Below are 104,456 nucleotides of genomic sequence, written 5' to 3' on the forward strand. Positions count from 1 at the left end.
CGTCGAAGCCGACTCCGCCGTGGCCGTCTTCCTGCTGGTCGTCTACGGCGGCGGCGTCGTCGGCTACGGCCTGATCGACTCGAACTACGGGACTACGATCAGACACCGTTCGATCTTCGTGTTTCTGTTGGCCGTCCTCGGCGCGCCCGTCCTCGAGTCGTGGTACCGGTCACTCCGTCGGTATCTCGAGGAAACGGTCGATCAGCACCGCCAGGGGGACGAACACCAGCACGAAGCTCAGGAACTCGATGCCGGCGGCGGGGTTCGAGCGGAACACCGAGACCGCACTCGCTAGAACGGAGACGGCGAGAGCGCCGATCAGCACCCGCTCGTCGCCCAGGACGGAGAGAGCCCTGCTGCTCGCCGCCCGCCGGTAGAGCGTCCGTATCGCGGCGTTCGCCTTCGACTCCGAGGACGATCGGCGTCGGTCCCGATCCATCGATCGAGGGTAGGCCCGATCCGATGATAACTGTTGGCACTCCGGGATGGGTCAGCCGACCAGTCCCTCGAACCCTCGTTCGAGTCGGTCGGTGACCCCTCCCCACGTGTAGCCCTCGTCGATTACGTAGGACCGACAGGCGTCGCCCGCTTCGGAACGCGCCGGCGCCGACAGCCGCGCCCACGCCACCAGCCGTGTGGCGAGCGCGTCGGCGTCGCCGGGGTCGACCAGCAGCGACTCCGGGATCCCTTCCCGGGACTCCAGATCGCCCAGGATCTCGGGGGTCGCGCCGGCCCGCGTCCCGATCACGGGCGTGCCCGCCGAAAGCGCCTCGAGCGTCGCGAGCCCGAACCCCTCGAGCTCGAGCGTCGGGAGGACGAAGACGTCCGCGCCGGCGTAGAGGGTGGCGAGGTCTTCCTCCGGGACGTAGCCGAGAAAGGTGACGGCCGACTCGATTCCCAGCCGATCCGCGCGCGCCCGCAGTCGATCGCGGAGCGGGCCGTCGCCCCCGACGTAGAGGTGGGCGTCGGCGCCGTCGGCGACGCTCGCGAACGCGTCGAGTAGCGTCTCGAGACCCATCCGCGGGGTGAGCCGGCGGACCGTGAGAAACGCGGTCTCGCCGTCCGAGAACAGGTCGGGGCGGGGACCGTCGAGGGGAGCGAACCGGGCGGCATCGACGCCGCCCGGAACGACCGAACAGGGCGAGGCGTGGGGATGGTACTCCCGGAGGCGCTCGCGCATGAACTCGCTCAACACGATGGCACCGTCGCTGTGGCCCAGTACGTTGGCCTCGATCCGGTGGCGCAGAATGCTGTTGAGCCAGTGCCACGGGGCCGCCCACGGACTCGGGTCGACCAGCCGGTCGCGGTACTCCACGCCCCAGAGCCCGTGGACCGTGTACGTTCGTGGAACCGGGTCGGCCACCGCTCTATCGACGCCGAACGAACTCAGTGCGCCGTGAAAACTCACGAGGTCCACGGGCGCCTTCGACCGGATCGACGCCACCAGCCGGTCGATCTCGCGGAGCGTCGCCGGGAGCCGCGGGATCGACGCGCCGTAGCGGTGGACGTCCATCCCGGCGACCGTCTCCCGGGCGGGCGCGTCGCCCCGGCGTCTCGTGACGACCGACACCGTGTGCCCCCGTTCGACGAGTTCGCGACCGACCTCGTAGTTGTAGCGCCCGGAGCCGGTCGCCTCCGGCTCGGGATAGAGGTTGTTCGTCGCGGCGAGGACGTGCATACGCCGTCTGGACCGCGATGGAGAATCAACGTTGCGCTCGACGCGAGGGTTCGCTCGAACGGGATGGCGAAACACTCATTTCCCGTCTCGAGCGAGGTTGGGGCACATGGACGCGCGTCCGCGGCTGTCCCGTGCGCTCAAGAACCCGATCCTGTTTTGCAGACACGCAAACCGGCTGTACCACCGCCGGCTCGGGCTCCGCTCGTACAACGAGGACGGCATCGACCCGTTCGCGGCCGACTGGGACAACCTGCTCGTGCTCGACGCCTGCCGGTACGACATGTTCGAGCGCCGGGCGGACCTGCCCGGTCGCCTCCGACGCGTCGAGTCGCGGGCCTCCACGACGGTCGAGTTCCTCCGTGCGAACGTCGGCGGGCGCGACCTCCGGGACACCGTCTACGTGACCGCGAACCCACAGCTCCACCAGCACCGCGAGTCGATCGAGGCTCAGTTTGCTGCCGTCGTCGACGTCTGGCGCGCCGACGGCTGGGACGACGAGCACGGCACGGTGCTCCCCGAGACGGTGACGGCGGCCGCACTCCGGGCGAACGAGGAACACCCCGACAAGCGACTCGTGATCCACTACATGCAGCCCCACTACCCCTTCATCGGGGCCGACACCCGCTTTGCGGGCGGGGACTTCACCGACACGGAAGCGAGCGAGGAAAACGTCTGGGTCCAGCTGTTACAGGGACGCCTCGACGCCGACCGCGAGGGGATCTGGGAGCTGTACGACGCCAACCTCGACCGGGCGCTCCCCCACGTCGAGGAGGCGATGGAGAAACTCGGGGGGAGGACGGTCGTGACCGCCGACCACGGCAACATGGTCGGCGAGCGCGCGTTCCCGATCCCGTTCCGGGAGTGGGGCCACCCCCGCGGCGTCTACACCCCGGAACTCGTCTCCGTCCCGTGGCTGGTCTACGAGGACGGCCCCCGCCGGAAGATCCGTGCATCCACCGCCGGCCACGGCGAGGAATCGGCCGACGACGACGTCGTCGCCGAACGGCTCCGCGACCTCGGGTACGCCGAATGAGAACGAACGCGAGGGGGACGGCGTGAAGGTCGGTTTCGTCCATCCGACGTACCCCCAGGGCGAGGGGACGGGCGCGACCCACAGCGCCTCGCGGATCGCCTTCGAGTTGGCCGATCGGGGCCACGACGTGACGATATACCCCTGGGAGACGCCGCCCGAGGACGCGACGATCGACGCCGGCGTCTCGGTCCGCCCGCTCGCCCTCTCGGGATATCCCTACCACTCGGCGCTCCAACTGAACGACGCGCTCCGCGAGCGCCTTCCCGAGTTCGACGAGTACGACGTCGTTCACAGCTACGTGATGAACGCCATGCCGGCGATGGGGGCGATCGCCGAGCGGACGGACGCCGCGACGGTCGTGACGCTCAACGCCTACGGCGCGATCTGTCCGAAGAACGACCTCCGCTACATGGACCGCGAGCCCTGTACCGAAAACGGGCTGGCGAAGTGTACGGCGTGTTCGCTCGCGACCAGCGGCGGCGGCGAGGACGGTCCCCTCTATCGTTCGGCGAGCAGACTGGGCTATCTGAAGCTCGTGCAGGAGGGCGAACGGGTGGCCGACCGGATCGATGCCTACCACGCCCTCTCGCCCCACATCGCGGCCACCTACGCCGACTTCGGCTTTCCTCCGGAGCGGCTGACGGTCGTTCCCAACGTTCTCGACGAGCGGTTTTGCCGCCCCCACGAGAGCGACTTCGAGGGGCCCTACGACCTGCTGTACGTCGGCTCGCTGGCCGAACACAAGGGCGTCGATCGTCTCGTTCCGGTCCTCGATCGCCTGAACCGGCAGGTTTCGGACGCCGTCCGGCTGACGGTCGTCGGCGACGGCGATCTCCGGAGCGACGTGGAACGACAGGCCGCAGAGAGCGGTCTCGCCGATCGCGTCACGGTCACCGGCTGGCTGCCCAACGACGACCTCCCGGCGGTGTTCGCGTCCCACGACTGCTTCGTCTATCCCGGTCGATGGGACGAACCGTTCGGGCGGGTGTTCCTCGAGGCGCTCGCGACGGGGACGCCGGTCGTCGCAAGCGACGTGGGCAGCGTCGCCGAGATCGTCGGCGATGCCGGCGTCACGACCGACGGCTCCGTCGAGGGGGTCGTCGCCGCACTGGCGGACCTCCTGGCTGGCGAGGCGCTTTCGGCCCGATCGGCGGCGGCCGCCGAGGAGATCGAAGCCTACCGGGCCGAGGCCGTCGTTCCGCAGTTCGAGGCGCTGTACGAGGCGGCAATGGAGCGATGACTCCGGTAGCCGCGGCGGTTTCGGCGCTCTACCCACCGGTCTGGGTCGCGTAGAGGGCGGCGTACTCGCCGTCGTTCTCGACGAGGTCGTCGTGGGAGCCGACCTCGGAGATCTCGCCCGCGTCGAGCGTATAGATGCGGTCTGCGTTCCGGACCGTCGTCAGCCGGTGGGCGACGGTGACGACGACGTACTCCTCGTCCATCGTCTCGATGCCCTCCTGGACGTCGCGCTCGAGGGTCGAGTCCAGGTCGCTGGTCGCCTCGTCGAGGAGCAACACGTCGGCGTCGCCGAGCAGGGCCCGCGCGATGGCGAGGCGCTGTTTCTGTCCGCCCGAGAGGCGCACGCCGTCGTCCCCGACCCGGGTCTCGTACCCCTTCGGGAGGTCGTCGAGGAACTCGTCGACGCGTGCGATCTTACAGACGCGATCGATCTCCTCGCGCGTGGCCGCCCTGTCGGCGATCGTCAGGTTGTATCGGAGGGTGTCGTCGAAGACGTAAGGGTCCTGGCCGACGACGGCGACGCGCTCGCGCCACTCCTCGATCGCCATCTCGCCGATCGGGATCCCGTTGGCCCGGATCTCGCCGCCCGTGGGTTCGTGCAGCCGCGCGAGCAGGGAGACGACGGTCGACTTCCCGGCGCCGGACTGGCCGACGAAGGCCACGAACTCCCCCCGTTCGGCGGCGAAGTCGACCCCACGGAGCACGTCGGTCTCCCCGTCGTAGGAGAAGCTGACGTCGTCGAAGGCGATCGACTCGACGGTGTCGGGTGTCTCGCGTCGGGCGACGTCGGGCTCGGCGTTGTGCGCGAGGTCGCGTGTGAACCGTCGCGTGCGCACGAGATGCGGGAGGTCCTGTTCGATCCGGTAGAGCAGTTCGTTGGCCCGGCTGGCCTTGGGCCCCAGCCGGAACATCGCAAAGAGGAAGAGTCCGAGCGAGCCGAGCGTCAGCTCCGCGTACGTCAGCGAGACGTAGATGAGCGCGAACACGGAGACCGCGACGGCGAGCTGATAGGCGTTGTCGATCGCGGCCTCGTTGCGGCGCAGCCTGATCCGGGCCCGCGTGTAGTCCTCGACGCTGTCGGCGAAGTCGCCGTACAGTTCGTCGACGAGTCCGAAAATCCGGCTCTCGCGCATCCCCTGTGTGCCCGCCTGGGCGGCCTCCTGGCGCCGCTCGTTTGCGTCGGCGACCCGATCGCCGATGTCGTAGCCGGGTTCGACGACGACGCGCAACAACACGGTCACGCCCCCGAGCACGGCGACCGTCAGGACGGTGAGCGTCGGCGAGACGAGGAAGGCGATGAGCCCGTAGACGATGCCGAGGAACGACTGTTCGACGAACAGGACCAGCCGCTCGATCACCTGGCCCGCGTAGAACGTCTGGGTGATGATCGCGTTCAGCACGTCGTCCGAGCCCTCCTCGTCCAGATAGGTGATCTCGGCGTCGAAGGCGTTCCCGAACGCCTCGGTCTGGAGGTCCCTGATGTAGGACATCCGGAGGCGTTCGCGAAACCACGCCACCAGGAAGCTCGCGGTAAAGCGGACGGTCATGACGGCGGCGACGCCGAGCACCGCCGTTCCGAGCGTCAGGGGGACGTTCAGGGTTCGGTAGACGGTGGCGAAGACCCCGGCGATCCCGCCCTCCGCGGGCCGGCCGTCGGCCCGGACCAGCTCGATGATCGGAAGGACGAAACTCAGTCCGATCCCTTCGAGGACGGCGGCGGCGATCCCCAGAGCGACGATCGGAACCGTGAGCTTCGGGTCGTAGGCGAGGACGCTGCGTAAGGCGTCGAGTTTCTCGCGTCGCGAGGCCGGCGGGGAGTCGGAGTCGGACATGGCGGGTGGCTGTGTCTACGTCACCCCTCCGGCCTCGGGCGTATAAATCCACTCATCCCCGAGTATCGCCCCCTCCGAGCCTCGAGACGGGTGCTTTAGGCCGGCCAAACATATGGGAACGGCTTTATTCGAGGATCCGAAAGGGTCGGTGTGAGAGCCTCGTCGCGTCGGCGGGCCGACGCGGGACCTACACATTTTTAAGGTTGGCCTAAAAATTGGGTGTAACGAGCGATCAGGAGATGAACTCACACACTGAAACGACGCGTTCTCGGCTCCGGACGGCGATCCCGGCATGACCGGGCCCCGGGAGACCGTCGGGTCGGGGTACAGCTTCCTCACGACCGACCCCGACCTCGGGAGGACCATCGGCTTCCGGAAGGTCGATCTCGCGCGCGACCTCGGACGCCTCCACACGTGGCTCAACAGCGAGCACGTCCTGCCCTACTGGACCCAGAACGATCCGCTTCCCCAGGTCAGAGACACGATCGACGAGCGGGCGAGAGACGACGACCAGACGCTGTACATCGGCTACCTCGATCACACCCCGATGAGCTACTGGGAGTCCTACTGGGCCGCCAGGGACCGAATAGGGGAGTACTACGACGCTGAACCGGCCGACCAGGGGATCCACCTGCTCATCGGTCCCCCCGAGTATCTCGGGAAGGGGTACGCGAGCCCGCTCGTGACGGCCATGGTCGCCTTCCAGTTCCAACATCCGGAAACCCGGCGGATCGTCACGGAGCCCGACGCCCGGAACGAACGCGCCATTCGCGCCTTCGAGAGGAGCGGCTTCGAGCGCCAGCGCGAGGTCGAACTGCCCGACAAGACGGGCGTTCTCATGTTCTGTGACCGGGATCGGTTCGAGGAGGAGATCGTATGACCGACCGCGTCCGCAACGTCGTCGGCATCGGAATCGGCCCGTTCAACCTCGGGCTGGCGGCGCTCGTAGACGACGCGCCCGCCGACGTGGACGCCGTCTTCCTCGAGCAGGAACCGGAGTTCAACTGGCACGAGGGGATGCTCATCGAGGAGACCACCCTCGAGGTCCCCTTCCTCGCGGATCTGGTCACGATGGCCGATCCGTCGAACCCCTACAGTTACCTCAGCTACCTCCACGACCGCGACCGCCTCTACGAGTTCTACTTCTACGAGGAGTTCTTCATCCCGCGTCGCGAGTACAATGACTACTGCCGGTGGGTCGCCGACCAGCTACCGTCACTGGCGTTCGACCGGCGGGTCACCGACGTCCGGGAGGAGGGAGGCGTCTTCGTCGTCGAGACGGTCGATCCCGGGACGGGCGAGCGGACGAGCTACGCCGCCGAGAACGTCGTGATGGGGATCGGGACCCAGCGCCACGTCCCCGACCAGTTCGAGGACGTCCTCGGAGGCGACGTGTTCCACTCGGCGTCATATCTGCACAATCGCGAGCGGTGTCTGGAGGCCGACTCGGTCACCGTCGTCGGCTCCGGCCAGAGCGCGGCGGAGGTGGTTCGGGACCTCCTCGAGCGCCAGCCCGACCACGACTACGGCCTCGACTGGATCACCCGGTCGCGGGGATTCTTCCAGATGGCTGACGGCAAACTCGGCCACATGGTCTACACCCCCGACTACATCGGCTACTTCTACGATCTGGATCGGGAGACCAAAGACGAGTTGCTCGGGAGCCAGGACCTCCTCTACAAGGGGATCGACGAGCGCACGAGCGCGCGGATCTACGACGCGCTCTACCGGAACTCCATCGGCGACGCCGATCCCGACGTGGGGTTGCTCGCGGCGACGGAGGTCACCGACATCGAGAGCCGGGAGTCGCGGGGAGGCTACCGGATGATCTGCCGGCAGTGCCAGGAGGACGAACGGTTCCTCCACGACAGCGAGGTGGTCGTCCTGGGAACGGGCTACGCCCGGAGCGATCCGCCCTTCCTCGCGCCCCTGGAGGACCGGCTCCGGCGCGACGGGCAGGGCCGTCTCGAGATCACGCGGGACTTCCGCTTCGTGACCGACGGACTCGACGGCGAGATCTTCGTCCAGAACGCGGAGTTACACACCCACGGAATCAACGCGCCCGACCTCGGGCTCGGTCCCTACCGGAACGCCACCATCGTCAACGCCGTCGCCAGCGAGGAGCTCTACGAGCCCGCAAGCGCCGACGTCTTCCAGAGCTTCGCGGCCGGCGACTTCGTTGCCGACCGGGGAGCGCGCCGGCTCTCGGACGCACCGCGAGTGGGCGACGAGGACTGAGATGGTCGGCCTCTCAGGGGTTTTCGGCGACGCGGCCGACAGCATCGAGGTCGAGACCGTTCCCGAAACCGTCGCCGGCGAGGTCGCCGACACCTATCGCGAGCACGGCGTTTCCGTCCGCTCTGCGTTCCACGAGGGGACGGCGACCGACCAGCCCGCCGAGGCCGGGGGCGCGCTCGTCTGGACATGGGGCGAGGTGTACAGCGTCACCGATTCGAACGGTACGCGGACCACCGTCGATCCCAACGAGTCGGCCCGCGTCTGCGCCCGGGAGTACGCCGACCACGGCCTCGAGTTCGTCACCCGACTCGACGGCGAGTTCGTCGGCTGTGTCTACGAGCCGGCCGCCGACACCGTCTCCTTTTTCCTCGACAGGCTCGGCGCGCGCCCGCTGTACTACGCCGCTACCGAGGACGGCCTCGCCTTCTCGACGAACGTCCAGACGGTGCCCGTGGTGCCGGGGAGAGAGCTCCGCTTCGAGGAGGAGTACCTCGCGGAGTACCTCTACTGTCGGCGCACGATCGGCACGCGGACGCCGGTCCGGGGCGTCTCACAACTCCCCCCGGCGACGGTTCTGACGTACGATATCGCAAGCGGCGACGTAGACCGGCGCCGGTACTGGGAACCCCGTTACCGCCCGATCGACAGGCCCCTCTCGTACTTCGTGGGGGAGCTGACCGAGCGCTTCGACCGGGCGGTCGCCGACCGGACGAGCGACGACCGCGACCACGGGCTCTTGCTCTCCGGGGGAAGCGACTCCCGGGCGGTGTTGGCCGCCGCCGACGAGCCGCCGACGGGCTTTCACCTCGGCGACGGCTGGAACCGGGAGGCACGGATCGCCAAACGGTCGGCCGACGCCGCGGGCGCGGAGTTTCGCCTGCTGGATCGCGGGCCGAACTACCACGCCGAGTTGCTCGAGCGCGCGGGCCCGATCCAGGAGTTCATCGGACCGTTCCACACGGGCCACGCGCTCGGGTTCGCCGAGGAGATCCGCGAGGAGGCCGACACGCTGCTGACGGGGCTGTACAGCGACGACCTCTTCGGCTCCTGGAGCGTCTCGCAGGCGACGCTCGACCTGCCCGCCGGCGTTCGGTTCTGGCTGCCGTTCGCGCGCCTGCCGGAGGCCCTTCCCGAGTTCGTCTCCGAACTGGCGAACTCGGGACCCGTCCGACGGCCGCCCTTCCTCGATTCGACCCCCCTGGAGGGGATCCTGTGGCGCAACGTCGATTCGAGGGGCGGCCGGGTCGACTTCCACGGCGTCGAGTACGAGTCCGTCGGGGGACTCAGCCTCGCCTCGACGCTGTACCCGATCACGAACGGGATCGGGTTCGACCTCTACAGCGCCCTCCAGATCGCCCCGACGCGGAACCCGTTTCTGGACCGGCGGCTGATCGACCTCCACTGTGCGATGCCGTTGAAATACCGGCTCCGCCACGACCCGCTCCACCGGGCGATCGAGCGTCTCGACGGCTCGCTCGCGGCGATCCCCCACGCCGGGACCGGGATTCCCCTCGACTATCCGAAGGCGGCCCACGCGGTCGGCAACCGCGTGACCAACCAGGTCGACAAGCTCAGGGCGACCGGCTCCTACCGGACGGACGGCCCCTGGCAGAACAAAAACGAGGTCGTCCGGGGCGACGACTTCGTGGGTCGGGCCCTCGACAGACACGAGGCCAACGGCCGGCAGCTTCCCGGCGTCGACTGGCCGGCGGTTCGAGAGACCTACCGGCGACACCGCGAGGGGGAGCTGAACGTCGCCGAGGAGCTCTACCGGCTGGTCTCCGTCCTGGAGATGCCCCTGACGGAGCGGGTCGTCGGGGAGTGAGCCGGGCTCAGGCCGACGGGAACCAGACCAGCGGGTGGTTCGCGACGAGGTCGAGGCGAACCGACTCGCCGACGTCGAACACCTCCGTGTGGCCGTGGAGCGACTGGACGGTGTCGCCGCCGTCGGTTTCGACGCGGTAGACGAACGACGGCCCCTGGTACTGGCGCCGGGTGATCGTGCCGTCGGCGTCCGCGGGAGAGGTGGGCGTCACCCGGAGGTCGTCGGGTCGGACCAGGACGTCGACGGCGGCCTCCTCGGACAGCGCCCCCCAGTCAGATCGCTCCACCCCGACGAGCGCGTCGGCATCCAACTCGCCGACCTCCGTCAGGAGGACGCCGTCGGCGACGGTCGCCGAGAGGAAGCCGGCGCGACCGAGGAAGGTGGCGACGAACCGCGAGGCGGGACGCTCGAAGACCGTCTCCGGGCGGCCGATCTGCTCCAGGCGGCCGTCGTTCATGATGCCGACGCGGTCGGCGACCGACAGCGCCTCCTCCTGGTCGTGGGTGACCCAGATCGCCGTGACGCCCGTCTCGTCGATGATACGGCGGATCTCCTCGCGCATCGAGACCCGGAGGCTCACGTCGAGGTTCGACAGCGGCTCGTCGAGCAGGAGCACGTCGGGTTCGGGCGCGAGCGACCGTGCGAGCGCGATCCGCTGTTTCTGGCCGCCCGAGAGCTCGCCGGGGTAGTCCTCGCCGTGGTCCGCCAGATCGACGAGCGCGAGCAACTCCTCGACGCGGGCCCGGCGTTCGGCCTTGCTGTGGTCGTTCAACCCGAACCCGACGTTCTCGGCGGCGGTCATGTGAGGAAAGAGCGCGAAGTCCTGGAAGACGAGGCCGATATCGCGCTCCTCGGCGGGGACGAACCCGCCCCGGTCGGCGTCGGCGATGGCGTCGTCGTGGAGTTCGATCCGACCGGCGTCCGGTCGCTCGAGCCCGCCGACCAGCCGCAGGGTCGTCGTCTTGCCACAGCCCGATGGGCCGAGCAGGGTGAGCACCTCGCCGTCGCGGACGGACACGGAGAGCTCCGAGAGGGCGGTTTCGGTGGCGTACGACCGGGCGATGCCCTCGAGGGAGAGGACGGGATCGCCCTCCGGCTCGCGGGTGGATTCGGCGGATCGGTCGGTCGAGACGGCGGACCGTTCGTCGTGGACGTGTCGTGTCATGCGTTGTCCTCCTGTGACAGGATGACGACCATCGAGAGCGCGGAGACGACGATGAGCGCGAGCGCGGGGACGGCGACGGCGCCGTAGTCCGCGCTCTCGCGGAGTCCCCAGATATAGGTGACGAGCGTCTCGAACCCGGTCGGGTGGAGCAGGAGCGTCGCGGGAAGCTCCTTCATCGTCGTGAGAAAGACGAGCGCGCTCCCGCCGATCACGCCCGGCGCGATCAGTGGGAGCGTGATCCGGCGGAACGCGGCCGATCGGGTGCGCCCGAGCGTCCGCGCGGCCTCGGTGAGACTCCGATCGACGCGCCGGACCGACGAGCGGGTCGCGCCGACGGCCTGGGGGAGGAAACGGACGACGTAGGCGAAGATCAACAGCGGGAGCGTCTGGTAGAGCCCCGGCGCGACGTTGCTCCCGAGAAGCGTCTCCGAGATCCCGCCCGCGGACGCGTCGTACCAGACGCCGAAGAACACGAGCGCCAGCCCGAGGACGATCCCCGGCATCGCGTAGCCGACGTACGTCGCGCGATCGAACAGCTCCGCGAGCCGGGAGCGGTGTCGCGCGGCGAGGTAGGCCACCGGGACGGCGGCGACCGCACAGACGAGCGCCGCAGCCAGGGAGACCTGCACCGAGTTGAGCACGAACTCCAGCCGGAACCCCGAGGCGATCCTGGTGGCGCCCTCGGGACTGCGGACCAGCCACTGGAGCAGGATTCCGATCGGGAGGACGAGACAGAGACAGACGACGAGCGCACAGAAGCCGAGCGCCGGAGCCGTCCACCGCCCGAGGGAGACGGTCGTCTCGCTTTCCTTGGGGCTCGTCCCGACGTACGCGCCCCGGTTCGAGTCGCCGATCCGCGATTCGATCGCGAGGATCACTGCCGTGATCGCGAGCAGTTGGACGGAGAGCAACGCCGCGGTCTCCCGGCCGAACGCGTTGTACTCGACGTAGATGACCCGCGTGAAGACGTCGAGGCGCATCAGCGACGGCGTCCCGAAGTCAGAGAGAGCGTAGAGCGCGACCAGAAGCGCCCCCGAGGTGATTCCCGGAAGGAGCTGTGGGAGCGTCACCCGCCTGAACGCCTCCCGCCGCGAGGTGCCGAGGGTTCGGGCGGCCTCGACGAGCCCCTGGTCGAACGAGAGCAGCGACGCCCGCGTGGTGATGAACACGTACGGATACGTATACAGCGTGAGCACGAGCGTCGTCCCCCAGAAGCCGTAGATCGACGGGATCGACCCGATTCCCAGTGGCGCGAGCGCGTCGGCGAGTTCGCCGCTGGGGCCGAACGCCATGACGAACGTGAAGGCGCCGATGTAGCTCGGGATCACCAGCGGCAGCGCCACGGCGATGGTCCAGAACCGCCGAAAGGGGAGGTCGGTCCGCACGGTCAGGAAGGCGAGGGGAACGCCGAGGAGGATCGAGGCGCCGGTGACGGCGGCGACGAGCGCGAGGCTCGTCAGGAGGATCTCGACCGTCGTCGGGCGCACGAGGATCGATCGCGCGTACTCCGTATCGACCTGGAGGACCCGCATGGCGATCCAGACGAGCGGCGAGAGCACCGCGGCGGCGATCGCGCCGCTCAGCAGGGTCAACCCGATCGGGTGGCTGCCCTTGCCCCCCCGATCGAACGGTTCGGCCAGCCGGTCGGCGACGGACATGCTACAGGGCGCCGACCTCCCGGAGCAGTTGCAGGGTGGGTTCGACGTCCGAGAGCTCCGCGAGGTTGAGCTCGGGCGGGTTCAGTTCGTCGATCGTCGGCAGGTCGCCGATCGGCGGGACGCCCGGGACGAGCGGGTACTCGTAGCCTCGCGTCCCGAGGAACTCCTGGGCCTCGATGCTGAGCAGGTGGTGGATGAAGTCGGCCGCGAGCTCTTCGTTGTCGGTTCCCTGGATGATCTCGGTCCCCGAGCAGTTGATGAGTGCGCCGGCGTCCCCCTGGGTGAAGGCGAGATCCAGCGGGGCGTCCGGGCGCTCCTCGTACACCAGCCTCGAGTAGTAGTGGTTCGAAAAGCCCGCGTCGAGTTCGCCGCTCGCGACCGTGTTCGCGACGACCAGCTCGTTGTCGTAGGTCTGGACGCCCTGCTCTAGCATCCCGTTCAGCCACTGTCGGGTCTCCTCTTCGCCGTTGATGAGCCGCATCGCCGTGACGAACGACTGGAACGCACCATAGGTGGGTGCCCACCCCATCGCGTCCTGGAAGCGCTCGTCCTCGGCGAACGCCATGACGTCGTTCGGGACGTCCTCGGCGTCGAACTCATCGGTGTTGTAGGGGATGCTCCGGGCGCGGCCCATGATCCCGACCCACTGGTCGGTCGGGTGGAACGTGTCCGGCACCCCCGAGACGACCCGCTCTGGAAGCTCGACGGTCGCGTCGTTGGAGGCGACGATGCCGATGGAGCCGGCGTCGATCGCCCAGAAGACGTCCGCCGAACTCGAGCCCGCGGACGTCTCCTCGATGATCGTGTTGGCCAGCTGTGCCGACGGCGCGGGACGGATCGAGACCGAGAACTCCTCGTAGGCCGACTGGATCCGATTCATGAGATTCTGGTACAGCCCTCCCTCGCCGCCGCCGAGATAGACGGTGAGCTCGCCGCTGAGATCGGGGAGATCCAGCATCGAGATGCCCGTGTACTCGCTGGGGCGATCCTGAATCAGTGGTCCGTCCCCGCGCCAGTCGTCGATGTTGAACAGTTCGTCCTCCGTGTAGGTCCGCTCCTCGGCCGTCCCGTTCCCGTCAGTGTCGTTCGTCTCGTTCCCCTCGATGTCGTTCGTCTCGTTTTCGGACTGGTTGTCGTCGATCTCGGTCTCCTCGGTGTCGTTCGTCTCGGTGTCGTTCGAGTCCTCCGGCGTGGTCGTCGCGTTTCCGGTTTCGTTGTCCCCGTCCGCGTTCTCGCTGGCCGTTTCGGTTTCGTCGTCCTCGTCGGTCTCGTTCTCGCTCTCGCCGTTTCCGTTCCCCCCGTCGCCGCCGAGACAGCCCGCGACCACCAACGCCCCCGCCGTTGAGCCGGCTACTTTGAGGACCTCTCGTCGTCTCGAGTCGGTACCACGGTCGCGTTCGGACCCACCGTGGTCCCCATCGCGGTCGTCGCTCGTGTCGCTGGTCATGTACGCCGTGTTTTTGGCCGACCTAAAAAGCTTTTACATCCGCCGGTCGAACGGAGGGGTGAACGGGTCCATCGAGGCCCGACGGAGAGAAATGTCCACCGATACCCATCGCCCTACTGACCGATCCGACCGTGAGTGACCCGAAGACCAGCGTCGTCGTCCCGGTCTACAACGATCCCGACGGGTTGGAAACGACCATCGAGTCGCTGGGAGACCAGACGGCGACCGACTACGAGGTCGTCATCGCGGACAACGGATCGACCGACGGGACGACGGAAGTCGCCCGGAGCCTCGCCCGACACGAGCGGGTTCGCTACGTCGGAGAGGAGAGGATCCAGAGCTCCTACGCCGCACGAAACGCGGGGATCGAGGCGGCAGAGGGGGAGATCCTCGGGTTCGTCGACGCGGACATGTGGGTCGAGCCGGATTATGTCGAGTCGATCACCGACCGGATGGAGGCCGGGGATCGGGAGTACATGGGCTGTCGAGTCGAGGTCGTCGCCGACGGCGGACTCGTCGCCCGCTACAGGGCCGCGACCGGGTTCGACGTCGAGACCTACGTTCGGGAGAAGCGGTTCGCGCCGACCTGTTGTCTCGTGGTCCGCCGGGGGGTGTTCGACGCCGTCGGCCGCTTCGACGGCCGACTGCGCTCGAACGGCGACCTGGAGTTCGGCCGGCGCGCCCACGACGCCGGGTTCGACCTCGTCTACGAACCCGGGATCACCCTCTATCACCCCGCGCGGTCGACGCTTCGTGAACTCGTCGCCCAGAGCGCCCGGATCGGCCGCGGCCAGGGGAAGTTGCGCGAGCGACACGGGGACCGGTTCGACGTCCGGGACCCGGCGAATCCGCGGAACTACTTCCCGGTGAACCCCGTCGCGTTCCGCGAGCGAGTGGCCGGCGGATCCCCGAGCTTTGCCGAGGCGGTCGGCTGGTACCTGATCGCGTGCCTCCAGAAGTGGTCGATCGCGGCCGGCCATCTCCGGCGGACCGCGGGCTCGGCCGTCGCGACGCGGGCCCCGGGCCGGTCGCGCCGTCGGTAAGCGTTCGCGGAATCGGCCGGGCCTACTCGTGGGCCGCGTCCCACTCGGTGGGCTTGCGGAGGTTGCCACACCGATTGCACTCGACGCGGCCCATCGAGTCCATCGCCGCGTCGGCCCCCTCGCAGTTCGTACAGAACCAGCCGTAGCGCTCCTTGCCGTCGGGGCTCTCGTAGGCGACGAGGAAGGGCCCCTTCGAGCCGCGAGAGCCCTCCCGCCCGACGTAGACGGTGACGCCGTCCTCGACCGTACGTGCGTCCATGGACCGGATAGCGGCCGGCGGGGTAAAATCCGTGCGGTCCGTTCGCGGGCCGAGACGGGAACCGAATGAGGGAAGTCGCCCCTCGGCCTACTCCGGCGAACGCGATGCCCCTCCGTCTGCTTCACTACTCCGACGTCGAGAACGCGCCCGACGACCCCGCCCGGGTCGGCCGGCTCGCGGCCGCCATCGACGCCCGCCGCGATGGGGCGCTCGTCGTCGGCACCGGCGACAACACCGGTCCCGGCGTCCTCCCGCTGGTCACCGAGGGCCGCCACGCCCTCCGGCTGTACGACGCGATCTCCCCCGACGTCGCAACGTTCGGCAACCACGACTTCGACTTCGGGCTCGAGGCGACCCGCGAGATCCTCGAGAACTCGCCCCAGACATGGGTGAGCGCGAACGTCCGCCGGAACGGGGATGCCTTCGCCGCCGATGCCGGAGTTACCCCCTGGACGATCCGCGAGCGGGCGGGCGTCCGCGTCGGCTTTACGGGCGTCACGGACCCCGACACCGCCGCGACGAACCCGATGGCCAACGGACTTCGCTTCTCCGAGCCGATCCCCGCGGTGCGGAAGGCGATCGGAAAGCTCCGCGAGCGCGACGTCGACCGGGTCGTCGTCTGCTCGCATCTCGGCCGGGGCGACGACGACCTCGCGCGGGCGGTCGACGCCGACGTGATCCTCGGCGGTCACGTCCCGACCGCCCGCGTCGACCGCGTCGCGGGCACCCTCCTCACCCGACCCGGCGACGGCGGCCGCGCCGTCGTCGAGGTCTCCCTCGAGGGCCGATCGACCGCCACCGTGCGTTCGACCGTCGAACGCGAGCCCGACCCCGCGGTCGCGGCCACCTTCGCGGACCTCGCGAGCGAGACCGGCCTCTCGGAGACGCTCGCGACGGTCTCCCGGCCAATGGAGCGCACCGAGGCGACGCTGTTCGGCGGCGAGAGCCGCGTCGGCAACTTCGTCGCCGACGCCTACCGCTGGAAGACGGGCGCCGACGTCGCCCTCCAGAACAGCGGTGGCGTCCGTTCGGGCGAACCCCTGGCGGGCGCAGTGACCGCCGCCGACGTCGTCGGGCTCGTACCGTTCGACGAACCGGTCGCGGTCGTCGAGGTATCCGGAGCCGAACTCGCCGCCATCCTCTCGGGGGCCGCGGGCCTCGACGTCGGCTTCGCCGAACCCGACTGGTGGCACGCCCAGGTCAGCGGCGCGGTCCTCGAGTGGGACACGGAGAATCACGGCGTCTCGGTCAGGTCGGTCGGCGGCGAGCCCGTCGACCCCGGGGACACGTACCGGCTGGCGACCTCGGACTTCCTCGTCGAGACCGACGCGGAGTTCCCCGGCCTCGATGCCGACGACCGCCTCGGGACGACCGCGGTCCCCCAGTACGAGGTCCTGACGGAGTACGCGCGGGCGGAAGGCGTCGAGACGTCCCTGGAGGGACGGGTCAGACGCGTCAACTGAAAGGTTTACGGCACACCGTCGCGTTCGCTTCCCTGATGACGCTGGTCGTGGTCCCCGTCCGCTATCCCTTGACCGAACACTCGCGGCGCACGTTGGAGGAGGCCCTTGAGGTCGCCGAGGAGCGAGAGGCGGCACTGACGGTGCTTCACGTGAACCTGTATCAGACGAGCAAGAACGTGACGCGGACGGACCTGAAACGTGCCGTCGAGCGGGCGGTAGGCCGGATCGAGAACGTCCGGTACGTCGTTCGGACGGGGTTTCTCGTCGAGGAGTCCATTTTGGACGAGGTCGCCGGCGAGGAGGCCGACATCGTCGTCATCGGCCACAAACAGGCCGGGCGGTGGCGCCGGCTGCTCCGGCGGTTTACCGACAACCCGAACATCGACCGCTACCTCCGGGACCACCTCGACTGCGAGGTCATCACGGTCGAGGGCGCCGCGGCCTAGCGGCGGTCCGCCGGCGGTTCTCGGTTCCCATCGACCCTCCCGCCGTCGTCGAGGCGGACTCGAGGGGATCCGCTCGTCTCGTCGAAGACGTGGTGGGTGTGGGGGTAAGCGATCTCGACGTCGGCGTCGGCGTAGCGCTCCCGGATCCGTTCTTGGACCTTCGAGCGGGCCGCGAGCAACTTGTAGGGGCTCGTGATCCAGTACCGGAGGGTGAGACGCATACCGCTTGCGGCGTACTCGTCGATGTAACACCGGGGGCCCGCGGGATACCGGGCGCTGCCGACCCGGATGTCGGGGCCGCCGCCGATCACTTCCTCGACGCTTCTGGCGGCCTGTTCGGCCTGTGTGCGGGCCAGATCGACGTCGCTCTCGTAGGTGACCTCGAAGCTGATCCCCAGTCGGGTCCGCTCGTCCTCCGCGGAGTAGTTGATGACGTCCCGGGTCCGTATCTCGGCGTTGGGGACGACCATGAACGTGTTGTCGAGGGTGGTGATCTTCGTGTACCGGATCGTGATGTCCTCGACGAACCCCTGGTGGCCGGCGTCGGCGATCTCGACCATGTCGCCGATCTCGTAGGGCTGGTCGGCGAGCACGAACAGCCCGTTGATGAAGCTGCCCACCAGGGGCGCGAGCACGATACCGATGACCGCTGAGAAGACGGCCACCGAGACGACGGCCTCGAAGCCGTCGAAGAGGATCGTGACGACGAGCATCACGGTGAAAAAGAGCACCGATCCCCGGACGCCACGCAGGACCATCCGGGTGACGCTCGGCCGGGAGATCCGCTGGGCGACCGTCCGGCCGGCCAGCCGGACGGCCACCTTCGAGAGGTACCAGCCGGCCAGCAGGACGATCAGCGCGAAGAGGACCTCGCCGGCGCTGTCGGCCACCCAGTTCGGGAGGGCGTTTCCCCCCTCGCCGGTCGCGGTCTCGGTCTCCGTCTGGAGCGGTACCCCCGCCATTGGCAGATCCTCACGACCGCCGTGGTTAAGCGTCCTTTGACATCCCGCCGGGGGATCCCACGCCGTTTCGAAACCGAGTGTTACTCGGGATCCAATACTGGTTTATCCGGGGGCGTTCTGGCGACCGTATGGCCAGAGACGAGCTCCGCTCGACGGTCGAGCGGGTCGGGGATCGCTTCAGCCTGGGCGAGTACGAGATCGACGCCTACCTCGCGGTACTCGAGCACGGAACGCTCACGGCGAGCGAGATTGCGGACCACACCGAGATCCCCCAGCCGCGGGTGTATGACACCGTTCGGAGCCTGAACGACCGGGGGCTGGTCGAACTCCAGGAGTCGCGCCCGATGAAGGTCGTCGCGATCGACCCCGGCGAGGCCTTCGAGGACGTCGAGGCGGCCCTGGGGGAGATGATCGACGGGCTAGAGAGCCGGTACACCGCACCCGCCCGCGAAACCGAGGCGGTCACCCTCGTCAAGTCCCGCTCGACGATCCTCAGGTACCTAGAGGAGATCATCGAGAGCGCGGAGTACGAGCTCGCGCTCTCGCTGACTCCCGACCTCCTGGGGCGCTTCGCCGAGGACCTCCGGGCGGCGACCGATGCGGGGGTGAGCGTGGACCTGCTCGTGGCCCCCTCGGGGGGCGCGCCGCCGGCCGACGAGTTCGACTACGGCGCGGTCGCGACAACCGCCCGCACCCGTCGGGGGATCACGACGCCGGTGATCGCGGTCGCCGACGGCACCTACTCGATCTACGCGACCCAGGACGCCCTCCGGGACGACCGGGACCGCTACGGCGTGATCTTCAACCGCTCGGCGCTCGGATTCCTCGTCTCGGGCTTTTTCGGAACCGTCCTCTGGACGACGACCGAGGAAACCGTAGCCGAGGACGGCGAGGGGCGGCCCTACCCCCGCCGGTACGCCTCGATCCGGCGCTGCGTGAAGGACCTCCTCGACGCCGGCGGCGAGTTCTACGCGACGATCGACGGCCGGGACGTCGAGTCCGGCCGCTCGAGGGTCGTCTCCGGGCGGGTCTCGGAGGTCTCCTTCGAGGTCAGCGAGGAGGTCGCCTCCCTCACTCTCGAGACCGAGGAGGGGGCGGTGGCCGTCGGCGGCCGGGTCGCCGCCCTGGAGGACGTCGAGGCCCACGAGATCCGGATCGGGCGCGACGAGCCCCCGGCCTACGAGGAGTAGCTACGGTCGTCCGGGGGAAAGCCAGTGCACCGTCGATCGCAGGGCCGTGCTGCGACCGATCGGTACACCGTTTCCTCCGACCCTATCAGTCGCCCGTCCGGCCGCCGATCCGGCCCGCGAGCCGGGCTGAGGTCTCGGTCAGGTAGCTCGCCCCCAGGGTCGCGGCGACGACGGCACCCACGAGATTGAAGAGGAGGTCGGTGACCGTGTCGTCGATCCCGTGCTGGGCGAGGACGGCGTCGCCGCCGACGAACCGCTGTGCAAGGAAGTCGACGCCGAACTCCGCGAGCTCCCAGACCACGCCGACGGCGAGGACGAACAGCAGGATGAATGCGAACATCGTCCGCGAGGGGAGGTAGACCTCCTCGGAGTGGAGGTCGACCGTCCGGACGACGGTGTAGCCCGTCGCGGCGACCAGCGAGGCCGACAGCGTATGGGTGAGGGTGTCCCACTGGCCCAGGAGGTCGTAGAGCCCCGCCGAGCCGAGGACGTGAAGAAAGGCCGCGGCCGTCAGCCAGACGACGAGTTCGGGCTCGATCGGGAGCCGGTAGTTGCGCTCGAGGACGGCCGGAAGAGCGGTGACCGACAGCGCGATGGCGGCGTTGGTGATCGTCGTGACGTCGCGGGCGAGCAGGCCGTAGACGAGCAACACGCCGAGCGCGAGTTGCATCGCCCACGAACACTGTGCGAGCCGTTCGTCGGGGAGTGCGAAGCGCTCGCGGGAGAAGGATGGCGTCGGCTCAGGCACCTCCTCGGGGGCCGATCGGGGGACGCCGGCGGCGGTCGGGGCGAACGACCGCCATCGGAGGTAGCCCGCGAGGACGACCCCCGCGAGCAGGCCGGCGAGCGTCGCGTACAGGAAGTCGATCATCATGGCGTGGTTTGCGGCGTCCCCGCTCCGGTCGCTGACGAGGTAGTCGGTTCCGAGTGCCGTATCCGAGACCCACTGGGCGACGTTCCAGGTCGCGGCGACCGCGAGCGTCGCGATGACGACGAGCGCGAGCGCGAACGCGCGGGTCATCCGGACGGCCGTGAACGTGTGGAGGTCGACGGCGACGATCAGCGCGACCGCCGCGACCGCGAGGTAGGTCGCGACCGGCGAGAGGAGGGTCTCGCCGAGCAGCGCCGCGTCGGCGACCGGGACCGCGACCAGCGCGATCAGCTCCCAGGGGGGCATCGCGCGGGGATCCCGCAGGGTCGCCGCGGGCAGGACCACCGGAACGATCGCCGCCGCGGTCAGCGAGAACCAGCGATAGGAGCCCGCGAGCCCCTCACGGATCGCCAGCCCCGCGAGGACGGCGACGGCCAGCCAGCCCAAGAGGGCGTTCGCTCCCGTCCCGTCGAACCGGCCGTCGTGCATGGCCCGCGTAGTCGCCATCCGTTCCTAAACCCACGCCTTTCGACCCGGCGCCCGGACCGGGACCGTCGTCGTGGTTCCCCGAGCGGTCAGCTCTCGTCGTAGACGTAGAGCCGTACCGGACACGCCTCGCAGACGAGCTGGCGCTCGTCCGTCGCGGTCCCAGGGGGCGCCGCGCCACAGCACGGCGAGCGGGCGATCGCGAGAGTGTCCCCACAGAGCGGACAGCTCTCGAGCAGTGCCCGGAACGGATCGGCCGCGGCGAGGCGTTCGCGCTCGCCGGCCGGGCCCGCGGCCGCCTCCAGGGCGTCGGCGGCGGCGAGGTCGGCGACGGCGACCGGGCGCGGACAGAGGGTCTGGCCGTCCGGAGCGTCGAGGACCACGTAGTCGGTCCCCCACCTGCGCTCGGCCCGCGCCTCGGCCGGGACCCGGTCGGAGACGCGGGCGGCGAGATCGGGGACCTCGAGTTCCCGGTAGCGGGCCGCGGCCTCTCGCCACGCCCGGCGAGCGTCGGGAGCGAGGCGCCCGGACTCGAGGGCCTCATCGAGTATCGCCGCCGCCCGTTCGTCTCCCACGTCGACGACGTCCGCCAGCGACCCCACCTCGCGGGCGTGATCGAAGGGGTCGCCGGGCAACACGGCGGCGAGCCGTGGGGCAAAGCGGGGAGTGTAGGGCACGAGATAACCCCGCAGCCAGATCGCGGCGATCCCGACGATCCCGAGAGCGGCGGCGAGCCGGAGGCGACCGGCCATCGCCACGACCGTGACGGCCATCCAGAGGATCGTTCCGTTGAGGACGGTACAGGGCCAGCAGCGGGCGTCACCGGTGAATTCGGGCCGCCGGAGACCGTCGAGGGCGTCGGGAACCGCCACTTCACTCGAAGACGTGGAGGTGGACGCGACAGTCCGGACAGGTCAGCCCCGTCTTTGCCCTGCCGTCGGCGCCGGTCTGGGGCGGGCCACAGCAGCCCCCCACGGGACGTTCGACGAGTTCGCTCCCGCAGTCGGGACACTCGGCGAGGAACATTCCCAAAGCGACGGCGGCACTCGGCCGGTCGACGTCGGAAACGCCCATCTCCGCGAGCGCGCGGGCGGCCGCGGTCTGTCCGATCGCGGTCGGCCGTCGCAGCCAGGACTCGTCGATCGTCCGGCCCGACTCCGCCGCGAGGGTGACGTACGTCCGGTCGTCGCGGGTGACGACGTCCGCGTCGGCGGCCGCGCTCTCCGCCAGGGCGGCTTCCGCGAGTCGGTCGTCGTCGACCCCCCGAAGGGTCTCGATCTCCTCGTCCCACCGCTGGCGGAACGCGTCGGTTGGAGCGACCGACTCCGCGTCGGCCTCGAGGACGCCCGCCTCCAGGAGGCCCTCGAGGAGGTCCTCGCCGGTCGCCGCGTCGCCGGGTGCAGAGATCGATCCCCGTGCCGGTTCGGACTCCCCGGTCCGGTCGCCGTCGCCTGCAGGCTCGTCGCCGCTGGCATTCCGGCCGTCCTCGGGCCCCGTGGCTGGCGGCCCCGATCCGGACCCGGGTTCGATCGGGTCCTCGTGGAACGGGTCGCCGGGAAGCAGGGAGGCGAGTCGCGGGGCAAAGCGGGGGGTGTAGGGGACGAGGTAGCCCCGCAGCCAGATCGCGCCCGCGCCGACGATTCCGAGGGCGGCGGCGAAGGGCTTGCGGATCCTCCCGAGCGCGAGACAGGCGATGGCGAGGACGAGGAGGTTCGCAACCGTACACGGCCAACACCGGTGGACGCCGGTGTGTTCCGGCCGGCGGAGCCGCTCGAAAAGCGCGTACGCAGCCATGCCCGCCCTTTCGTCGCGGGGGCCATGAGTGTGACGCCCGGGAACAGGTATTTTACAACGGCTGTGGTATCGACCACCGAATGACGGACGTAGAGGCGGAGGCGAGCGGCGAACCGATCGGCGTCCCCCCCGGATCGGCGAGACCCGTATCTGCCCGGCCGTCGTCCGTCCGGGCGCCCGACCCATGAACGGCGACGAACTCCGGGCGACCCTGGAGGAAGCCGGGCTCTCGCCGTACCAGGCCGACGCCTACGTGACGCTCTTGGAGCGGGGATCGGCTTCGGCGACCGACGTCGCCACGTCGAGTTCGGTCCCAGATCCCCGGATCTACGATGTCCTCCGGGACTTAGAACAGCGCGGGTACGCCGAGACCTACGACGAGGGGAGCCTCCACGCGCGTGCACACGACCTCGCGACGGTCCTCGAGGACCTCCGCTCGCGGGCGACCCGCTTCGAGACCGCCGCCGAGGAGATCGAAGAGCGGTGGGACCGTCCGGACCTGGAGGACAACGACGTGAGCATCGTCACGCGCTTCGAGACGGTCCTCGCGCGCGCGGAGTCGCTGATCCGGTCTGCGGACAACCAGGTCCAGATCGGGCTGGCCCGCGGGGAGTACGAGCGCCTCTCGCCGGTGCTTTCGGCCGCCGTCGAGGACGGCGTCGACGTCAAGCTCTGTCTGTACGGGGACTGGGGAACGCTCCCGCGCGAGGAGCTCTCGGCGGTCTGTACCGAGGCGCGTCACCGGGCGATCCCCTCGCCGTTCGTCGCCCTGATCGACCGGACGTGGACCTGTTTCTCGCCGCCGGCGGACTCGACCAACGAGTACGGGATCGTCGTCGACGACCGGAGCCACGCCTACGTCTTCCACTGGTACTTCCTGACCTGTCTCTGGGAGGTCCAGGAGACGATCTATTCGGCCTCCGACGGCGGGCTCCCGGCGACCTACGTCGACGTCCGCCAGTGTATCCGCCGAATCGAGCCCCTCCTCGAGTCGGGGAGGAGAGTCGAGGCGACCGTCACTGGCCTCGCGGTCGGGACGGGAGAGCCCGTGGAGCATCGCGGCGTCGTCACCGACGTCACCTACGCCGGACCCTCCGGGGCGACCGAGGGAATGCCGCCGCTCTCGGCGCTCGCCGGGCGGGCGTATCTCACCATGGACGCCGGCGGGGACACCTACACCGTCGGAGGATGGGGGGCGACCCTCGAGGACGTCGAGGCCGAACGGGTCACGGTCGAACTCGCCGAGGGCGGCGACTGACACGTAGTTAACAACACCCGTTGTAACTCCTGCAGTAATTATAAGTATCTACCCGGTAGAATGGCGGTACATGTCCGAAAAGCGTTTACAGGGGACCGGGAGCGAAGAGACGGGTGTGTCGAGACGGACGTTCGTCAAGGCCGCCGGGGCTTCAGGCGCCGCGGTGGGGCTTGCCGGCTGTATCTACGGCGGCGACGACGGCGGCGACGGAACCACCCTCACGATCGCGATGGGGTCGACGACCATCTCGAACGTCGAGGACAGCCTGCCGGACCTGCTCCACGAGAACGGCCTCAGCGACGACGTCGAGATCAGTTTCAGCGAACAGGAGCAAGACTCGGGGGCACAGCGGGACAGCTACATCGAACTGCTCGAGGCCGAGGAGACCAGCCCCGACCTGTTCATGATGGACACCGGGTGGGCGAACGTTTTCATCCAGCAGGGATACATCGCCAACCTCACCGAGGAGCTAGACGACGAAACGCTCTCGACGATCAACGACAACTACTTCGAGGCGTTCACCAACACGGTCCGGGACACCGAGAACGGGGATCTCTACGGCATCCCGCTGTTTCCCGACTACGCGGTGATGATGTACAACAAGGGGTACGCCCGGGAGGCCGGCTACACCGACGAGGACTTCTCGCAGTGGGAGACCGAGCCGATGACCTGGCAGGAGTGGGCCGAGATGGCCGCCGAGATCACCGAGGCCTCCGACGCCGAGTTCGGCTTCTCGACCCAGTGGGACATCTACGAGGGAACCGCCTGTTGTACGTTAAACGAGGTCATGACCTCCTTCGGCGGGGCGTACTTCGGCGGCGAGGAGAACCTCCAGGGCCCGGTCGGCGACCGACCCGTCACCATCGACGAACCCGAGTTCATCGAGGCGCTGGCGATGGTTTACACCCTCGCGAGCGACGGGAGCGGCGACGGGGCTCTCGACGACTACCCCTCCGGGGTCGCCTCGTCGAACATCACCCAGTGGAGAGAGAACCCCGCCCTCTCGCCGTTTACCGAGGGGCAGGCCGCGTTCCACCGCAACTGGCCTTACGCGATCGTCGAGGCCCTGACCGGCGACTTCGACTTCGAGGGCCCCGACGACCTCGGCACGATGCCGCTTCCCTACGCCGTCGAGGACGGCGAGGGCGCCTACCCGGGAACCGGCGGCTCGACCTCCGCCCAGGGCGGGTGGCACATCTGTCTGAACCCCAACAGCGAAAACCAGGACGCCGCCCTCGAGGCGATGTCCGCCATGACCGCCGACGACTTCAACCTGGGCATGCTCGAGGCCATCGCGTGGCTCCCGCCGAAACCCGACCTCTTCGAGTCCGAGGAGGCGACCGACCCCGACGCAGTCGGCGTCGTGGCCAACTACATGAACACGCTCCAGGTCGCCGGCGAGGGCGCGATGCCCCGTCCGGTGACGACCGAGTGGCCCTCCCAGGCCGAAACGATCGCCGAGCAGGCAAACCAGGCCGTCGCCGGCGAGAAAACACCCGAGGAGGCCGCCGCTGACCTCCAGACGGCGATCGAGGAGATCGAATCCAGCTAATGTCTACCGAACAGCGAGGATCGGAGGCCGGTCGAGAATCCCAGCGGTCGGGCCCGATCGTGGCGGTCACGCGGTGGATCGAGAACCTCGGCGAGACCGCCTTCGCCTACCTCCTGTTGACGCCGATTTTCGTCCTGCTCGGGGCGATCGCGCTCTATCCGCTGTTGCGGACGTTCGAGCTGTCGATGTACACGGGCATCCTGGGCGAGGGCGAGCAGGAGTTCATTGGCCTCCAGCATTACGTCGACCTGTTCACGGGCGATGCGAACCCGGATCTGCCGGGATCGGTCATCTTCCTCCCGGGGATCTCGACCGACGGGAGCTTCCCGTTCGTCCACGTCGAGAACTGGGTCCGGAGCACCCTGCTCGTGACGCTTCTCTTTGCGGTCATCAGCGTCTTCTTCGAGACGATCATCGGGTTCGGCCAGGCGCTCGTCCTCGACAAGGAGTTCCGCGGCCGCCGGTGGGTCCGGGCGGCGATCATCATCCCGTGGGCGATCCCGCTGGTGATCCAGGGGATGATCTTCTACCTGATGTTTCACCCCAGCACCGGCTTCCTGACCCAGTATCTGTCGTCGTGGGGTATCGTCGCGTCGACGAACACGCTCAACGATCCAACGAGTGCGTTCCTGATCGTCACCGTCGCGGACATCTGGAAGACAACGGCGTTCATGGCCCTGCTCATCCTCGCCGGCCTCCAGAGCATCGACCGGAGCCTCTACGATGTCGCCAAGGTCGCGGGCGCGAGCCGCTGGCAGCAGTTCAGGCTCATCACGTTCCCGCTGGTGCTCCCCGCACTCGGGATCGCGGTCCTCTTTCGGGTCATCGACTCGATGCGGATCTACGGCCTGATCGACTCGGTTTCGAGCTGTACGACCGTCCCCTCGCTTTCGTGTATGGTCGTCGAGACCTTCTACTCGAGCCGGGGGTTGGCCTCCGCGGTCGCGTTTGTGACCGCCGGGGTCATCGGCATCGTCGTCTCGGTCGTCATCTACCAGCAGTACAAGGAGGGGATCTGAGATGGCGACGACCACCGAACGCGACGACGACACCTCCGAGGGCGGACCCTTGGAGAGCTGGACGAACGGCGTCCTCAAGGACGAGGCCAAACGCCAGCGCCTCTACCGGGCCCTGTTCTGGACGGCGTGTGGATTCTTCCTCGTCACGACGCTGTTCCCGTTCTACTGGCTGCTCGTCCTCGCGTTGACGCCGAACAACCGGATCCTCACGGGCGACTGGTCGCTGCCGGTCATCGGCGTCGAGTTCCCCCACCCACAGGGGTTCAATCCCGTCGCGTTCGTCGAGGTGTTCCAGGTGGTGCCGTTTCATTACTTCGTGTTCAACAGCTTCGTGCTCGCGACGACGACGACGATCATCGTCCTCGTCATCGCGACCCTCGCGGGCTACGTCTTCGGCCGGCTCGAGTTCCCCGGCCGGGGGGCGCTCATGCTCGGGATCCTGGTGATCTCCTACTTCCCGCCGGCGGCGTTTCTCATCCCGCTGTTCGACGCCTTCCTCGGGAACCCGGTCGTCGTCCCGTTCCTGGGGATCGAGCTGTTCAGCCCGCCGCGACTCGTCAACACCCCCGGCTCGATGATCATGCCGTTTAGCGCGCTGTTCTTGCCGCTCGCGATCTTCATCCTGACGACGTTCTACGCCCAGATCCCCGACGGGTTGGAGGACGCCGCCCGCGTCGAGGGGACGACCCGGCTGGGCGCGCTGGTCCGGGTAATCATGCCGCTTTCAGCACCGGGGATCGCGACCGCCGCGGTGTTGACGTTTATCTCGGTCTACAACGAATACTTCTTCAGCTCGATCATGGCCCTCGAGAATAACCCCGAGAACTGGTCGCCGCTGGTCGGGGGCATCCTGAGCTACCAGACCCAGTATACGACCGACTTCAACCTGATGGCGGCGGCGAGCATCGTCGGGGTGCTCCCCGTCGTCATCCTCGTCATCATCGCCCAGGAACGGATCGTGAGCGGACTGACCGCAGGCGCACTCAAAGAATAAGATCACAATGGCACGCGTAACACTCGATCACGTCACGAAACGCTACGAGGACGTCGTCGCCGTCAACGACATGAACCTCGACATCAAAGACGGCGAGTTCGTCTGTCTCGTCGGTCCCTCCGGCTGTGGGAAGTCAACGACGATGGAGACCATCGCCGGGCTCACGAAGCCGACCGAGGGGACGATCCACATCGGGGACACCGACGTCACCAGGCTCCCCCCCAAGGACCGCGGGGTCGCGATGGTCTTTCAGAACATCGCGCTGTTTCCCCACATGGACGTCTACGAGAACATCTCCTTTGGGCTCCGGCTCCGGAACTACGACAAAGAGGAGATCGACCGCCGGGTTGACGAGGCTGCCGACGTCGTCCAGCTCGAGGGCATGCTCGATCGGGAACCCAACGAGCTCTCGGGGGGCCAACAACAGCGGGTCGCGATCGCGCGGGCGATCGTCCGGAACCCCGACGTCTTCCTGATGGACGAGCCCCTGGCGAACTTAGACGCCAAGCTCCGGGTCCACATGCGCACGGAACTCCAACGCCTGCACAAGGAGTTGGACACGACGATCATCTACGTCACCCACGACCAGGCCGAGGCGATGACGATGTCCGACCGGATCGCCGTCCTCAACGCGGGCGAGCTCCAGCAGATCGATCCGCCGCTGGTCTGTTACAACGAACCCACGAACCGGTTCGTCGCCGGCTTCATCGGCTCGCCGTCGATGAACTTCGTCGAGGGGAACGTCGTCGAGAACGGGGTCGAGACCGACAACTTCGAGGTCGGGTTCGATCCGGCGGGGATCCCGAGTCTCGCGGTCGGCGACCAGGTCAGCCTCGGGATCCGTCCCGAGGACGTTTACCTCGTCGACCAGATCGAGGACCCCGACGCACCCCACCTGACCGACCGGATCGACGTCCGGACGGACGTCCTGGAGCCGATGGGCGACGAGATCTTCGTCTACCTCCTGCTCGAGGAGGACCAGGAGACGTCGATGGAGGACCAGGGGATGGCCGGACAGCTCCTGATGAGCGTCACCCCCGACACCGAGATCGAAGGGGACGAAGACGTCGACGTCGTCCTCGATCGCTCGAAGATCCACCTCTTCGATACCGCGACGGGCGAGGCGCTGGCCCACGGGGTCGCAGACCTCACGGGCATCGGGTCCGAGCCAGCCGCCGGCGAGGTCGAATCCGATAGCTGATCATGGACTGGATCCCTCTGGTCTACGTCGGCGGGGTGACGGTCCTGTTTTTCTTCTGGATCTACGGGATCGCCTCGTTCGCTCTCGATCTGAAGAACAAGATCCTGCCCGGTCTCCGCCAGTACTGGCGGGGTCGAAAGCGACGGACGGCCGAGAGCGAAGAGGAGCGAGAACGCGAGGAGCGGGAACGCCAGCTCTACTGACCCGGCACTCGAATCACCCACACTGAAACCCCTGCGCTCGAACAGTCGGCCATGAGCGCACAGCGCACCGATATCCGGACCGGGATCGTCGGGCTCGGAAACATCGGACAGTACCACGCCGAGCGCCTCCGGGAACTCGGCGTTCCGCTGGTCGGCGGGATGGACGTCGCCGAGGACGCTCGCGACCGCTTCGCCCGGCGCTACGACGTCTCCGTCTACGACGACCACCGGGAGCTGTTCGACGAGGTCGACGCCGTCATCGTCACCACGCCCAACAAGTACCACGAGGAGTACGCCGTCGCCGCCTTAGAGCAGGACCGACATCTCCTCCTGGAAAAGCCCCTCGCTCACGACCTAGAGAGCGCCGAACGGATCGCCGCGGCTGCCGCCGACACCGAGGCCCGGTGTATGGTCGGGTTCAACAACCGCTTTCTGAACACCGTCCGGATCGTCAGAAATCGGATCGAGGAGGGGGCTTTCGGGGATATCTCTCACATCGAGGCCAACTACGTCCGCCGTCGAGGGGTTCCCGGCCGGGGGTCGTGGTTCACCCGGCGGGCGATCTCGGGTGGGGGCGCCCTGATCGACCTGGGGGTCCACGCGATCGACCTCGCGCTCTACCTGCTCGGCTACCCGGCCGTCCGGGAGGTCTCGGGCACCACCCGGACCGAGTTCGGCACCCGCGAGGACTACGCCTACCTCGACATGTGGGGCGAGGACGCCGGCCCCGAGGGGTTCGACGTCGACGACTCCGCGTCCGCGTTCGTCCGGTGTGGGGGCGACCGAACGATCTCTCTCGAGGTCGCCTGGGCGACCAACCGGCCGGCGAACCACGAGTTCGTCGTCCGGGGGACCGAGGCCGCCGCCCGCTTCGACCTACTCGAGAACGACCTCACGATCTACTCGGCGAGTACGGCGGGCTCGAACCACCTCGCGGACACCTCGATCGAGGCCCACCAGAACGACACCCACTCCGACGAACAGCGGGCCTTTTTCGACGCGATCGCCTCGGGGGACTCCCTGGAGGACAACGTCGACCACGCGCTGGACGTCCAGCGGGTGATCGACGGAATCTACCGCTCGAGCGAGGACGGCGAGGGCGTCCGGCTCGACGACTAATCCTCCTCGCGGGCGCGCTCGAAGGCTTCGATCGCCTCCTCGCGGCGCTCTCCGTGATCGACGATCGGCGCGGGGTAGTCGGGGGCGCGCTCCTCGCGTTCGGCGTCGCTCAGGTCGGGCCAGTCGTGGACCGTCCCGGGCTCGCAGTCAGCGAGTTCGGGGACGAATTCTCGGATGTATTCGGCGTCGGGGTCGTACTCACGGCCCTGTTTGGTCGGGTTAAAGACGCGAAAGTAGGGCTGGGCGTCGGCACCGGTCGAGGCCGCCCACTGCCAGCCGCCGGCGTCGTTCGCGGCGTCGTGGTCGGCGAGATGCTCGCGGTACCAGTCGTAGCCGACCCGCCAGTCGGCGAGCAGGTCCTTCGTGAGAAAGGAGGCGACGATCATCCGCACCCGGTTGTGGACGTAGCCCTCCGCGAGCAGCTGGCGCATCCCGGCGTCGACGATCGGGTACCCGGTCTTTCCCGTTTTCCAGGCGTCGATCTCGCCGGGATCGGAACGCCACTCGACGCGGTCGGGTCCCGAGAGGTTCTCGCCGACCATCTCGGGGTTGTGGGCGAGCACGTGGGCGTAGAACTCCCGCCAGGCGAGCTGCCGGCGGAACTCGGCGACTGAGTCGCGCTCTCCCTCGCCGCCGACCCTCGCCATCGCCTCGCCCGTCGCGGCGTATATCTCGCGGATCCCCAGGACGCCCCACTTGAGATCGACCGAGAGCCGGGAGGTCGCCTCGGCGGCGGGGTAATCGCGTTTTTCCGCGTACCGATAGATATCCTCCTCACAGAACGTCTCGAGGCGGTCGCGGGCGGGCTCGCGGCCCATCGCGGGCGGGTCGGCCTCGGGCTCGTCGAACCCCAGTTCGTCGAGCCCGGGGATCTCCCCCGGATCCTCGGGCTCGAGGAGGTCGTCCTCGAGAGGCGCGTCTACGGGTTCGTCCTTCTCTCGGTCCGCCCACTTCTCCCAGAAGTAAGAGAACACCGAGTAGTGGTCGCCCTCGTTGGGCGAGATCGACCCCGGCGCGAAGAGGAGGGCGTCCTCGGCCGATTTCCACTCGAGCCCGCGATCCTCCATGGCGGCAATCGCGGCGCGGTCTCGCTCGCGGGCGAGCCCGGAGTAGTCGGCGTTCCAGGAGACCCGATCCGCGTCCCGCGAGTCGGCGAGTCGGGGGACGATCCCGGTCGGGTCGCCGCGTTCGACCAGGAGGTCGGCCCCGCGCTCGCGGTACCGCTCCCGGAGATCCGTGACCGCTTCGAGAAGACAGGCGACACGGATCGGGGAGGCCTGCCCGAGGACCGCGGGATCGAAGACGAAGACGGAGAGGACCTCCTCGGCGTCCTCGCCCGCGAGCCCGCGGTTGTCGGCGATCCGGAGGTCCCGGCGGTGCCAGTGGATGCGCATGGGGAGGAGTGGCGCCGGAGCAGTGAAAAGCCAGGGCCTAACCGGGTACCCCGTCAGGAGCCGGTGCCCTGGACCGTTGGCGGGGCGACGGGTCCCGTCGTCGAGCCTCCGCTTCAGTCGGCGGCCACCGCCTCCGTCTCCGGACGATACGTGCGGCTGACGGCCTTCCACCGGCCGGTCGAGAACCGGTAGCAGACGACGACGGCGGGGACGAGCGTTTCCGCGACGAGTGCGGCGAACAGCCCCGCGATTCCGAGAGCGGGGATCGTTCCCACGAACGGGATCGCCAGGGACGTCGTTCCGAGGAACGCAAGCGGGAGCGCGAAGCCGTAGAGGCCGAGCAGACGGCCGTACAGCGGCCACCGGGTGTCGCCGCTGGCGTTCAGCGGGCCCGCGGCGGCGCCGTTTATCCCGTTGAAGATCACGCTCACGGCCGCGACCTGGACGAAGGTGGCCGTCAGCGCGAGCGAGTCGCCGGACTCGACGAAGACGCCCGCGATCGGCTCGGCGAACGCGAACGCGCCCGCGGCGATCGCGAGGTAGACCAGGAGGGTGAGCTTGAGGACGTCGTCGCCGTAGGCCCCGGCCTCGAACTCGTCGCCCTGGCCGAGTTCCTGGCCGACGAGCGAACTCGAGGCGAGGTTGAGCCCCCAGTTGGGGGTGTCCATCAGCCCGCGGACCCGCTGGGCGATGACGAAGGCGGCGACGACCTCGGGGCCGAAGACCGCGATCACGGCGAGCAGGGGGAACTGGGCGGTCGACCACACCAGGTTGGTGGCGACGATCGGCGTCGAGATGTCGATCAGGTCCCGGGTCAGCCCCCGATCGAGGTAGGGCCCCCGCAGCGAGACCGTGACCGGGAACCGCCCGACGAAGGGGACCGTCCCTCCGAGGAAGCCGTAGACGAAGAGGGAGGTGACGAGCACGTTCGCGAGCACGGAGCCCGCGGCGGCGCCGGCGACGCCCCAGCCGAGGCCGAAGACGAAGACGGCATTGAACCCGATGTTGGCGACGGCGCCGCCCCCGCGAACGACCATCGCGGCGTAGGAGTCGTCGACGCCGACCAGCGTGCGGCTCGCGATCAGGTTGAGGCCGATGAAGACGGTCGCGACGCTCATCACCCGGAGGTAGGTCGCGCCGTAGGCGGCCATCGCGGGGTCGGTCGCGACCAGCCCGACCAACTCGTCGGGAACGGCCGCGAAGACGACCGAGAGCGGGAGCGTCACCAGGAGGGTCAGCCAGACGCTCTGTTTGACGACGAGGTCGAGTTCGCCGTGTTCGTCGGCGCCGAACCGCTGGGAGACCAGCGCGATCGTGCCGCCGGCGATCCCGCCGCCGAGGGTGCCCGCGAGAAAGGCGAAGGGGGTCGCGATCCCGATGCCTGCGACCGCGCCCGAACCCAGGACGGCACCGACCATCGCGAGGTCGGCGACCGACTGGGAGGTCCGGGCCAGCCCCGTGACGATCCGGGGCCAGGCGAGTTCGGTCGCGCGTTCGACCCGGGAGCCGTCGACGTAGCCGGCACGGGCCAGCGGGGCACCGACCACCCACAGCAGCCACTTGACGGGGTTGCGGAGGGCTCTCGAGAGGACGAAGGCGACGATACGGGCGAGGCGCAGAGAGACGCGGAGGGGGTTCTGGGGGGACATAGGGGCAATCGGAAGTATAGTTCCTCAACGGAGTCGAGAGTATACCCGTTTCGATCCGGAGGCGCTTACTGACGAGGTACCACGGGACGGACCACCACACGGCTCGAACGCGCCGGTCAGCCGCCAGGTCGGGCGGTATCAGGCAGTTTATTACGGTCGCCTGAGTGTCCCCGGAGTATGACTACGGGGAGCGAGCGTGCCGACGTCGCGATCGTCGGCGGCGGGCCGGCGGGGGCCGCCGCGGCCGAGCAGGCCGCCGCCTACGGCGCGGAGACGGTCCTGTTCGAGCAGGGAGTGCCGAGGGAGGACCGCGAGGGACTCGGCCCGGACTCGACGGACGCCGCCGGGATGCTCGACTACTGGGTCGACATTTTGGACATCCCCTTCTCGGAGATCCCCGACGAGGTCGTCCTCCGGGAACTCGAGGGCTGTGACTTCGTCGGGCCGACGAGCGAGGTCGAACTGAACTCGACGGGGATCGACGCCTCCTACCCCGGCTTTGGCTTTACGTTCGACCGGACGCGCATGGACGACTGGCTCCACGAGCGCGCCACGGATGCGGGTGCGGACCTCCGAATCGGGACCGGGGTCTCCGCCCTCGAGAGCGAACGCACGTCCTCGGGATACAGCCATCGGCTCACGCTCGCCTCCGGCGAGGAGCTGGTGGCCGACCGGGTCGTCCTCGCCGACGGCCCCCAGCGGCGGATCACCATCGACGCGCTCGATCAGTTCCTTCCCGACGATCGGAGCGCCTCGGATGCTCTCTCGCCGCCGCGGGCGAACCACATCGCCTACCAGGAGTACCGGGAGTTCCCCCCCGAACTGTTCTCCGAGTTCGATGACCGCCTGAAGTTCTGGTGGGGGCACATTCCGGGCGAAACCGCCTACCCCTGGATCTTCCCCAACGACGGCACCGTCGCCCGCGTCGGGCTGACGATGCCGATCGGAATGGACCTCACCGACGTCCCCAACCGTGACTCCTACAAACTCCTGCGCCCCGGCGACGCCCGAATTCCGACCGGCGGGGAGTACGTCCGCCGGCTCCTCGAGGCGGAGTACGGCGACGAGTACGACGTCGAAAGCGAGATCCCGCGCGTCGAGGACCGCGGGAAGTCGAAGGGAACCGAAACGTATCCCATCTCCTCGACCCGGCCGATCGACTCGCCGGTGGGGGCGGGAATTGCCGTCGCCGGCGGCGCGATGGGGACCACGTCGGCGTTTCACGAAGGGGGTTACCACGTCGCCGTCCGGACCGGGTCGATCGCGGGCCGGCTCGCGGCCTCCGGCACCCTCGATCGGTACAACGACGTCTGGAAGCGCGCGATCGGGGCCGAGATCCTCCGGAACGTCTCCTTTGCGGACATGGTCGCCGACTATGAGCCCGACGACTGGGACCGCGTCTTCGAGGTCGTCAACGGGATGACCGACGCGGGGTCGGCGGGCGTCCTGCTCGACCGGAAGTACGCCGCCGGGATCGGTGCCTCGAAGATCCTCGCGGGCTACAAGCGCCGGAAGTTTCGCTACCGGAACGGGCGGTACGTCCAGCTCGCCGAGGACGAGTACGCCGTCTGATCGCGGTCGTCGGGCCGAGAGCTTTTCCCCGGCCGGCTCCTACGGGGAACGCGCGCCTTTAGTCCCCGGCCGAGCCGACCCGTTCGGGTGCGATGACAGCACGGCGAACCCGGGCGCGCGACATCCGAAGACTCGGGATTCCGCTCGGAATCCCGGACTCGACGGTTCACACCGTCTCACAAGTCGCGGTTCCGCCAGGAACCGCGCAACCGGCGGCTGACGCCGCCTCACAGATCGTGGGTTCTAGCGAACCCACGCGACGCCCGGCACGAGGGTTAGCCGACCGACACGGCATGCCGCCAGGGATGAGGTCGGACGTTAGTGTTCCGGGCGACACACTCCACTTTATAGATAATACTTATAAAAGAACGCCTTGTTATGGGGATATGGGCGAGACAAACCCCGACCGGATGATACGTTTGTACTTTGGTCAACCTGGAGATCAACGACCTACGAAAGAGGAGGTCTCCAAATTCATTACAAACGAGATGGGTCTTGTAAGAGGAGATGACAAAGAACCACAGTGGTCGAAGGGGATTGGCGAGCTTATTCAACGAGGGATGGAAGCAGAGCAGGGACTACTCGACTCTGTTAACCACGACGAACGTGAACGGCTTCAGGAACTCGAGGATAAAGTAGATAATTACCGTGCTCAGGTGCAACGCCTGAAAACGCAACTCGATCGCCAACGTGGGGAAGAAAGCCACCTTGATGCGGCCGATCGTGTGCATCGAATTGAGGCCAGTATTCTCGAAGTCCTTTGTCAAAACGAGGCTGTTGGTCAGCATGCCGGCCCCCGTGGTATGAACTATATCGAACTGTACGACATCGCCCGAAAAACCGGCTATGAATTCAACACCGTTCTCCAGTATGCTCGGACCTTATCTCGACCCGAGGGTGGCGGACACGTTCAACTGGATGACTACGACGAGAAAGCGAAAGCCACCAGCCGTGATGCATTTGAAACCTACTGTGAGGCGACAAACATCGATCCGGATCACATCCGGCGACAAAACGGAGAACTATGACTGACAACGAGACTCTGGCGGAAATTCGTGATGAAGTAAAAGCTATTCGAGAAGACAATCGCGAGTTACGAAAGGAGAACAGCGAGCTGCGTAAGGAACTCCGTGCCATTCGAAAGGGGGGTGATAAACCAGATCCGCCTTCGAATGACGACATTGTAAGTGGTTTCTTCACGACTCGAAACTACGCTAAATCAACTGAGAGACCTTACCGACTCAGCATCAAGTACTTTCGCGACTATCTTGGAGATGAGCCCCTTTGTCACGTGTCAGAACAGGATGCCCTCGACTTTGCCGCCAACTGGTCAGGAAGAGAAGGAAACGATGTAGCCACCAGTACCATGGAGGCCTACCTCCGCCGCGTGAAGAAGCTCTACGACTGGATGTGTGATCGAGAATGGGGACCTGAGACGAACACAGTCGCGACCGCGCTCGATAGGTATAAGAGCCAGAATAGTGCTGAACTTCGGCGGAGTGGCCAGCACAATGGGACTGCACTTCAACCTCATGAGTACACCGCCCTACTAAAATGGAACCGATCGCCTCGTATCTATGCTCTACTGATGCTGGCTGCAAAAACCGGACTCCGTCGCAAGGAACTCGCCCTGCTGAAAGTTGAGGACGTCGATCTGGATTCAAAGAAACTCTACAACCGATCACCAAAAGGTGTCGGTGACACACGACTCGCAGAGAACGACGCCGACCAGAAACTTTTGGATGATGAGACAGTCGATGCAGTCCGGGACTGGCTGGAAACACATGGCGGTGACATGGACTGGATGTTCGCGAACGAAGAGGGTAACCATGTTTCGACGATGACGATCTCCAGATGGGTGGAGAAAGCGACTGATCGTGTAGTTCAGGCTACTGATGACGATGAGCTGGCCGAGGTAATCGACGAGTTCACGCCGCACGATGCCCGCCGCTGCTTCACTACATGGCTCAACCGGGGAGGCTGTTCTCGTGATGTTATCAAGGGACTTCGTGGGGATGCCGCCGGTGACATGGTAACACTTTACACACAATATAATGAAGACGAAATTCGCGAGGAATACGAGTCTGCAATGCCTTCAATCGGGGTCTGATACCCCCCACCCCACCGCACGTACATACATACGCGTATTCATGTACGTGCGCCATTTGACCCCCCACCGATATTCGCCCCTAAAAGCAAATTGTCAGGTTGGGATCAGTCTACGGGCTATTTTAGTTGGGGGCCTGTTTTCAGCGTCGGTTTGAACAACCCATTTAGATAGCTTGTGAGATCATTATTGAATTATAATGACTCTATGAGCTGACACAGGTTCAGTGCCCGTGTCTCCTGATTAGAAAGAATCGATTGCGTACTAATTCGTGGTTTACCGATTCGTATCAACATATAATAGATCAAATTAATCTCGCAAAGTAAAGAAGAGGCTGATGGCACTCCGGGTCGGTCAGTATTCGTGTAAAGATGGATTAGGATCTATTTCTGCTAAAGCCAGCGCCCGTATACACTCTTAGGGCTCTGATTCAGGAGAATTCAACCATTGGAGCATCTTGCAACGTTTGTCGAACTCTTTCAATTGTCTGAAGAATATCCATGGATTGAAATCCTCAACCCGTTCCCATTCACGAAGAACGATCGAGATCTCCCAAATCGGAATCTCCGTCTCCCAGTCCTCAACCTGGAGTATCTTGAGTTCTGCGCGGTCCGGGTGGTTCTCTGGGACCGTCGCATGGATGAAGGTGTTACCCTTCCGAGCGCGTACTTCTGTCTCGTTAATCGGGCCTCCCTCGCCGATCTCGAAGCCCATCCCATGAAGTCCTTCCTTCACCACGTCCGCCTTGTACCTCCCGGTCGTGTTCGGTTGCTTCACACCATCACCCCAAGCTGTGTATCTGTTAACTTCGTCACTATACCCCTAATAACGTCCGTGCAAGCGTTTCTAACTTCCATCTTTGGATTACTTATCGATTGAAAATCGGTACCTCGTGTCAACTCACAATTGTGCTCTAACACAGTATTACCTACACTCTGATGTGTATTAAGAGTTGCCCCAGAAGAGTACAAGATTTTGATTATAGATATAGGAAAGCGGGTTTTAGGGCCTTTTGATTCCTTTTGAGGGTGTATTAGAGTGGTCTGAATTATGTCCTGTTCCGTCCAATATGGATTAGATTCGGTCAAAATTAGTGCAACATACCCGGACAGAAACCTTATATAGCCTCTTCCTGTACGTGTTACTACAAACATATGGTGCGGAAAGCTGTTACAATTACGGAGGAACAGGACCACTACCTTAGCGACCGACACATCGAGTTCAGCGGTTGGGCACGGTCGCAAATCGAAAAACGCCGAGAAGAAGAAGGAGCCGAAGGCTTCCCCAGTAACCGAATAAAGCGCGAGGGGGACATGGTGCGGAAACAAGTCCGCATGGACGACGAGCTCGGTGCGTTCATCGATGATAATCATATCCGCCTTAGTCACTTCATCCAAGATCAGATTGAGGAGGAGAAAAAGCGGGAGATACGACTCTTAGAGCTTGAAGAGATGATGGAAGAGAGTGAGGCCTGGTAACATGGCCGCTACTGAAGAGACGTCGGACGACGACCCAGTGCTCTCAGAAGATTACGACTACGAGAGCATCATGGAGGCCGTCGAGGACGATTCCGATGCGGTATGGGACGACACCCTCATCCACGCGCTCGCAAAGTCAAAGAACGACTCAGGGAAGCTCTGGGCGCGGTTCAGTGGCCAACTGACCGAGATCGATAGTATTGGCAATGCTAATTCATACAAAGGTGTCATCGGAGCAAGAGCCGAACAGCTCGCCAGCGAGTCACCATCCGCGGCGTCCTTCGATGCCGACGAGTTTGCGGACGAGCTTGACGTGTACGACATGAACGACCGCGAGCGAGCACGAAACGCATATGATTGGATAGCTGACAATCTCGACATATGTGCGATCGAAGAAGAATCGATCGATAACGGCACATTGCTCGGCTACGATAACGGTATTTGGTCTGACGGAGGTGAGAAACCAATCACCCGTACTCTCAACACCCTCCTCCAAGGGACCAGCGCCCCGACAGTCACAAACACGGTGATCAATCAGTATATTAAAGCGGAGAACGAGACGAACGTCAGCGTCGAGAAACTCGGGCTTGACCCCGGTCTCGTCGCGGTCAAAAACGGTGTGCTCGATCTCTATGAGGGGGAGATTATCCGCGATCTCGAACCTGCTGACTATGCCACGAAGATGGTTCCCCACGAGTACCACGCCGACGCCGAGTGTGAGCGGTGGGAGCAGTTCATCAACGAGATCATTGAGGTCGGGAAGCGAGCCATGATCCAAGAGTACGTCGGCTACTGTCTATTCCAGGGCGGCTATCCCTACGCGAAGGCGCTCATGCTGCTTGGGGATGGTCGAAACGGAAAATCCACGTTTCTGGATACAGTAGAGAAACTTCTGGGTCACGACAACGTGATGGGGGCCGACCTTGGCGAGCTTTCCGAGGGACGGTTTAGCGCGTACCGTCTTGAGGGCAACTTGGCGAACATTAACGCCGACATCGAGGGCGACGAGATCACCCACTTCTCGATGTTCAAGAACATGACTGGGGGAGATATATTTCAAGTTGAGCAAAAGTTCGGCGATCCATTCGATCTGCAAAACTCCGCGAAACTGATCTTCGCGGCCAACAAGATCCCGCAAGCCGATACGTACGAGACGGCATTCTACCGCCGATGGCTAATTGTCACGTTCCCGAACAAATTCACCCTCAACGAGGATGATACTCACGGTACAGTAGATCCCGATCTCGAAGACACCTTAGAGGCTGAAATAGAAGGGATCCTCGCGTGGGCGGTTGAAGGCTTTCAGCGCCTCTGCGAGAACGATGGCGTATTCACGAACCAGCGTGATCCAGAAGAGGTGATGGACGACTGGAGCGCGTTCGCCGAGCCGTACAGCGAGTTCATCCACAAATGTCTGCACCACTGCAACTCGGAGCCAGCAACTTCAACAAAGGAGATCTATGAGGCATACAAGGCCTTCATTAAACACCGACCGTCGTCACCGATCAGCCAGCAGAAGCTCACAGAGTACGTCAAGGAAGCATTTGACGACCCTAACTACGGTACATACCGGAGGGACGGTGACCAATTCCGAGGATTCAGGAACATCCACATCGACCCGCGAAAGGCCATGTGACGGGGCCGTCACACTCGAATATTCTAACCGCAGTACGGCGGCGACCCCCATTCCGGTTTGTGACGGCCCCCTTCCCCCCGTCACACCCTAAAACCGCAAGCGTGCGTCGGGTTGATCCACATTTTGTGACGACCCCCTCTGCACTTCTTTCTCACTATAACCACCCCTCCCTCCTACTCATACATGGGGTGGGGGGTATGATTCTGTATTTCTTTTTGCTCCGAAAATCCGTCACATGCGTCACACCCCCGACGCACGCTGGTGGTTTTCGTGTGACGGCCTCAATCCGGGATCGTCACACCCCCTCGCAGTCATGCGATTTATTGTGACGGGTTGATTTTGAGGCCGTCACATAGAGGCGATTCAGGTGAGATTGTTGCTACTATCACCAAATCGAGATCGGAATGCCATCAGCTTCAATCTGGATGTAACGAACCACGCGACTCGAAGCGTGAGATGGTTGAGGATCTGGCTGCGAAGTTCGAGAAGGGAGAGGTGACGATCCCTGCGTCACTCACTCAGTTGCGACGAGAGCTCGAGCACTTCGAGTATGACGTGACGGCTCGGGGGAACGTGCGCTATCATGCGCCGGAGGGAGAGCATGACGACTGTGTTGATTCGTTAGCCCTTGCGGCTCGTGCTGGTGGCATGGTTTCGTCGACGTGGTAGAAAGAGTCCCAATTCGCAGATTCCGCGGGTTCCCAGATCTCTCCGGTAGGGGGTGCGAACGTGGGATTTTATTTTTTGTATTTTGGGCCGAAATGTATAGCAGATATTATATGTAGATAGTTCAAGCCCAGTGTATGATCGAGACTCTGCGCGAAACTTTTGATGTTGTTCTGTTGGGAATTACTATTCTCATGGTGGCGTTTGTAGCGGCTTTTCTAAATGGTGCAGTAGAGATCGGGACGGGTGCCGCTATCTCGATTGCCGCTACGCTCTTCGCGGTGTGGGTCGCGTATTTCCAGTCGTTGCAGAATTACAAGCAGGCTAAGGACCAACACGACGATCTGGCCGAATCGCAGCGTGAGATGATCGAACGGTACGATGAAGAACTTCAGCTTCTCAGAGAACAGATCAAGGAATCTCGGAAAGCACGACTTGAATCACATTTCACTGAACGCGTAGAGATTATTGAAGAAACCATATCGGTATTAGACACTCATTGGGAAAGTTTGGAAGACCCAGATGGGATAATTTTAAAAGAGCCTGTTTTTGATGAAGACTCTGTTGAAACCATACATTTAGAATATTTTAAAGAAGAACACCCAGATCTATTCGAAGAACTTGATGAATACTATGATAAACGTCAAAAATACCACAATGGAATAATTGATGTGCGAGACAAGTTGCGCCCACATGTAGAGATCTACCTAAGCAATTCAAAGGATGAACGGACAGATGATGGGGAAGCGATAACTGAATTTCTCCTGTTTGGAGCAGCACCTCCCCCAAACTGGATTCGAGAAAATCTTGACGTTAATCATGATACTTTTGACCTCAGGGAAGACATTGCTCGCTCAGGAGATTTCGATTCGGCCCACACAGGGATATTTCTCAATGAACATCCAAGTTGGTGGATGGGTTTTGTTGAGACTCAAAAAGAATTCCGATCAAAACACAAGCATCTGGAAAGAAAACTTGATGATGTTAAAACAGAACTGAAACGACAGGGCGTATAGCGTAATCATTGAATCATTCTCATCTAATTCATGATAATTAATTTAAATTTATTATATTAATGATTAGGTAGTTTCAAGCCCTGTCCTGTCTATCCCTCCAATATGCCGAAGCACGGGTACGAACGTATCTGGTTCGATGAAATCACGACGGAGGGTAAATTTCCACGTGGGGCGTTGACGATGGACGTAGTGTTTGAAGACGACGCTGGGAACGAGTATGTATGGACGCCGAAATGGGAGGAGATGCAGAACTTGTACTCGACGGCGGAGCGTGTCGAAGAGTTGAATGAAGGGGGTGGGGAATATCTGGAGGAGTTGAAGGCCTTGCAGCGGTTCAGCGGGCCAACAATTATCCGTCTGGCCAAGTGTATCAGCAATCATACTTCACGCAGTGGTGTTGAAAAGAAACTCAATGATGAGACGGTCATAGGAAAGGAAACAGCCGATAGAGAGCAGGTTGCCCAGATTTTCACCGAGGCCGATCTTCCGGCACCTGAGTATCCTCGAAAATTCACTATGTCTAATAGATGGAGGCTCATTCGAGATCACCTCCAACAATTGAACGAGGAAGACTATCAGAACATCATCGACGTGATTGAGGTGATGGTACACCGAAACCGGCACGTAGATGCGGAGGATCGACGGCGCACGATTATTGAGGAGATGAACAAGGTTCTAACGTATGAGAATATGGAGATCACGATTGAAGGGAAAGTGAAACTGATCGGAAGCGAATTTGACGAAGGGTAATACCGTTCCATCGTAGCGCGAACCGTGGTGTCAATAATATAATAATATCTGACTTTCTTCAAGCTTCTGTTTGGCGTCCTCGATCTGATTCTGGTTACGTTCGACCTGATCCATGTTCTCCTGTACGAAGTCCACGATCCCCTGATCGATCTCTTCATCACCACTAATCTCTCTAAGATATAAGAAATTTTATAACCCCTCACGTGTTATTCTAATATAAGGAATCACGGATAGCGGTTGCTCTGGGACTAACCGTCTCAGAAACCCGGTGGTAGGTCACCGGATTCGTGCTTCCCACTGCGAGGTGACAAGCGATGCAAAATACAGGCCGACGAGTGGAAACGCTTTCGAATCAGTATCCCGACGCCGAACGAGTCGGGGATCACATCGTTCTCGACAAATCCGAGTGGTGTCCTGGGAAACACCCGGAGCCCCACCTCCGCGATGAGCACCAAGTCGGGTACGTCGAGTCGTACTACCGTTGTATTCGGTGTGGGGTCGAGGTCATGCGGACACGCGATCTTCCTGATGAGTGCGAGGGGGACAAGCAATGAGGGTCGTAGATGCTCGAGTCGATTGGAAAGAAGACGTCGGAAACGATCCGGTTCTCTACGTCCTTGCCGATGAGATCTCACAACTCGATGAAATGCGCTTCGAGCGTCACGAGGACGGCCTGTGGTATGCCGAGAGGGACGGACTTGCACGCTATTTCTCGTGGTCGGGACCGGGCAACGAGGGCGGGTTCAGCGGCCAATGCTACGCGATCACGACGGTCGACGGCGAAGAGGTGACGCTCAAAGGGCCGTGGTCAAGCCGGGCGGGCGTCTTCAACAAGCGAGGGTTCGGTCCCGTAGTCGATGTGAGGCTGACGACCGATCCCGAGGGCTTCGAGCGAGGGAGGACGTTTCGGGGGAGATCGATTACCCTCCGCCAGGCGAAGACAGCGGCCGATATCGTCGGTGGATGCCACCTGGAGAGTGAAATTCGCTTCAACGCTGAGGAGCCTTACTGGGTTGTCAGGGGCAACGGGGGTGGGGGGTAGTTGTCCGAGAGCGTCCAGCCCGACCTCGATGACCGAACGCTTCGGGCGGCGACACAGGAGATGTGCGTCGAGGAAAAGGCCCGTGCCTTATTCGAGGTCACCAGTGAGTCGGGGAGGACGTACACTGTGGATCTCCGTGAGGGCGTCTGCTCGTGTCCCGATTTCGAATATCGGGATGGCGTCGAGGAGTGCAAGCATCTGCGGCGAGTTCGGATCGAGGTGAATCAGGTGGACATCGAAGCCCTGCAATCGGAACTCGCCTCGAGAGCGACGGACCTGCAAGCGGATGCAGAACAGCTCGAAGACGAGGCCCGGAAACTCGATGAACAAGCGAGGGAGATCGAGAACGCACTCGATTCTCTCCAGGAGGTCGCGCGATGACCCAGTCTTCACCGCCTCAACCTGGGGGTCGGACTCCGGAAACACCCTTCCACTGGGCGTCCATCGACCGGAGAGGGACGAAAGGGTAGTGAAACAGCTGAACCGAGGTCAGAGTCGGTGCGTTCGATGACCGGGCCTGCGAAGGTACTCCCAGGAGCACAGGTTGGGAACATTTGTTCAGGCTGTAACAAGGGTATCCAAACAGGTGATCTCGTGCGGCCGTACGCGACCCGGTTTGAGTACGATGGATGGGTGGTCCGACGGCTTTGGTTGACGGCTGTGGGGAGTCAACGATTGGACGAGGAACAGATGGCGGACGAGGCGATTATCAGGGCGGTCTTCTGGAAACATCGGCTTGCGGCGGTTGTGGTCAATGATTGAAGCAGAGAAAAATGGATCGTAAGAAACCAGAAATCACGCCTATTCATGATTTTATGCATTCAACCGTCTCAATTTGTTCGTTATGTATTTGTAAGTCGCCTATCCAGTATAGGACATCCTGCATGAGTCAAGCGACTCTCCACGAACGTCCTTTCGTAAATTCGGGCCTCTTCAAGAATCACTACCTTGACGAACGAGTTAGTGAACGGAATGAGTGGGAGTGCGACGATGACGCCCGAGAAGCGATGGAAGAACTTCAGTCTCTTTACGAACTGGAGGGTGATCTCGTCATAGGTAAAAAAGAAGGTGAACTTATCGATGACTGGATTGATGGGGTACTGGAGGCACTCGGCTTCGGTACTCAGAAGGAAATCACCCTACCAGAAGGTGGTGGTTTCGTTGACGAATTATTATTCGAAAGTCCGGCCGCACGTCGTGATGCCGCAAGGGTTTATTTGGATACCAAGGACACGACTGATCTATTCGAGCGCGCCGTTAGTGTGGTGGAGGCCAAACAGTGGGATGCCAGTTTCACTGAACGCTTCAGCGAACAACGGCCCTACCGAAACGCCTCACACCAAATTAAACACTACCTCGAAAACACAACACCAAATCTCCAGTGGGGTGTCCTCACGAATGGTCGTAAGTGGCGGCTCTATGGCACAAACGACTACGAGACCCAGACCTACTACGAAGTTGATCTCCCTGCACTGTTGGAACGTGGTGATCTGGATGCGTTCAAATATTTCTATGTGTTCTTTCGGCCGGCGGCGTTTCATGAATCGATGGGAACCACGTTTCTCGATGAGGTTTGGTCCGAAAGCGAACTCGCGTCGCAGGAACTCGGAGAAGACCTTCAGGATAACGTCTTTACCGCGCTTCGGGTTCTCGGGCGGGGATTCATCGAGACCAACGAAGACCTCAACATAGGCTCGAACGACGAGAAGGCGCTGGACGAACTCAAAGAGCAATCGCTGGTGTTACTCTACCGGTTGATGTTCGTACTGTATGCCGAGGCGCGGGGACTGATCCACCCCGAGAACCAGTCGTCCCAGGACGAATATGAGGAGAATTTCAGTCTTGATGCACTCCGGCTGGGGATCCACGAGGAGATCGGTGAAGTTGACGAAGGCTTCGAGGAGGAGTTCAGCGAGTATTCGACCGGAATGTGGGGTCGTCTGGAGGATCTATTTCGACTTATTGACCAGGGCGAGGAGAAACTGGGGATCCCGCCGTACAATGGTGGGTTGTTCGACGATGAGGAACACGAATTCCTGGCCGAGCATGAGGTAAGTAACCAGTATCTTTCTGAGGTCATATACCGGCTTTCAACCACACAGAATGATGATAACCGATATGTATTGGCCGATTATATCGATCTCGATACTCGTCACCTGGGATCGGTTTACGAGGGGCTGTTGGAACACCAGTTTCGAATCGCACCCGAACAGTACGTGGCGGTTGCAGAGGACGGGAGCCAGGTCTGGAAGCAAGCCACCGAAGTGACGGGTGCTGATGCCATCGAGGCGGTGCCCGAAGGTGGGTTATACGTCGTCAATGACGAAGGAGAGCGCAAGGCGACAGGAGCCTATTACACCCCGGACTATGTGGTGACGTATATCGTCGAGGAAACGGTCGGGCCGCTTGTCAAGGAGACACGGGAAGACCTCATCGAACAGGGTTTCGACCCGGGGACCAAGGAGTATATCGGCCCGTTCTTCCAGCGCGTAACCGACTTACGAATTCTTGATCCCGCGATGGGGAGTGGTCACTTCTTAACAAAGGCAACGGGCTATCTCTCTGAACAAGTAATGGCGGAGGTACGCGATGTGGAATCCGAGTTCGGTGTCGCGTTCAACGAACAACACGTCCGTCGAGAGATCGCCAAGGAGTGTATCTACGGTGTTGACTTGAATGGAATGGCTGTGGAGTTAGCGAAGCTCTCGATGTGGTTAGAGACGCTTGCAGCGGATCGTCCGTTAGCATTCCTCGATCACCATTTCAAGCAAGGTAACTCGCTCATAGGGTCGGACATCGAATCCATTGATGAGTTAGAATCAGATGCCAACGATGATGAGGAGCAGTCGTCACTGGCGGAGTTTGGTGCGACCACAGAGGGGACTATTGAGCGGCTGATGGAGATCTACGGTGAGTTCCTCGCTATCGGAAACGATACAGTTGAAGGCGTCAGGAAGATGAAGAAAAAATATAATGAGATCGAACAAGATGAATTGCGTCAGCGTTTGGTAGCGATGGCAAACGTCTATTCTGCTGAGAATTTTAAATTAGATCCTCCCAGTGGAATATATGAAAGGATGGCAAAGGCGCTTGAAGATGATGAGGAGTGGAGTAATGTTACTGAAACAGACTGGTTTAGTCAAGCCCAGGAAATTTCTGATAGGCATAATTTCTTCCATTGGAGATTATCTTTCCCAGAGGCTTTTTATCGAGAGAACACGGGCCAGGGTGAAAAATTAGAACGGGAAGACCCCGGTTTCGACGTAGTAATCGGAAATCCCCCATATTTGAATGCCTGGTCAATGACCGAGAAGATGCCAGAGTTGCGCGAAGCGTTGAAACATCGGTTCGATGATTCTGGGGCCTTAGAAGGACATTGGGATCTGTATATTCCCTTTGTAGCACATTCAATTGAACTCACCCGAGATCATGGCCATCATTCGTTTATCCTTCCAAACACGGTATTAACAGAAAAATACTCAAAACAGTTGAGGGAAATAATCCTTTCAGAACATAAGCTGAAGAGCATACTCGACTTCGAAGAACGGGAGGTCTTTCCTGGAGTTGATCGACAATGTGTTATTTATACAATCGAGACAAATCACGGTCATTCTGAAGATGAGCATTCACTTCGAACATGCCTACAACAGGACCCCTTCAAATATCAGGAAGAAACTAAAGCAACTCCAGATATCTGGTTGAATGTATATAATCATCAAATCCGCGTTGATGAGGATTATGTTGAAAACCATCTTCAACTGGTTAAAAAGATAGACAATAATTCTAATGAATTAGGCCAGTATCTCTATGTAAATGTCGGTGCTACCGTCTCAAGTAAGGAATCGGGCGAGTTCACTAAATCAGATGTTGTGTCTGATGAACCCGTTGGTAATGCTGAAAAATTCTTTGAAGGAACTGATGTGCAACGGTGGCATATTGACTGGAAAGGTCAATGGCTTGACTATAGGGAAGATGAGATGTCGGGATCTCGTCAGTCAGAGATGTTTGAATCTGAAAAGGTTGTAGTCAGGAAGCGAACGGATGAAGGTGGTCAACTCGCAGGAGCTCTCGACGACGCTTTCATGTACTGTGACGACACAGTGATTGTCTGTTGTGACTACGAACCATTAGAAGGAACCGGTGCGACTACTGATTTCGAAGGGTTCGAAAGATTAGATGCAACCCCTGATCTGTCATTTATTACGTCACTGATCAACTCTACGTTCATGTCATGGCTGTTCAAATATAAGTTCGAAACCGGGGCCCTGCAAGGATCATACTCTGACGTCTGGCCACAATCTGTTCGCCATTTTCCGATACCAGATGAAAATACGTACAACTCAGGGTATGGTGATAACAGTAACATTACAAATTATGAAGAGAAACTATCCAGTTTATTTTCTGATATTGTTGAAAGTAAATCTGAGAAGGAAAACCTGAATCTTGATTTAGCGGATTATCTCGGCAATTATGACGATGGATCGACCCTTTCTGATCTGTCGCCGATTCGTCCAGAGGGTTTTGCTGATAGCATACTGAATGAGAGCGAGGGAACGACTGATGAGTTTGAAACTCTTCGAGTCACAGATATTGAAATACATCGAGAAAATGACACTCTAACTATCGTTGCCATCCCATATGTGAAACCAAATGAGTCTGTCCAAGATGAATATGACACAAATAACCGGGATTACACAACGCTTGATCCAGAGCCAGCGATGGTCTTCCAGGGACTTGATGAAGAGATGATCGCACTGATCAGTGGATTTGTCCCGTACGCTATAGCCAACGAAGAAGGAGGATTCTCAGATAATGCAACGAAAACGATTTCACTAATTGATCGGCTTGAAGACATCACCCTTCCGGAATTAGATGATGTGAAGGAAGATATAGGTCGTTACCGAGAGAAGGTTAATCGTGCGGATGAGCTGAATGACCGGATACAGGAAAAAGAGCGTATTATCGACGAACTGGTATACGAATTGTACGACCTGACAGAGGAAGAGATCGAAATTGTAGAGGACGCAGTAGCTGATGACTGATTACCCTTTGTTAGAAGAAGAGTATCCTACTGCTCGTATAATTCGGAGCACCCTCACGGAGTTCGTTAGGGAACTCGCTGACGAACTATCTCGATCAACAGTCACGAAGCTCGTGTTTGGGACCGTCAGCTTGTCTGATTCCGACCTCAATTTTGGCTACAAATGCGAAGAGTTCACCCGAATCCTTCTTGTCGATAATCTTTTAGACGCAGTGAACCTACAGTATCGTCCCGAACCGAAGGCGCGGGGTCTCGAGCGTGATCGTTGGCCCGATTTTGAACTATCAAATACTGTGATTCCAGTAGTAGGAGAGATTAAACCGCTCAACGATATTTCAGCCGGTGAGGATCAGATCAAAGCCTACCTGAGCATTGACGGCTTCGACACACCATACGGGATCTTAACTGATGGAATTGAATGGCGAGTATACGGTCCTGACCGCTCGGGAGCGGGATACTCCATTTGGGAACAGGTCCGGTTGGATAACGCGTTTCAGATGGTAGCGGATGATCAAGAAGTGATTAGGAGTACTGGCTTGAGGTCAACAATCCGCAAAGAAGGAGTGGCTCAAATCACGGACTTCGTCCGGACGTTTGAACGCAATCAATTCGATGACCGGACGCTAATTGCCCTACCAAAACCAGAACGTGAACTATACATTCCAGACAACTACGATTCGCAATCGTCCTTCGACGATTTTCAATAGACCGCCAACACAATGGTAAGTAGAAATTCCCCCGTTTAATAACCATATTATTGTATTATACGGAACGGTTGAGAGTCCCATTCTACAACTGAGCGCACCCTGCTATCAGCCTCGCAATCCGCACCACCATTATCCCGAGTTGATACTCCACTATTGATTTAGTGTCCTATCTCAAAGACGGACTATGGAGAGATACGTCGCACAAATCCAAGATCATAACCTCCGGACTGTATGGGAAAACGAAGAGCGTGGTTTCACTCGATGGCTCGCGGAGAACATTGATCTACTGGGCTCAGAACTCGGAATTGAGCTTGAAGATGCGCGCACTGAGGAAGCAGTAGGGGATTTTTCGTCCGACATCGTGGCTCGGGAGATGAATACCGGCGAAACGGTTGTAATCGAGAATCAGTACGGTAACACCGATCACGATCACCTTGGGAAGCTATTGACGTACTCTTCTGGGAAGAATGCTGGTTTCACAATTTGGTTAGCTGAAAACTTTAGGCCCGAACATCGTAGTGTTCTGGAATGGCTTAATGAAAGTGGCCCCAAAGATGTGAAGTTCTTCGCCATCAAACCACGGGTACTGAGCATAGAGGGCTCAGACGAACGAGGGTTTGAATTTGAGATTGTCGTTGAACCCAATGACTGGGAACGGGAGATTGTTGATGACTCTCTTACGGAGACGGAACACAGCTATCGTGAGTTTTTCGCAGAGATGGTGGACACATATTCGGCAAGACGACCTACTTGGAACAAGCTGAAACCGGGCCCTCGAAATTACCTTACTTTTAGTGCTGGGACGAGTGGTGTCAGTTTCGGGTGGGTCTTTCATCAGACACCTGGTTTCTCCGTGGAGCTGTATATTCAGACCTCAGACCCCGACCGAAATTTGGCTATCTTTGAGGCTCTGAAGGAGGAAAGCGACAAGATCGAGTCGAATCTTGATGCTGAATTGATTTGGCAACGGCTTCCGGAAAAAGCCGCTTGTCGTATCAAGTGGGCAAAGCCGATTGAACGAAGGATCACCGAGTTGAGTATGGATCAGCGAGCGCAACTGATCGAGTGGGGTGCGGAAACGATGGACGAGTTCCAGGAGGACTTGGAACCTCGTATCCGTTCCTTGGACGTGAGTTAATTCTGTGACCTGTTTGCTCTCACCTAATCCTACTTCCGCGGTTGAGCGTAGAGTGTGTTTATCCTCGTTCGAGACTTGTACCACAGAGGCTGCAATCAGAGAGAACAGGCTGATTCGGGTTCTGAAGCCGAAGTGTAATCGATAAATTAATTTATTCAATAGCACTGAATGACATCTTCAGCGGAGGCAAAATTGCTATACTTCGGGGGCTTCAACCTACTCCAGAGGGCGACTCCATGCTACTCGCTCATCGTGAACCGCGGGAGTAGGACTAAGGAAGTGAGTACAATCCCATCGGAGGCGTCCTTCTCTAATCGCTTCCAGTACGACGCTGTTCGCAGGCTGAGGCGATTTGCTTCATCTTCTCAGTCTCATGGTTTACAGGCTCGAGAGCACTTGACAACCCACGGGCTGCATAGAGGAAGAGCCGGAAGTGTCCGTTCTCGTCGGGGTTCATCCTACTGGTGTTTTTCGCGTACCACACTTGATAAGCTGAACTGTGGTCGGGTGCTACCGTGATGGCTGGACTGGCCCACTCAACGCATCGAGCACGAAGTACGGGTTCAACGACATTCTGGTGGTAGTGGGGAGCAAGGTCAGACCAGTGATTAAGGAGGAGCAACCGTTTGCTCTCAATGTCCGGCACCGATAGAATCTCTTGGTACAGTCGCTCAGGTTTCAGAATCTCATCACTTTCAATAGCGGCGAGGTAAAAGTCCTCGTCGGCGAGAGTGAACGGCTGTGATTCAAAGTTACCGATATCGATTGAATCCGATTCATAGGTGATGCGAAGACCGTTGTAATCGGCTTGAACGCTAACCCGTGGCTCGCTCAGTGAGACGCTCTCGGAGGTCGAATCTTGAATGCGGGTGATTGACGGCCGGTCGTATTGGTTCGTCAGCGTCTGGCGTGCCTTTGATGTTCGCGCTGGATCGACTGAGACCGTGTAGATATTGTCGGGTGTTGTCTCAACGAGATCTCGCTTGCCATCGGTTCCCAACTCAGTGAGGATAATTGGATCACCGAACGGATCGAAGGCGAAGACGTGGGCCTTATTCCCTCGTTTGACGGTTCCATCGGGGCCGGATCCATGCGTCGTACAAACGACGTAGGCGCCGTTTTCGATTGCTCGCGCTTGGAGTACCTCACCCCATTTTTTCGCTACAACTGGTGTTGCACTCACGTTGAGCAACAGAGAAGCGCCGGCCAGTCCTTCGTATCCCATGAACGGCGAGAAATACTGGTCGTGACAGATCGTGGTCCCGACAGTCGTTCCCCGAAATTCTGTCGTCTTGAGTGCGTCTTCGGGGTGCCAGTCGTCCAGTTCAAGCGCAAGCTTCCCGGCGGAACTGTGTTTCGTATAGGTGAAATCGGTATCCGTCGCTGGATCATAGAAGATACCCCTGATCCAGTCACCGTCATCGAACCCTGCATAGAGCGCCACATCAAGCTCGTCAGCGGTCTGCTTCCAGTGATCACGGTTCTTCCAGTGGTCGTGGTTCTCGGGCACGAGCAGGAGGTCAAGGTCGCTCTCGGCAATCTGTGTTCGCTCCTCGTCGGTAAATTTACGGTGCCAGTGCTTCGGGAGCCATGCTCCGACGTGGATCGGGTCAGTCATGGTCCATCACCTGAGTTTCGACGTTCCGGATGCCCAGTGCCTGCTCGTACGTCTCGATCTTCGTCTCTATGCGGCGTCGTTTCGTTTCGTTCGGGACTACGATCTGACCAACGGTTGGATAGGCACCCAGATTGAGTACCCCACCAGCCGCGTGTTTCCCGGCGGAGCTCTCGAGCTCGAACCCATAGAGTGGATGTAGGCTTTCGGCTTCCCGAAGGAGTGGGGTATGCGTCTCGAAGTCAGGGTCGAGGTCAACAACTGCGGTAAGGAACTCTTTGAACGATGCTGGATACGGCATCGTCCATGTGAGATCAATTTTTGACCCCGTGTAGTAGGTTCGCCACCCTCGGAAGGTCTTCCGCTCCCCCTCGGGGTCCCACGCGTACTGCTCATGGTCCGTGGTCCCGTCAGCCTCTTGCCAGAGGTCGCGATGGCGATCGTAGGCTTGGCTAAGGTCGTCAGGGATCCAGTCCTCTTTGACGACGAAGCCCATCTCTTTGCCCATATCGGCGAGCTGACGCCGCGTTCGGGTACTCCACTCCTTTTCTCCGCCAGCACCCTCAGAGATATCGTGTTCGAATGCTGGCTGATCGGTTGATCCACCCCACTCCCGATTAACGAGATCCGTCAGATGGCTTCGGTCAAGACAGAGACAGTTGGTATGACCGTGGAGTTGCCTGAAGGTCCGGACAATACGCTTGCCACGGCGATAGAGACCGCCCTCGCGTTCTTCGTCTACGATTAGGATTCCAATCGGTGCCCCGATCGCTTGGAGGTTCGCCAGATCGGCTGTCATCGTTTTCGTCGTGGGATCCGACGCTTCGATCTCGAAGGCAACCAGGGGGAACCGCCGATACTGCTCGTCATCTTCGAAGCCGAAGTAGTCGGATAACTGTGTGGTATCGAGTCCTAATTCCCGGAGATCGAGATACCAGACGACATCGACTCGCGGGGTGTAGCTCTCCTCGAGCGCCACCGAGAGAAAGGTATCATCGATTTCCTCGGCGGTCGAGAATCCGAGTTGGGTACCTAACTCGTGGACCTCCTCTTTGATCGGGGTGGCCCGATCTGTGTATGACATGGTCACTGATTCAAACGACTTCTTGATTAAAGTTCGCCATAGAGAGAAAGTCCGAAGTTGAGTACGCTTGCCTGGATTTGGAGGGGTGCACCACTAATCAGAGAATGCGGAGTAGTCCCAGCTCTGTGGGCCAAGTTTCGCTAATGACGGAGCTGATAGCAGTGACCGCTCAAGTGATACAGAGATTGGTGGTTCGTGTCCGAATCTTCGACGAATGCTATACGTTAGCGTGGCCAGCCGATAGGTAGGTCAAATTTCATCCGTCGCATTCGTGCTGGATAGGACAGATTTCGCAGCGACTTACGTCCCTATATACCGATCTGACCCTCACTGCTATCAGCCTCGGAAGCACGCTTTTTTAGAACGTAGCTGATAGCACCTCGAGACAGCGAGAATGCAGACCCGTATCTCGTAGTTGTCGATAGCCCACTGTAACTGACCTTATTATACCTCATGTAACCAAATTCTCAGGGAGAGACGGACAATATGTTAGTTATCTCTCCTTTAGCTATTTTCAGCCCTTCAACAACTTTTCGCTTCCTCATCCCATCTTTCATATCACCATTTCTGGAACAATCAAATAAGCCGTTGAGGAAATCACGTATTCGGTCATTGTCGCTTAGAATACTATCAGATATGATTCCGCTTTCAATTACTGCATAATTTCCGTTCTCAGGTGAAAAAGAATCTTCGGATAACTCTACGTCTCGGACTCCAAGTTCTTGATCCGCCACAACAAGTGATGGATAATCACTAATGTCAAATCCACTGATTAAGGCATCCCACAATTCTATTCGGATCCGATCCCGATCGATCATTGCAACTTCCAGTTGACTACGATTTCGCCCAAGTAAGGTCAATTCATCATCTAAGGCCTTGAATTTACTATCTTCCCGAGAGTATGAATCATCGGTGAAGTAATAAAAATATGCGTTAGTCTCGCGCTTTGGCATCTGATATAACGTATGTGGTGTAGCTTGTAGACGTTCTCCAAAGGTTGTGGGGGTATTAGAGCTTCTTTTGGGTAGCCGCTCAAATTCTGATCTGGCATCTGGGTCAAAGAGCGTCTTTGTATCTGCATCTGTCACGTCCGTATATCCATCATATTTATTATATACATATTCAAGTATCTCGGAAATAGTTTTATTATTGTATTTCCCCTTTATATCATTGACAATGTCAAATACACCATCATTCCCAAGTCCAAGAAGTCGTTGTGCTTCTTGCACTCCTTTGTTAGTTAAGCTATATGTTATTCTGGAGTATCCATATTCATTTGTGTTGACTTCTCTTTCAATATATCCCTCATTATCAAGTGTTTCCAGGTCGGAACGAAGTTGAACTGAAAAGGGTCCGAAACGATCCGCTCGATAGTCATATACATCTTTCAACTTTGTTTCTTCCTGAGCCAGGAAAACAAGCTTTTGGAAGCGTGTCGCTCCATCAATCGACGTAGTATTATCCGTATAAAGGAAGATGACAGGGAGCTTTGATTTAGAACTCATAACGGTTTTGTTTTGATCGTAGCGATGAGGTCGAACGGGATAACCAAAGAAACTTTTGGTAATCCTGACAAGCGTTCTTCGCTTGTGTACCACTCCGATACTGCGTGAGTCGCGGCCAATAAACAGAGAGGAAGACGCAGGTAGCAGCGATTAAGACGGCTGGGAGTACGAGAACGAAGACAGCGAATGGGTTCCGATCAACGAACTCACGGAGGGATAACCATGGAACGTTTGCCTGACCATCTTAACCTGAAGCTCGGACAGTTGGGTGACAGCACTACCTTACGCCACGTCTACAAGCGAGGGGACTACAGCGGCAATACGGTAACGGCGACGATAAAAGGCGAACGAATCGATGTCAGCGGTGATCCTGAATCGGATAACTCTGATAGTTGACCCGAACGCCGATGGGTGCTGCTCGGGTCGCTGATCGCCACTATCGAGGCGAAGATGCCCGCGCTTCCTACAGTTACGACGGATGGAGCTGGTGGGAATATCAAAACAAAGACGGGGAATGGGTTCCGATCAGGGAGCTTTCAGAGTAGCGTGTAAGTGAATTTATATTCCTCTCTGATTTTAATCGTTACTATGATTAGATCGGGCTGATATTATACCTTTATGAGCATTAGTAGTAAGCTCAGACAGGAACTGGACAACTTGGCTTCAGATACAGAGATTAATAACCTCACAAGTGGGGATGCAGATCTACACATCGTACATAATCCTAACGATATAGATTACTACCATATTGAGGGCGGAAGTATATACAAAGCGTCTATGGAGTTAGAGCTTGATAATAATACAAGCCAAATGGCATTCATATTTCCGGTTGACACCTCCTCTGAGGGTGAACTGATAAGTGACCTGAATAACGCAAATCAAGCAGAGATCACTTATAAAATGGGTGATTGGAGTAGCCTTCTACCTTGATTGAGAAGTATTCTCGTCCGGCGTAGGACACAAGTCGGTGGCCGCCGTTGTGTAGGTCCCTGTCTTCGAGCTGGTCATATACGGTTTCGCCCACTCACGCTTCCGGGTAACCGTCGCATACGTCAGGGTTTCGTAGTAGGGATACATGGAGTTCTCTTCGTACGAAGCTGATAGCAGTGAGCGCTCAAGCGATATTAGAGAGTAGTGGTTTGCGTTCGAAACCCCAGCGTTACCAACTGTTACCATTCCCGGCCGATAGGTGGATCGTGTCTCTATCTTGAGCCAATATGTTTCATGAGCCTTCAGACCAATCGTAGCTTCCCTTACTGAGCGCCCTGCTATCAGCCTCGCCATCGCGCTACAACAGACTCGCGATTCGAGATCCGTTTCTCACCCAGAAGGTCGCTCTCCCCTAATAACTGCATAGAGGCCATCAAAATAGTTAATTCGACTGAACCAGATTTTGGCTATAGTTAATTAATAGTAATTCATCGTATCTACCGAATTAACTGTGTTCCGGCCTTGAGGGGACTGAATGACTTTGAATACCCGGAAGTGTGCCTCACAATTGTGCCTTGGAACTGAATCCAGCGACGATCTGGGATGGGGCCCGTAGAGTTTTACTGCACGTGTTCGTTCTTCTGGTATGCCGTTCAACGTCTCGTGGCACACGCTCCTCGACCAGCTTGACGAGTTATCACAGGGGGCGACACTCATTACGCCATTGTCCGGCGACCGGTTCCACATCACCGACGTTCAAGAACACCGTGTCGTGATCGAACTCGAAGACTCGGGTGAATCACGTCCGCTCCAGCGGGACCAATTCGAGACACTCTTTCGGCGGATCACGGAGGATGCGGGCCGATTCAAACTCGAGCGGCTCCCACCCGATGCGGACCCGTATCCAACTGTGTTGAGTCTCCACCCGCGCTTCGAGATCGACGAGGACGACGGCGTGATCATCGAGAGGGATGGCCCGACGACAACCCAACTTCTCGATGACGACCACGCTCACGATGAGGAGAACGAAGAACGGACGGAGCCGGATCTGGACGTCTATGCGGACGCGCTCTTGCTTGTTGACGCGCTTGAGCGCCACGACGTGAGCACACTTGCAGAGGTGGAGTCGAACGCCCTGGTGAACCTCTACACGCTTCTCTCGGACGTTCAGCGAAACGCGGATACTCTCCGGAAGGACGTCGCTGACGTGCTCCTGAATCGCCTGCATCACGATCGACCGGTCAGTGGGCCGTTTGGATCCGTCCAGCGGACAGCACGCCGTAATCGCTCTCTCAAGGACGATGAGGAGGTGCTGGCGGCCCTCGAGAACGAAGGTATTGATCGGGAGCGGGTGATGGGTGTGGATCGATCAAGAGTCGATGAGGCGCTGGAAGTGACCGAGTTGGCTGAGTCAGATGTCTACGAGATTCAGGAGAGCGAGTACGTTCGGAAGGCCGACGTAGACGAGGACGTAAAGGAAACCCGCCTCCAGGGACTAAAGGATCAGCTCGCTGCGACTGAGGATGAGGGTGCCGAAGAACTCCGCCAAGAGATTGAGGACTTGGAGGGGCGGATCGAGGAGTTGACGAGCTTTCGAACAGGGACTCAGATGCACGAATGATTGGACGCGATGTGGGGAACTCTACGGGCGAAGATTGGAATATACATCAGAACCCGATCACACTACGCGGCGACAGAATGATAGATAAAAGCAACTATTTAGTCTGATTAGTGCGTTAGATGGCCCGTAGCTCGACTAATCACCACTTTAGACTTATATATAATATCGAAGTGTTCCGGGCGACACTCTCTCGATCGCGGGCGGTTCTCGCAGAATCTCGACCGTCTGGGTACGTACCGGCTACCGGCGTAACCTCGACCGATGACGACACGCAGACCACCTCCTGTCCTCTGATTTGCGTGGTTTCGGAGCGACGTCGGGACGCGTTCGTCGCAGAAACGTCGGCCCGTCCGTAGCCCCCGGCGGCTGTGCTGCCGGGCGCTACCCCGCAGAAGGACGCTTCGGAACGCCGTATTTAGGCACGCCTAAGAATCGGAACGGCTTTATGTTTTAGGCATGCCTAAAACGTATGCACGAACCGAGCCGACGGCAGTTGTTGAGAACCGGCGCCGTGGCCGCCGGGATCGGGGCGATCGCCGGCTGTCTGGGCGGCGGTGGGAACGGCGGCGACAGTAGAAATGGAAACCCCGACGACGGGACCAACGAGACCGGCGCGGAGACGGAAGGCGAATCGGACGACGACACGAGCGACACCGACAGGAAGAACCGAACGGACGGAACCGGCGGGAGCGACGAAAACGAAGGCGGGGAAGACGCCGGGACGCGCGGCGACGAAAGCGACGACGCCGAGGACGGGGGTTACTCGGTGACGATGGAGCCCGTCGGCGAGGTCGAGTTCGAGGCGATCCCCGAGACCTGGCTCTCGTATACGGGCGACTACGCCGACATGGGCGTCGCGCTCGGCCAGGGCGACGGGCTCTCGGCGGTCGGCGTCCGCGCCCGGTTCGGCTCGCACCTCTACGAGGAACTCCCGGGGGTTTCCGTCGAAGACGACGACCTCACCGAACTCTACCAGAACGGCACCGGCAAGGAGGTCTTTCACGAACTCGACGCCGACGTCCACCTGATCGATCCGAACTTCATGGTGAACCGCCTCCAGTGGAGCGAGAGCGACGTCGAGAAGATCGCACAGACCGTCGGCCCGTTCGTCGGGAACACGATCTTCTCGCGGGTCTACGACTGGCACGACTACCCCCACTACACGCTGTACGAGGCCTTCGAGACGGTCGCCGAGGTCTTCGGGGAGCGAGAGCGCTACGAGGCGTTCGCGGCGTACCACGACGAGGTGCTCGCGGACGTCCGCGGGCGCCTGCCCGAGGAGACCCCCGACGTCGCGGTGGTGTACCCCGCCGACGTCCCGCCGGAGTCGTTCTATCCCTACCGCATCGGGGAGGGAACCCAGTCCAAACACTGGACGGACCTCGAGGTCGGCGACGCCCTCGCCGACGTGACCGACGCCCAGGCCGGCGGCGGCGAGATCGACTACGAGACGCTCCTCGAGATCGATCCCGATGCCCTCGCCATCAGGCTACAGGGAGCGGTCACGCCCGACTACTTCGAGCGCGAGATCGTTTCCCATCTCGAGTCCCACGACGTCGCGAGTCGGCTCCGGGCAGTATCGGAGGGACGGGTCGTCTACGGGGGGCTGACTTACCAGGGGCCGATCATCCATCTCTTCCAGCTCGAGCGGGCGGCTCGGGATCTCTACCCCGATTCGTTCGGCGACGGGCAGTTGTTCGACCGCGAGCGCGTCGCCGGGATCGTTACGGGCGACGCCTGACCGACCGCCCCGACGGTGGTCGCCGGCCGAGCGGAAGCGAAAGCACTATGAGATTTTAGGGATGCCTAAAAACATGGCACGAGAACGCAGGAACGTGACGCGCCGGAGAGCTCTCACGTACGGGACGACGGTCGTCGGCGGGTCGTTGCTCGCGGGCTGTCTGGGTGGGGAAGAGGGGAACGGCGAAGACGGCGAAAACGGGACCGAGAGCGGGAACGAAACCGAGGCCACCGAGACGGAAACACGGACCGAAACCGCCGAGAACGACACCGACAGCGGGAACGAAACGGAAACCGGGTCCGACGGGAGCGAGAACGCCGACGCCGGAAACGAGTCGGAGGCCGAAGACGAGTCCAACGGTGGAAACGAGACCGACGGCAGTAGCGGGCCGTACACCTCCTCGCTTGCGCCCGTCGGCGAGGTAACGCTCGAGGCGATCCCGGAGGACGTCATGGTCTACAGCCTGCTGTACGCCGACATGGCGGTCGCCTACGGCCACGGTGACGCCGTCAACTCGCTGGGTTTCGACGCCGAAACCGGCGGCGGGACCCTGGACGCCTACTACGACCACCTCGAGGGCGTCTCCTTCGACCGGGAGGATCTGACCCAGCTCAACACGGGGTCGGGAGCGATCAGCGTCGATCAGGAGCTGTTCTACGAACTCGACTCCGACCTCCACCTCGCCGATCCCGCGCTCATCGCGTCGTTCGAGGGCTGGGACCGCGAGACCGTCGAGGAGATCGCGGAGAACGTCGCCCCGTGGTTCGGCAACGCCTACAGCCGCGCACACGGCGAGCCTCCCGAGTCCTACGCCGACGACTACGAGTACTACACCCTCTGGGAGATCGCAGAACGGGTCGCGGCGCTGTTCGGGGCCGGCGAGCGCTACGGCGAGCTGTCGGCGGTCCACGACGACCTAGTCGCGACGATCGAGGAGGGGCTTCCGCCCGAAGAGGAGCGCCCGACGGTCGGCGCGATCATCTTCATGGAGGAGACGTTCTACCCCTCCGCCCTCGACGCGCCCGGGTTCGCCACGGCGGATCTGCGCCCGCTGGGAGCGACCGACGCCTTCGCGGGCGAGGAGCTGACCTACGAGACGAGCTACGACTACGAGGCCATGCTCGAGTTCGATCCCGACGTGCTCCTCCATCGCTACGGCGTCGCCTCCTACTACGACGTCGGGGCGATCGCCGAGACGCTCGCGGACCACCCGGTCGCGAGCCGGATCACGGCCGTCGAGAACGGACGAGTCTACCCCTCCGGCGACCCCGAGCAGGGACCGCTGATGAACCTCTTCCAGCTCGAGATGGCGGCCAAACAGCTCTACCCCGACCAGTTCGGCGCCTGGCCCGAGGACAACCACGGCGAGGCCTATCCCGAGTTCCCCGAGGAGGAGCGGCTGTTCGACCGCGAGCGGGTCGCCGACGCGATCGGCGGTGCGGGCCAGGAATGACTGCGGGAGAGGGGACCGACTACGACGTCGCCGTCGTCGGCGGCGGTCCCGCGGGCTGTTCGACCGCCGTCTTCGCCGCGCGCTACGGCCTCGAGACGGTCGTCTTCGACCGCGGGCGCTCGTCGCTCCGGCGCTGTGGCTACCTCGAGAACTTCCTTGGCTTTCCCGCGGGGATCGACGTCGAGACCTTCTACGGCCTGATCCACGACCACGTCGAAGAGGCCGGCGCCGAACTCCGGCCCGATCTCGTCGAACGGGTCGAACGGATCGAGCGCGTCGGGGACGACGGGGAGGGCAACGACGGAGCCGGAGGATTCCGGCTCGAACCCCAGGAGGGCGAACCCACGAGCGCCGATCGCGTCGTCGCGGCCACCCGGTACGGAGCCGGCTACCTCCGCCCGCTCGACGAGGGGTCGATGTTCGTCCCCGACGACCACGGCGAAGAGGGCGAGGAGCGGTTCGACCGCGACTGTCCCGCAGACGACGGCACGACGCCGATCGACGGGCTGTACGTGGCGACGCCCGCGGGCGACGCGGGGGCACAGGCGGTCGTCGCCGCCGGTCGGGGCGCACGCGTCGCCCGGACCGTGATCGCCGACGCCCGCCGCGACCGGGGCTACCCCGAGGCCCTGAGCGAGCACTGGGACTGGGTCCGCCGGGAGAGCGAACTGACCGCCGAGTGGGCCGACCGCGACCGCTGGCGCGAGCACTTCGACGACCGGCTTCCCGACGATTCCGACGCCAGCGACGAGCGCCTCCGTGAGCTCCGCGAACGCGAGATCGATCGCCGGCTCGACGCCTACCTCCCCGACGAGGAGATCGACCGGCGGGCCACGCGCGGCCACCGGCGCCTGCTCAGGCACGTCGACGACGACGCGATCCTCGAGGCGGCCCACGAGATCGAGGCTCGGGGGTCCGTTGACGGCGCGAGCTGATCGACCCTCGTCCGGCGGGCCCGACCTCGGGAGCCCCGACACCCTTACTGCCGGCGGTCGAAGCGGAGCCATGGATCAGCAGCGATTCGTCCGGCTCGCGCTCCTCGCGGTGGGCCTCGCCGTCGCGAGTTTCGTCGTCCTCGGGACCTCCCGGCTCCTCGTCCCCTACCGGACCGCCCAGCTCCTCGCGGCACCGATCGGGCTCACAGCCTTCGCGCTCCTGAGCTATCTCTTCGTGCGGGCGACGCTGTCGGCGGTCGGCCTCCGGACCATCGAGGAGTAATCGAGGGCCACGACTGGAAACGGTTTTCCACGCGCCCTTCGAACCCACGGCTATGACCACGACTCTCGAGGTGGACGAACTCGCCGACCTCGGGCCGGCCGATCGGGCTGCGCTGTTCGAGCGATCGGCCGGCATCGAGGACGTCCGCGAGGACGTCCGGGGGATCGTCGAGCGCGTTCGCGAGGAAGGCGACGTCGCCGTCCGGGAGTTCACCGAGGAGTTCGACGGCGTCTCCGTGGGCAACCTGGAGATCACCGACGAGGCCGAACGGGCAGTCGAGGAGGTCGATTCCGAGATTCTGGCGGCGATCGAGGCCGCCGCCGACAACGTTCGCGAGTTCCACGAGGCCCAGGTTCCCGAGGACTGGCGCCGCGAGTTCTCCGACGGGCGGGAGCTCGGCCGACGATTTCGCCCGATCGAGCGGGCGGGGGTCTACGTCCCCGGCGGGACCGCCGCCTACCCCTCGAGCGCGATCATGGGGATCGTGCCGGCGGTCGTCGCGGGCGTCTCCCACGTCGTCGCCGTCACACCGCCCGCAGAGGAGGTGAATCCGGCGACGCTCGCGGCGATCCATATCGCGGGCGCCGATGCAGTCTACGGCGTCGGCGGCGCCCAGGCGATCGGGGCCCTCGCCTACGGAACGGAGTCGATCCCGCGGGTCCAGAAGGTCGTCGGTCCCGGCAGTCCCTGGGTGACGGCGGCCAAAGCCGAGGTCAGGGGCGACTGCGAGATCGATTTTCTGGCGGGGCCGAGCGAGATCGTCGTCGTCGCAGACGACACCGCCGACCCCGTCGCCGTCGCCACCGACCTGCTCGCCCAGGCCGAACACGGGCCGACGTCGCCCGCGGTCGCGGTCACCGACGACCGGGAGACCGCCCAGGGAATCGTGGAGGCGGTCGAGAACCGGCTTCCCGAGCGCGAGCGCGAGGAGACGATCCGGGAGGCCCTCGCGGGCAAGGGGAGCCGGGTCCTGCTCGCCCGGTCGATGAGCGAGGCGATCCTCTTCGCCGAGGAGTACGCCCCCGAACACCTCTCGATTATCGCCGACGACGACGACGCAGTCTTGGAGCGGATCGACAGCGCGGGCAGCGTCTTTCTCGGGTCGGCGACCCCCGTCGCAGCGGGCGACTATGCCAGCGGGACGAACCACGTCCTGCCGACCAACGGCCTCCCGAAGGTCACGGGCGGGCTCTCGGTCGACACCTTCCTCCGGGCGACGACGGTCCAGCGACTCTCGGCCGACGCACTGGTGGACCTGAGCGGGACGATCACGACGCTCGCGGAGGCCGAGGGCCTGGAGGCCCACGCCGAGAGCGTCCACGTACGGACGCAGACGGGCGGCGAGAACGGGGGCGGCGACCAGTAGCGCTACCTGGGGCGTCAACGTTAACACCGTCGCGCCGGAAGGAACGGGTATGAGTACAGAGAGCGCGGACGGCGAGAGCCGCCCCCGGATCGAGGTTACCGAAGCGGCCGCCGAGCAGGCCATAGACCTCCTGACCGAGGAGGGCCTCGACACGGACGTCGCGGGCCTCCGACTGTTCGTCCAACAGGGCGGCTGTGCGGGGCTCTCGTATGGGATGCGCTTCGACGACGAGCCCGAGGAGGACGACTCGATCTACGACCACCACGGGCTCAGAGTGTTCGTCGATCCCGCGAGCCTGAAGTACATCGAGGGCTCGGTGCTCGACTTCGAGAGCGGCCTCCAGGCCGAAGGGTTCCACGTCGAGAACCCCAACGTGGTCAGCGAGTGTGGCTGTGGAGAGTCGTTCCGAACGTAGTTTCTGGAGGTTCTACTCCTCGAGTTCGAAGGCGACGGTGACCTCCGCCTGATACTCCCGGTCGTCTGCGGTCGCGATCTCGACGCTGAACTCCTCGACTTCGACCCAGTGAACGTTGTTCAGCGTGTCCTCGGCGCGGTCGATGGCGTCGTCGGCCGCGTCGTCGAAGCTCTCCGAACTCGACCCGATCAGCGTGATCTTCTTGAAAACCATGATCCGGTCGGATCGATGCGGGCGGTTCACTAAAAGCTCACCCCTTCGTGGATACCCCAAGGGCGACCGACGGTCGGGTCGGGTGCCGTCGCCGGCCCGGGAGACGAGCGTGTGCCGGTACCCCGCAGTTGAAATACGTCCGGCCCAAGCACAGGTGATGACCTCGGTTGCCGTCCTCGGCGGCGGGATCGGCGGGTTGAGCGCGGCCCACGAACTCGCCGAACGCGGGTTCGCCGTCACGGTCTACGAGGCCAACGAGCGGATGGGCGGGAAAGCCAGGAGCATCCCGATCGACGGGAGCAAGGACGCGATCCTCGGCGAACACGGCTTTCGGTTCTTCCCCGGGTTCTACCGCCACGTCACCGACACGATGGCGCGGATTCCCTACCGCGATCGAACGGTCGCAGACAACCTCGTCCCGACCTCCGAGTCGCTGCTCGCGCGGGCGACCGGCGAGGAGGTCGTCGCGCGGACGGCGACCCCCCGGACGATCGGCGAGTGGCGCGAGGCCCTCCAGCCGCCGACCTCCGACGGCCTTCCTCCGCGCGAGGCCGCCGTGCTCGGCGAGCGTCTGTTGACCCTGCTCACGAGCTGTGACGCCCGGCGGGAGGACGACCTCGAGTACCGCTCGTGGTGGGAGTTCGTCGAGGCCGATCGCCTCTCTCCGGCCTACCGGAAGCTCGCGGCCGTCACCCAGTTGCTGGTCGCGCTTCGCCCACAGGACGGCAGCGCGCGCACCTTCGGGAAGATCTACCTCCAGTTGATCCGCGGACAGCTCGATCCCCGGATGGACGCAGAACGAATCCTCAATGGACCGACGAGCACGGTTTGGATCGAGCCCTGGGTAGCGTATCTCGAGGACCTCGGCGTCGAGTTCGTCCGGGAGACGCGAGTGACGGGCATCGACTGCGACCGCGAGCGGGTGACGGGCGTCGAGACGATCCGCGGAGAGGTCGGGGCGGAGTACTACGTCGCCGCCCTGCCCGTCGAGGCAATGGTCGAGCTACTGAGTCCGGATCTCAAACGGGGCGCGCCCTCGCTGGCTCACATAGATCGCCTCGAGACGGGCTGGATGACCGGGATCCAGTTCTACCTCGAGAGCGACCGGCCGCTGGTCCACGGCCACCAGCTCTATCTCGACTCGCCGTGGGCACTGACTGCGATCTCACAGGGCCAGTTCTGGTCGGAATACGACCTCTCGGAAGCGGGATCCGGAGCGGTCGGAGACGTTCTCTCGGTCATCATCTCGGACTGGGACGCTGCCGGCGAACTCACCGGCAAGCCCGCCCGGGACTGTTCGCCCGAAGAGATCAAAGCCGAGACGTGGGACCAGCTCACGACCCACCTCAACCGCGACGAGACCCGACTCGCCGACGACGACCTCGTCGAGTGGTTTCTCAACCCCGCGATCGAGAAGACCGACGATGGGGTCGTAAACCGCGAGCCGCTGCTGGTCAACACCGCGGGCTCGCTGCGATATCGTCCCGAGGCCGCGACGGGAATGAAAAACCTCGTGCTCGCTTCGGACTACGTCCGGACGGAGACCGACCTGGCGAGCATGGAGGGAGCAAACGAAGCCGCACGCCGCGCGACGAACGCGATTCTCGATCGGAGTGGGAGCGACGCCCCCCGATGTGAACTCTGGGCGCTCGAGGAGCCCGCGGTGTTCGAGCCCCTGCGGGCCCACGACGCCGTCCGGTATCGTCTCGGGCTTCCCCACGCCAGCGAGGGCGCGTGGTCGCCGGTTCGGGAGGCCCTCGTTCCCTGAGGGCACCGGAGCCGGCTCTTTCCACGTCAAGAACTATCCGCCCCTCGTGCGTACCGACGTCCGACGCGCCCGATCCGACCGGCGATCGGCGCGAACGACCCATGAATCCCAACTCCTACATCGACACCGAATCGTACGACGACGTCCTGAGCCATGAACTGACGCAGTTTCTCGTCCGCGAGGCGGTCGGGGTCGCGATGGAGTCGCCGCTTCGCGAGCCCATCCTCGAGGGCGTCGAGCGTGGCGAGCGCGAGTTCGACGGGACCGACGTCTCGCCGGCCCCCGAGGCCGAGTCGGGCGGGCGCTCCCTGAAGGGTGTTTTCGTCCTCGCCGTCCTCCTCGCCGTAGCGTACGCCGCCCTCGGGCGTCGCGGCGGGGAGTGAGGACGGGGCCCGTCGCCGGCCATCGTAGCAGCCACGGTCAACGGATTTATTATTTATCCGCCTAAACGGCGGGGTATGGCAGACGAAGCCGAACTCCGCCGACAGTTCACCGACGCGTTCGAGGGCGCCGACTACCCCATCTCGAGCCCGATGGACCTCGTTCCCGCACTCCCCAACGGGCCGGGAACGACCTTCGAGTCCGAGGAGTTCGAGATGACGGCGATGGAACTCAACACCAAGCTCTCGGGCGGGGACTTCCCCTACGAGAGCGTCGACGCCTTCGTCGACGACGTCATCGCGGAACTGAAAGCCGAAGGTCACATCTAGAGCGCCTCGCCGACCGACTCGAGCAGGTCACCGTTCTCGAGCAGTTCTAGGACCCCCTCGACGTCCTCGCGGACCGGCCGGTCCTCCCGTAGAGGCGGGACGACCCCGCGAACGGCGTCGTAGGCGGCGCCGGTACCCCTCCCCAGCGAGAGCGCTCCGGCGTCGAACGCCCGATCGACGAACTCGGCCGCCTGGGAAGCGGCGACGAGTTCGCTCGCGACGACTCTGCGGGCGTTTTCCAGCACCTGCCGTGCGTTGTACGCCGACTGGGCGCTCATGCTGACGTGGTCCTCCTGGCCGCCGCTGACGGGCGTGTTGTCCGTCACTGAAGCGCCGAGGGACCGACTCTCGTTGAGAAGCGCCGCGGCCGTATACTGGAGGAGCATGTACCCCGACTGGAGACCGCTCTCGGGCGCGAGGAAGGGGGGAAGGTGGTCCTCCTGGAGATTGGGATTGAGCAGCCGGTCGATCCGGCGTTCGGCGATCGCCGTCAGATCCGTGAGCGCGAGGCGGGCGTACTCCAGGCGGAGCGCGAGCGGTTCGCCGTGAAAGTTGCCCCCCGAGAGCACGGCCGCGCGGTCGGTGCCGGAGGCGCGGTCGTCAGCCCGGCCCGCCGAAAAGACGAGGGGATTGTCGGTCGCGCTGTTGAGTTCGACCTCGACGGCCTCGCGGAGGTGGGAGATCGAATCCCGGGCGGCGCCGTGGACCTGCGGGAGACAGCGAAGCGAGTAGGCGTCCTGGACCCGATCGCAGTTGCGGTGGGCCTCTACGACCTCGCTTCCTGCCGTGAGTTCCCGGACGTGCTCGGCGCTCGCTCGCTGGCCCTCGTGGGGCCGGACGTCGTGGATCGCGGGGTGTGAACTCGCCGTCGTCCCCAGGGTGACCTCCGTGGTGAGCGCGCCCGCGACGTCGGCGGCGAGCAGGAGTTCCTCGCCGTTGACGATCGCGAGCGCGGCGATCCCGACGGTGAGTTGGGTGCCGTTGATGAGCGCGAGGCCCTCCTTGGGCGCGAGCGTGAGCGGCTCCGCACCGATCGACGCGAGCGCCTCCTCGCCGGGGAGACGTTCGGGGCCGTCTCCGCTCTCGACCCACGCCTCGCCCTCGCCGACGAGCACGAGCGACATGTGCGCCAGCGGCGCGAGGTCGCCGCTCGCCCCCAGACTGCCGTGGGAGGGGACGACCGGGCGGACCCCCTCGTTCAATAACTCGAGGAGGCGGTCGACGACGACCTCGCGGATCCCCGAGTGGCCCACGAGAAGGGCGTTGATCCGGGTAACCATCATCGCCCGCACGGCCTCCCGGTCCAGTTCGCGGCGGCCGCCGGCCGCGTGGCTCCGGAGCAGGTTGGTCTGGAGGGTCTCGAGGTCTTCGCGCGGGATCCGTTCGTCGACCAGTTCGCCGAACCCGGTGTTGACGCCGTAGACGGCCTCGCCGCCCTCGAGGACGTCCTCAACGCGCGAGCGCGAGGTCCGGACCCGCTCGCGGGCCTCCGAGGCGATCCGGGCGTCCTCGCCGCCGCGGGCGACCGCGGCTACGTCCTCGGGGGTGAGCGTCTCCCCGTCGAGGATGACGGTCACCGGTAATCACCGCGGGGAAGGCGAGTAACGATTGACGGACGCGACCGGGGATCCGAAACGGGGTCGATCATGCACGATCGTTTGGGATGGAAGTACAAGACCTTCGGTGTCTTCCGGCGGTCGTGTCCAGCATGCACACGAGCGCCCAACCGAGTTACGTGGTGACCTCCCGGGACGGACGCATGCCCGACGCAGCAATCGTCATCCTGGCAGGAACGGACAGCCCCTCCGACCTCGGTCGTGTCGTCAACGCCCTCCAGACGGCCACCGAGTTCATAGATGAAGGCGACGACGCCGAGGTGATCTTCGACGGCGCGGGAACCCAGTGGATCCCCGAACTGGAAGACGAGGACCACGACTACCACGACCTCTATGCCGACCTCACCGATCACATTCAGCAAACGGTAGCGAGGAGCCTCCTTCCTCAACGAGCGACCGACGGGAGCGAGTAGGGTGGAGAGGAATCGCGTTGCGAAGCTGGACGAAACCGCAAGGCTTAGGCCGTCTCCGCCCGTTATGTGAGATACTGCCGTCCTCGCACAAGCCGGGGTCGGTAGGAGCCACGAGTAAACTGGCTCCCGTGGTGTGACGGCGTGGCCGTCGCACCCTATACTCGGGAACGACGACCGCGAACGGGTTCGATCCCCGTCCCCAGTGTTGGGGTAGAGTGAGAGAACACCGGGAATTAAATCGGCGGGACAATCCACGGAACGGATCCGGTAGGCGGGTCGCAGCAACAACTCCGACCCGCCGTCCGCCCGTGGACGGTAAGAGGAAGCCGGGCCGCGCCCTTGCATGGGGTCGCGGGGTACAATGTCGTTGCGGTAAAGCCCCGCCCTCAAGGAGTGACCGACCGCCGCAAGGCGGGAGGGTGCGAGTAGGGCGGGGTAGTTTACAGGAGGACGTCATGCGGAGAGAACACGCCTGGGGGCGTGTCCGTCTGGAGTAGTTTCGCTCCGAGGACCGATAATACGCGGGTGTGGTACCGGTGACACTCACGGGTCGTTTATCGTTTCTCCGTGCAGGACGAACCGATGACGTCCCGCTCGTGGAACGGTCCTCCGCTCCCCCGGTTGTCCCGCCGGGGATTCGGTGACCCTTCGGGTTGTGCTTGGACCGATCTCTCCGTCGGGACGGTGGAAACGGCCGACCTCCGTCGGCGGAAGCGGCTCGGTTTCCTGAGTGACGACGAACTCGACCCGTACGGCCACATCCTCCCCGGTCGCCTCCTCGATGTCCCGTTCGAGGCGGTCTGCAAAGTCGGGAGGTGCAGCTGCAGGCTCGGCTTGTCCGACCACGACGGTGACGGCCGGTTTCGTGCCGACGAGGAGGTCGTGTGGCTCGTAGGTTATCCGTACCGAATCGAGTACGTACGCCGACCGGTCCGGGCCGTCGAAAAAGCGCTCCGTCTCGGTGGTTGCCTGATGGTCGAACGTCGTCGTCTGGTACGATGCAAGCGTAACGACTCCGAGCACGGCGGAAAGCACGACGAGCGCGACGACGAGTACCGTGGCACGCTTTCGAACCGAGGTGAACGCGGTCGTGTGGTGTTCGGCCCGTTCGGGTCGGTAGCCGCTGAGCCAGAAAACCACCAACGCCGAGAGATTGATCGAGAGGAGGTTGACCAGCACCAGCACCGACGCGGCCCCGGCGACCCCCAGATATCCCCAAGCGAGACCCAGTCCTGCCGTTGCTGCGGGTGGGATGAGCGCGACTGCGATGGCGACGCCAACCAAGGTCGATCCCGACCCCCGCGAGACGCTGATCGCACCGGCGATCCCCGAGCCAAACGCGAGAAACAGCGAGAGGAAGTTCGGGCTCGTCCGTTCGGCGACCTGGGGAATCGTCCGGATATCGATCCCCGGCGGAACGAGCACCGTCCCCCGAAGCACTGCCCCGAGCACCGCGGCGACACCGATCGCCAGCAGGAGGCCGGTAACTTGGAGGGTAACACCTCTGCCTGCGAGGTCGGGCTCGTTGAGGACGCTCCCGACGCTTGCAGTGATCGCCGGCCCCATCAGCGGTGCAACGACCATCGCGCCGATGATCGTGGCTGCCGAGTCGAGTAACAATCCGGTCGTGGCGATGAGCGTACTCAACACGATAAAGGCGAAGTACATCGAGATCGCCGGAGCGAGTTCCAGGGCGTTTGCACGGAGTTCCCCCCGAGAGAGACGGGTTCCTGGATAGAGGGCCTGAAGGGCGTGAAGTCGTTGCGAGACGACGGTTCGAGTCGGGATGACGATCGTGTACGCGTTCTCACTGATGCCTGCGTGCCGGAGGTCGTGGAGGATTGGCTCGACGCCGGTCGGTGGAACCGGAAACTGGACCAGTGCTTCGAACTCGCCTCGACCGGTCTCGTCGAAGACGGCATAATCGATCCCGTGGTCGTCCAACGCACTCAATACCGACTCGCGGTTTCCGTTCGGAATCAGAACCTGTACGAGTCGCATGGCGACCGGACGACCCGTTCACGAATAAGTAATCACAGTCATATCGGCCCACGCGCGACGGGATTCGCCGAACAGCCACTGGCATCGTCCATACGGCTGCTGTCCCAGGTTTTCGCGTGGTTCGTCTCGAGGAAGCGCGCTCGAGACCGCCAGTGACCGGTTCGTGGAGGCATCTAACGGCCGACCCGAGACCTGTTCGGTCGGTGGCTCGCGACTGCCACTCGTCGCCGTGGTTCCACCTGAACTGTATTATAGGCGGTCGTGTGAAGGATTTATCACGCTTCTAGCTGTCCGACCCTTGCAGATGAAAGAACTCATCGTGCTCGCGTTCGATTCCATGGACGGCGCGAAAACCGTCCGTGACGAACTCTACGACCTCCAGAAACAGGAGTTGGTACAGCTCGACGATGCCGCAGTCGTCGTCCGGGACGAGGACGGCCACGTGAAGGTAAAACAGGCGAGCAGTCTGGTCGGAGCGGGTGCACTCGGCGGTGCGTTCTGGGGATTGCTGATCGGGTTCATCTTCTGGATGCCGTGGCTCGGTCTCGCCGTCGGCGCGGCAAGCGGTGCGCTTTCCGGCAAGTTTGCTGACGTGGGTATCGACGACGAGTTCATCGACGAGGTGTCCGAGACGATCGAACCCGGCCACTCCGCGCTGTTCATGCTCGCACACGACATCTCCGAGGACCGACTGGTCGAAGATCTCGCGCCGTACGACCCCGAAGTGATCCGGACGAACCTCTCGCCCGAGGACGAGGACACCCTTCGAGAAACGTTCGCCGCCGAAGAGGTTGCGGCCTGATTTTCCCCGAGAGATCGGTTTTCCCGACTGTTCTCGATCCCGTTCGACCGCTACGACGCGTTCGCCGTAGTCGTTCCCTCCGATACGCTCGTCGAGCGGATGGACTTCCCCCGGATCGAGGGGTTGTGCCGGCCCACTGCCGAGAACCTCGCGAACCCCTTCTCCTGGTACGCGACCTTCCGCTACCTAATTCAGCGAGAGAGTCCCGCCGTTTACGGCCGTCCTCAGAACGCACGCGTTCTGATGGGCATCGCAAACCGTCGGTTTGCTCACGGGCGTGACTCGCGTCACTCAACGACAAAACCGCAAAAGTTAGGCCCACCGGAGTCGGTTATTGCGGTAACTCAATCGCCGAAACTCTCACCCGGAAGTTTGGTTGGGGCACTTCCCGCCGAAACGCACCGCAGGGATCTGTCGGCTGAGCCGACAGACGCGCCCGAGGTGCTGACAGAACCACTGCCTCTGAAACAGCGAGATGTGGTGACGGCTGAACCAAAGTGGCCCCTCCGGCGTGCGAGCCTGTCCACCGTGGCAGAAAGGACAGGCAGGCCGATGGCACGGCCCGTGTCGCCGACCACCGCAAGGCGGTCGGCGTCGTCCGATGCAGCGTCGGACGTTGTGCAAGGAGATACCGCGTCCCTGTCGGGACGCCGAACCCGCCACACCCTTCACGGGGCTCACGTACCGAGCACATACCCGGTACCTCTCTTTGAGAGGGAAGTTGCCCCCGTTGGACGGGTCTGTTCTGACCACCACTCTTGCGACGGTGGAACGGCCGGCCCGGCCCCAAGCGTACGGTTGGGGAAACCCCGGCGTGAACGCCGGGGAGGATGTCATAGCCACCCGCCGATCCCCGATCGGCGTTCCATCGGTGCCTCGAGGAGAACGGCGAGGGCGACGGTCCGCCGGCGTCGGGCGGCGCAGACCGAGAGCGCTCCCGAGTTACCTAAGACCCGGTGGAACCAACCTGTTCCCATGGAGAGCCCGCCGGGTCGGGAGGCCGAGGCTGCCCGCTCGCCAGAGCGCCGGACCTGGTACGGCTACGGGCGACTGGCCCGCGTCGAGAAGCGCGGGACGAGCCGTTACCTCCACGACCTGACCTACGCGTTCGCCGACGTCTCGGTCTTCTCGCTACCCGGCGTTCTCCTCGTCTTCCTCGCGGCGGGGACCGCTGCGTTCGGCGTCCGGACCGCGACGCTCGTCGCCTGGCTCTCGATGACCGCGACGGTCGCGGCGATCCGGGGCGGATGGGTCACGCCGCTCGCGACAACGGTCCCGGGGTGGGTCTCGATCACTCCGGCGCTCGTCGCCCTCCGCATAGCGTACTACAACGCCGCCCTCGCCGTCACGGTTGCCGGGAGCCTCGCGCTCGCCGGCGCCGTCGGCTCGCCGCCGGCCGCGATCGCGTTCGCGGCCGTTCTCGCGGCCCTGGCGACGCTCGCGTTCCCTGCCCTCGCCGAGGCGGCCTACCGGCGCCTCGCGGATTGAGAACCCGACGCGTGGTCCGGCCGCTCAGTAGCCCTCGCCCGCGAGCACCGAACGATACCGCTGCCCGGCCGCGTCGTCGGCCGCCAGCACTGCCCGAATCGGCTCCGAGAGCCAGTCGCCTTCGGCGACGCGGCCGTCGAACCCCTCCGTTCGCAGTTCCGTGGGGAGAAAGCGCTCGTAGACCGGCAGGCGTTCGCATAGCGGGACGCCGGCCTCCTCGGCGATCGCCTCGAGCTCCCGGAGGGCGGGCCACTTGTAGTCCGGGTTGATGTGGTCGTCGGTGATCGGGGAGACCCCGCCCAAGTCGTCGATCCCGCAGTCGACGAGATCGCGTGCGGGTGCCAGGTTCGGGGGGACTTGCACCGAGATCTCCTCGGGGAGGGCATGGCGTGCCATCGCGGTCACCCGCCGCATCGTCTCCAGGTCGGGGGTTCCCCCCGACCACCGCTCGTTGTCGACGACGGGTTGGACGATTACCTCCTGGACGTGATCGTATCGCTCGTGCATCGCCCGGATCGCGAGCAGGCTCTCGGCGCGGTCTTCCCAGGAGTCGCCGATCCCGACCAGGATCCCGGTGGTGAAGGGGACCTTGAGTTCGCCCGCGGTCTCGATCGTCCGCAGTCGCTGGCCCGGCTCTTTCTTCCGGGGTCCGGCGTGAGCGCCGACCTCGGCGGTCGTCTCGAGCATCACGCCCATGCTCGCGTTCAGGTCGGCGACTTCGGCCATCTGCGCTTCGGTCTGGTCGCCCGGGTTCGCGTGGGGGAGCAGCCCCTCTTCGAGAGCCACTTCACAGACCTCGCGGAGGTACGTGTGGATCGAGTCGTGGCCCCACTCAGCCAGTTGGTCGTGAATTTCGGTGTAGCGGTCGTCGGGGTCATCGCCGAACGTGAACAGCGCCTCCGTACAGCCCGCGTCGGCGCCCTCCCGGCAGATCTCCCGGACCTCCGCGGTCGAAAGGAGGGAGGCCTCGCCGGGCGGATCGAAGTACGTACAGTACGTACAGGTGTACCGGCAGGCGGTCGTCAGCGGGACGAAGACGTTCCGAGCGAACGAGAGCTCGGCTGCCGGCGAAACGTCCTCGGGGCCGACCGCCAACAGCCGGTCGACGTCGGCCTCCTCGATCGTCACGTCGACGCCGTACTCCGCCGCGCCGGGGATCATCACCTTGACCTGGCGTGGGCGAGCACATAAGTGTTTGAACTCACCGGCGGGCGACCCCCACACGCCCGTCCCGGACGGCGATCTCGAAGCCCATCCCCTCGAGGGCGTCCCGGCTCTCGCCGTCGCCGTGAACCAGCACCTCGACGACGTCCTCGGGTTCGTCGACGTCGGTCGCGAGCCGGAAGGAGTCGACCGTTTCGACCACTGCGCCGACCTCGCGGGCGCGCTCGCGGTGGTCGAGATAGGAGACCCCGTGGTAGTCGACGCTAAAGTCGGGGTGGCGGACGACCAGGGCGTTCGTTCCGCCGCCTCTCCCGGGCGCGACGACCACCTCCCCGTCCGTGGCGAACAGCCCCTCCAGGGCCTCGGGAGTGGCGAGCGCGAGGTCGGCCATCACGACCGCGACCGGCCCCTCGCTCTCGAGGCGGGCGTTGACGGCCGCCGAAAGCGGGCGCTCGTCGACGATCACCCGCTCGGCGAGGTCGGCGTCGACGGGTTCGGTTGCGAGCACGGTCGACTCCGCGCCCGCACCGGAGACGGCCGCGAGCACGTCCGACAGCATCGCACGGGCGAGCCGCCCGCGCTCTGCCGCCGAGAGCAGGGGCTCGAGTCGAGTCTTCGGGTCGGCTCCCGAAAAGGGGACGATCACGTGGGGGGGCGCCATCGCTCCCGGCGTTGGTCGGGGGGCGCCAAAAACGCGTCGGGACCCCTTTCATAGGGTCGGTTCCAAGTCAGTGCACCGTCGATCGGACCACGGTACTACGATCGAACGGTAGATCGTTGTAACCGACCCTATCAGGCTCGTGCCCGCTGGCGTCCGGGCTCGAGCCCGAGATACGACCGGAAGGTGGTGAGATCGCCCTCCTCGTAGCCGAAGACGTCGACGTCGTTGTCGTCGACGACGTTGTCGATCTCCAGGGAGCGTGCCTGATCGGGGCCGAGGGGGACCACGGGGATCGGTCCCGCCGCCGTGAGCCCGATCTTGGCCATCGCCATCGGTACCGGAACGATCCGCACGGGTTTTCCTTCGGACCGGTAGACGAGCCTCGTCACCTCGGCGAGCGTCAGGCGGTCGGGGCCGCCGATCTCGTAGGTCTTGCCGGGGTGTTCTTCGCCCTCGAGCGAATCGGCGATCATCGGCACGAGGTCCTCGACCCAGATCGGCTGAAAACGGGTCGAGCCGCCGCCGGGGAGCCCGGTCACGTACGGCGTCGTCACCAGCTTCGTGAAGGGGACGAACTCGGCGCCGTCGCCGAAGACCACCGACGGCCGGAAGATCACCCACTCGAGGTCGGAGTCCCGGACGACCTCCTCTGCCCTCCCTTTCGCCCGGAGGTAGCCCGTGTCGGCGTTTGGATCGACGCCGAGGCCGCTGATCTGGACGAATCGGGAGACGCCGCCCTCCTCCGCGGCCCGGAGCAGGTTCTCGGTCCCGCCGAGGTGGACCTCCTCGTGGGAGGTCCCCGACGGCGTCTTGAACAGCGGCGACAGCGAGACGAGGTTGATCACCGCCTCCTGGCCGGAGACGGCGGGCGCGATCGAGTCGTAGGCGGTGACGTCGCCCATCGCGACCTCGATACCCTCGGGCAGGTCGCCGTCGTCGGGATTTCGCGAGAGTGCGGTCACCTCGTGGCCCCGCTCGTGGAGTTCCCGACAGAGGCTCGAGCCGATGAATCCAGTTCCGCCCGCGACCAGGACCTTCATACCCGGAAATAGGTCGCCACGGATAAATAAGGGAGTGGCTACATGCGTCGGGGTCGGCTCACTGCGGCCGCGCGGGCCGACGGACTCCGCCGCGGAACGCCCGCAGTGAGCGGACGGTGACCCAGGCTAGGGCCACCAGACTCGCCGCCGCGCCGGCCGCGACCACCGGCTGGCCGTTCCCGATCCCGACCGCGACTCCCTCGACGAGGAGGTCCGCGAGGACGACGCCTGCGGCGAGGGAGACGGCCGCCAGGACTGCGTGGCGGGCGATCCGCCGGGGCCACGATCCCCGGTCGAGTTCGTCGAACCCGTGGAGGCGGACGCGGGCGATCTCCATCGCGGTGACGTAGCCCAGGGCCACCGCCAAAAGCGTGACGGCACCGCCCGTGGCAGGCTCGAGTCCGAACAGTTCCCCGATCGTCTCGAGTGCACCCAGGAGCGCGGTGACCGTGAGGGGAACGAACAACACGAGCGAGCCGGCCAGCACGGCGGCGGTGATCGCGTACTTTCGCACGAATGAAAAGTTCGTTATGAAATTACATAGTCCTTTCGCCGGGTTCCGGACCCGTCTCGAACCGTGGGCGACGGAAGCGGGAACGAAGCCGTCATACCTCGGCGGGGACGACTGCCGGGCATGCTCGTCACGCTCGAGGGGATCGACGGCAGCGGGAAGACGACGGTCTGGGAGGCCTTACACGACACCTATCCCGACGCCACGTTCACCCGCGAGCCGACCGACTCCTGGTACGGCGAGGCGGTCGCCCGCTCGATCGGCGATCCCGAGGCGGACCCGCTGGCCGAACTCTTCCTCTACACCGCCGACCACGCCGATCACCTCTCGCGGGTGATCGAGCCCGCACTCGACGCCGGCCATCTCGTGATCTCGGATCGGTACGTCGATTCCCGGTACGCCTACCAGGGTGCGACCCTCCAGGGCCACCTCGAGCGGCCAATGGAGTACGTCCGGGGCGTACACAGCGCCTTCACGACCGAGCCGGATCTGACGATCTACCTCGATCTCGACCCCGAGACCGCCGCCGCCCGGGCGGGCGCGACGAACAAGTTCGAGCACGCGGCCTACCTCGCCGACGTCCGGGAGAACTACCGCCGTCTGATCGACGCCGAACCCGAGCGGTTCGTCGAGGTCGACGCCTCCCGTTCGCCCGAGGAAGTGCTCGATTCCGTCGAACGCGTCCTCGCGGACGTCCTGCGTGATTAGCCGTCGGCCCGTTCGGGGAGTTCGACTTCGTCGGGATGGGGCATCCAGAAGACGTCGATCGTGTAGCCAAGCGCCAGCGGCGCCACCACCATGAGCATGAGCGCCATCCCCGTCGAGCCGAGATCGGCGCCGATCCCGAGAGTGCCGGAGAGAAACAGCGTCGACGCGACGAGGGCGACGGGAACCAGAAGGACGGTGTAGACGGCCGGCCCCCACGTGCTCTCGAGGCGGATCCGGAAGAAGCGGGTCGCGACGGCTGCAATCACCGTATGGGCGGCCATCATGACCAGCAGTCCGATCCCGGCGGCGAACGACACCATACCACCCCTATCGGCCCGACGCTCTTTTCGGTGTCGGTACTGTCTGCTGTCCGGGTTTCCGGCGAAACTACGCGCCCTGGGAGCTCGTCGGCACGGACGTACGGCAGTCCGTCGAAGGTCAGTCCATCGCGATGTAGGTCTTCGTGTCCGTCACGCCACCGATCCCCTGGATCTTAGAGGAGACGGTCTCGAGGACGTCGTAGACCTCCGCGGCCTCGACCTCCGCGATGACGTCGTAGTTGCCGGCAACGATGTGGGCTCCCTCGACCGCTCCGACCCCACGAATGTCCTCGAGGAGCCCTTCGGACTCCCCGGCCTCGGTCTTGACCATGATGAACGCGTGGACCATCTCTCGGTGTGGTACTTCCCCACATGACTAAAGCTTTTGCCCGATCTCGTGCCGCCAGCGGGGCAACCTTATTGACGGGTGGGATCGTATGTGGGTCCATGACAATGCGGTTCGTCATCGTCGGTGCGGGACGGGTCGGGCTCCGGACGGCCCGGGTTCTCCGGGAGGAAGGCCACGAGGTCACCCTGATCGAGCGGGCCGGCGACCGGGCAGACCGGGCGGCCGAGCAGGGCTTTACGGTCGTCGCCGGCGACGGCGCTCGCGAGGAAGTCCTGGTGGAAGCGGGAATCGAGGACGCCGACGCCGTCGGCGCGCTCACCGGCGATCTGAACGTCAACTTCGCCGCGTGTATGATCGCCGACCACTACGGCTGCCGAACGATCATGCGCATCGACGAGGACTACCGCGAGGAGATCTACCGGAAGTACGCCGACGAGGTAGACGAGGTGATCTACCCCGAACGCCTGGGCGCGATGGGTGCGAAGAACGCCTTACTGGGCGGGACGATCCGGGCGATCGCCGACATCGCCCAGAATCTCCAGGTCGTCGAGCTCACGATCACCGCCGAGGCGCCCGTCCGGGGGTATACGATCAGCGAACTCCAGCTTCCGGCCGACGCAACCCTCCTCGCGTTCGGCAAACGCGACGGCGAACTGGGGATTCCCAGCCCCGACGAGTCCCTAGAGGAGGGCGACCGCCTCGTCGTCCTCGCGGACTTCGCGGTGTTGAGCGACGTCCGCCAGATCCTCGTCGGCGAACCGGAGAGACGGGCCGCCGTCGAGGGGGGTGTCCGCTGATGGTCACCGCCTTCGTAATGGTGAAAGCGAACACGGGCGAGGCCGACCGGCTCCGTGAGTCCATCGAGAGCATCGAGGGCGTCGAGTCGGCCCACATCGTCGCGGGCGACGTGGACATCATCGCGAAAGCCAGCGTCGAGACCCCCGCGGAGATAAAGGGGATCGCGGCGACCGAGATCCAGGGAATTCGAGGCGTCGAACGGACCCAGACCTACATGGCGATGGATTAGGCGGCGAACGACCGGCGTCATGCCTCCCTCGCCGCGGGCCGGTCGAGTCCCCGGCTTCGTCCTCGCTTGAGGGGCTCATCGGCTCGGGGCAACGGCGACGCAAATAAATCCGGGACCTCAGTCGATGTCGATCCGCCGAGAGTCCCCGCCCGGCGAGAGCTTCGGCAGGGTTACCGTCAGCACGCCATTTGCGTACGACGCCGAGACTCCCTCCTCGTCTACCGGCTCCGGGAGCCGGAGCCGCCGGCTCACGGACTGGCGGGTCCGCTCGCGTCGGATGTAGTGGGTGGGCTCGTCGTCGGCCGTCGTGATCTCCGTGCCCTCGTCTTTCCCGTCGTCGCTCCCGATGCCGACATCGGCCTCGTACTCCCGGCGGTCCTCGCGGTCGGCCTCGATCCGGAGGGTGCCCTCGGCGAGCCGGAGATCGATGTCGTCGATCTCGTAGCCGGGGAGGTCGGCGGTGACGACGTACTCGTCATCGTGGTCGGCGACGTCGACCGCGACCGAGCCGGGCGACGGAAAGCCCGAGCCCCGTGCCATCCCCTCCTCGACCTGTCTGCTGAGGCGGTTCAACAGTTCCTCGACCTCGTCGAACGGGTTCCGTCCCATAGAGGCGAGTACGGGATCGGGGAGGATAAACGCAACCCCTTCCTGCTCTCGAGGCTCCTGCCACCCGGGCCGACCCCGGCTCATAGGGTCGGTTACAACGGTGTCCCGTTCGATCGCAGTCCCGTGTTGCGATCGATGGTGCACTGACTTGGAACCGCCCCTATCACTCGACGACGTGCTCGATGTCGTAGGAGCCGAGCCGCCGGACCCACCCCTCGCGTACGATCGCCTCTACGTCCTCGATCGCGGCCTGCGTACGGGCCTCGTAGAGCCCCGCGGCGACGTCGATGTGGAAGACGTAGTCGCCGAGACGCTCGCCGCTCGGGCGTGACTCGACTCTGGTGAGGTTGACGTCGCGCTCGGCGAAGGGCTCGAGCAGTTCGAGCAGGAGTCCGGGGTAGTTCGCGTCCGGGTAGACGACCAGCGAGGTCTTCCCGCCGCCCGTCGAGCGTGCGGCGGCGGGCGCGAGGACGAAAAACCGGGTCGCGTTCGAGGACTGGTCCTGGATGTCCTCGGCGAGGACCTGGAGATCCCCGCCCGCGTTGTCGGGGTGGCCGATCCCCGCGACCGAGGAATCCTCGCGAGCGCGTTCGACCCCTTGGGCCGTGCTCGCGACGGCCTCGAGGGCGACGTCAGGGTACTCCCGTTCAAGGTAGTTGCGACACTGTGCGAGCGCCTGTGAGTGGCTCGCGACCGTCTCGAAGGTGGGTCCCTGGGCGAGCAACGCGTGTCTGATCGGGGTAACGATCTCGCGGACGACGGCGACGTCGTACTCCGCGAGGGCGTCCAGGCTCTCGGTGACGCTGCCCTCGATGCTGTTCTCGATGGGGATCACTCCGCGGCCGTCGGTGCTTCCGGCGACGTGTTCGACGATCGCCGTCACCGACTGGCGAAAGTCGACGTCGTCGCCGACCGTCCGGGCCGCACGATGGGAGTAGGTCCCTTCGGGACCGAGGGTGACTACGGTCATCGTCGGCGTCTACGGGGGGAGGGAGAAAAGGCCGTCGGGTTCCGTCTCAGTCGCCGGCAGGGGTTCCCTCGCTGGCGTCGGCCGCAGGCGGCTTCTCGACGAGCCAGCCGCCGGTCGTCGCCTGTTCGGCGACATGGGGCTGGAATACCCACGCCGCGAGGACGAGGATGGGGACCATCGTGCCCGCGACGACGGCGTATCCCAGGTGGAGGTTCGGGAGGAAGGCCGCCGAGAACACCAGCGGGTAGATCGAGCCGCCCGAGGAGCCGATCCCGCCGACGACGCCGGCGACCGACCCCGAGCTATCGGGGAACATCGCGGGCACCTGCGCGAAGATCGCGCCCTCGGAGAACGCACAGCCCATCCCGACGAAAAAGCCCGCGACGACCGCGACGTAGATGTTGCCGGTCAGGCCGGCGGCGGTCATCCCGACCATCGCACAGACGACGAAAACCAGCGTCGCGAACGTCCACTGCTCGCGGTAGCGCCCGTCGAACCACGGCAGGAGCTCGATCTCGTCGCGGGCGACGCGGTCGCTGACGTAGCCTCCGATCGGCCGGAGGAGCCCGGCGGCGATCGAGAACGTCGCCGCGAACGTCGCCGCGATCACGAGGTCGCCCTCGCCGAAGGCCTCCCGGTAGTAGGTGCCGAGCCAGCCGTTCATCGCCAGCTCGAGCCCGAAGGTCATCACGTAGGCGACCGAAAGCACGACGGCGCCGTAGCGGGTGGCGATGTAGAGCCACTGCTGGGGCGTCACGCCGGCCTTGGTCGCCTCGCGCTTCTTCGTGCTCTTTGCAGCGTCGCCGAAGAGGAAGTAGACGACGCCCAAAACGATCGCGAGCACGCCGGTGTAGAAGAAGGCGGCCCGCCAGTTGGTCGCAAAGAGGGGACCGGCGTAGCCCTCGCCGAAGATCCTCGGGAGGGTGAAGTAGGCGCCGATCCCCGCGCCGGCGTTGCCGATGCCCGCGAAGATCCCCTCGGCGGTGCCGAGTTCCTCCTCCTCGAACCACTCGGAGACGTGCTGGATGCCGATGACGAAGGTGATCCCCGCCAGCGAGGCGACGATTCGCGAGGCGGTAAAGACCTCGTAGGTCGTCGCGTAGGCGCTGATGATACAGAACACCCCAACGGTTACCATCGTGGCCCCGGCGGTCACCGGCGCGCCGAACTTATCGGTCAGCGGGCCGATGACGATCCGCCCGAGCGGGACGGCAATGACCGCGGCACTCGAGACGATTCCCAACTCTGCGACCGAGAGGCCGAACTCCTCTGCGATGCCGCCGGTAAAGGGCGCGAAGGAAAACCAGATCACGAACCCGAGGTTGAACATCGCCGTCGCCAGCAGGAGGTTCTTCCACTTGCCGGCGATCACGGCCGGTCACCTCCCGGGGTAGACGCCGGTGGCTCGACGGGCACTTCGGACAACGTCGGTTCCGAACACGACGAGAGATCGCCACCATCGTTTCCTAATTGTTCACTATCGTCCACTGATTTCCCGAGTTGCACCCTGTTTGTGCACATCTTCCTGTACGGCCGCACCCTCCCACACAATATAAACGTGATTATGTGGAAACCGGGAACATATATACTGATATTAGGAATATCATCCAAACACCGTTTCGAACCGGCGGGGGTCAGTGGGGGAATTCGGAACGGGTGCGTTCGAGGGTGGATTCCGGGGAGCGGAGAGAGCAGTGATACCGAGGCCCATAGAGCCACTTTCTGCAGGCAACGGAAGCGTTTACCCGCTCGGCACGAGTGACTCGCGCATGAAGGTCCTGGTCACGGACCCCATCGCCGAGGCGGGGCTGGCCGTCCTCCGCGATGCGGGCCACGACGTACAGACGGGGTACGACCTCGAGGGCGAGCGACTCCACGAGGCCGTTTCCGACGCCCACGCGCTGATCGTTCGGTCGGGCACCGAGGTCACCGCCGACCTCCTCGAGTCCGCCGAGGAACTCGTCATCGTCGGACGCGCGGGGATCGGGACGGACAACATCGACCACGATGCCGCAACCGACCGGGGCGTGATCGTCGCAAACGCGCCGGAGGGCAACGTCCGGGCGGCCGCAGAACACACGGTCGCGATGGCCTTTGCCGTCGCCCGGTCGATCCCCCAGGCCCACACCCGACTCAAGACCGGCGAGTGGGCGAAAGGCGACTACATGGGTCGGGAGTTAAAGGGCAAGACCCTGGGCGTCGTCGGCTTCGGCCGGGTCGGCCAGGAGGTCGCCAAGAAACTCGACTCCTTGGGGATGGACGTCGTCGCCTTCGACCCCTACATCTCCGCCGAACGCGCCGAGCGCATCGGCGCCGAACTCGTCGAACTAGAGGACTGCCTCGAGCGCGCGGACTTCCTCTCGATGCACACCCCCCTCACCCCCGAGACGGAGGACCTCATCGGCGAGGCCGAACTCGAGAAGCTCGAAGGAGGGTACGTCATCAACTGTTCGCGCGGCGGCGTCATCGACGAGGACGCCCTCGCGGCGAAAGTAGACGACGGTACCGTCGCTGGCGCGGCCCTCGACGTCTTCACCGAGGAGCCCCTTCCCGAGGACTCTCCCCTGTTGTACGTCGAGGACGTCATCGTCACGCCCCACCTGGGCGCCTCGACGGAGGCCGCCCAGGAGAACGTCGCGACCTCGACGGCCCGCCAGGTCGTCGCCGCCCTCGCGGGCGAACCGGTCGCCAACGCCCTGAACGCCCCCTCGATCGACGAGACCGCCTTCCCGCGGCTCGCACCGTACATCGAGATCGCAGAGACCGCCGGCATGATCGCGACCCAACTGCTCGACGGCCGGATCGAGGCAGTCGAGGTCACCTACGAGGGCGAGATCGCCGACGAGGACCTCGAGTTCGTCACCGCCTCGGCGCTGAAGGGCGTCTTCGACCCCCTCGAGTGGCAGGTCAACGCCGTCAACGCGCCGGGGATCGCCGACGATCGAGGGGTGGACGTCACCGAGTCGAAGACGCGCCAGGCCGAGGACTTCCAGAGCCTGATCTCGGTGACCGTCAGCGACGGCGAACGCGAGGTCGCCGTCGACGGCACTCTCTTCGCCGGCGAGGACCCCCGGATCGTCCGGATCGACGGCTACCGCGTCGACGCGATCCCCCACGGGAAGATGGTCGTCACCCGAAACACCGACGAACCCGGCGTCATCGGCCTCATCGGCACCGTCATGGGAACCCACGGCGTCAACATCGCGGGGATGTTCAACGCCCGCGAGACGATCGGCGGCGAGGCACTTACGGTTTACAACGTCGATGGCGACGTCCCCGACGCCGCACGCGAGGAACTCGAGGGCGACGACCGGATCGTCGAGGTCCGGTACCTCACACTGAACGGCTGACCCGCTCTACTCACCCCGGCGGTCGCGGTACCACGACCCTCGCAAGGGTTATCCGTACACCGGGGCTACGATTGGTTGCAATGGCAAACGGAACGGTTGATTTCTTCAACGACACGGGCGGTTACGGTTTCATCGAGACTGACGACGCGGACGACGACGTGTTCTTCCACATGGAAGACGTTGGCGGTCCGGACCTCGAAGAGGGAACTGAGATCGAGTTCGACATCGAACAGGCCCCCAAAGGCCCTCGCGCGACGAACGTCGTCCGCGAGTAATTTCTCGTTCACTGTCGCGGAAGCGACACTGACCGACGACTTCACTTATTTGAGACGCTCGCGAGCCACTGGCTTTTAGGGCTCCCACCCGACTCACAGCTCCGACCAGCGACGTTCCATCCGGAGTCGCGTACGGGCCACGGAGGCCGCGACACCTCACTCCACAGCTACGAGCACGTCCTCCTCCGCGAGGACCTCCCGTAACTCCGCCATCGAGGAGACGACGACGTCGCAGGCGGGTTCGACGGCGGGCTTGGGCTCGAAGCCGACCGCGAGACCGGCGACCTCGAGCATCGGGAGGTCGTTTGCGCCGTCGCCGACCGCAACCGTCTCCTCCATCCCGACGCCCTCGGTTTCCGCGAGGTTCTCCAGAGCCGTGTCCTTCGTTCCCTCGACGAGCGGTCCCCCGACCTCGCCCGTGAGCTCGCCGTCGGCGGCCGGCAGTCGGTTCGCGATCACGTGATCGACCGTGACGCCCTCGTGCTCGAGAGCGGCTTCGACCCCGCGCTGGAACCCTCCGGTGAGGATCGCGGTCGTGACGCCAGCGGCGTTCAAGGCGGCGATCAGGTCGGCGCTTCCCGGCCGGAGCGCCACCCGGTCGAAGGCGGCCTCGGCGTCCGAAAGGGAGAGCCCCGAGAGCAGGCCCGCGCGCTCGCGGAGGCTCTCGGCGTAGCCGATCTCGTCGTTCATCGCGCGGGCGGTGATCGCGTCCATCTCCTCGGCGACCGGCTGTTCGCTGTCGGGGTTCAGTTCGTCGATCCGTTCGCCGAGCAGGACGGTCATCTCGGAGTCAGAAAGCGTGCCGTCGAAGTCGAACGCGACGAGGGTCATGGCGGCGGTTCGTCCGGCGGGGTTGAAAAGAACCCGTTTCGGACGGAGCGTATACCGATCACGTCAAACGTACAGTAACTTTGATCAACCCTGACGAGAATCCATGCGTATGAATGGCGAGGGAGAGACCGCGACGGACGGCGGGACGACCGTCGTCGATCGGGACGAACTCGATGCCGTTGTCCGAAACGCGGTCAGAGGCGCGATGCTCGACGTCGCGGGAACCCTCTTCCTGCTGGTGCTCGCGCTCCTGTTTCTCGGGAGCGGGATGCGGGGCGTCTTCGTCTCGTCGTCGGGCGCCGGGATCGCGTTCTCGGGTGCCCTCCTCGCTTTCGGACTCCTCCTGGCCGGGATGGCCTTTGATCTCGTTCCCCCGTTCCGCGTTTGATTCCGCGGTCAGCCCGCGGACTCTCTCTCTACCGATCGCCGACCAGATGGGAAAGCACGCCGTCGGTGTCCGCCGGAACCGGCTCGGGATCCGCTCCCGCGGCGGCTGCGGCGTCGGGATCCTTCAGCAGGTGGCCCGTCGTCAGGCAGGCGACGCGCTCGTCGTCGCCCACGACGCCCTGCCCGCGGAGTTTTCGCAGGCCCGCGAGGCTCGCGGCGGAGGCGGGTTCGACACCGACGCCCTCGCGCGCGAGGTCGCGCTGGGCATCCGTGATCTGCTCGTCGCTGACGGCGACGGCGGTCCCGCCGGTCTCGCGGATTCCGGGGAGGGCTTTCGGCGCGTTCACGGGGTTCCCGATCCGGATCGCCGTCGCGCGGGTCTCGACCGTCTCCCAGCGCTGCACCTCGTCTGCGCCCGCCTCGATCGCTTCGACCATCGGCGCCGCGCCCTCGGCCTGGACGCCAGTGAGCTTGGGAACGTCCTCGCGGTCGATCGCGCCCGCCTGGAGCAGTTCCCGGAACGCCTTGTAGAGCGCCGCGGTGTTTCCCGCGTTGCCCACCGGGAGAACGATCCGGTCCGGGAAGGGGCCATAGTCGGCCTCGAAGGCCTCCATTATCTCGAGCCCGATCGTCTTCTGGCCCTCGAGCCGGAAGGGGTTCAGCGAGTTCAGCAGGTAGGCCTCTCCGCGCTCGGCGAGTTCCTTGACGACGTCGAGGCAGGCGTCGAAGTTGCCGTCCACTTCGAGGATGCGCGCGCCGTGGAGGGCGGCCTGGGCGACCTTCCCCGCGGCGACCTTCCCCGCGGGCAGCAAAACGAGCGTCTCCATCCCCGCCCGCGAGCCGTAGGCCGCGAGCGCGGCGCTCGTGTTCCCCGTCGAGGCACACGCGAGGCGTCCGACGCCGAGTTCCCGTGCCACCGCGACCCCGACGGTCATTCCGCGGTCCTTGAAGCTTCCCGTCGGATTCATCCCCTCGTGTTTGATTCGGAGGGTCTCGACTCCGACCTCGTCCTCGAGTCGCGGGACTTCGTAGAGCGGCGTCGCGCCCTCTTGTGTGGTGACTCCCGACGAAAGCGGGAGGGCAGACTCGTAGCGCCAGACGCCGGTTCCCGAGAAGTCCGCGAAGGTGGGGAGGGAGGCGTATCGGACCTCGAGCAGACCGCCGCAGTCACAGGTGTAGCGCACGTCCGCGAACGGCGGATAGGAGTCGCCACAGGCGATGCACTCGAGCCAGGCGCCGTCGGTCGCCTCGTCGGGCGGTGCCGGCCGTTCGGCCGAGAGGTCGAGAGCCATTGTCCGGCGGGAGGGAGCCAGGAGGGAAAAAGGGGTCGGGTCAGGGACGGTCGCCGTCGAAGCCGTTGATGACGCCGTGGACCGACTCGGTCCACGTCTCGAGGGCGTCGTGGAGCATCGCCTTTGCCTCGGGGAGCGCGATCGCCGTGTACTGGTAGACGTAGCCGCCGCCGTCGAGGAGCCGGCGGTCCCGACGGACGAGCCCGCGTTCGGTGAGCGTCGAAAGCGACCGGTTGACCGTGCTCCGGTCGCGTTCGAGGGCGGCCGAAAGCTCCTCGACGGTGCTCCCCGGCCGGTCCAGCAGGGCGAAGTAGGTCCGGGTCTCGTGGTCCTCGATCCCGAAGACGCAGCTCATCACGGTCCGGAAGTCGGGATCGGAGCGCTCGATCAGTTCGTCTAAGCGGTGGCGTGGCCCCTCGTCCATACCTGCCGTAGCACGCGGGGGGCGAAAAAACGCCCGCAGGGAGTCACCCGCGGCTCTCGTCTCTCCTGTCGTCGCCGGTGTCCGCATTCGGATCCTCGTCCTCGCGTCCGTACCCGTTGTTCCGGATGCAGGTGCGCATCTCTGATTCGGTCTCGTGGCGGTGCAGTCGCGTCGGCGTGTCACAGTAGTAGATCGCCCCGTCGTGGCGCAACGTCACCTCGTGGTCCTCGCCGAGCATGGTCGTCGTCACGACGACGCGGCGCCCGTCGTGGATGGCGTCGATGATCGCGTCGGCTGCGAGCTCGCCGGGCGTTACGTACAGCGGTCCCGCCATCTGTTCGCCTTGCGTTCCCCGTCGCAATCAGTCTTTTCGCCCTGCCAGTCGCGTCGCCGGCCGGCCGTATCGGAGATGAGCGAACAGTGAATCCTCCGCCGGCGGATATGGTTGCTTTTCCGTCCTAGAAGTCGTTGTCGTTCGGTACGTCCGAAAACAGCACCCAGGGGCTGGATTCGTCCGTGAGTACGGCCGTGCCGGGCGCCCCGATCCGGAAGACGACCACGATGTAACACACCTGCACCAGACCGAAGACCGCAAAGGAAACGAGTTCGTTCCCGCCGGTCAGGGGCCGGATCACTGCCGTATCGAACACGCCCATCGCGCGAAAGAGGACGTACCATCCTCCGACGAATAACGCAATGTAGCCGAGGACGTAGGCGAGTATCGCGGCGGCGATCAGCCCGTATCGGAAGGCCGTGCTGGCGTACGAGAACGCCGCATCCACACCCATATATCGATCACCTACCTGGACGATAGTAAATATACTGTCGCGACTGAGGATGCTAGCCGACACGGGCGTTCACCTACGTGGCACGCCCTCGCCCAGTCAGACTACTCTAGCGATCCGATCCAGAGCCGTCTATCACGCGGTGTTCAGCCGGCACGCGATGTATGATGAAGGCTTCCCTCCCGTGTGCGTGCGATGCCAGACCGGGATACCAATACACACACCCACGACCCATGGAACCGTATGGCATCGGAAACCGCCACTCCGACCGACGACCGAACCGCAACCGCCCTCGAGCCCTGGCAGGCCGGTACGATCGCGGGAATCGCCGGCGCCGTCACGATGGGTGCGCTGATGACGATGCAGATGCCGGGCGTCGTCGAGAACGCGATCCCGGCGCTGTACGGGCTCGCGGGCGGCGCCGCTGGTCGCGATTCACGTCGCCCACGGCGCCGTCCTGGGGGTCGTCTTCGCCGCCGTCCTGGTCGCGTCGGGCCGCTCGCCCTCGCTTCCGGCCGCCGCGGGCGCGGGGCTCGTCTACGGCGTCGTCGTTTGGGTCCTGCTGGCGGCCCTGGTCATGCCGGTCTGGCTCTCGACGGTCGGCTTTCCCATGGCTCCGCCGGTCCCCAACTTCGATCCGACGAGTCTCGTCGGCCACGCCGTCTACGGGCTCGTCCTCGGAATCGGTTACGCCGTCCTCGAGTAGGTTACTCGACGAGAGTCGCGAGCAGCGCCTTCTGGGCGTGCAGGCGGTTTTCGGCCTGATCGAAGACGATCGAGCGCTCGCTCTCGACGACGCTATCGGTGATCTCCTCGCCGCGGTGGGCGGGCAGACAGTGCATGACCCGCGCGTCGCTGCCCGCGAGCAGGTCCTCGTTGACCTGGAACCCCTCGAAGCGCTCGAGGCGGGTGTCGCGGGTGTCCTCCTGGCCCATGCTCACCCAGACGTCGGTGTAGACGACGTCGGCGTCCGCGATCTTTCCCTCGGGATCGGTCGTCGTCTCCGGGGCCTCGCCGAGTTCCCCCGCGCGCTCGACGACGGCTTCGTCGATCCGGTGTTCGGGCGGGGTGACGACGGTGAGGTCGATCCCGGCGAGCGCACAGCCGAGCGCGAACGACTGGGCGACGTTGTTGCCGTCGCCGATCCACGTGACCGAGACGTCGTCGAACCCCCCTAGCTCCTCGCGAATCGTCAGCAGGTCGGCGAGCGTCTGGCAGGGGTGGGCGTCGTCGGTCAGCCCGTTGACGACGGGCACGTCGGCGTACTCCGCGAGCACCTCGCAGTTCTCGTGGTCGAAGACGCGTGCCATCACGCAGTCGACGTACCGCGAGAGGGTCCGGGCGGTGTCCTTGAGGGGCTCGCCCCGACCCAGGTGGATGTCGTCCTCGCCGAGGAAGACGGCGTGGCCCCCAAGCTGGGTCATCCCGGTCTCGAAGGAGACCCGGGTCCGGGTGCTCGGCTTCTGGAAGAGCATGCCCAGCGTCTTCCCGGCGAGGTCGCCGTGGTCCTCGTCGGCCGCGAGCGCCTGCTTGTAGTCGGCGGCCCGGTCGAGCACGGCGAACAGGTCCTCGCGCGAGAGGTCGTCCACGTCGAGGAGGTGGTCCGGGCTCACGAGTCGCCCACCACCGTGTTGGCGACGCGGGTCAGGACCGCGACCGAACGGTCGAACTCGGAAAGCGAGAGGCGCTCGTCGGGCGCGTGGTCCAGTTCGGAGTTGCCGGGTCCGTAAGTGACCATCGGGCAGTCCCAGTCTGCGGCATAGAGGTTCATGTCGCTCGTCCCGGTCTTCCGCAGGAGGCGTGGATCGCCCGCCTCGGCCCGGATCGCGACCCGGAACGCGCGGGCGACCTCGGTCCGGGGACTCTCCATCACCGGCGGGATCGGCTCGGCCCAGGTGACGGTGCCGATCTCGAGGCCGGCCTCGGCGGTCTCTCTGACGCTCTCGGCGTCCAAAGAGGGCGGGATCCGCAACTGGACCTCGAGGGTCGCCTCGACCGAGAGACCGTCCGCGCTGATCCCGCCGTCGATGTCCACCGGTTTGGCGGTCACGCCCTCGAAGACGGGCGTGTACTCGTCGGTCTCGAAGGCGTCCTCGACCCCGTTCCACCAGCCGGTCGCGTGCTGGATCGCGTTCGGTTCGGGCCGTGAGGTGTGGCCCGACTCGCTGGTCGCGACGTAGGTTCCCGCGAGAAAGCCCCGGTAGCCGAGCGTGATTCCCGTGGTCCCGCTGGGCTCGCCGTTGACGACCGCTCCGGGTTCCGCTCGGTCCGCGACGAGATGACGCGCACCCCGCGAGTCGGTCTCCTCGCCGACGACGCCGACGAAGGAGACGCCGGTCCGGGCGGCGGCGACGGCCATCGCCGCCAGCGGACCCGTCGCATCGACGCTGCCCCGACCCCACAGCACGTCCTCTCCTTCCTCGTCGGCGACCCCCACCTCGACGTCCTCCCCGGAGGCAGGACGGACCTCGACGGGGATCTCGCCGGGAACGGTGTCGATGTGGGAGGTGAGCAGGACGGAATCGTCCGCGGGAGCGCGGACGTTGCCGACCTCGTCGATCCGGGCCTCCCGTCCGTTGGCCGCGAAGAACTCGACGAGGCGCTGGGCCGCATCGCTTTCCTCGCCGGAGGGCGAGGGGAGCGAGACGAGATCGACCAGCAGCTCGCGGGCGTCCTCGGACGAAATCTCGGCAGTGTCGTCCATCGCCGCGGTCATGACTCGACCTCCCCGAGCACGCCGGCCATCGCCTCGACGAGCTGATCGGCATGGGGCTCCTCGATCACGAGCGGCGGGAGGAGCCGGAGCACCGTCCGGCCCGCCGGAAGTGCGAGAACCTGCTGATTCATCGCGAGATCGCGGGCGACGCGGTTCGCGCCGCGTTTGACCTCGATCCCGACGAGCAGGCCCTCGCCGCGGACCTCCCGCACGGAGTCGCCCAGTCGGGACTCGAGTTCGTCGGCGAGATAGTCCCCGATACGGGCGGCGTGGGCGGGCCACTCCTCGGAGACGATCGTCGAGACGGTCGCCGCGACGGCCGCGGAGACGACGGGCCCGCCGCTGAACGTCGCGTTGTGGGAGGCCGCGCCGTCGGCGACCCACTCGCTGACCGCGAGCGCGCCGACCGGCAACCCGTTGCCGAGCCCTTTCGCCGTCGTGAGGATATCGGGCGTGACGCCCCCACCTTCGCAGGCCCACATCGAGCCGGTGCGGCCCATTCCGGTCTGGACCTCGTCGAAGACCAGCGCCGCACCGGCCTCCTCGGTGAGTTCGCGGGCGATCTCGAGATACCCCTCCGGAGGAACGTTGATCCCGCCCTCGCCCTGGATCGGCTCGAGGATCACCGCGGCCGTCTCGTCGTCGACGGCGCCCGCGAGTTCCTCGCCGTCGCCGTAGGGGACGAACTCGACGTCGCCGGCCAGGGGCTCGTACGGCTCCTTGTAACTGTCCTTCCAGGTCGCCGCGAGCGCCCCCATCGTCCGTCCGTGAAAGGAGCGGGTCGCGGCGACGATCCTCGAGTTCCCCGTGGCGGAGCGCGCGAACTTCAGGGCCGCCTCGTTGGCTTCCGTCCCCGAGTTACAGAACCAGGCGCTCTCGAGGCCGTCGGGTGCGGCCGCGACGAGGGCGGCGTAGGCGTCCTCGCGAGCCTGGACGGGGTAGGAGGAATCGACGAACGTCAGCTCGCCGATCTGTTCCTGGACCGCTTCGACGACCGCGGGATGGGAGTGGCCCAGCGGCGTGCAGGCGTAGCTCGCGCCGGCATCGAGGTACTCGGTCCCGTCGGGCGTGTAGAGGTACGGACCCTCGCCGCGCTCTACGGGGATGGGTTTCCCGCCGGAGACGAAGTCGAGGTCGCTCACTGGGCCACCTCCTCGCCGTCCGTCTCGTCGTCGGCGAGCGCACCCGGTTCGAGAGTCGTCCCCTCGCCCGCGAGCGCGGCCGTGATCGGCTCGTCGGCATTCGCACTCGCGACGATGACGGAGGTCGCACCGCCCTCTAACGCCTCCCGGGCGGCCATCACCTTCTTCGTCATGAACCCCTCGGCGGCCGCCTCGACGGCCGCGAACTCCTCGGGGGTCGAGGCGGAGTCGATCCGCGTCGCCTCGTCGTCGGGATCCTCGTAGATCCCCGAGACGTCGGTGAGCACGACGAGATCCGCACCGAGCGCCCCGGCGATGGCGGCCGCGGCGCGGTCGGCGTCGGCGTTGACCGCCGTGTAGCCGCCCGACTTTTCTCTCCCCAGCATCGGGACCGAGACGACCGGGGTGTAGCCGTCCGCGAGGAGGGTCTCGAGCAGATCGGAATTGACGGACTCGATCTTTCCCGAGTGATCGCCGCGCTTGATCTTCTTCTTGCCGTCCTCCTTCACTCGAACCGCGGACTTGCGTTTGCCTTCCAACAGCTTGCCGTCCGCCCCCGAGAGCCCGACCGCATCGACGCCTTCGTTCTGCAAACTCTCGACGAGGTCGGTGTTCAGCTTCCCCGGCATGACCATCTTGAAGACGTCCATCGTCTCCTCGTCGGTAAAGCGCCCGACGACCCCGCCGGGGGTCTCGACGTAGGTCGGCTCCTGGCCGAGCTCCTCCAGAGTTTCGTCGACGGCGGTCGAGCCGCCATGGGTGAGGACGACCTCTCGGCCCTCCTCGACCAAGGAGGCGACGTCCGCGAGCGCGCCCGCGGGATCGACGGCGCGTGCGCCGCCGATCTTTACTACGACAGTCACGCGAGCCACCTCCGGTGGCGAGTGTGACTAGACAAGTCGCAGCCCGCGCAGTACCGCGAGCAGGAACGTCTTGGCGTAGTCATCTCAGGGCGCCCCCACGGGGTGAAGTCCCGCGAACTCGAGGCCCGCGGTCTCCTCGAATCCGAGCGCGACGTTGGCGGCGTGGACCGCCTGGCCCGCGGAGCCCTTCATCATGTTGTCGATCGCGGAGAAGACGACGACTCTCTTGTTGGCTGGATCGAGTTCGAAGCCGACCTCGGCCATGTTGGTCCCCGCCACCGATTTGGGCTCGGGGTAACGATAGACGCCGGAGCCGCCGGCGGCCATCCGGACGAACGGCTCGTCCTCGTAGCAGTCTCTGTACGCAGACCAGAGGTCACCTTTCGAGACCGGCCCCGAGGGAAAGACGTGGTTCGTCGCGCTCGCGCCCCGGATCATATCAACTGCGTGGCACGTAAACGCCACCGAGGTGCCGAGGAACTGCTCGATCTCGGCCTCGTGGCGGTGGCCCGTCGGCGCGTACGGCCGGACGACGCCCGACCGTTCGGGATGCGAGGAGGCGTCGCCGCCTCCCGCACCGCCCTCCGAGGAGCCGACTTTCACGTCGACGACGATCTGCTCTCCTCCCTCGAGGATCCCGTGTTCGAAGAGAGGGTACAATCCGAGAATCGTCGCGGTGGCGTTACAGCCGCCGCCGGCGATCAGCTCCGCACCCGGAAGGTTCTCTCGGTTGATCTCGGGGAGGGCGTACTCGGCCCGCTCGAGGTACTCGGGCGCGTCGTGGCCGTCGTACCACTCGTCGTACTGTGCCTCGCTCTCCAGACGGAAGTCCGCCGAGAGATCGACCACAGTATCCGCGACCTCGAAGAACTCGTCGATCTTCCCCATCGAGACGCCGTGGGGCGTCGCGGCGAAGAGGACGTCGACGCCCTTCAGGTCGTCGGGCTCGGTAAAGCGCAGGTCGGTGCCCCGAAGCGGCGGATGGACCGAGCCGACACTCTTGCCGGCTTTCGACCGGCTCGTGACCTCGCTGACCTCGAAATTGGGGTGTCCGGCGAGCAGCCTAAGGAGTTCCCCCCCGGTGAAGCCGCTCCCACCGATCACGCTCGCGGTGACCGTCTCCCCGCTCTCCGCTTCTTCCTCCCGCGTTCCCGCACCCGTCGCCATCAGGCGGTCACCTCGATCCCGTCGTCGGCCGCCGAGGCCGCGGTCTCCTCCAGCCAGTCGACGACCCGTCCCGCGACGTCTTCCTCGACGGCGCCATCCAGGGCTTTGAACTCGACGGTGTGGTTGACCTCGTGGACGGTGTAGTCGTCACCGGCTTCCATCAGGTCCACACCCAGCAGGCCGCCGCCGACCGCAGCGCTCGCCTCGGCGACGAGTTCCTCGGCACGGGCATCGAGTTCGAAGGAGTCGGTTTCGGCCCCCTTGGCGGCGTTCGTGAGCCAGTGATCCGACGAGCGCGCCATCGCGGCGATGGGCTCGCCGTCGATGGCGAGCACGCGAACGTCGCGTCCGGGCTTCTCGACGAACTCCTGGACGTAGAACACCTTGTGCTCGTAGTGGCCGAGCGTCGCCTTGTGTTCGAGGATGGCTTCGGCAGCGTCTCTCGAGTCGATCTTCGCCATCAGCCGGCCCCACGAGCCGATCACCGGCTTGAGGACGCAGGGGTAGCCGAACGCCTCGATCGACTCGAGGGCGGCCTCGGTGGTGAAGGCGACGTCGGTGTTCGGCGTCGGGACGCCCGCCGCTTCGAGGGCCAGACTGTTCTTGACCTTGTCCGAGCAGACTTCCGCAGTGTCGTGGCTGTTGACGACGGGGACGCCGTAGGCCTCACAGAAGCGGGTCGCATAGAGGCTCCGGCTGGTTGCCAGACAGCGATCGACGACGATGTCCAACTCGGCGAAGGCCTCGGGTGCCTCCGCTAAGTTGAACCGCTGTTTGCGGACGTCGATCTTGGTGACGTCGTGGCCCCGGTCGCGAAGCTCCGACAGCAGGAGCTTCTCGTCCTTGCGGATCCGCGAGTAGAGGATGCCGACGTTCATTGGCTGCGTTCGCTCCGATGGGTCGCGTGTTCGTGGTCGCTGGTATCGCTATGTCGGTCGTGGCCGTCGATGGCGGGGAATGTGGCTGTGACGGTTCCCACGCTCACTCACCCCAGTCCTCTTCGAGCTCCGGGGCTCGCTCGAGGACTGGCGGCTCGGTCTCGACGACTTCCAACTCCGCGCCACAGGTGGTACAGTCGACTATCTCTCCGACCTCCAGATCGTCGTGCAGGGTCACGTCCGCCCCACACTCGACACATTCGGTCATCGTACCCCTACCTGGGAGACGACGTACCTTAAACCCTTCGAACTTACCAGAAAAATTATACTATCTGCACCGTCGTCTACTCGCGGGAGAGCCCTGCCGCGTGCCGGTTGGAAGCCGTCGTATCATGGTGTCGGTAGTTCGTCCCCCGGTGGGGACGGCGGTGGCGGCCGTCGAAGGACGGCTGCTTCAGACATAGCCGGCCACCTCCTCCCCGAGGGCGACCCGGGCCGCCTCGATGGCCTCCCGGCGCTCGGCTACCCGCTCGCGATCGGCCGCGAGGCCTTCGGCGCTCGCTTCGAGGCTCGCCTCGACCGCCTGGGGAGCCGGCCCGCCGAGCGAGTCCCGGCTCGCGACGCTCTCGGCGGGGTCGAGGGCAGCCTCGACGGCCGCCGGTTCGACGTAGCTCTCGAGGGATTCGCCGAGGACCTCCCGGGAGGCAGCATCGAGCGCGGCGTAATCGGCCCCGTTCTCGGCGGCGACCGCGACCATCTCGTGGGCGGTCCGGAACGGGAGCCCCTCGGCCGCGAGCAGGTCGGCGACGCCGGTCGCCGTCGAAAAGCCCGCGCCGGCCTCCCGAGCGAGGACGTCCTCGTTCCAGTCGGCGGTCGCCACGGCGCCCGCGGCAACGATCGTCGCCTCGCCCACGGCATCGACGGTCTCCCAGGCGTGAGGCGTCGCCCGCTGGAGGTCGATGTTGTACGCGCGGGGAAGTCCCTTCAGCGTCGTCGCGAGTCCGCTTACGCCGCCGGCGGCGTCGCCCGCGACCGCGCGAACGAGCTCGAGGCTGTCGGGATTCTTCTTCTGGGGCATGATCGACGACGTCGAGGCGTAGTCGTCGTCGACCTCGACGAACCCCCGGCTCGCGAAGACGACGAGGTCCTCGGCGAGCCCCGAGAGGGTGGTCGCGAGCGCGGAGAGCGCCGCCGTCGTCTCGAGCAGGAAGTCCCGACTCGAGGCGGCGTCCATCGAGTTCTCGAGCACGGAGTCGAACCCCAGAAGGTCGGCGACGCGCTCGCGGTCGACGTCGAACGTCGTCCCCGCAAAGGCTGCGGCGCCCAGCGGCGAGCGGTTCACCCGGCCGTAGGCGTCGAGCAAGCGTTCGGTGTCGCGGCTCACGGCCTGCTCATAGGAGAGTGCCCAGTGGGCGACCGTGATCGGCTGGGCGGGCTGGAGATGGGTGTAGCCGGGCATCGTCGTTCCGACGTGCTCGCGGGCGACGGTCCGGAGGGCCTCCCGGAGATCGAGGGTCGCCTCCAGGGCCTCGAGTACGTCCTCGCGGAGGCGGTAGCGGATGCAGGTCGCGACCTCGTCGTTTCGCGACCGGGCGGTGTGCATCCGCCCGCCCTCCTCGCCGACGCGCTCGATCACTGCGGTCTCGATGGCCTCGTGAACGTCCTCGCCTTCCGGTAACGCCCCGTGACTCGCGTCCTCGATCCCATCCAACGCCTCGAGGATCTCGCCGGCGACCTCGCTCCCGATGATCCCGCACTCAGCGAGCATCACCACGTGCGCGCGATCGACCGCGACGTCGGCCGCGAAGATCCGCCGGTCGGCCGAAAGCGAAGAGAGGAAGCTCCGGGCGGGGCCGCCGCTGAAGCGGTCCCGACGGACGACGCCCTCGGTGTCCTCTCCGGTCATGGATCACTCCTCGTTCGCTTCGTCGGCCTCGCCGCCGTCGGTTGCGACCGAGACGGCGTCTTTCTGCCCCTCGATCGCCGCGTTCGCGAGGCGGCGCTGGAAGCCGTGGTATTTCGCGACCCCGGTGGCGTCCTCCTGGCTGATCTTCCCGACGGCCTCGGTGTTGAACGAGGCGTGTTCGGCCGAATACGCCGCGTACTCGCTGTCGCGCCCGACCGGGCGCGCACGCCCGCCCTCGAACCGGATCGTCACCGTCCCGGTCACGCGCGTCTGGGTCTCGTCGATGAAGCCCTCGAGCGCGGAGACCAGCGGGGCGTCCACGAGCCCTTCGTACCCCTTCTTCGACCACTTCTGATCGATTCCCTGCTTGAACTCGCGTTCCTCCTGGGTGAGCACGAGCGCCTCCAGGGCCTCGTGGGCGTTGAGCAGGGTCGTCGCCGCGGGGTGTTCGTAGTTCTCGCGAACTTTGAGTCCGAGCATCCGGTCTTCCATCGAGTCCGTCCGCCCGACGCCGTAGGCGCCCGCACGCTCGTTTAGCTGTTCGATCAGTTCGACGGGCTCGTACTCCTCGCCGTCGACGGCGACCGGATACCCCTCCTCGAAGGTGATCTCTATCTCCTCGGTGTCCCCGCCGGGTTTCTCGGTCCACTCGTAGATCTCCTCGCCGGGGACGTAGCTCGGGTCCTCGAGCTCCGCGCCCTCGACCGAGCGGCTCCAGATGTTGGTGTCGATCGACCACTTCCCGCCGCTCCCGCCCTCGACGGGGAGGTCGCGTTCGGCGGCGTACTCCTGTTCCCACTCGCGGGTGAGTCCGAGTTCGCGCACGGGCGCACAGACCTCGAGATCGGAGTCACGCCAGATCGCCTCGAACCGGAGCTGGTCGTTTCCCTTGCCCGTACAGCCGTGGGCGAGCGCATCACAGCCCTCGTCCTCGGCGACCCCGAGGATCGCCTCCGCGATCACCGGCCGCGCGAGCGCCGTTCCCAGGGGATACCCCTGGTAGGTGGCGTTCGCCCGCACGCCCTCGAGACAGAGGTCGGCGAACTCCGCTTTGGCGTCGACGACGTAGTGGTCCAGACCGAGCGCGTCGGCGGTCTCTGCGGCCTCCTCGAACTCCTCTTCGGGCTGGCCGACGTCGACCGTGACGCCGACGACCTCGTCGTAGCCGTACTCCTCCTCGAGCAACGGGACGCAGACCGTCGTATCGAGCCCGCCCGAGAACGCGAGTGCAACGCGTGTCATGTCGTACCCGAACGGACCGGGAGAACGGACTTAAACTCGTCGGTATGGATGTCGTAATTTACGGACAAAGCGGTCGCTTCGTGGAAAATCGTCGATTTGTGGGAACGAGATAACGCGGAAACTGGAGTGGGGATAATGGTGGGCCTACCGGCCCGGTCGCGGTCGTCGGGCGGCCGCGTCGCTCGCCGGCGGCGAGCGTGGCGCGGACGCGGCGTCGATCATCGAGTAACCCTCTAGCGGGATCGATAATAAAACCTTCCGGCGGGGCAAATCTTGGGGATCAGCCGTCGCCGGCGGGGCCGCCGGAGTCCGTGGCGGCGTCGCCAGCACCGCTGCCGGTATCGCTTTTGCCGTCGTCCACCGCGAGGACGTTCTCCCGGCCGATCCGGAACACCTCGATCTCGCCGTCCTCGCGGAGCCCGCTTACGACCTGGCTCGTCTTCGCCTCCGTCCAGTCGAGTTCGGTGACGACCTCCTGTTGTTTGATCCGGCCGCCGTGGTCCTCGAGCAGCCCCAGGACCCGCTCCTCGTTGCTCAGCAGTTCCGGCGGCGGCGCCGACGCCGACTCCACGGGCTCGTCGCCGTCGTCGGGGGTCGGGGCGGGAGCCGGCTGGGCCGGCTCGGCCTCGGCCGCCCCTCCCCCGTCGTCGGTCCGCGTTCGGCTCCAGACGACGGCGACCGCCGCCCCGAGCACGACGAGGGCGACCATCAACGCGCCGGCGCCGACCATCCACGTGAGGGGCAGCCCTTCCTCTTCTTGCTCGCCGGACTCGACGGGTTCGCCGCCGGTCGCGATCAGCTCGATGTACGGTTCGCCCTCGACGAACTCGCGGGTCTCGTCGCCGTACCAGAGGACGTTGTTCCCGCTCTGGTCGTCGGGCTCGGGCTGGACGGTGACGTTCTCGTACTCCTCGGGCCAGGAGACGGCGAGCTGGGTCCGTTCGTCCATCGTAAAGCCCGAGAGGGCCGGCCCGGCCTCGATCCGGTTGACCTCGACGAGAGCGAACGCCGACCACTCGAAGGTAAACCGAACGTAGCCGTAGGCCTGGGGCGAGGAACTCTCATCGGTCTCGACCGAGTAGTTCGACGTCGACATGTTGCGGTCGGTCGCGTTCTCTGCGTCGGAGACCAGCCCCGCGTTTCGCTCGCGGAACATGAGGATGTACTCGCCCGGTCGATCGCTGACGTTCTCGCTGAGGCTCTCCCAGTCGGCCGTCGCGTTCTCGTCGTCGAGGCGGTAGCGATACTCGATCGTCCACGCGGCCGACCCGTTGCCCCGGAGGTCGATCGCGACGTTGACCTCGTCGAACCCGTCTATCGAGGGTTCGTCGTCCCCGTCGTCCGAGGTTTCCCCGTCGTCCGCGGCGCCGCTCTCCTGGGCCGTGCTCACCACCCCGGTCGGGGCGGATGCCTGGCTCGCCCCGTCCGACCCACCCACGGCGTCGGCGGCGGCGAGCGCCGGGCCGACCGCCGCGCCGGCCCCCCACAGCACCACGAGACAGCAAAGCAGCACCCTGACCGCTTTGGCGTCCATTACCCTCCGATGGAGGGGCCCCCTAAATAGATCTTTCCGACTGACCTCCGGTTAGCGCCCGAGATGACGCCCGAATCACACGTTCTCCCGATCGAGCCGACGACCGCCGAACTCATATCGGCCCCCGCCGTAGCCGCCCGCGTGTACAGCGTCAACGCCCCGGTCCCGGGGCGCGTCCGCGAACTCGCCTCCCGGCTCTACCCCCGGCTCGTCGGCTTCGAGACCGTCCGCGAGACCCACTCGCTGCTCGTCAAACGCCTCGCCACCGACGAGGATCGGCCGGTGTCCGCCCTGGGGCGGCGGGTCCACCGCGCTCTCGAGGGCGCCCCCGCCGTCGAGGCCCGAATCACGGGAATCGACTGCTTCGCCGACCCGCCGCTGGGAAGCGCGCCCGTCGTCTATCTGGCCGTCGAGAGCCCCGGCCTCGAGGCGATCCACGCCGATCTCGCCGACGTCTTCGATCCCGTCGCAGGGCTCGAGGGCGACGACTACGTCCCCCACGTCACCCTCGCCCGCGGCGGGGACCCGGAGGCTGCCCGCCGGCTCGCCGACCGCTCGATCGAGCCGGTGACCTGGACCGTGGGCGAACTCGAGTTTTGGGACGGAACCTACGAGCTGCCGGTGAGCAGCGTCTCGCTGCCGGCCTGACGGGCGACTCAGCCGCCCGCGTCCTCTACGGTCTCGACGATCAGCCGCCGCATGTTCTCGGCGCGTCGCTCCCGTTCGTCCGCTCCGAGGTTCTCCTGGAGGTACAGCGACTCGAGAAAGGCGACGAGGTTCAGCAGACGGAAGGCGGGCCGGCGCTCCTCGATCCCCGCGGGAAGCTCGCGGACCGATTCGTACCCCGCCTGGAACGCCCGGAGCGCCGACGTCCCCACGCCGTCCGCCGCCTCGAAGTACGGCGTCGCCGCCCGCCAGTAGTCGTACTCCGCGGGCGCACCCAGCGCGTGTTCGAAATCGATCGCGGTCGCGGTTCCGCCGTCGGTCCGGGAGAGGTGTTCGGGGTGGACGTCGCCGTGACAAAGAACCGGCCCGCCACAGCCCTCGAAGACCCCCGGGTTCTCGCCCAGAAACCGATCGACTGCGTCGGCGACGTCCGCGTGGCCGACCGTCTCGAGGAACTCCCGGTGATACGCGATCCGTTCCCGGGCGGCGTCGGTCCAGCGGTCGTGGACGTCGATCGTCAGTCCGGTCCCGTGGTCACGGGGACGTCCGAACCCCGGGAAGGCGTCCGCGGTGTCGGCGTGGAGTCCCCCGAGCCACACTCCGGCGATGTGGGCCCACTCCTCCTCGATCGGCGTCGGCGAGCCCTCGAACGCATCCTCCCAGTCGGTCACGTAGTGGTCGTCGCCGACGGCGATCACGTTCGGGACCTCCATAGAGGTCTCGCTCGCGACGAAAGCGTGGACCCGTCCCTCGTCGGCCGCGTGCCCCCGCGAGTGGTCGTCGATCTTGAGGACTCCCCGCCGGCCGTCGAGGGAGACCTCGTAAACCCGATAGGGTGGGACGGCGTGGAGTTCCTCGAGAACGCGGGCGTCGTTGGCGTACTGTGCGATCGTCGTTTCGGGTTCGCGTTTCATGATATCCGCCGGGCGGCGCGGCCGCTCCGGCCGAGTCGAGAACGGACGAACGGATGGAGGCTCAGGGCGCGGGCGGCTCGCCCGGATACGCCTCGTGGTCGGTGTAGAAGTTCAACATCGCGAACTTAAGCTTGTCGGGCGCGATGTCGATGAGCTCCTCGCGTTCCTCGTGGGGGAAGGTGCCGTTGACGCTGTACTTGCCCAGGTCCGATTTCGCCCGCCGGGAGTAGCGGCGATCGAGCAGCGCCCGGACGCCGACCTCCTCGGGGCTGCGGATTACCCGCCCGAGGGCCTGGCGGGTCTTCCTGACGGTGGGAATCTCGACGGCGTAGCGCCAGCCCGTGTCGGTCCCCTCGAACGCCTCGTCGTAGGCGTCCTGGACCGCCTCCGCGCGGTCGTCGAGGTGGGGGTAGGGGACGCCGACGACCAATACTGTTCGGGCGTCCTCGCCGTCGAAGCTCACCCCCTCCGCGAGCGTGCCCCACAGCGAAGTACAGAGCACGGCGTCGTCGTCCGCGACGAACCGCTTTCGAAGGTCCTCGGCGGCGACTCCGGGCTCGTCGAGGTAGATCGTCGTCCCCTCGAGTTCGCCGCCCAGACGCTCGGCGTACTTCGCGGCCTCGGCGTAGTTCGGGAAGAACGCGAGGGTGTTACCGGGAGTGAGGCGGACGGCGTCGCCGACCGTCCCCGAGACCTCGCCGACGACCGCGGGGTCGTCCCGGTCGCTCGCGAACAGCGCGGGGGTCTCGACGGCGTACGTTCTCCTGTTTTCCACGGGGAATCCCAGGCCGTAGGCCATCGTGACCGGCTCCTCTATTCCGAGGACGTCCTCGGTGACGTCGAACGGCTGGAGGGTCGCGCTCATCAGGACCGTCGAGGCCACTTCCTCGAACAGTTCGCCGGTGACCGTCCGGGGGAGGCAGGTGTAGAGTTCCGCGCGACCGTAGACCTCGTCGGTGCCCGCGTCGCGGCTGACGGCGACGACGGGATACAGTCCCCGGCTGTCGCCCTCGTCCATCCACGCGCTCACGAACGAGGCGGCCTGGAGGGTCTGACACTCGGTTCGCGTGGCGGTCTCGCCCTCGCGGTAGGCCTCCTCGTACTCCTCGTCCAGGTCCCCCCCGAGCGCGAGCGCAGTGTCGAGGTCGTCGTCGATCCCCTGGCCCGAATACGCCTGCAGGAAGGCGAGCGTGAGGTCGTCCCGTCGGCCGTCGTTGGCGACCGAAACGTCCTCCCAGCCCTCGCCGACTCCCTCGCGGTCGCCGAACCCGAAGGAGTCCTCGTAGGTCTCGACGAGGGCCGCTCGAAAGGCTCCAAGGACGTTCGCGGCGTCGCCCGTTCGGGGATCGCTGCTGTCCTCGAGTTCCTCGATGGCCTGGTCGAACGTCCGCTCCGAGCAGGTCCGGGTCGCGTGATCGCGGGCGGCGTCCTCGACGTTGTGGGCCTCGTCGAAGACCGCGATGACGTCGTCGGGATCGCGGCCGAGCCACCGGAAAAACTGCTCGCGGATCCCCGAGTCGAGCAGGTGGTGGTAGTTACAGACGACGAGGTCGATCCCTTCCATTCCCTCCTTGAGGAGTTCGTAGCCACAGAACCCCTCGCGTTCTGCGTACTCGTAGATCTCGTCGGGACGGCGGACGTCGTCGAACAGCCAGGCGAAGAAGTCGTCGGTGTCCTCCTTCAGGTTGTTCCGGTAGTACTCACAGACGTTGGCGTCCTCGACGTCCTCGATCTCCTCGTCGAGCGACTCGAGTTCTTCCATCACCGCGCCCCGGGCGTCCGCTGCTTCCTCACTCCCTTCCCGGCTCTCGGCGAGCAGTTCACTCTGGCGGCGTTCGAGGCGGGCCCGGTCGCGTTCGTCCTCGACCAGCGAGCGGGTGGTGTCCCGAAGGGTCTGGCACTCCTCGTAGCCGACATCGATGTGACACATCGACCCCTTGCCCTTGAAGACGACCGCTCGAAGCTCCTCTTTCCGGGTGATCGCGCGGGCCTCCTCGACGAACTGGCGCATCTGCTGGTGGACGCTCGTCGTGATCACCACGGTCTTGTCCTGCTCGCGGGCGACCTCGAGGGCGGGGACGAGCGCCGAGAGCGTCTTGCCGGTCCCACAGGCCCCCTCGAAGAGGACGTCCTGGCCGCGCACCAGGGAGTTGTAGACGCGGTCCATCGCCTCCCGCTGGTTCTCGTAGGGGCGATCGTAGGGGAAAAAGCGCATGTACCCGGCAGTCTCGGACACATCTCTGTCTGATGGCTTCTCGAATATAAGGCTAACCCGCCACCGTTGAGAGCGAACCGGCGCCCGCCGTCGTCGAGACGGACCTGACTACTCCGGCTCGACGTACACCCGCTGCACCTGGCTGCTGTGGGCGGTCAGTGCGGCCTCGATCTCGGTGATCCGGTCGTCGATCTCGCCGGTGTCGAGTCCGGGGTCGAACCGGACGTCGGCGACGACCAGGAGTTCCTCGGGACCGAAGTAGACCGTCCGGAAGTCGACGATCTCGCGGACCCCGTCGCCGTCGGCGATTATGTCCCGTAGTTCGCTCTCGGCGGGCGCGGGGAGGCTCTCGCCGAGCAGCAGGCGCTTGTTCTCCCAGGCCAGTGCGATGGCGAATCCCATCAGGAGAAAGCCGATGAGCAGCGCCGCGGCAGCGTCGTACAGCCCGTTTCCGGTGACTCGGGTCAAGTAGACCCCCGCGAGGGCGATCCCGGCGCCGGCGAGGGCGATCGAGTCCTCGGTGAAGGCCGTAAGCGTCGTCACGTCGCTGGTCTTGCGAAACGCCTCGCGGTACGTCTCCCAGCCGTGTTCGTCCATCTGGCGGCTCAGTCCGTCGTTGGCCTTCTTGAGCGCGTAGGTCTCGAAGACGATCGCTCCGATCAGGACGACGTAGTTGACGTAGACGGGATCGAACGTCGCTCCAAGCAGCGTGACGTCCCCGGCGGCCCGGTGGACGCCCCCCTCCTGGAGCGCCTCGTAGCCGTGTCTCGCGCTCTCCCAGCCGGCGATGCCGAAGAGAATGACGCTGACGAGGAAGCTGTAGAAGAACTGGGCCTTCCCGTGGCCGAACGGATGCGTGCGGTTCGCGTCCTGGGCGCCGTACTTGATCCCGATCAACAGGAAGACCTGGTTGCCGGTGTCGGAAATCGAGTGGTAGGTCTCCGAGAGCATCGCGGGACTTCCGGTCAGGAGAAAGCCGCCGAACTTCAGGATCGCGATCGCGCCGTTGGCGAACAGCGCGGCGAGAACTACCGAGGTGCTACTGGCCATCGAACCCCGTTTCGGGCGAACCGTCAAAAACGTGGGCGGTTCGTCTGCCGGGACGGACCCGGTCGTAACGCCCGTAACCCCCCGCGCCGTACTCCGGCCGTGCTCGCGATCTACGCCGACACCCACGCGACCGACGGCCACCGTCTCGAGGGACCGGCTCTCGAGGCCGCCCGCGATGCCGACCTCGTGGTCCACGCCGGCGACTTCACGACCGAGCGGGTCCTCGACGCCTTCCGCGAGGAGGCCGAGCGACTGGTCGCCGTCCACGGCAACGCCGACTCCGGGACCCTCCGAGAGCGCCTGCCCGAAACCCGGTCCGTCGAGTACGAGGGCGTCCGGGTCGCCCTCACCCACCGCCGCGACGGCGGGGAGACCGGCCTCGAGATGTTCGGCCGTTCGCGGGCGGCCGACCTCGTCGTCTCGGGGCACAGCCACCGCCCCGGCGTGACGGTGGCCGGCGACGTGACCCTGTTGAATCCGGGGAGCCACGCCCAGCCTCGGGGGAATCGCCCCGGGTTCGCGACGCTCTCGCCGACCGACGAGGTGCTCTCGGGGCACCTTCGGGAGCCCGACGGGACGACGATCGAACGGTTCGAGGTTACACTCGGCGGGGAGCCGTGAACCGCTCTCTCATCGAAGAGGGGGATCCGATGCTCCTTGACATGACTTTCCACGGTGATCGATCCATGTTACAGACGGGGGCAGGAGGTAACACACCGGTCGCGATTCTCTAGTATCTGTTATGATACATAGTGCGAGCGCATACCCGCGTCTTCAGGCGCGGGTCGAGCGGTAGGCATAGTGCGTCTGGGCTATGTTGCTACGAACGGCTGGATTTCCCCAGTACTCGGTGGTTTTAAGACGGTCGCCTTCCATAGTGTGTAGTACGGATGAAGACCACACGGCACGCGACCTACACCCTCAACTACCACATAGTGTGGTTGCCGAAGTACCGAAACTCGGTACTGGGTAATGAGGTTGAAGACCGTGTGCGCCGAATACTCCACGAAATCGCCGACGAGAAAGGGTTGGAGATTGTTGACCTCACCGTCCAACCCGACCACGTTCATTTGTTCGTGAGTAGCCCACCGAAGCACGCCCCGTCACTTCTCGCGAACTGGTTCAAGGGAATCAGTTCGCGGAAGTACCATACGTTCTAGTTTAGTGGTGATCAAAGGTGAACTCACCCCATTCAATCTGCTCACGTAACCGTTCCCTGTGTGGATTTGGATCCCGCGACGCCCACAGCAATAACTCGTCTAAATCCGGTAGTTCATAGCCTAACTCTACCATGAGGTACAGCTGGATCAGATGAGCATGTCGTTCGATA

97 protein-coding genes and 4 pseudogenes (1 of these 101 running past the window's edge) are annotated in these 104,456 nt (G+C 64.3%); 53 read left to right on the top strand and 48 right to left on the bottom strand.

The annotated features are described in order from the left end of the window. Positions 1 to 295, top strand: partial view of a hypothetical protein gene (locus LCF40_RS11035; RefSeq protein WP_224828512.1) — the final stretch only. Its footprint begins 953 nt before the window's first position; 295 of the gene's 1,248 nt are visible here — the last part of the coding sequence; its start codon lies off the left edge, out of view; the stop codon is at positions 293 to 295. 195 nt (positions 296 to 490) lie between these two features. Here the strand turns inward: LCF40_RS11035 and LCF40_RS11040 are convergent, their stop codons facing one another. After that, complete coding sequence (locus LCF40_RS11040) at positions 491 to 1,678, bottom strand: glycosyltransferase family 4 protein (RefSeq protein ID WP_114578959.1); 1,188 nt, start codon at positions 1,676 to 1,678, stop codon at positions 491 to 493. Positions 1,679 to 1,784: 106 nt separating this feature from the next. Between LCF40_RS11040 and LCF40_RS11045 the strand changes: the two genes are divergently transcribed. Both LCF40_RS11045 and LCF40_RS23420 read left to right on the top strand, forming a co-directional pair. Beyond that, entirely contained in the window at positions 1,785 to 2,711 is a 927-nt protein-coding gene (locus tag LCF40_RS11045; protein ID WP_224828513.1) for an alkaline phosphatase family protein, read from the top strand. 22 nt (positions 2,712 to 2,733) lie between these two features. After that, positions 2,734 to 3,951 carry a glycosyltransferase family 4 protein gene (locus tag LCF40_RS23420; RefSeq protein WP_224828514.1) on the top strand — a complete coding sequence of 406 codons (1,218 nt, stop codon included), beginning with the start codon at positions 2,734 to 2,736 and terminating at the stop codon, positions 3,949 to 3,951. A gap of 28 nt (positions 3,952 to 3,979) precedes the next feature. Here LCF40_RS23420 and LCF40_RS11055 read toward each other — a convergent pair whose 3' ends face one another. Continuing rightward, on the bottom strand, positions 3,980 to 5,782 hold the full coding sequence (locus LCF40_RS11055) for an ABC transporter ATP-binding protein (RefSeq protein WP_224828515.1): 1,803 nt from the start codon (positions 5,780 to 5,782) through the stop codon (positions 3,980 to 3,982). Between the two features lie 292 nt (positions 5,783 to 6,074). On the opposite strand from LCF40_RS11055, the gene LCF40_RS11060 reads away from it, so the two are divergent. From LCF40_RS11060 to LCF40_RS11070, 3 genes are read left to right on the top strand one after another with little or no spacing between them, the layout of a single operon-like run. Continuing rightward, positions 6,075 to 6,662 carry a GNAT family N-acetyltransferase gene (locus LCF40_RS11060; RefSeq protein WP_114578956.1) on the top strand — a complete coding sequence of 196 codons (588 nt, stop codon included), beginning with the start codon at positions 6,075 to 6,077 and terminating at the stop codon, positions 6,660 to 6,662. Continuing rightward, complete coding sequence (locus tag LCF40_RS11065) at positions 6,659 to 8,020, top strand: lysine N(6)-hydroxylase/L-ornithine N(5)-oxygenase family protein (RefSeq protein ID WP_224828516.1); 1,362 nt, start codon at positions 6,659 to 6,661, stop codon at positions 8,018 to 8,020. Before LCF40_RS11060 ends, LCF40_RS11065 begins: the two co-directional genes overlap by 4 nt. A gap of 1 nt (position 8,021) precedes the next feature. After that, positions 8,022 to 9,845, top strand: a complete 1,824-nt coding sequence (locus LCF40_RS11070) for an asparagine synthase-related protein (RefSeq protein ID WP_224828517.1) — start codon at positions 8,022 to 8,024, stop codon at positions 9,843 to 9,845. Between the two features lie 7 nt (positions 9,846 to 9,852). Here LCF40_RS11070 and LCF40_RS11075 read toward each other — a convergent pair whose 3' ends face one another. The 3 genes from LCF40_RS11075 to LCF40_RS11085 are packed head-to-tail and all read right to left on the bottom strand — an operon-like array spanning position 9,853 to position 14,115. Continuing rightward, a complete protein-coding gene (locus LCF40_RS11075) occupies positions 9,853 to 11,010 on the bottom strand; it encodes an ABC transporter ATP-binding protein (protein WP_224828518.1) in 1,158 nt (385 codons plus the stop codon). Beyond that, the gene (locus LCF40_RS11080; protein WP_224828519.1) at positions 11,007 to 12,668 is read right to left on the bottom strand and encodes an ABC transporter permease; all 1,662 of its coding nucleotides are present in this window, start codon (positions 12,666 to 12,668) and stop codon (positions 11,007 to 11,009) included. Before LCF40_RS11080 ends, LCF40_RS11075 begins: the two co-directional genes overlap by 4 nt. Position 12,669: 1 nt before the next feature. Next, the gene (locus LCF40_RS11085; protein WP_224828520.1) at positions 12,670 to 14,115 is read right to left on the bottom strand and encodes an extracellular solute-binding protein; all 1,446 of its coding nucleotides are present in this window, start codon (positions 14,113 to 14,115) and stop codon (positions 12,670 to 12,672) included. Between the two features lie 131 nt (positions 14,116 to 14,246). On the opposite strand from LCF40_RS11085, the gene LCF40_RS11090 reads away from it, so the two are divergent. Further along, the gene (locus LCF40_RS11090; protein WP_224828521.1) at positions 14,247 to 15,158 is read left to right on the top strand and encodes a glycosyltransferase family 2 protein; all 912 of its coding nucleotides are present in this window, start codon (positions 14,247 to 14,249) and stop codon (positions 15,156 to 15,158) included. 22 nt (positions 15,159 to 15,180) lie between these two features. On the opposite strand, the gene LCF40_RS11095 is transcribed toward LCF40_RS11090, so the two are convergent. Next, positions 15,181 to 15,417 (bottom strand): DUF5816 domain-containing protein, encoded by a 237-nt coding sequence (locus LCF40_RS11095; RefSeq protein ID WP_114578949.1) that lies wholly within the window; start codon positions 15,415 to 15,417, stop codon positions 15,181 to 15,183. Positions 15,418 to 15,521: 104 nt separating this feature from the next. On the opposite strand from LCF40_RS11095, the gene LCF40_RS11100 reads away from it, so the two are divergent. Further along, the gene (locus LCF40_RS11100) at positions 15,522 to 16,880 is read left to right on the top strand and encodes a bifunctional metallophosphatase/5'-nucleotidase (RefSeq protein ID WP_224828522.1); all 1,359 of its coding nucleotides are present in this window, start codon (positions 15,522 to 15,524) and stop codon (positions 16,878 to 16,880) included. A gap of 35 nt (positions 16,881 to 16,915) precedes the next feature. Beyond that, positions 16,916 to 17,326, top strand: a complete 411-nt coding sequence (locus LCF40_RS11105; protein WP_114578947.1) for a universal stress protein — start codon at positions 16,916 to 16,918, stop codon at positions 17,324 to 17,326. Here the strand turns inward: LCF40_RS11105 and LCF40_RS11110 are convergent. Next, positions 17,323 to 18,288, bottom strand: coding sequence for a mechanosensitive ion channel family protein (locus LCF40_RS11110; protein ID WP_224828523.1), 966 nt, complete (start codon positions 18,286 to 18,288; stop codon positions 17,323 to 17,325). The two genes, LCF40_RS11105 and LCF40_RS11110, sit on opposite strands and share 4 nt — an antisense overlap. 128 nt (positions 18,289 to 18,416) lie before the next feature. Between LCF40_RS11110 and trmB the strand changes: the two genes are divergently transcribed. Further along, the gene (trmB, locus tag LCF40_RS11115; protein WP_224828524.1) at positions 18,417 to 19,478 is read left to right on the top strand and encodes an HTH-type sugar sensing transcriptional regulator TrmB; all 1,062 of its coding nucleotides are present in this window, start codon (positions 18,417 to 18,419) and stop codon (positions 19,476 to 19,478) included. A gap of 85 nt (positions 19,479 to 19,563) precedes the next feature. Here trmB and LCF40_RS11120 read toward each other — a convergent pair whose 3' ends face one another. The 3 genes from LCF40_RS11120 to LCF40_RS11130 all read right to left on the bottom strand — a co-directional run bounded on the left by LCF40_RS11120 (position 19,564) and on the right by LCF40_RS11130 (position 22,629). After that, positions 19,564 to 20,838, bottom strand: coding sequence for a DUF2238 domain-containing protein (locus LCF40_RS11120; protein ID WP_224828525.1), 1,275 nt, complete (start codon positions 20,836 to 20,838; stop codon positions 19,564 to 19,566). A gap of 86 nt (positions 20,839 to 20,924) precedes the next feature. Continuing rightward, on the bottom strand, positions 20,925 to 21,707 hold the full coding sequence (locus tag LCF40_RS11125; RefSeq protein ID WP_224828526.1) for a DUF8054 domain-containing protein: 783 nt from the start codon (positions 21,705 to 21,707) through the stop codon (positions 20,925 to 20,927). 1 nt (position 21,708) lies between these two features. Next, a complete protein-coding gene (locus LCF40_RS11130; protein WP_224828527.1) occupies positions 21,709 to 22,629 on the bottom strand; it encodes a DUF8054 domain-containing protein in 921 nt (306 codons plus the stop codon). 184 nt (positions 22,630 to 22,813) lie between these two features. Here LCF40_RS11130 and LCF40_RS11135 point away from each other — a divergent pair, with 184 nt between their 5' ends. The 7 genes from LCF40_RS11135 to LCF40_RS11165 all read left to right on the top strand — a co-directional run bounded on the left by LCF40_RS11135 (position 22,814) and on the right by LCF40_RS11165 (position 29,975). Continuing rightward, entirely contained in the window at positions 22,814 to 23,887 is a 1,074-nt protein-coding gene (locus tag LCF40_RS11135; protein WP_224828528.1) for a TrmB family transcriptional regulator, read from the top strand. 70 nt (positions 23,888 to 23,957) lie between these two features. Next, positions 23,958 to 25,439, top strand: a complete 1,482-nt coding sequence (locus LCF40_RS11140) for an extracellular solute-binding protein (RefSeq protein ID WP_224828529.1) — start codon at positions 23,958 to 23,960, stop codon at positions 25,437 to 25,439. After that, the gene (locus LCF40_RS11145) at positions 25,439 to 26,458 is read left to right on the top strand and encodes a carbohydrate ABC transporter permease (RefSeq protein ID WP_114578939.1); all 1,020 of its coding nucleotides are present in this window, start codon (positions 25,439 to 25,441) and stop codon (positions 26,456 to 26,458) included. Before LCF40_RS11140 ends, LCF40_RS11145 begins: the two co-directional genes overlap by 1 nt. A 1-nt stretch (position 26,459) precedes the next feature. Next, a complete protein-coding gene (locus LCF40_RS11150; RefSeq protein WP_224828530.1) occupies positions 26,460 to 27,452 on the top strand; it encodes a carbohydrate ABC transporter permease in 993 nt (330 codons plus the stop codon). A gap of 7 nt (positions 27,453 to 27,459) precedes the next feature. Then, entirely contained in the window at positions 27,460 to 28,653 is a 1,194-nt protein-coding gene (locus LCF40_RS11155; protein ID WP_224828531.1) for an ABC transporter ATP-binding protein, read from the top strand. 2 nt (positions 28,654 to 28,655) lie between these two features. After that, the gene (locus LCF40_RS11160; RefSeq protein ID WP_224828532.1) at positions 28,656 to 28,856 is read left to right on the top strand and encodes a DUF8005 family protein; all 201 of its coding nucleotides are present in this window, start codon (positions 28,656 to 28,658) and stop codon (positions 28,854 to 28,856) included. A gap of 51 nt (positions 28,857 to 28,907) precedes the next feature. Next, positions 28,908 to 29,975 carry a Gfo/Idh/MocA family protein gene (locus LCF40_RS11165; protein ID WP_114578935.1) on the top strand — a complete coding sequence of 356 codons (1,068 nt, stop codon included), beginning with the start codon at positions 28,908 to 28,910 and terminating at the stop codon, positions 29,973 to 29,975. Here the strand turns inward: LCF40_RS11165 and LCF40_RS11170 are convergent. Continuing rightward, complete coding sequence (locus tag LCF40_RS11170; protein ID WP_224828533.1) at positions 29,972 to 31,369, bottom strand: cryptochrome/photolyase family protein; 1,398 nt, start codon at positions 31,367 to 31,369, stop codon at positions 29,972 to 29,974. The two genes, LCF40_RS11165 and LCF40_RS11170, sit on opposite strands and share 4 nt — an antisense overlap. A 113-nt stretch (positions 31,370 to 31,482) precedes the next feature. Next, positions 31,483 to 33,018: an MATE family efflux transporter gene (locus LCF40_RS11175; RefSeq protein WP_224828534.1), complete on the bottom strand. Its 1,536-nt coding sequence runs from the start codon at positions 33,016 to 33,018 to the stop codon at positions 31,483 to 31,485. 177 nt (positions 33,019 to 33,195) lie between these two features. Between LCF40_RS11175 and LCF40_RS11180 the strand changes: the two genes are divergently transcribed. The 3 genes from LCF40_RS11180 to LCF40_RS11190 all read left to right on the top strand — a co-directional run bounded on the left by LCF40_RS11180 (position 33,196) and on the right by LCF40_RS11190 (position 36,700). Beyond that, entirely contained in the window at positions 33,196 to 34,590 is a 1,395-nt protein-coding gene (locus tag LCF40_RS11180; protein ID WP_224828535.1) for an NAD(P)/FAD-dependent oxidoreductase, read from the top strand. 386 nt (positions 34,591 to 34,976) lie between these two features. Beyond that, positions 34,977 to 35,618, top strand: coding sequence for a hypothetical protein (locus tag LCF40_RS11185; RefSeq protein ID WP_224828536.1), 642 nt, complete (start codon positions 34,977 to 34,979; stop codon positions 35,616 to 35,618). Continuing rightward, on the top strand, positions 35,615 to 36,700 hold the full coding sequence (locus LCF40_RS11190; protein WP_224828537.1) for a tyrosine-type recombinase/integrase: 1,086 nt from the start codon (positions 35,615 to 35,617) through the stop codon (positions 36,698 to 36,700). Before LCF40_RS11185 ends, LCF40_RS11190 begins: the two co-directional genes overlap by 4 nt. A 414-nt stretch (positions 36,701 to 37,114) precedes the next feature. On the opposite strand, the gene LCF40_RS11195 is transcribed toward LCF40_RS11190, so the two are convergent. Continuing rightward, positions 37,115 to 37,474: a hypothetical protein gene (locus LCF40_RS11195; RefSeq protein WP_224828538.1), complete on the bottom strand. Its 360-nt coding sequence runs from the start codon at positions 37,472 to 37,474 to the stop codon at positions 37,115 to 37,117. Positions 37,475 to 38,031: 557 nt separating this feature from the next. Here LCF40_RS11195 and LCF40_RS11200 point away from each other — a divergent pair. The 9 genes from LCF40_RS11200 (at position 38,032) to LCF40_RS11240 (ending at position 50,171) form a co-directional block, all read left to right on the top strand. Continuing rightward, the gene (locus tag LCF40_RS11200; protein ID WP_224828539.1) at positions 38,032 to 38,175 is read left to right on the top strand and encodes a hypothetical protein; all 144 of its coding nucleotides are present in this window, start codon (positions 38,032 to 38,034) and stop codon (positions 38,173 to 38,175) included. A 1-nt stretch (position 38,176) separates the two neighbouring features. Further along, a complete protein-coding gene (locus tag LCF40_RS11205) occupies positions 38,177 to 39,811 on the top strand; it encodes a DNA primase family protein (protein WP_224828540.1) in 1,635 nt (544 codons plus the stop codon). Positions 39,812 to 40,614: 803 nt separating this feature from the next. Continuing rightward, complete coding sequence (locus LCF40_RS11210; protein WP_224828541.1) at positions 40,615 to 41,493, top strand: hypothetical protein; 879 nt, start codon at positions 40,615 to 40,617, stop codon at positions 41,491 to 41,493. A 102-nt stretch (positions 41,494 to 41,595) separates the two neighbouring features. Then, a complete protein-coding gene (locus LCF40_RS11215) occupies positions 41,596 to 42,243 on the top strand; it encodes a hypothetical protein (protein ID WP_224828542.1) in 648 nt (215 codons plus the stop codon). A gap of 550 nt (positions 42,244 to 42,793) precedes the next feature. Continuing rightward, a complete protein-coding gene (locus LCF40_RS11220) occupies positions 42,794 to 43,285 on the top strand; it encodes a hypothetical protein (protein ID WP_224828543.1) in 492 nt (163 codons plus the stop codon). Further along, the gene (locus LCF40_RS11225) at positions 43,286 to 43,666 is read left to right on the top strand and encodes a hypothetical protein (RefSeq protein ID WP_224828544.1); all 381 of its coding nucleotides are present in this window, start codon (positions 43,286 to 43,288) and stop codon (positions 43,664 to 43,666) included. A 503-nt stretch (positions 43,667 to 44,169) separates the two neighbouring features. Continuing rightward, positions 44,170 to 48,327: an Eco57I restriction-modification methylase domain-containing protein gene (locus LCF40_RS11230; RefSeq protein WP_224828545.1), complete on the top strand. Its 4,158-nt coding sequence runs from the start codon at positions 44,170 to 44,172 to the stop codon at positions 48,325 to 48,327. 130 nt (positions 48,328 to 48,457) lie between these two features. Further along, positions 48,458 to 49,033: a hypothetical protein gene (locus LCF40_RS11235; protein WP_224828546.1), complete on the top strand. Its 576-nt coding sequence runs from the start codon at positions 48,458 to 48,460 to the stop codon at positions 49,031 to 49,033. Between the two features lie 184 nt (positions 49,034 to 49,217). Then, positions 49,218 to 50,171, top strand: a complete 954-nt coding sequence (locus LCF40_RS11240) for a DUF4268 domain-containing protein (RefSeq protein ID WP_224828547.1) — start codon at positions 49,218 to 49,220, stop codon at positions 50,169 to 50,171. Between the two features lie 310 nt (positions 50,172 to 50,481). On the opposite strand, the gene LCF40_RS11245 is transcribed toward LCF40_RS11240, so the two are convergent. The 3 genes from LCF40_RS11245 to LCF40_RS11255 form a co-directional block, all read right to left on the bottom strand. Then, positions 50,482 to 51,789 (bottom strand): carbon-nitrogen hydrolase family protein, encoded by a 1,308-nt coding sequence (locus LCF40_RS11245; protein ID WP_224828548.1) that lies wholly within the window; start codon positions 51,787 to 51,789, stop codon positions 50,482 to 50,484. Then, on the bottom strand, positions 51,782 to 52,765 hold the full coding sequence (locus LCF40_RS11250; protein WP_224828549.1) for a hypothetical protein: 984 nt from the start codon (positions 52,763 to 52,765) through the stop codon (positions 51,782 to 51,784). Before LCF40_RS11250 ends, LCF40_RS11245 begins: the two co-directional genes overlap by 8 nt. A gap of 572 nt (positions 52,766 to 53,337) precedes the next feature. Continuing rightward, positions 53,338 to 54,468 carry a hypothetical protein gene (locus tag LCF40_RS11255; RefSeq protein WP_224828550.1) on the bottom strand — a complete coding sequence of 377 codons (1,131 nt, stop codon included), beginning with the start codon at positions 54,466 to 54,468 and terminating at the stop codon, positions 53,338 to 53,340. Positions 54,469 to 54,993: 525 nt separating this feature from the next. Here LCF40_RS11255 and LCF40_RS11260 point away from each other — a divergent pair. The 8 genes from LCF40_RS11260 to LCF40_RS11295 all read left to right on the top strand — a co-directional run bounded on the left by LCF40_RS11260 (position 54,994) and on the right by LCF40_RS11295 (position 63,119). Beyond that, positions 54,994 to 55,305 carry a hypothetical protein gene (locus tag LCF40_RS11260; RefSeq protein WP_224828551.1) on the top strand — a complete coding sequence of 104 codons (312 nt, stop codon included), beginning with the start codon at positions 54,994 to 54,996 and terminating at the stop codon, positions 55,303 to 55,305. Positions 55,306 to 55,951: 646 nt separating this feature from the next. Next, on the top strand, positions 55,952 to 56,926 hold the full coding sequence (locus LCF40_RS11265; RefSeq protein ID WP_224828552.1) for a DUF7983 family protein: 975 nt from the start codon (positions 55,952 to 55,954) through the stop codon (positions 56,924 to 56,926). Between the two features lie 469 nt (positions 56,927 to 57,395). Then, positions 57,396 to 58,667 carry an ABC transporter substrate-binding protein gene (locus LCF40_RS11270; RefSeq protein ID WP_224828553.1) on the top strand — a complete coding sequence of 424 codons (1,272 nt, stop codon included), beginning with the start codon at positions 57,396 to 57,398 and terminating at the stop codon, positions 58,665 to 58,667. 61 nt (positions 58,668 to 58,728) lie between these two features. Continuing rightward, complete coding sequence (locus LCF40_RS11275; RefSeq protein ID WP_417750543.1) at positions 58,729 to 60,120, top strand: ABC transporter substrate-binding protein; 1,392 nt, start codon at positions 58,729 to 58,731, stop codon at positions 60,118 to 60,120. Then, on the top strand, positions 60,117 to 61,055 hold the full coding sequence (locus LCF40_RS11280; protein WP_224828555.1) for an NAD(P)/FAD-dependent oxidoreductase: 939 nt from the start codon (positions 60,117 to 60,119) through the stop codon (positions 61,053 to 61,055). Before LCF40_RS11275 ends, LCF40_RS11280 begins: the two co-directional genes overlap by 4 nt. A 70-nt stretch (positions 61,056 to 61,125) precedes the next feature. Next, positions 61,126 to 61,338 carry a hypothetical protein gene (locus tag LCF40_RS11285; RefSeq protein ID WP_114578928.1) on the top strand — a complete coding sequence of 71 codons (213 nt, stop codon included), beginning with the start codon at positions 61,126 to 61,128 and terminating at the stop codon, positions 61,336 to 61,338. A gap of 52 nt (positions 61,339 to 61,390) precedes the next feature. Then, positions 61,391 to 62,704 (top strand): histidinol dehydrogenase, encoded by a 1,314-nt coding sequence (hisD, locus tag LCF40_RS11290; RefSeq protein WP_224828556.1) that lies wholly within the window; start codon positions 61,391 to 61,393, stop codon positions 62,702 to 62,704. Positions 62,705 to 62,753: 49 nt separating this feature from the next. Continuing rightward, positions 62,754 to 63,119 (top strand): HesB/IscA family protein, encoded by a 366-nt coding sequence (locus tag LCF40_RS11295; RefSeq protein WP_114578926.1) that lies wholly within the window; start codon positions 62,754 to 62,756, stop codon positions 63,117 to 63,119. Positions 63,120 to 63,131: 12 nt separating this feature from the next. On the opposite strand, the gene LCF40_RS11300 is transcribed toward LCF40_RS11295, so the two are convergent. Next, positions 63,132 to 63,332: a dodecin gene (locus tag LCF40_RS11300; protein WP_114578925.1), complete on the bottom strand. Its 201-nt coding sequence runs from the start codon at positions 63,330 to 63,332 to the stop codon at positions 63,132 to 63,134. A 157-nt stretch (positions 63,333 to 63,489) separates the two neighbouring features. Between LCF40_RS11300 and LCF40_RS11305 the strand changes: the two genes are divergently transcribed. From LCF40_RS11305 to LCF40_RS11315, 3 genes are all read left to right on the top strand, one after another. Beyond that, on the top strand, positions 63,490 to 65,100 hold the full coding sequence (locus LCF40_RS11305; RefSeq protein ID WP_224828557.1) for a hydroxysqualene dehydroxylase: 1,611 nt from the start codon (positions 63,490 to 63,492) through the stop codon (positions 65,098 to 65,100). A 101-nt stretch (positions 65,101 to 65,201) separates the two neighbouring features. Next, positions 65,202 to 65,483 carry a hypothetical protein gene (locus tag LCF40_RS11310; protein ID WP_224828558.1) on the top strand — a complete coding sequence of 94 codons (282 nt, stop codon included), beginning with the start codon at positions 65,202 to 65,204 and terminating at the stop codon, positions 65,481 to 65,483. A 75-nt stretch (positions 65,484 to 65,558) separates the two neighbouring features. Then, the gene (locus tag LCF40_RS11315; protein ID WP_114578922.1) at positions 65,559 to 65,810 is read left to right on the top strand and encodes an MTH865 family protein; all 252 of its coding nucleotides are present in this window, start codon (positions 65,559 to 65,561) and stop codon (positions 65,808 to 65,810) included. On the opposite strand, the gene hutH is transcribed toward LCF40_RS11315, so the two are convergent. Continuing rightward, entirely contained in the window at positions 65,807 to 67,387 is a 1,581-nt protein-coding gene (hutH, locus tag LCF40_RS11320) for a histidine ammonia-lyase (protein ID WP_224828559.1), read from the bottom strand. The two genes, LCF40_RS11315 and hutH, sit on opposite strands and share 4 nt — an antisense overlap. A 182-nt stretch (positions 67,388 to 67,569) precedes the next feature. On the opposite strand from hutH, the pseudogene LCF40_RS11325 reads away from it, so the two are divergent. Then, a pseudogene (locus LCF40_RS11325) lies at positions 67,570 to 67,776 on the top strand (DsrE family protein); the annotation flags it as partial. Between the two features lie 606 nt (positions 67,777 to 68,382). Here LCF40_RS11325 and LCF40_RS11330 read toward each other — a convergent pair. Then, on the bottom strand, positions 68,383 to 69,840 hold the full coding sequence (locus tag LCF40_RS11330; RefSeq protein WP_224828560.1) for a TIGR00341 family protein: 1,458 nt from the start codon (positions 69,838 to 69,840) through the stop codon (positions 68,383 to 68,385). Between the two features lie 304 nt (positions 69,841 to 70,144). Between LCF40_RS11330 and LCF40_RS11335 the strand changes: the two genes are divergently transcribed. Further along, a complete protein-coding gene (locus LCF40_RS11335; RefSeq protein ID WP_114578227.1) occupies positions 70,145 to 70,642 on the top strand; it encodes a DUF1269 domain-containing protein in 498 nt (165 codons plus the stop codon). A gap of 833 nt (positions 70,643 to 71,475) precedes the next feature. Here LCF40_RS11335 and LCF40_RS11340 read toward each other — a convergent pair. Further along, positions 71,476 to 71,619 (bottom strand): hypothetical protein, encoded by a 144-nt coding sequence (locus LCF40_RS11340; protein ID WP_224828561.1) that lies wholly within the window; start codon positions 71,617 to 71,619, stop codon positions 71,476 to 71,478. Between LCF40_RS11340 and LCF40_RS11345 the strand changes: the two genes are divergently transcribed. Next, the gene (locus LCF40_RS11345; RefSeq protein WP_114578226.1) at positions 71,618 to 72,130 is read left to right on the top strand and encodes a DUF8215 family protein; all 513 of its coding nucleotides are present in this window, start codon (positions 71,618 to 71,620) and stop codon (positions 72,128 to 72,130) included. The two genes, LCF40_RS11340 and LCF40_RS11345, sit on opposite strands and share 2 nt — an antisense overlap. Positions 72,131 to 72,154: 24 nt before the next feature. Here LCF40_RS11345 and cofG read toward each other — a convergent pair whose 3' ends face one another. From cofG to LCF40_RS11365, 4 genes are all read right to left on the bottom strand, one after another. Beyond that, on the bottom strand, positions 72,155 to 73,291 hold the full coding sequence (cofG, locus tag LCF40_RS11350) for a 7,8-didemethyl-8-hydroxy-5-deazariboflavin synthase subunit CofG (protein ID WP_224828562.1): 1,137 nt from the start codon (positions 73,289 to 73,291) through the stop codon (positions 72,155 to 72,157). 40 nt (positions 73,292 to 73,331) lie between these two features. Continuing rightward, positions 73,332 to 73,955 (bottom strand): 2-phospho-L-lactate guanylyltransferase, encoded by a 624-nt coding sequence (gene cofC / locus LCF40_RS11355; protein ID WP_224828563.1) that lies wholly within the window; start codon positions 73,953 to 73,955, stop codon positions 73,332 to 73,334. Between the two features lie 131 nt (positions 73,956 to 74,086). Continuing rightward, positions 74,087 to 74,995 (bottom strand): complex I NDUFA9 subunit family protein, encoded by a 909-nt coding sequence (locus LCF40_RS11360; protein WP_224828564.1) that lies wholly within the window; start codon positions 74,993 to 74,995, stop codon positions 74,087 to 74,089. A gap of 58 nt (positions 74,996 to 75,053) precedes the next feature. Then, positions 75,054 to 75,509, bottom strand: coding sequence for a hypothetical protein (locus LCF40_RS11365; protein ID WP_224828565.1), 456 nt, complete (start codon positions 75,507 to 75,509; stop codon positions 75,054 to 75,056). Between the two features lie 120 nt (positions 75,510 to 75,629). Between LCF40_RS11365 and tmk the strand changes: the two genes are divergently transcribed. Then, positions 75,630 to 76,214 carry a dTMP kinase gene (gene tmk / locus LCF40_RS11370; RefSeq protein WP_114578221.1) on the top strand — a complete coding sequence of 195 codons (585 nt, stop codon included), beginning with the start codon at positions 75,630 to 75,632 and terminating at the stop codon, positions 76,212 to 76,214. Here the strand turns inward: tmk and LCF40_RS11375 are convergent. Next, the gene (locus LCF40_RS11375; protein ID WP_224828566.1) at positions 76,211 to 76,534 is read right to left on the bottom strand and encodes a DUF7991 family protein; all 324 of its coding nucleotides are present in this window, start codon (positions 76,532 to 76,534) and stop codon (positions 76,211 to 76,213) included. The two genes, tmk and LCF40_RS11375, sit on opposite strands and share 4 nt — an antisense overlap. A 118-nt stretch (positions 76,535 to 76,652) precedes the next feature. Next, entirely contained in the window at positions 76,653 to 76,883 is a 231-nt protein-coding gene (locus tag LCF40_RS11380) for an Lrp/AsnC ligand binding domain-containing protein (protein WP_114578219.1), read from the bottom strand. 104 nt (positions 76,884 to 76,987) lie between these two features. Here LCF40_RS11380 and LCF40_RS11385 point away from each other — a divergent pair, with 104 nt between their 5' ends. Both LCF40_RS11385 and LCF40_RS11390 read left to right on the top strand, forming a co-directional pair. Continuing rightward, the gene (locus LCF40_RS11385; protein WP_114578218.1) at positions 76,988 to 77,680 is read left to right on the top strand and encodes a potassium channel family protein; all 693 of its coding nucleotides are present in this window, start codon (positions 76,988 to 76,990) and stop codon (positions 77,678 to 77,680) included. Beyond that, a complete protein-coding gene (locus tag LCF40_RS11390) occupies positions 77,680 to 77,910 on the top strand; it encodes an Lrp/AsnC family transcriptional regulator (protein ID WP_114578217.1) in 231 nt (76 codons plus the stop codon). The genes LCF40_RS11385 and LCF40_RS11390 overlap by 1 nt, the downstream gene beginning before the upstream one ends. A gap of 117 nt (positions 77,911 to 78,027) precedes the next feature. On the opposite strand, the gene LCF40_RS11395 is transcribed toward LCF40_RS11390, so the two are convergent. The 3 genes from LCF40_RS11395 to LCF40_RS11405 form a co-directional block, all read right to left on the bottom strand. Beyond that, positions 78,028 to 78,519, bottom strand: coding sequence for an Hsp20/alpha crystallin family protein (locus LCF40_RS11395; protein WP_114578216.1), 492 nt, complete (start codon positions 78,517 to 78,519; stop codon positions 78,028 to 78,030). Between the two features lie 163 nt (positions 78,520 to 78,682). Continuing rightward, positions 78,683 to 79,489, bottom strand: a complete 807-nt coding sequence (gene pheA, locus LCF40_RS11400) for a prephenate dehydratase (RefSeq protein ID WP_114578215.1) — start codon at positions 79,487 to 79,489, stop codon at positions 78,683 to 78,685. A gap of 46 nt (positions 79,490 to 79,535) precedes the next feature. Next, positions 79,536 to 80,861, bottom strand: coding sequence for an MFS transporter (locus LCF40_RS11405; RefSeq protein ID WP_114578214.1), 1,326 nt, complete (start codon positions 80,859 to 80,861; stop codon positions 79,536 to 79,538). 397 nt (positions 80,862 to 81,258) lie between these two features. On the opposite strand from LCF40_RS11405, the gene serA reads away from it, so the two are divergent. Then, positions 81,259 to 82,839, top strand: coding sequence for a phosphoglycerate dehydrogenase (gene serA / locus LCF40_RS11410; protein WP_114578213.1), 1,581 nt, complete (start codon positions 81,259 to 81,261; stop codon positions 82,837 to 82,839). A gap of 80 nt (positions 82,840 to 82,919) precedes the next feature. Further along, a complete protein-coding gene (locus LCF40_RS11415; RefSeq protein ID WP_114578212.1) occupies positions 82,920 to 83,114 on the top strand; it encodes a cold-shock protein in 195 nt (64 codons plus the stop codon). Positions 83,115 to 83,270: 156 nt separating this feature from the next. On the opposite strand, the gene serB is transcribed toward LCF40_RS11415, so the two are convergent. Then, complete coding sequence (gene serB / locus LCF40_RS11420; protein ID WP_224828567.1) at positions 83,271 to 83,945, bottom strand: phosphoserine phosphatase SerB; 675 nt, start codon at positions 83,943 to 83,945, stop codon at positions 83,271 to 83,273. A gap of 109 nt (positions 83,946 to 84,054) precedes the next feature. Here serB and LCF40_RS11425 point away from each other — a divergent pair, with 109 nt between their 5' ends. Continuing rightward, positions 84,055 to 84,333 carry a hypothetical protein gene (locus tag LCF40_RS11425; RefSeq protein WP_224828568.1) on the top strand — a complete coding sequence of 93 codons (279 nt, stop codon included), beginning with the start codon at positions 84,055 to 84,057 and terminating at the stop codon, positions 84,331 to 84,333. Between the two features lie 28 nt (positions 84,334 to 84,361). Here LCF40_RS11425 and thrC read toward each other — a convergent pair whose 3' ends face one another. The 4 genes from thrC to LCF40_RS11445 form a co-directional block, all read right to left on the bottom strand. Continuing rightward, positions 84,362 to 85,624, bottom strand: a complete 1,263-nt coding sequence (gene thrC, locus LCF40_RS11430) for a threonine synthase (protein ID WP_224828569.1) — start codon at positions 85,622 to 85,624, stop codon at positions 84,362 to 84,364. Between the two features lie 40 nt (positions 85,625 to 85,664). After that, entirely contained in the window at positions 85,665 to 86,048 is a 384-nt protein-coding gene (locus LCF40_RS11435; RefSeq protein ID WP_224828570.1) for a helix-turn-helix domain-containing protein, read from the bottom strand. A 43-nt stretch (positions 86,049 to 86,091) separates the two neighbouring features. Beyond that, positions 86,092 to 86,382, bottom strand: a complete 291-nt coding sequence (locus LCF40_RS11440; protein WP_224828571.1) for a DUF8001 family protein — start codon at positions 86,380 to 86,382, stop codon at positions 86,092 to 86,094. A gap of 124 nt (positions 86,383 to 86,506) precedes the next feature. Next, positions 86,507 to 86,836 (bottom strand): hypothetical protein, encoded by a 330-nt coding sequence (locus LCF40_RS11445; RefSeq protein ID WP_224828572.1) that lies wholly within the window; start codon positions 86,834 to 86,836, stop codon positions 86,507 to 86,509. 240 nt (positions 86,837 to 87,076) lie between these two features. Between LCF40_RS11445 and LCF40_RS23520 the strand changes: the two are divergent. Further along, positions 87,077 to 87,539, top strand: a pseudogene (locus LCF40_RS23520) (histidine kinase). A 1-nt stretch (position 87,540) separates the two neighbouring features. Here LCF40_RS23520 and argF read toward each other — a convergent pair. The 10 genes from argF to LCF40_RS11500 form a co-directional block, all read right to left on the bottom strand. Further along, the gene (argF, locus tag LCF40_RS11455) at positions 87,541 to 88,446 is read right to left on the bottom strand and encodes an ornithine carbamoyltransferase (protein ID WP_224828573.1); all 906 of its coding nucleotides are present in this window, start codon (positions 88,444 to 88,446) and stop codon (positions 87,541 to 87,543) included. Further along, the gene (locus tag LCF40_RS11460) at positions 88,443 to 89,549 is read right to left on the bottom strand and encodes a [LysW]-lysine hydrolase (RefSeq protein WP_224828574.1); all 1,107 of its coding nucleotides are present in this window, start codon (positions 89,547 to 89,549) and stop codon (positions 88,443 to 88,445) included. The genes argF and LCF40_RS11460 overlap by 4 nt, the downstream gene beginning before the upstream one ends. After that, positions 89,546 to 90,691, bottom strand: coding sequence for an aspartate aminotransferase family protein (locus tag LCF40_RS11465; protein ID WP_224828575.1), 1,146 nt, complete (start codon positions 90,689 to 90,691; stop codon positions 89,546 to 89,548). Before LCF40_RS11465 ends, LCF40_RS11460 begins: the two co-directional genes overlap by 4 nt. Then, entirely contained in the window at positions 90,688 to 91,554 is an 867-nt protein-coding gene (locus tag LCF40_RS11470; RefSeq protein ID WP_224828576.1) for an acetylglutamate/acetylaminoadipate kinase, read from the bottom strand. Before LCF40_RS11470 ends, LCF40_RS11465 begins: the two co-directional genes overlap by 4 nt. An 84-nt stretch (positions 91,555 to 91,638) precedes the next feature. Further along, positions 91,639 to 92,721 (bottom strand): N-acetyl-gamma-glutamyl-phosphate reductase, encoded by a 1,083-nt coding sequence (gene argC, locus LCF40_RS11475; protein WP_224828577.1) that lies wholly within the window; start codon positions 92,719 to 92,721, stop codon positions 91,639 to 91,641. Further along, on the bottom strand, positions 92,721 to 93,599 hold the full coding sequence (lysX, locus tag LCF40_RS11480; RefSeq protein ID WP_224828578.1) for a lysine biosynthesis protein LysX: 879 nt from the start codon (positions 93,597 to 93,599) through the stop codon (positions 92,721 to 92,723). Before lysX ends, argC begins: the two co-directional genes overlap by 1 nt. Positions 93,600 to 93,702: 103 nt before the next feature. Next, on the bottom strand, positions 93,703 to 93,867 hold the full coding sequence (gene lysW, locus LCF40_RS11485) for a lysine biosynthesis protein LysW (RefSeq protein WP_114578201.1): 165 nt from the start codon (positions 93,865 to 93,867) through the stop codon (positions 93,703 to 93,705). A gap of 186 nt (positions 93,868 to 94,053) precedes the next feature. After that, positions 94,054 to 95,505: an argininosuccinate lyase gene (argH, locus tag LCF40_RS11490; RefSeq protein ID WP_224828579.1), complete on the bottom strand. Its 1,452-nt coding sequence runs from the start codon at positions 95,503 to 95,505 to the stop codon at positions 94,054 to 94,056. A 3-nt stretch (positions 95,506 to 95,508) separates the two neighbouring features. Beyond that, positions 95,509 to 96,747: an argininosuccinate synthase gene (locus LCF40_RS11495; protein ID WP_224828580.1), complete on the bottom strand. Its 1,239-nt coding sequence runs from the start codon at positions 96,745 to 96,747 to the stop codon at positions 95,509 to 95,511. Between the two features lie 280 nt (positions 96,748 to 97,027). Continuing rightward, positions 97,028 to 98,281, bottom strand: coding sequence for a helix-turn-helix transcriptional regulator (locus LCF40_RS11500; protein WP_224828581.1), 1,254 nt, complete (start codon positions 98,279 to 98,281; stop codon positions 97,028 to 97,030). A gap of 141 nt (positions 98,282 to 98,422) precedes the next feature. Here LCF40_RS11500 and LCF40_RS11505 point away from each other — a divergent pair, with 141 nt between their 5' ends. Next, complete coding sequence (locus LCF40_RS11505) at positions 98,423 to 98,929, top strand: 2'-5' RNA ligase family protein (RefSeq protein WP_114578321.1); 507 nt, start codon at positions 98,423 to 98,425, stop codon at positions 98,927 to 98,929. An 8-nt stretch (positions 98,930 to 98,937) separates the two neighbouring features. Here LCF40_RS11505 and LCF40_RS11510 read toward each other — a convergent pair whose 3' ends face one another. From LCF40_RS11510 to LCF40_RS11520, 3 genes are all read right to left on the bottom strand, one after another. Then, positions 98,938 to 99,861: a phosphotransferase family protein gene (locus tag LCF40_RS11510; RefSeq protein ID WP_224828582.1), complete on the bottom strand. Its 924-nt coding sequence runs from the start codon at positions 99,859 to 99,861 to the stop codon at positions 98,938 to 98,940. Between the two features lie 61 nt (positions 99,862 to 99,922). Further along, the gene (locus tag LCF40_RS11515; RefSeq protein WP_224828583.1) at positions 99,923 to 102,097 is read right to left on the bottom strand and encodes an ATP-dependent DNA helicase; all 2,175 of its coding nucleotides are present in this window, start codon (positions 102,095 to 102,097) and stop codon (positions 99,923 to 99,925) included. 87 nt (positions 102,098 to 102,184) lie between these two features. After that, positions 102,185 to 103,126: a cation diffusion facilitator family transporter gene (locus tag LCF40_RS11520; RefSeq protein WP_114578195.1), complete on the bottom strand. Its 942-nt coding sequence runs from the start codon at positions 103,124 to 103,126 to the stop codon at positions 102,185 to 102,187. A gap of 99 nt (positions 103,127 to 103,225) precedes the next feature. Here LCF40_RS11520 and LCF40_RS11525 point away from each other — a divergent pair, with 99 nt between their 5' ends. Next, positions 103,226 to 103,747, top strand: a complete 522-nt coding sequence (locus LCF40_RS11525; RefSeq protein WP_224828584.1) for a metallophosphoesterase — start codon at positions 103,226 to 103,228, stop codon at positions 103,745 to 103,747. Between the two features lie 269 nt (positions 103,748 to 104,016). Beyond that, positions 104,017 to 104,277, top strand: a pseudogene (tnpA, locus tag LCF40_RS11530) (IS200/IS605 family transposase); the annotation flags it as partial. A 10-nt stretch (positions 104,278 to 104,287) separates the two neighbouring features. Here the strand turns inward: tnpA and LCF40_RS11535 are convergent. Further along, a pseudogene (locus LCF40_RS11535) lies at positions 104,288 to 104,456 on the bottom strand (IS4 family transposase); the annotation flags it as partial.

Source organism: Saliphagus infecundisoli, assembly GCF_020177375.1.
Classification (GTDB): Archaea; Halobacteriota; Halobacteria; order Halobacteriales; family Natrialbaceae; genus Saliphagus; species Saliphagus infecundisoli.

Excerpts from the sequence above, each read along its gene's own strand:
- LCF40_RS11040 (WP_114578959.1), bottom strand. The coding sequence starts at position 1,678 with ATGCACGTCCTCGCCGCGACGAACAACCTCTATCCCGAGCCGGAGGCG.
- LCF40_RS11045 (WP_224828513.1), top strand. The coding sequence starts at position 1,785 with ATGGACGCGCGTCCGCGGCTGTCCCGTGCGCTCAAGAACCCGATCCTG.
- LCF40_RS11055 (WP_224828515.1), bottom strand. The coding sequence starts at position 5,782 with ATGTCCGACTCCGACTCCCCGCCGGCCTCGCGACGCGAGAAACTCGAC.
- LCF40_RS11060 (WP_114578956.1), top strand. The coding sequence starts at position 6,075 with ATGACCGGGCCCCGGGAGACCGTCGGGTCGGGGTACAGCTTCCTCACG.
- LCF40_RS11065 (WP_224828516.1), top strand. The coding sequence starts at position 6,659 with ATGACCGACCGCGTCCGCAACGTCGTCGGCATCGGAATCGGCCCGTTC.
- LCF40_RS11070 (WP_224828517.1), top strand. The coding sequence starts at position 8,022 with ATGGTCGGCCTCTCAGGGGTTTTCGGCGACGCGGCCGACAGCATCGAG.
- LCF40_RS11075 (WP_224828518.1), bottom strand. The coding sequence starts at position 11,010 with ATGACACGACACGTCCACGACGAACGGTCCGCCGTCTCGACCGACCGA.
- LCF40_RS11080 (WP_224828519.1), bottom strand. The coding sequence starts at position 12,668 with ATGTCCGTCGCCGACCGGCTGGCCGAACCGTTCGATCGGGGGGGCAAG.
- LCF40_RS11085 (WP_224828520.1), bottom strand. The coding sequence starts at position 14,115 with ATGACCAGCGACACGAGCGACGACCGCGATGGGGACCACGGTGGGTCC.
- LCF40_RS11095 (WP_114578949.1), bottom strand. The coding sequence starts at position 15,417 with ATGGACGCACGTACGGTCGAGGACGGCGTCACCGTCTACGTCGGGCGG.
- LCF40_RS11100 (WP_224828522.1), top strand. The coding sequence starts at position 15,522 with ATGCCCCTCCGTCTGCTTCACTACTCCGACGTCGAGAACGCGCCCGAC.
- LCF40_RS11105 (WP_114578947.1), top strand. The coding sequence starts at position 16,916 with ATGACGCTGGTCGTGGTCCCCGTCCGCTATCCCTTGACCGAACACTCG.
- LCF40_RS11110 (WP_224828523.1), bottom strand. The coding sequence starts at position 18,288 with ATGGCGGGGGTACCGCTCCAGACGGAGACCGAGACCGCGACCGGCGAG.
- trmB (WP_224828524.1), top strand. The coding sequence starts at position 18,417 with ATGGCCAGAGACGAGCTCCGCTCGACGGTCGAGCGGGTCGGGGATCGC.
- LCF40_RS11120 (WP_224828525.1), bottom strand. The coding sequence starts at position 20,838 with ATGCACGACGGCCGGTTCGACGGGACGGGAGCGAACGCCCTCTTGGGC.
- LCF40_RS11130 (WP_224828527.1), bottom strand. The coding sequence starts at position 22,629 with ATGGCTGCGTACGCGCTTTTCGAGCGGCTCCGCCGGCCGGAACACACC.
- LCF40_RS11135 (WP_224828528.1), top strand. The coding sequence starts at position 22,814 with ATGAACGGCGACGAACTCCGGGCGACCCTGGAGGAAGCCGGGCTCTCG.
- LCF40_RS11140 (WP_224828529.1), top strand. The coding sequence starts at position 23,958 with ATGTCCGAAAAGCGTTTACAGGGGACCGGGAGCGAAGAGACGGGTGTG.
- LCF40_RS11145 (WP_114578939.1), top strand. The coding sequence starts at position 25,439 with ATGTCTACCGAACAGCGAGGATCGGAGGCCGGTCGAGAATCCCAGCGG.
- LCF40_RS11150 (WP_224828530.1), top strand. The coding sequence starts at position 26,460 with ATGGCGACGACCACCGAACGCGACGACGACACCTCCGAGGGCGGACCC.
- LCF40_RS11155 (WP_224828531.1), top strand. The coding sequence starts at position 27,460 with ATGGCACGCGTAACACTCGATCACGTCACGAAACGCTACGAGGACGTC.
- LCF40_RS11160 (WP_224828532.1), top strand. The coding sequence starts at position 28,656 with ATGGACTGGATCCCTCTGGTCTACGTCGGCGGGGTGACGGTCCTGTTT.
- LCF40_RS11165 (WP_114578935.1), top strand. The coding sequence starts at position 28,908 with ATGAGCGCACAGCGCACCGATATCCGGACCGGGATCGTCGGGCTCGGA.
- LCF40_RS11170 (WP_224828533.1), bottom strand. The coding sequence starts at position 31,369 with ATGCGCATCCACTGGCACCGCCGGGACCTCCGGATCGCCGACAACCGC.
- LCF40_RS11175 (WP_224828534.1), bottom strand. The coding sequence starts at position 33,018 with ATGTCCCCCCAGAACCCCCTCCGCGTCTCTCTGCGCCTCGCCCGTATC.
- LCF40_RS11180 (WP_224828535.1), top strand. The coding sequence starts at position 33,196 with ATGACTACGGGGAGCGAGCGTGCCGACGTCGCGATCGTCGGCGGCGGG.
- LCF40_RS11185 (WP_224828536.1), top strand. The coding sequence starts at position 34,977 with ATGGGCGAGACAAACCCCGACCGGATGATACGTTTGTACTTTGGTCAA.
- LCF40_RS11190 (WP_224828537.1), top strand. The coding sequence starts at position 35,615 with ATGACTGACAACGAGACTCTGGCGGAAATTCGTGATGAAGTAAAAGCT.
- LCF40_RS11200 (WP_224828539.1), top strand. The coding sequence starts at position 38,032 with ATGGACGACGAGCTCGGTGCGTTCATCGATGATAATCATATCCGCCTT.
- LCF40_RS11205 (WP_224828540.1), top strand. The coding sequence starts at position 38,177 with ATGGCCGCTACTGAAGAGACGTCGGACGACGACCCAGTGCTCTCAGAA.
- LCF40_RS11210 (WP_224828541.1), top strand. The coding sequence starts at position 40,615 with ATGATCGAGACTCTGCGCGAAACTTTTGATGTTGTTCTGTTGGGAATT.
- LCF40_RS11215 (WP_224828542.1), top strand. The coding sequence starts at position 41,596 with ATGCCGAAGCACGGGTACGAACGTATCTGGTTCGATGAAATCACGACG.
- LCF40_RS11220 (WP_224828543.1), top strand. The coding sequence starts at position 42,794 with ATGAGGGTCGTAGATGCTCGAGTCGATTGGAAAGAAGACGTCGGAAAC.
- LCF40_RS11230 (WP_224828545.1), top strand. The coding sequence starts at position 44,170 with ATGAGTCAAGCGACTCTCCACGAACGTCCTTTCGTAAATTCGGGCCTC.
- LCF40_RS11240 (WP_224828547.1), top strand. The coding sequence starts at position 49,218 with ATGGAGAGATACGTCGCACAAATCCAAGATCATAACCTCCGGACTGTA.
- LCF40_RS11245 (WP_224828548.1), bottom strand. The coding sequence starts at position 51,789 with ATGACTGACCCGATCCACGTCGGAGCATGGCTCCCGAAGCACTGGCAC.
- LCF40_RS11260 (WP_224828551.1), top strand. The coding sequence starts at position 54,994 with ATGAGCATTAGTAGTAAGCTCAGACAGGAACTGGACAACTTGGCTTCA.
- LCF40_RS11265 (WP_224828552.1), top strand. The coding sequence starts at position 55,952 with ATGCCGTTCAACGTCTCGTGGCACACGCTCCTCGACCAGCTTGACGAG.
- LCF40_RS11270 (WP_224828553.1), top strand. The coding sequence starts at position 57,396 with ATGCACGAACCGAGCCGACGGCAGTTGTTGAGAACCGGCGCCGTGGCC.
- LCF40_RS11275 (WP_417750543.1), top strand. The coding sequence starts at position 58,729 with ATGCCTAAAAACATGGCACGAGAACGCAGGAACGTGACGCGCCGGAGA.
- LCF40_RS11280 (WP_224828555.1), top strand. The coding sequence starts at position 60,117 with ATGACTGCGGGAGAGGGGACCGACTACGACGTCGCCGTCGTCGGCGGC.
- LCF40_RS11285 (WP_114578928.1), top strand. The coding sequence starts at position 61,126 with ATGGATCAGCAGCGATTCGTCCGGCTCGCGCTCCTCGCGGTGGGCCTC.
- hisD (WP_224828556.1), top strand. The coding sequence starts at position 61,391 with ATGACCACGACTCTCGAGGTGGACGAACTCGCCGACCTCGGGCCGGCC.
- LCF40_RS11295 (WP_114578926.1), top strand. The coding sequence starts at position 62,754 with ATGAGTACAGAGAGCGCGGACGGCGAGAGCCGCCCCCGGATCGAGGTT.
- LCF40_RS11300 (WP_114578925.1), bottom strand. The coding sequence starts at position 63,332 with ATGGTTTTCAAGAAGATCACGCTGATCGGGTCGAGTTCGGAGAGCTTC.
- LCF40_RS11305 (WP_224828557.1), top strand. The coding sequence starts at position 63,490 with ATGACCTCGGTTGCCGTCCTCGGCGGCGGGATCGGCGGGTTGAGCGCG.
- LCF40_RS11310 (WP_224828558.1), top strand. The coding sequence starts at position 65,202 with ATGAATCCCAACTCCTACATCGACACCGAATCGTACGACGACGTCCTG.
- LCF40_RS11315 (WP_114578922.1), top strand. The coding sequence starts at position 65,559 with ATGGCAGACGAAGCCGAACTCCGCCGACAGTTCACCGACGCGTTCGAG.
- LCF40_RS11330 (WP_224828560.1), bottom strand. The coding sequence starts at position 69,840 with ATGCGACTCGTACAGGTTCTGATTCCGAACGGAAACCGCGAGTCGGTA.
- LCF40_RS11335 (WP_114578227.1), top strand. The coding sequence starts at position 70,145 with ATGAAAGAACTCATCGTGCTCGCGTTCGATTCCATGGACGGCGCGAAA.
- LCF40_RS11345 (WP_114578226.1), top strand. The coding sequence starts at position 71,618 with ATGGAGAGCCCGCCGGGTCGGGAGGCCGAGGCTGCCCGCTCGCCAGAG.
- LCF40_RS11340 (WP_224828561.1), bottom strand. The coding sequence starts at position 71,619 with ATGGGAACAGGTTGGTTCCACCGGGTCTTAGGTAACTCGGGAGCGCTC.
- cofG (WP_224828562.1), bottom strand. The coding sequence starts at position 73,291 with ATGATCCCCGGCGCGGCGGAGTACGGCGTCGACGTGACGATCGAGGAG.
- cofC (WP_224828563.1), bottom strand. The coding sequence starts at position 73,955 with ATGGCGCCCCCCCACGTGATCGTCCCCTTTTCGGGAGCCGACCCGAAG.
- LCF40_RS11360 (WP_224828564.1), bottom strand. The coding sequence starts at position 74,995 with ATGAAGGTCCTGGTCGCGGGCGGAACTGGATTCATCGGCTCGAGCCTC.
- tmk (WP_114578221.1), top strand. The coding sequence starts at position 75,630 with ATGCTCGTCACGCTCGAGGGGATCGACGGCAGCGGGAAGACGACGGTC.
- LCF40_RS11375 (WP_224828566.1), bottom strand. The coding sequence starts at position 76,534 with ATGGTGTCGTTCGCCGCCGGGATCGGACTGCTGGTCATGATGGCCGCC.
- LCF40_RS11380 (WP_114578219.1), bottom strand. The coding sequence starts at position 76,883 with ATGGTCCACGCGTTCATCATGGTCAAGACCGAGGCCGGGGAGTCCGAA.
- LCF40_RS11385 (WP_114578218.1), top strand. The coding sequence starts at position 76,988 with ATGCGGTTCGTCATCGTCGGTGCGGGACGGGTCGGGCTCCGGACGGCC.
- LCF40_RS11390 (WP_114578217.1), top strand. The coding sequence starts at position 77,680 with ATGGTCACCGCCTTCGTAATGGTGAAAGCGAACACGGGCGAGGCCGAC.
- LCF40_RS11395 (WP_114578216.1), bottom strand. The coding sequence starts at position 78,519 with ATGGGACGGAACCCGTTCGACGAGGTCGAGGAACTGTTGAACCGCCTC.
- pheA (WP_114578215.1), bottom strand. The coding sequence starts at position 79,489 with ATGACCGTAGTCACCCTCGGTCCCGAAGGGACCTACTCCCATCGTGCG.
- serA (WP_114578213.1), top strand. The coding sequence starts at position 81,259 with ATGAAGGTCCTGGTCACGGACCCCATCGCCGAGGCGGGGCTGGCCGTC.
- LCF40_RS11415 (WP_114578212.1), top strand. The coding sequence starts at position 82,920 with ATGGCAAACGGAACGGTTGATTTCTTCAACGACACGGGCGGTTACGGT.
- serB (WP_224828567.1), bottom strand. The coding sequence starts at position 83,945 with ATGACCCTCGTCGCGTTCGACTTCGACGGCACGCTTTCTGACTCCGAG.
- LCF40_RS11425 (WP_224828568.1), top strand. The coding sequence starts at position 84,055 with ATGAATGGCGAGGGAGAGACCGCGACGGACGGCGGGACGACCGTCGTC.
- thrC (WP_224828569.1), bottom strand. The coding sequence starts at position 85,624 with ATGGCTCTCGACCTCTCGGCCGAACGGCCGGCACCGCCCGACGAGGCG.
- LCF40_RS11435 (WP_224828570.1), bottom strand. The coding sequence starts at position 86,048 with ATGGACGAGGGGCCACGCCACCGCTTAGACGAACTGATCGAGCGCTCC.
- LCF40_RS11440 (WP_224828571.1), bottom strand. The coding sequence starts at position 86,382 with ATGGCGGGACCGCTGTACGTAACGCCCGGCGAGCTCGCAGCCGACGCG.
- LCF40_RS11445 (WP_224828572.1), bottom strand. The coding sequence starts at position 86,836 with ATGGGTGTGGATGCGGCGTTCTCGTACGCCAGCACGGCCTTCCGATAC.
- LCF40_RS11460 (WP_224828574.1), bottom strand. The coding sequence starts at position 89,549 with ATGACCGCGGCGATGGACGACACTGCCGAGATTTCGTCCGAGGACGCC.
- argC (WP_224828577.1), bottom strand. The coding sequence starts at position 92,721 with ATGGCGACGGGTGCGGGAACGCGGGAGGAAGAAGCGGAGAGCGGGGAG.
- lysX (WP_224828578.1), bottom strand. The coding sequence starts at position 93,599 with ATGAACGTCGGCATCCTCTACTCGCGGATCCGCAAGGACGAGAAGCTC.
- lysW (WP_114578201.1), bottom strand. The coding sequence starts at position 93,867 with ATGACCGAATGTGTCGAGTGTGGGGCGGACGTGACCCTGCACGACGAT.
- argH (WP_224828579.1), bottom strand. The coding sequence starts at position 95,505 with ATGACCGGAGAGGACACCGAGGGCGTCGTCCGTCGGGACCGCTTCAGC.
- LCF40_RS11495 (WP_224828580.1), bottom strand. The coding sequence starts at position 96,747 with ATGACACGCGTTGCACTCGCGTTCTCGGGCGGGCTCGATACGACGGTC.
- LCF40_RS11500 (WP_224828581.1), bottom strand. The coding sequence starts at position 98,281 with ATGGACGCCAAAGCGGTCAGGGTGCTGCTTTGCTGTCTCGTGGTGCTG.
- LCF40_RS11510 (WP_224828582.1), bottom strand. The coding sequence starts at position 99,861 with ATGAAACGCGAACCCGAAACGACGATCGCACAGTACGCCAACGACGCC.
- LCF40_RS11520 (WP_114578195.1), bottom strand. The coding sequence starts at position 103,126 with ATGGCCAGTAGCACCTCGGTAGTTCTCGCCGCGCTGTTCGCCAACGGC.